The organism is Corynebacterium sp. CQ3829_602738 (assembly GCF_054478435.1).
This window is the reverse complement of sequence record NZ_CM137003.1, coordinates 1,300,871-1,415,274: the sequence shown is the minus strand read 5'-3', so window position 1 is coordinate 1,415,274 and position 114,404 is coordinate 1,300,871. Positions and strand designations below refer to the sequence as shown.

At 66.3% G+C, this 114,404-nt stretch carries 111 protein-coding genes and 1 tRNA gene (2 of these 112 running past the window's edge); 77 read left to right on the top strand and 35 right to left on the bottom strand.

Translation table 11 applies throughout. From position 1 onward, the window contains the following. On the top strand, positions 1-164 hold the end of the coding sequence (locus ACX1NL_RS06850) for a RelA/SpoT family protein (protein ID WP_269951958.1). It extends 2,113 nt beyond the left edge of the window; 164 of the gene's 2,277 nt are visible here — the last part of the coding sequence; the start codon falls outside the window, past its left edge; the stop codon is at positions 162-164. Between the two features lie 185 nt (positions 165-349). Further along, positions 350-2,674, top strand: a complete 2,325-nt coding sequence (locus ACX1NL_RS06845; RefSeq protein ID WP_458897715.1) for a bifunctional metallophosphatase/5'-nucleotidase — start codon at positions 350-352, stop codon at positions 2,672-2,674. A 225-nt stretch (positions 2,675-2,899) separates the two neighbouring features. On the opposite strand, the gene ACX1NL_RS06840 is transcribed toward ACX1NL_RS06845, so the two are convergent. Further along, a complete protein-coding gene (locus ACX1NL_RS06840; protein ID WP_070843972.1) occupies positions 2,900-3,199 on the bottom strand; it encodes a hypothetical protein in 300 nt (99 codons plus the stop codon). 142 nt (positions 3,200-3,341) lie between these two features. Beyond that, complete coding sequence (locus tag ACX1NL_RS06835) at positions 3,342-4,301, bottom strand: peptidylprolyl isomerase (protein ID WP_458897714.1); 960 nt, start codon at positions 4,299-4,301, stop codon at positions 3,342-3,344. A gap of 105 nt (positions 4,302-4,406) precedes the next feature. Here ACX1NL_RS06835 and ACX1NL_RS06830 point away from each other — a divergent pair, with 105 nt between their 5' ends. Next, entirely contained in the window at positions 4,407-5,042 is a 636-nt protein-coding gene (locus tag ACX1NL_RS06830) for an MBL fold metallo-hydrolase (protein ID WP_181888526.1), read from the top strand. Positions 5,043-5,089: 47 nt separating this feature from the next. Next, complete coding sequence (gene hisS / locus ACX1NL_RS06825; RefSeq protein ID WP_458897713.1) at positions 5,090-6,376, top strand: histidine--tRNA ligase; 1,287 nt, start codon at positions 5,090-5,092, stop codon at positions 6,374-6,376. A gap of 3 nt (positions 6,377-6,379) precedes the next feature. On the opposite strand, the gene ACX1NL_RS06820 is transcribed toward hisS, so the two are convergent. Genes ACX1NL_RS06820 through ypfJ form a run of 3 tightly spaced genes read right to left on the bottom strand, consistent with a single transcriptional unit; the run spans position 6,380 to position 9,528 of the window. Beyond that, positions 6,380-7,774 carry an L-serine ammonia-lyase gene (locus ACX1NL_RS06820; RefSeq protein ID WP_458897712.1) on the bottom strand — a complete coding sequence of 465 codons (1,395 nt, stop codon included), beginning with the start codon at positions 7,772-7,774 and terminating at the stop codon, positions 6,380-6,382. 54 nt (positions 7,775-7,828) lie between these two features. Next, positions 7,829-8,551, bottom strand: coding sequence for a CBS domain-containing protein (locus ACX1NL_RS06815; RefSeq protein WP_458897711.1), 723 nt, complete (start codon positions 8,549-8,551; stop codon positions 7,829-7,831). A gap of 53 nt (positions 8,552-8,604) precedes the next feature. Beyond that, on the bottom strand, positions 8,605-9,528 hold the full coding sequence (gene ypfJ, locus ACX1NL_RS06810; protein ID WP_458897710.1) for a KPN_02809 family neutral zinc metallopeptidase: 924 nt from the start codon (positions 9,526-9,528) through the stop codon (positions 8,605-8,607). Positions 9,529-9,685: 157 nt separating this feature from the next. Between ypfJ and aspS the strand changes: the two genes are divergently transcribed. The 16 genes from aspS to ACX1NL_RS06730 all read left to right on the top strand — a co-directional run bounded on the left by aspS (position 9,686) and on the right by ACX1NL_RS06730 (position 26,669). Further along, a complete protein-coding gene (gene aspS, locus ACX1NL_RS06805) occupies positions 9,686-11,506 on the top strand; it encodes an aspartate--tRNA ligase (protein WP_458897709.1) in 1,821 nt (606 codons plus the stop codon). A gap of 7 nt (positions 11,507-11,513) precedes the next feature. Beyond that, a complete protein-coding gene (locus tag ACX1NL_RS06800) occupies positions 11,514-12,776 on the top strand; it encodes a protein kinase family protein (RefSeq protein ID WP_458897708.1) in 1,263 nt (420 codons plus the stop codon). An 11-nt stretch (positions 12,777-12,787) separates the two neighbouring features. Further along, entirely contained in the window at positions 12,788-14,149 is a 1,362-nt protein-coding gene (locus tag ACX1NL_RS06795; RefSeq protein ID WP_458897707.1) for a replication-associated recombination protein A, read from the top strand. Positions 14,150-14,222: 73 nt separating this feature from the next. Then, positions 14,223-16,886, top strand: a complete 2,664-nt coding sequence (alaS, locus tag ACX1NL_RS06790; protein WP_239306404.1) for an alanine--tRNA ligase — start codon at positions 14,223-14,225, stop codon at positions 16,884-16,886. A 146-nt stretch (positions 16,887-17,032) separates the two neighbouring features. Beyond that, positions 17,033-17,521 carry a Holliday junction resolvase RuvX gene (gene ruvX / locus ACX1NL_RS06785; RefSeq protein WP_181888518.1) on the top strand — a complete coding sequence of 163 codons (489 nt, stop codon included), beginning with the start codon at positions 17,033-17,035 and terminating at the stop codon, positions 17,519-17,521. Between the two features lie 23 nt (positions 17,522-17,544). Next, a complete protein-coding gene (locus tag ACX1NL_RS06780) occupies positions 17,545-18,672 on the top strand; it encodes an endolytic transglycosylase MltG (RefSeq protein ID WP_239306448.1) in 1,128 nt (375 codons plus the stop codon). 3 nt (positions 18,673-18,675) lie between these two features. Next, positions 18,676-19,494 (top strand): shikimate dehydrogenase, encoded by an 819-nt coding sequence (locus tag ACX1NL_RS06775; protein WP_181888516.1) that lies wholly within the window; start codon positions 18,676-18,678, stop codon positions 19,492-19,494. 10 nt (positions 19,495-19,504) lie between these two features. Next, positions 19,505-19,930, top strand: a complete 426-nt coding sequence (locus ACX1NL_RS06770) for a prepilin peptidase (RefSeq protein ID WP_458897706.1) — start codon at positions 19,505-19,507, stop codon at positions 19,928-19,930. A gap of 37 nt (positions 19,931-19,967) precedes the next feature. Beyond that, on the top strand, positions 19,968-21,191 hold the full coding sequence (gene aroC / locus ACX1NL_RS06765; protein WP_301613159.1) for a chorismate synthase: 1,224 nt from the start codon (positions 19,968-19,970) through the stop codon (positions 21,189-21,191). Positions 21,192-21,382: 191 nt separating this feature from the next. Further along, the gene (locus tag ACX1NL_RS06760) at positions 21,383-21,862 is read left to right on the top strand and encodes a shikimate kinase (protein WP_236883491.1); all 480 of its coding nucleotides are present in this window, start codon (positions 21,383-21,385) and stop codon (positions 21,860-21,862) included. Between the two features lie 24 nt (positions 21,863-21,886). Next, positions 21,887-22,939, top strand: a complete 1,053-nt coding sequence (aroB, locus tag ACX1NL_RS06755) for a 3-dehydroquinate synthase (RefSeq protein WP_458897705.1) — start codon at positions 21,887-21,889, stop codon at positions 22,937-22,939. A gap of 2 nt (positions 22,940-22,941) precedes the next feature. Beyond that, positions 22,942-23,376: a type II 3-dehydroquinate dehydratase gene (gene aroQ, locus ACX1NL_RS06750; RefSeq protein WP_448237440.1), complete on the top strand. Its 435-nt coding sequence runs from the start codon at positions 22,942-22,944 to the stop codon at positions 23,374-23,376. Beyond that, positions 23,376-24,467 (top strand): aminopeptidase P family protein, encoded by a 1,092-nt coding sequence (locus tag ACX1NL_RS06745; RefSeq protein ID WP_458897704.1) that lies wholly within the window; start codon positions 23,376-23,378, stop codon positions 24,465-24,467. The genes aroQ and ACX1NL_RS06745 overlap by 1 nt, the downstream gene beginning before the upstream one ends. 51 nt (positions 24,468-24,518) lie before the next feature. Next, positions 24,519-25,082, top strand: coding sequence for an elongation factor P (efp, locus tag ACX1NL_RS06740; RefSeq protein WP_181888509.1), 564 nt, complete (start codon positions 24,519-24,521; stop codon positions 25,080-25,082). Then, a complete protein-coding gene (gene nusB, locus ACX1NL_RS06735; RefSeq protein WP_239306410.1) occupies positions 25,082-25,714 on the top strand; it encodes a transcription antitermination factor NusB in 633 nt (210 codons plus the stop codon). The genes efp and nusB overlap by 1 nt, the downstream gene beginning before the upstream one ends. 112 nt (positions 25,715-25,826) lie before the next feature. Further along, positions 25,827-26,669, top strand: coding sequence for a PPK2 family polyphosphate kinase (locus ACX1NL_RS06730; protein ID WP_448237446.1), 843 nt, complete (start codon positions 25,827-25,829; stop codon positions 26,667-26,669). On the opposite strand, the gene ACX1NL_RS06725 is transcribed toward ACX1NL_RS06730, so the two are convergent. From ACX1NL_RS06725 to ACX1NL_RS06715, 3 genes are read right to left on the bottom strand one after another with little or no spacing between them, the layout of a single operon-like run. Further along, complete coding sequence (locus ACX1NL_RS06725) at positions 26,666-27,148, bottom strand: YbjN domain-containing protein (RefSeq protein WP_301613169.1); 483 nt, start codon at positions 27,146-27,148, stop codon at positions 26,666-26,668. The two genes, ACX1NL_RS06730 and ACX1NL_RS06725, sit on opposite strands and share 4 nt — an antisense overlap. After that, positions 27,148-27,630, bottom strand: coding sequence for a YbjN domain-containing protein (locus ACX1NL_RS06720; protein WP_181888505.1), 483 nt, complete (start codon positions 27,628-27,630; stop codon positions 27,148-27,150). The genes ACX1NL_RS06725 and ACX1NL_RS06720 overlap by 1 nt, the downstream gene beginning before the upstream one ends. Further along, positions 27,627-28,958: a TIGR01777 family oxidoreductase gene (locus ACX1NL_RS06715; RefSeq protein ID WP_458897703.1), complete on the bottom strand. Its 1,332-nt coding sequence runs from the start codon at positions 28,956-28,958 to the stop codon at positions 27,627-27,629. Before ACX1NL_RS06715 ends, ACX1NL_RS06720 begins: the two co-directional genes overlap by 4 nt. A gap of 130 nt (positions 28,959-29,088) precedes the next feature. On the opposite strand from ACX1NL_RS06715, the gene pyrR reads away from it, so the two are divergent. The 11 genes from pyrR to metK all read left to right on the top strand — a co-directional run bounded on the left by pyrR (position 29,089) and on the right by metK (position 40,706). After that, on the top strand, positions 29,089-29,649 hold the full coding sequence (gene pyrR / locus ACX1NL_RS06710) for a bifunctional pyr operon transcriptional regulator/uracil phosphoribosyltransferase PyrR (RefSeq protein ID WP_458897702.1): 561 nt from the start codon (positions 29,089-29,091) through the stop codon (positions 29,647-29,649). Beyond that, positions 29,650-30,600 (top strand): aspartate carbamoyltransferase catalytic subunit, encoded by a 951-nt coding sequence (locus tag ACX1NL_RS06705; RefSeq protein ID WP_458897701.1) that lies wholly within the window; start codon positions 29,650-29,652, stop codon positions 30,598-30,600. After that, positions 30,597-31,880 (top strand): dihydroorotase, encoded by a 1,284-nt coding sequence (locus ACX1NL_RS06700; protein ID WP_458897700.1) that lies wholly within the window; start codon positions 30,597-30,599, stop codon positions 31,878-31,880. Before ACX1NL_RS06705 ends, ACX1NL_RS06700 begins: the two co-directional genes overlap by 4 nt. 3 nt (positions 31,881-31,883) lie before the next feature. Further along, positions 31,884-32,354, top strand: coding sequence for a carbamoyl-phosphate synthase domain-containing protein (locus ACX1NL_RS06695; protein WP_458897699.1), 471 nt, complete (start codon positions 31,884-31,886; stop codon positions 32,352-32,354). A gap of 23 nt (positions 32,355-32,377) precedes the next feature. Further along, entirely contained in the window at positions 32,378-35,734 is a 3,357-nt protein-coding gene (gene carB / locus ACX1NL_RS06690; RefSeq protein ID WP_458897698.1) for a carbamoyl-phosphate synthase large subunit, read from the top strand. Then, complete coding sequence (gene pyrF / locus ACX1NL_RS06685) at positions 35,734-36,561, top strand: orotidine-5'-phosphate decarboxylase (protein WP_269509707.1); 828 nt, start codon at positions 35,734-35,736, stop codon at positions 36,559-36,561. Before carB ends, pyrF begins: the two co-directional genes overlap by 1 nt. Positions 36,562-36,784: 223 nt before the next feature. Next, on the top strand, positions 36,785-37,108 hold the full coding sequence (gene mihF, locus ACX1NL_RS06680) for an integration host factor, actinobacterial type (protein WP_181888497.1): 324 nt from the start codon (positions 36,785-36,787) through the stop codon (positions 37,106-37,108). A 2-nt stretch (positions 37,109-37,110) separates the two neighbouring features. Continuing rightward, positions 37,111-37,698 carry a guanylate kinase gene (gene gmk, locus ACX1NL_RS06675; protein ID WP_269509711.1) on the top strand — a complete coding sequence of 196 codons (588 nt, stop codon included), beginning with the start codon at positions 37,111-37,113 and terminating at the stop codon, positions 37,696-37,698. 35 nt (positions 37,699-37,733) lie between these two features. Next, positions 37,734-38,030: a DNA-directed RNA polymerase subunit omega gene (gene rpoZ / locus ACX1NL_RS06670; protein ID WP_239306450.1), complete on the top strand. Its 297-nt coding sequence runs from the start codon at positions 37,734-37,736 to the stop codon at positions 38,028-38,030. Positions 38,031-38,130: 100 nt separating this feature from the next. Beyond that, positions 38,131-39,366, top strand: coding sequence for a bifunctional phosphopantothenoylcysteine decarboxylase/phosphopantothenate--cysteine ligase CoaBC (gene coaBC / locus ACX1NL_RS06665; RefSeq protein WP_181888494.1), 1,236 nt, complete (start codon positions 38,131-38,133; stop codon positions 39,364-39,366). Between the two features lie 122 nt (positions 39,367-39,488). Then, positions 39,489-40,706 (top strand): methionine adenosyltransferase, encoded by a 1,218-nt coding sequence (metK, locus tag ACX1NL_RS06660; protein ID WP_181888493.1) that lies wholly within the window; start codon positions 39,489-39,491, stop codon positions 40,704-40,706. Here metK and ACX1NL_RS06655 read toward each other — a convergent pair. The 3 genes from ACX1NL_RS06655 to ACX1NL_RS06645 are packed head-to-tail and all read right to left on the bottom strand — an operon-like array spanning position 40,703 to position 42,918. Then, positions 40,703-41,554: a hypothetical protein gene (locus ACX1NL_RS06655; protein ID WP_458897697.1), complete on the bottom strand. Its 852-nt coding sequence runs from the start codon at positions 41,552-41,554 to the stop codon at positions 40,703-40,705. The two genes, metK and ACX1NL_RS06655, sit on opposite strands and share 4 nt — an antisense overlap. A 3-nt stretch (positions 41,555-41,557) precedes the next feature. Continuing rightward, positions 41,558-41,917, bottom strand: coding sequence for a hypothetical protein (locus tag ACX1NL_RS06650; RefSeq protein WP_239355811.1), 360 nt, complete (start codon positions 41,915-41,917; stop codon positions 41,558-41,560). A gap of 17 nt (positions 41,918-41,934) precedes the next feature. Beyond that, the gene (locus tag ACX1NL_RS06645; protein ID WP_458897696.1) at positions 41,935-42,918 is read right to left on the bottom strand and encodes a polysaccharide deacetylase family protein; all 984 of its coding nucleotides are present in this window, start codon (positions 42,916-42,918) and stop codon (positions 41,935-41,937) included. 134 nt (positions 42,919-43,052) lie between these two features. Between ACX1NL_RS06645 and ACX1NL_RS06640 the strand changes: the two genes are divergently transcribed. The 18 genes from ACX1NL_RS06640 (at position 43,053) to secG (ending at position 61,343) form a co-directional block, all read left to right on the top strand. Then, positions 43,053-45,062: a primosomal protein N' gene (locus ACX1NL_RS06640; RefSeq protein WP_458897695.1), complete on the top strand. Its 2,010-nt coding sequence runs from the start codon at positions 43,053-43,055 to the stop codon at positions 45,060-45,062. 28 nt (positions 45,063-45,090) lie between these two features. Continuing rightward, positions 45,091-45,582 (top strand): peptide deformylase, encoded by a 492-nt coding sequence (def, locus tag ACX1NL_RS06635; protein ID WP_458897694.1) that lies wholly within the window; start codon positions 45,091-45,093, stop codon positions 45,580-45,582. 13 nt (positions 45,583-45,595) lie between these two features. Continuing rightward, complete coding sequence (gene fmt, locus ACX1NL_RS06630) at positions 45,596-46,525, top strand: methionyl-tRNA formyltransferase (RefSeq protein WP_458897693.1); 930 nt, start codon at positions 45,596-45,598, stop codon at positions 46,523-46,525. Further along, the gene (locus ACX1NL_RS06625; RefSeq protein WP_301613191.1) at positions 46,522-48,000 is read left to right on the top strand and encodes a transcription antitermination factor NusB; all 1,479 of its coding nucleotides are present in this window, start codon (positions 46,522-46,524) and stop codon (positions 47,998-48,000) included. Before fmt ends, ACX1NL_RS06625 begins: the two co-directional genes overlap by 4 nt. A gap of 5 nt (positions 48,001-48,005) precedes the next feature. After that, the gene (rpe, locus tag ACX1NL_RS06620) at positions 48,006-48,668 is read left to right on the top strand and encodes a ribulose-phosphate 3-epimerase (protein WP_181888485.1); all 663 of its coding nucleotides are present in this window, start codon (positions 48,006-48,008) and stop codon (positions 48,666-48,668) included. Continuing rightward, positions 48,665-49,663, top strand: coding sequence for a bifunctional diaminohydroxyphosphoribosylaminopyrimidine deaminase/5-amino-6-(5-phosphoribosylamino)uracil reductase RibD (ribD, locus tag ACX1NL_RS06615; RefSeq protein ID WP_269951925.1), 999 nt, complete (start codon positions 48,665-48,667; stop codon positions 49,661-49,663). The genes rpe and ribD overlap by 4 nt, the downstream gene beginning before the upstream one ends. Beyond that, positions 49,644-50,231, top strand: coding sequence for a riboflavin synthase (locus ACX1NL_RS06610; protein ID WP_239306431.1), 588 nt, complete (start codon positions 49,644-49,646; stop codon positions 50,229-50,231). Before ribD ends, ACX1NL_RS06610 begins: the two co-directional genes overlap by 20 nt. Positions 50,232-50,242: 11 nt before the next feature. Further along, on the top strand, positions 50,243-51,508 hold the full coding sequence (locus ACX1NL_RS06605; RefSeq protein ID WP_269951923.1) for a bifunctional 3,4-dihydroxy-2-butanone-4-phosphate synthase/GTP cyclohydrolase II: 1,266 nt from the start codon (positions 50,243-50,245) through the stop codon (positions 51,506-51,508). Between the two features lie 22 nt (positions 51,509-51,530). After that, on the top strand, positions 51,531-52,016 hold the full coding sequence (ribH, locus tag ACX1NL_RS06600) for a 6,7-dimethyl-8-ribityllumazine synthase (RefSeq protein WP_181888482.1): 486 nt from the start codon (positions 51,531-51,533) through the stop codon (positions 52,014-52,016). 77 nt (positions 52,017-52,093) lie between these two features. Further along, complete coding sequence (locus ACX1NL_RS06595) at positions 52,094-52,636, top strand: PH domain-containing protein (RefSeq protein WP_458897692.1); 543 nt, start codon at positions 52,094-52,096, stop codon at positions 52,634-52,636. A gap of 3 nt (positions 52,637-52,639) precedes the next feature. Further along, positions 52,640-54,700, top strand: a complete 2,061-nt coding sequence (gene uvrC / locus ACX1NL_RS06590; RefSeq protein WP_458897691.1) for an excinuclease ABC subunit UvrC — start codon at positions 52,640-52,642, stop codon at positions 54,698-54,700. A 54-nt stretch (positions 54,701-54,754) separates the two neighbouring features. Next, positions 54,755-55,666, top strand: a complete 912-nt coding sequence (gene rapZ, locus ACX1NL_RS06585; protein ID WP_458897690.1) for an RNase adapter RapZ — start codon at positions 54,755-54,757, stop codon at positions 55,664-55,666. Between the two features lie 76 nt (positions 55,667-55,742). Continuing rightward, positions 55,743-56,666: a gluconeogenesis factor YvcK family protein gene (locus ACX1NL_RS06580; RefSeq protein WP_239406319.1), complete on the top strand. Its 924-nt coding sequence runs from the start codon at positions 55,743-55,745 to the stop codon at positions 56,664-56,666. A gap of 50 nt (positions 56,667-56,716) precedes the next feature. Next, the gene (whiA, locus tag ACX1NL_RS06575; protein WP_458897689.1) at positions 56,717-57,685 is read left to right on the top strand and encodes a DNA-binding protein WhiA; all 969 of its coding nucleotides are present in this window, start codon (positions 56,717-56,719) and stop codon (positions 57,683-57,685) included. Between the two features lie 238 nt (positions 57,686-57,923). Then, on the top strand, positions 57,924-58,934 hold the full coding sequence (gap, locus tag ACX1NL_RS06570; RefSeq protein ID WP_458897688.1) for a type I glyceraldehyde-3-phosphate dehydrogenase: 1,011 nt from the start codon (positions 57,924-57,926) through the stop codon (positions 58,932-58,934). A gap of 91 nt (positions 58,935-59,025) precedes the next feature. Then, positions 59,026-60,237 carry a phosphoglycerate kinase gene (locus ACX1NL_RS06565; protein WP_458897687.1) on the top strand — a complete coding sequence of 404 codons (1,212 nt, stop codon included), beginning with the start codon at positions 59,026-59,028 and terminating at the stop codon, positions 60,235-60,237. Positions 60,238-60,251: 14 nt separating this feature from the next. Beyond that, the gene (gene tpiA / locus ACX1NL_RS06560; protein ID WP_458897686.1) at positions 60,252-61,025 is read left to right on the top strand and encodes a triose-phosphate isomerase; all 774 of its coding nucleotides are present in this window, start codon (positions 60,252-60,254) and stop codon (positions 61,023-61,025) included. A gap of 81 nt (positions 61,026-61,106) precedes the next feature. Then, on the top strand, positions 61,107-61,343 hold the full coding sequence (secG, locus tag ACX1NL_RS06555) for a preprotein translocase subunit SecG (RefSeq protein ID WP_458897685.1): 237 nt from the start codon (positions 61,107-61,109) through the stop codon (positions 61,341-61,343). Between the two features lie 12 nt (positions 61,344-61,355). On the opposite strand, the gene pgl is transcribed toward secG, so the two are convergent. The 5 genes from pgl to tkt are packed head-to-tail and all read right to left on the bottom strand — an operon-like array spanning position 61,356 to position 67,788. Next, complete coding sequence (gene pgl, locus ACX1NL_RS06550) at positions 61,356-61,979, bottom strand: 6-phosphogluconolactonase (protein ID WP_239355859.1); 624 nt, start codon at positions 61,977-61,979, stop codon at positions 61,356-61,358. Between the two features lie 49 nt (positions 61,980-62,028). Next, positions 62,029-62,958, bottom strand: a complete 930-nt coding sequence (locus ACX1NL_RS06545; RefSeq protein ID WP_458897684.1) for a glucose-6-phosphate dehydrogenase assembly protein OpcA — start codon at positions 62,956-62,958, stop codon at positions 62,029-62,031. A gap of 17 nt (positions 62,959-62,975) precedes the next feature. Then, on the bottom strand, positions 62,976-64,514 hold the full coding sequence (gene zwf, locus ACX1NL_RS06540) for a glucose-6-phosphate dehydrogenase (RefSeq protein ID WP_458897683.1): 1,539 nt from the start codon (positions 64,512-64,514) through the stop codon (positions 62,976-62,978). Between the two features lies 1 nt (position 64,515). Further along, on the bottom strand, positions 64,516-65,607 hold the full coding sequence (tal, locus tag ACX1NL_RS06535; RefSeq protein WP_458897682.1) for a transaldolase: 1,092 nt from the start codon (positions 65,605-65,607) through the stop codon (positions 64,516-64,518). A gap of 9 nt (positions 65,608-65,616) precedes the next feature. Further along, positions 65,617-67,788, bottom strand: coding sequence for a transketolase (gene tkt / locus ACX1NL_RS06530; protein ID WP_458897681.1), 2,172 nt, complete (start codon positions 67,786-67,788; stop codon positions 65,617-65,619). Positions 67,789-67,947: 159 nt separating this feature from the next. Here tkt and ACX1NL_RS06525 point away from each other — a divergent pair, with 159 nt between their 5' ends. After that, entirely contained in the window at positions 67,948-68,862 is a 915-nt protein-coding gene (locus ACX1NL_RS06525) for a heme o synthase (protein ID WP_458897680.1), read from the top strand. Here the strand turns inward: ACX1NL_RS06525 and ACX1NL_RS06520 are convergent. From ACX1NL_RS06520 to mptB, 5 genes are all read right to left on the bottom strand, one after another. Further along, on the bottom strand, positions 68,859-69,818 hold the full coding sequence (locus ACX1NL_RS06520; RefSeq protein WP_458897679.1) for a quinone oxidoreductase family protein: 960 nt from the start codon (positions 69,816-69,818) through the stop codon (positions 68,859-68,861). The genes ACX1NL_RS06525 and ACX1NL_RS06520 overlap by 4 nt on opposite strands. A 1-nt stretch (position 69,819) precedes the next feature. After that, positions 69,820-70,683 (bottom strand): COX15/CtaA family protein, encoded by an 864-nt coding sequence (locus ACX1NL_RS06515; protein WP_458898916.1) that lies wholly within the window; start codon positions 70,681-70,683, stop codon positions 69,820-69,822. Positions 70,684-70,818: 135 nt separating this feature from the next. Next, positions 70,819-71,583 (bottom strand): ABC transporter permease, encoded by a 765-nt coding sequence (locus ACX1NL_RS06510; RefSeq protein WP_458897678.1) that lies wholly within the window; start codon positions 71,581-71,583, stop codon positions 70,819-70,821. After that, positions 71,583-72,509, bottom strand: coding sequence for an ABC transporter ATP-binding protein (locus ACX1NL_RS06505; RefSeq protein WP_458897677.1), 927 nt, complete (start codon positions 72,507-72,509; stop codon positions 71,583-71,585). Before ACX1NL_RS06505 ends, ACX1NL_RS06510 begins: the two co-directional genes overlap by 1 nt. Continuing rightward, complete coding sequence (gene mptB, locus ACX1NL_RS06500) at positions 72,502-74,214, bottom strand: polyprenol phosphomannose-dependent alpha 1,6 mannosyltransferase MptB (RefSeq protein ID WP_458897676.1); 1,713 nt, start codon at positions 74,212-74,214, stop codon at positions 72,502-72,504. The genes ACX1NL_RS06505 and mptB overlap by 8 nt, the downstream gene beginning before the upstream one ends. Before the next feature lie 215 nt (positions 74,215-74,429). On the opposite strand from mptB, the gene ACX1NL_RS06495 reads away from it, so the two are divergent. From ACX1NL_RS06495 to ACX1NL_RS06460, 8 genes are all read left to right on the top strand, one after another. Beyond that, positions 74,430-75,086 carry a helix-turn-helix transcriptional regulator gene (locus ACX1NL_RS06495; protein ID WP_458898915.1) on the top strand — a complete coding sequence of 219 codons (657 nt, stop codon included), beginning with the start codon at positions 74,430-74,432 and terminating at the stop codon, positions 75,084-75,086. Next, positions 75,079-76,524 (top strand): Fe-S cluster assembly protein SufB, encoded by a 1,446-nt coding sequence (sufB, locus tag ACX1NL_RS06490; RefSeq protein ID WP_269951916.1) that lies wholly within the window; start codon positions 75,079-75,081, stop codon positions 76,522-76,524. The genes ACX1NL_RS06495 and sufB overlap by 8 nt, the downstream gene beginning before the upstream one ends. Beyond that, on the top strand, positions 76,525-77,688 hold the full coding sequence (gene sufD / locus ACX1NL_RS06485; RefSeq protein ID WP_239355792.1) for a Fe-S cluster assembly protein SufD: 1,164 nt from the start codon (positions 76,525-76,527) through the stop codon (positions 77,686-77,688). Positions 77,689-77,700: 12 nt separating this feature from the next. Continuing rightward, on the top strand, positions 77,701-78,456 hold the full coding sequence (gene sufC, locus ACX1NL_RS06480) for a Fe-S cluster assembly ATPase SufC (protein WP_458897675.1): 756 nt from the start codon (positions 77,701-77,703) through the stop codon (positions 78,454-78,456). Continuing rightward, positions 78,456-79,688, top strand: a complete 1,233-nt coding sequence (locus tag ACX1NL_RS06475; RefSeq protein ID WP_239355790.1) for a cysteine desulfurase — start codon at positions 78,456-78,458, stop codon at positions 79,686-79,688. Before sufC ends, ACX1NL_RS06475 begins: the two co-directional genes overlap by 1 nt. Next, positions 79,685-80,152, top strand: coding sequence for a Fe-S cluster assembly sulfur transfer protein SufU (sufU, locus tag ACX1NL_RS06470; protein ID WP_269509814.1), 468 nt, complete (start codon positions 79,685-79,687; stop codon positions 80,150-80,152). The genes ACX1NL_RS06475 and sufU overlap by 4 nt, the downstream gene beginning before the upstream one ends. Before the next feature lie 2 nt (positions 80,153-80,154). Beyond that, a complete protein-coding gene (locus ACX1NL_RS06465) occupies positions 80,155-80,529 on the top strand; it encodes a metal-sulfur cluster assembly factor (protein ID WP_239355788.1) in 375 nt (124 codons plus the stop codon). 225 nt (positions 80,530-80,754) lie between these two features. Next, positions 80,755-82,383, top strand: coding sequence for an ABC-F family ATP-binding cassette domain-containing protein (locus tag ACX1NL_RS06460; protein ID WP_458897674.1), 1,629 nt, complete (start codon positions 80,755-80,757; stop codon positions 82,381-82,383). 25 nt (positions 82,384-82,408) lie between these two features. Here the strand turns inward: ACX1NL_RS06460 and ACX1NL_RS06455 are convergent, their stop codons facing one another. Next, positions 82,409-84,010, bottom strand: coding sequence for an HNH endonuclease signature motif containing protein (locus ACX1NL_RS06455; protein WP_458897673.1), 1,602 nt, complete (start codon positions 84,008-84,010; stop codon positions 82,409-82,411). Between the two features lie 128 nt (positions 84,011-84,138). Beyond that, positions 84,139-84,831, bottom strand: coding sequence for a hypothetical protein (locus ACX1NL_RS06450; protein WP_458897672.1), 693 nt, complete (start codon positions 84,829-84,831; stop codon positions 84,139-84,141). A gap of 228 nt (positions 84,832-85,059) precedes the next feature. On the opposite strand from ACX1NL_RS06450, the gene ACX1NL_RS06445 reads away from it, so the two are divergent. The 3 genes from ACX1NL_RS06445 (at position 85,060) to ACX1NL_RS06435 (ending at position 86,345) form a co-directional block, all read left to right on the top strand. Beyond that, the gene (locus tag ACX1NL_RS06445; protein WP_311389463.1) at positions 85,060-85,473 is read left to right on the top strand and encodes a hypothetical protein; all 414 of its coding nucleotides are present in this window, start codon (positions 85,060-85,062) and stop codon (positions 85,471-85,473) included. Between the two features lie 73 nt (positions 85,474-85,546). After that, on the top strand, positions 85,547-85,843 hold the full coding sequence (locus ACX1NL_RS06440) for a hypothetical protein (protein ID WP_148363845.1): 297 nt from the start codon (positions 85,547-85,549) through the stop codon (positions 85,841-85,843). A 256-nt stretch (positions 85,844-86,099) separates the two neighbouring features. Beyond that, positions 86,100-86,345, top strand: coding sequence for a PLDc N-terminal domain-containing protein (locus tag ACX1NL_RS06435; protein ID WP_070845331.1), 246 nt, complete (start codon positions 86,100-86,102; stop codon positions 86,343-86,345). Here the strand turns inward: ACX1NL_RS06435 and ACX1NL_RS06430 are convergent. After that, a complete protein-coding gene (locus ACX1NL_RS06430; protein WP_458898914.1) occupies positions 86,342-87,661 on the bottom strand; it encodes a DUF711 family protein in 1,320 nt (439 codons plus the stop codon). The two genes, ACX1NL_RS06435 and ACX1NL_RS06430, sit on opposite strands and share 4 nt — an antisense overlap. 54 nt (positions 87,662-87,715) lie before the next feature. Continuing rightward, complete coding sequence (locus ACX1NL_RS06425) at positions 87,716-87,985, bottom strand: ACT domain-containing protein (RefSeq protein ID WP_070473941.1); 270 nt, start codon at positions 87,983-87,985, stop codon at positions 87,716-87,718. A gap of 41 nt (positions 87,986-88,026) precedes the next feature. Here ACX1NL_RS06425 and ACX1NL_RS06420 point away from each other — a divergent pair, with 41 nt between their 5' ends. Then, positions 88,027-88,695, top strand: a complete 669-nt coding sequence (locus ACX1NL_RS06420) for an NAD(P)H-binding protein (RefSeq protein WP_458897671.1) — start codon at positions 88,027-88,029, stop codon at positions 88,693-88,695. Here the strand turns inward: ACX1NL_RS06420 and ACX1NL_RS06415 are convergent. The 3 genes from ACX1NL_RS06415 to acnA form a co-directional block, all read right to left on the bottom strand. Beyond that, the gene (locus ACX1NL_RS06415; protein WP_458897670.1) at positions 88,692-89,414 is read right to left on the bottom strand and encodes a glutamine amidotransferase-related protein; all 723 of its coding nucleotides are present in this window, start codon (positions 89,412-89,414) and stop codon (positions 88,692-88,694) included. The two genes, ACX1NL_RS06420 and ACX1NL_RS06415, sit on opposite strands and share 4 nt — an antisense overlap. A 37-nt stretch (positions 89,415-89,451) precedes the next feature. Further along, the gene (locus ACX1NL_RS06410; protein ID WP_070845324.1) at positions 89,452-90,003 is read right to left on the bottom strand and encodes a TetR/AcrR family transcriptional regulator; all 552 of its coding nucleotides are present in this window, start codon (positions 90,001-90,003) and stop codon (positions 89,452-89,454) included. A gap of 93 nt (positions 90,004-90,096) precedes the next feature. Then, positions 90,097-92,874 carry an aconitate hydratase AcnA gene (gene acnA, locus ACX1NL_RS06405; protein WP_458897669.1) on the bottom strand — a complete coding sequence of 926 codons (2,778 nt, stop codon included), beginning with the start codon at positions 92,872-92,874 and terminating at the stop codon, positions 90,097-90,099. Between the two features lie 209 nt (positions 92,875-93,083). Between acnA and ACX1NL_RS06400 the strand changes: the two genes are divergently transcribed. The 3 genes from ACX1NL_RS06400 to ACX1NL_RS06390 all read left to right on the top strand — a co-directional run bounded on the left by ACX1NL_RS06400 (position 93,084) and on the right by ACX1NL_RS06390 (position 96,853). Further along, complete coding sequence (locus ACX1NL_RS06400; RefSeq protein ID WP_458897668.1) at positions 93,084-93,548, top strand: Rv1476 family membrane protein; 465 nt, start codon at positions 93,084-93,086, stop codon at positions 93,546-93,548. A gap of 548 nt (positions 93,549-94,096) precedes the next feature. Further along, positions 94,097-95,797 (top strand): DIP1281 family NlpC/P60 protein, encoded by a 1,701-nt coding sequence (locus ACX1NL_RS06395; RefSeq protein ID WP_458897667.1) that lies wholly within the window; start codon positions 94,097-94,099, stop codon positions 95,795-95,797. Positions 95,798-95,815: 18 nt separating this feature from the next. After that, positions 95,816-96,853 (top strand): ferrochelatase, encoded by a 1,038-nt coding sequence (locus tag ACX1NL_RS06390; RefSeq protein WP_458897666.1) that lies wholly within the window; start codon positions 95,816-95,818, stop codon positions 96,851-96,853. Here ACX1NL_RS06390 and ACX1NL_RS06385 read toward each other — a convergent pair. Continuing rightward, entirely contained in the window at positions 96,850-97,602 is a 753-nt protein-coding gene (locus ACX1NL_RS06385; protein ID WP_458897665.1) for a hypothetical protein, read from the bottom strand. The two genes, ACX1NL_RS06390 and ACX1NL_RS06385, sit on opposite strands and share 4 nt — an antisense overlap. Positions 97,603-97,642: 40 nt before the next feature. On the opposite strand from ACX1NL_RS06385, the gene ACX1NL_RS06380 reads away from it, so the two are divergent. Genes ACX1NL_RS06380 through ACX1NL_RS06370 form a run of 3 tightly spaced genes read left to right on the top strand, consistent with a single transcriptional unit; the run spans position 97,643 to position 100,224 of the window. Beyond that, a complete protein-coding gene (locus ACX1NL_RS06380) occupies positions 97,643-98,485 on the top strand; it encodes a DUF3097 domain-containing protein (protein ID WP_448230248.1) in 843 nt (280 codons plus the stop codon). Positions 98,486-98,505: 20 nt separating this feature from the next. Beyond that, complete coding sequence (locus ACX1NL_RS06375; RefSeq protein ID WP_239355778.1) at positions 98,506-98,934, top strand: NfeD family protein; 429 nt, start codon at positions 98,506-98,508, stop codon at positions 98,932-98,934. Further along, entirely contained in the window at positions 98,935-100,224 is a 1,290-nt protein-coding gene (locus ACX1NL_RS06370) for an SPFH domain-containing protein (protein WP_458897664.1), read from the top strand. On the opposite strand, the gene ACX1NL_RS06365 is transcribed toward ACX1NL_RS06370, so the two are convergent. Further along, positions 100,196-100,765: a MarR family transcriptional regulator gene (locus ACX1NL_RS06365; RefSeq protein WP_181888440.1), complete on the bottom strand. Its 570-nt coding sequence runs from the start codon at positions 100,763-100,765 to the stop codon at positions 100,196-100,198. The genes ACX1NL_RS06370 and ACX1NL_RS06365 overlap by 29 nt on opposite strands. A 20-nt stretch (positions 100,766-100,785) precedes the next feature. Beyond that, positions 100,786-101,478: a TVP38/TMEM64 family protein gene (locus ACX1NL_RS06360; protein WP_370642057.1), complete on the bottom strand. Its 693-nt coding sequence runs from the start codon at positions 101,476-101,478 to the stop codon at positions 100,786-100,788. 38 nt (positions 101,479-101,516) lie between these two features. Between ACX1NL_RS06360 and ACX1NL_RS06355 the strand changes: the two genes are divergently transcribed. Next, positions 101,517-102,062 (top strand): hypothetical protein, encoded by a 546-nt coding sequence (locus ACX1NL_RS06355; RefSeq protein ID WP_458897663.1) that lies wholly within the window; start codon positions 101,517-101,519, stop codon positions 102,060-102,062. 159 nt (positions 102,063-102,221) lie between these two features. On the opposite strand, the gene ACX1NL_RS06350 is transcribed toward ACX1NL_RS06355, so the two are convergent. Both ACX1NL_RS06350 and ACX1NL_RS06345 read right to left on the bottom strand, forming a co-directional pair. Further along, a tRNA-Leu gene (locus ACX1NL_RS06350) sits at positions 102,222-102,310 on the bottom strand. A 139-nt stretch (positions 102,311-102,449) separates the two neighbouring features. Continuing rightward, a complete protein-coding gene (locus tag ACX1NL_RS06345; protein WP_286362881.1) occupies positions 102,450-103,628 on the bottom strand; it encodes an IS1249 family transposase in 1,179 nt (392 codons plus the stop codon). A gap of 274 nt (positions 103,629-103,902) precedes the next feature. Between ACX1NL_RS06345 and istA the strand changes: the two genes are divergently transcribed. The 6 genes from istA to ACX1NL_RS06315 all read left to right on the top strand — a co-directional run bounded on the left by istA (position 103,903) and on the right by ACX1NL_RS06315 (position 110,753). Continuing rightward, on the top strand, positions 103,903-105,510 hold the full coding sequence (istA, locus tag ACX1NL_RS06340) for an IS21 family transposase (protein ID WP_458897662.1): 1,608 nt from the start codon (positions 103,903-103,905) through the stop codon (positions 105,508-105,510). Positions 105,511-105,524: 14 nt separating this feature from the next. Next, positions 105,525-106,283, top strand: coding sequence for an ATP-binding protein (locus ACX1NL_RS06335; RefSeq protein WP_092100363.1), 759 nt, complete (start codon positions 105,525-105,527; stop codon positions 106,281-106,283). Between the two features lie 179 nt (positions 106,284-106,462). Further along, positions 106,463-108,025, top strand: coding sequence for a tetracycline efflux ABC transporter TetAB subunit A (tetA, locus tag ACX1NL_RS06330; RefSeq protein ID WP_347876200.1), 1,563 nt, complete (start codon positions 106,463-106,465; stop codon positions 108,023-108,025). After that, on the top strand, positions 108,026-109,831 hold the full coding sequence (locus ACX1NL_RS06325) for an ABC transporter ATP-binding protein (protein WP_458897661.1): 1,806 nt from the start codon (positions 108,026-108,028) through the stop codon (positions 109,829-109,831). It begins immediately after the preceding gene. Positions 109,832-109,852: 21 nt separating this feature from the next. Continuing rightward, complete coding sequence (locus tag ACX1NL_RS06320; RefSeq protein ID WP_070432493.1) at positions 109,853-110,386, top strand: YbhB/YbcL family Raf kinase inhibitor-like protein; 534 nt, start codon at positions 109,853-109,855, stop codon at positions 110,384-110,386. 10 nt (positions 110,387-110,396) lie between these two features. Beyond that, positions 110,397-110,753 carry a hypothetical protein gene (locus ACX1NL_RS06315; RefSeq protein WP_005390939.1) on the top strand — a complete coding sequence of 119 codons (357 nt, stop codon included), beginning with the start codon at positions 110,397-110,399 and terminating at the stop codon, positions 110,751-110,753. Here the strand turns inward: ACX1NL_RS06315 and ACX1NL_RS06310 are convergent. Continuing rightward, the gene (locus ACX1NL_RS06310) at positions 110,750-111,799 is read right to left on the bottom strand and encodes a quinone-dependent dihydroorotate dehydrogenase (protein ID WP_458898912.1); all 1,050 of its coding nucleotides are present in this window, start codon (positions 111,797-111,799) and stop codon (positions 110,750-110,752) included. The genes ACX1NL_RS06315 and ACX1NL_RS06310 overlap by 4 nt on opposite strands. A gap of 41 nt (positions 111,800-111,840) precedes the next feature. Then, positions 111,841-112,893: a YncE family protein gene (locus tag ACX1NL_RS06305; RefSeq protein WP_448230253.1), complete on the bottom strand. Its 1,053-nt coding sequence runs from the start codon at positions 112,891-112,893 to the stop codon at positions 111,841-111,843. Positions 112,894-112,963: 70 nt separating this feature from the next. Here ACX1NL_RS06305 and ACX1NL_RS06300 point away from each other — a divergent pair, with 70 nt between their 5' ends. After that, positions 112,964-113,809, top strand: coding sequence for an undecaprenyl-diphosphate phosphatase (locus tag ACX1NL_RS06300; RefSeq protein WP_131771940.1), 846 nt, complete (start codon positions 112,964-112,966; stop codon positions 113,807-113,809). Positions 113,810-113,825: 16 nt separating this feature from the next. Further along, on the top strand, positions 113,826-114,404 hold the 5' portion of the coding sequence (gene mshC / locus ACX1NL_RS06295; RefSeq protein WP_131771927.1) for a cysteine--1-D-myo-inosityl 2-amino-2-deoxy-alpha-D-glucopyranoside ligase. 636 nt of this gene lie beyond the right edge of the window; only the first 579 of its 1,215 coding nucleotides appear in the window; the start codon lies at positions 113,826-113,828; its stop codon lies beyond the right edge, outside the window.

Here is a 114,404-nt window from a genome sequence, read left to right as displayed (position 1 = left end):
AGGCGAAACTGCCAATTTTGGCAATGTCGTCCCAGGCGGGCGACGACCGCATCGCCACGATCCGTTTGACCATCGAGGTCTCCGACATCAAGCAGCTCGGTTCCATCATGAACCAGATCCGCAACATCGAGGGAGTCTTTGACGTCTATCGCGTCACTGCTTAACGACGACCAAAGGTCCCCCTCACCCTCCCCCAAGCCGACGTTAAGGTGTCCAACAGATGAAATGTTGGTGCACGCGGGGTTATCTTCCCAGCGCAGACAGTCGTGTGGCGGGAAGTTGCGCTGCGGAGTGGAGGAGTAAGGGATACAAGGGAGGGACACCATCCCCCGACACCGAGGAGTCTCCCGTGTTTGATTTCCGTCGCGCTGGCGCCCTGATCGCCGCAACCACCACGACCGCAGTTGTGCTCACCGCAGCACCGTTCGCTGCAGCAGCTGAGGCTGACCAGGTCACCATCAACGTTGCCAACATCACCGACTTCCACGGTCGCCTGAAGTACAACCCGTCCACGACCACGGTGAAGGACGCCGCAGGCAACCCGGTCCTCGACGAGAATGGCAAGGAAGTCAAGGAAATCACCCCGAAGGCCGGCGACGAGATGGGTGCCGCCAATGTCGCGGGCATCATGAACTACCTGCGTGAGCAGAACCCGAACACCATCGTCACCACCTCCGGTGACAACCAGGGTGGCTCGGCGTTCGTTTCCTTCATCTCCGACGACAAGTACACGATGGACTTCATCAAAGCCATCGGCACCGACGGCTCCGCTGTGGGCAACCACGAGTTCGATAAGGGCTACCAGGACCTGATCGACCGCATCGTTCCGGGCACCAATGACAAGCAGCTCGGCGCGAACATCTTCGTTGATGGCGAGCAACCGGTGAAGCCGTACACCATCGTGGAGAAGGAGGGCGTGAAGGTTGCCCTGGTGGGCACGACCTCCAACCTCACCCCGGAAAAGTCCAGCCCGGCCAACGTTGCGGGTGTGAAGTTCACGGATTCCGCCGAGCAGGTCAACGTCGAGGCCAAGAAGCTCAAGGAGTCCGGCAAGGCTGACCTCGTCATCGCTCTGATTCACGATCCGGCCCACACCAGCGCACCGAAGCTCGACGCGAAGTACGTCGATTTCGTATTCGGTGGCGATGACCACATCAAGCGCCTGGAGCTCGACCGCGACGGCAAGGTTCCGTACGCGCAGTCCCACGAGTACGGCAAGGTCGTCACCGATATTGCTTTCACCTACGATAAGGCCGAGAAGAAGCTCGTCGAGGTCGACGGTCGCCAGATCGAGGCGTCGCAGCTCGAGGAGCTCGGCATCACCCCTGATGCCGAGGTTGAGAAGATCGTTGCAGAGGCAGACAAGATTGCCAGCGAGCTCGGCCAGAAGGTCGTCGCCAACATCGCCGCCGACTTCAAGCGTGGCTCCAATCCGGAGGATAAGCCAGGCTCCAACCGCGGCACCGAGTCCACCGCGAACAACATGCTGGCGCAGTCCGCCGTCGCTGCGCTTTCCGCATTCCTCGACACCGAGATCGACTTCGGTGTGATGAACGCCGGCGGTGTTCGTGCGGACCTGACCAAGGGCGATGTGACCTACGAACAGGCCGCCACCGTCCAGCCGTTCGGCAACAACATCGCTGTTGCCAAGCTGTCCGGCGCCGCCATCAAGGAAGCGTTGGAGAATCAGTGGCAGACCCCGGAGGTTGCAGCAAAGTCGGGTCGCCCGCGTTTGGACATGGGCCTGTCCGACAACGTGTCCTACACGTACAACCCGAACGCTGAGCGTGGCAACCGCATCCTGGACATCCAGATCAACGGCGAGTCCGTGGATCCGGAGAAGGACTACACCGTTGCAGCGTCGACCTTCCTGCTCGACGGTGGCGACGCCCTGATCAACGCTGACGAAGTCCGCGACCGCAACGATGTGGGCTACAACGATCTGCAGGCATTTGTGGACTACCTGCAGACCGGCGACGCCCAGGTCCGTGAGGGCCAAAAGGACGTCGGCGTGGTGCTCCCGGAGGGCGGTCTGAAGGCTGGCCAGAAGAACACCATCGAGCTGACCTCCCTGAGCTACTCCTCCGAGGGCGAGGCGCAGGCTGAGACCGTCACCGCGAAGGTGGGCGAGGCAACGGCTACCGCCGACGTCGACAACGCGGTCACCGACGCCGACAAGGGCTTAGGCGAGCAGGGCCGCGCAAAGATTGAGCTGGAGATCCCGGCGGGCGTGTCCGGCGAGCAGACCCTGGAGATCACCACCGACAAAGGCACCAAGGTGTCCTTGCCGGTAACTGTTGCCGAGGCTGAAAAGCCGGCTCCGGAAGAGAAGCCGACCGAGGAGCAGAAGCCGGCTCCGGAAGAGAAGCCGACCGAGGAGCAGAAGCCGGCTCCGGAAGAGAAGCCGACCGAGGAGCAGAAGCCGGCTCCGGAAGAGAAGCCGACCGAGGAGCAGAAGCCGACCGAGGAGCAGAAGCCGGCTCCGGAAGAGAAGCCGACCGAGGAGCAGAAGCCGACCGAGGAGCAAAGCTCCGCTTCTTCCTCCTCCGACGCTCCGATTGGCGTCATTCTCGGCATCATCGCCGCTGTCCTGGCTCTCGTGCTGCCGCTGGCGCTGGCGTTCCCGATTGACTCCGTGCTTGGCCCGATCGCGCTGCTGAACAACAACAAGTAGGACGAGCACGATCCTGACCTGATAGAGGCTGCACGCGACAACGCCGCCGTTTCCCGCGAGGGGGAGCGGCGGCGTCGCCGTTGGCGCGGTCGTGGGGCTGGAACGAAAAGAACCGGCTACCTAGAGCCGGTTACCAACGGAAATTTTCGCTGGTAGCCGGTAGTAGGTAGCCGGTTGTGTTTTGCGCAGCGGCGCGAGTGTGCCCCGTGCGAGAACGCGGTGGCTCTAACGCGCGAACTTAGACGCGATGGACAGCACCTGGGTGAGCATGCCGATGATCGCGGTGACCACGGCGATCCAGCTCTTCAGCTCCTCCGGGCTCATGTCCTCGATAGAGGAGCCCTCTTCACTCGAGGAGGACAGGCTGTCCTTGATGGTCCTCTTGTCGGAGTCCTTGCCGCCGGAGTCCTTGGACTTGCTCTCTGCGGTGTCGTTGACCGTCGGAGCTGCGTCGGCGACTGCGGCGCCAGAAACCATGACCGCGGTGGCGGTTGCTGCCGCTGCAAGGCTGGTGCGAAGCTTCATCGAATTTTCCTCACTCGTAAAAATGTGTGTGCTTCTCGGAATGCTATCGGGTGCGCTGGTAGAGCGCTACCTAGGACAGTAAGCTCTGAGGCGATTCCCAGAGCTACGTCGCTTCAACGGGCTGAAGCGTTACTGCCCGCTGCTACTTCACGGTCGCCTTCTTGATACGGACCTCGTCTGCCGGGGCGCCGTCCTGTTCGCCGCCCTCGACGCCGGCCTCGGCAATCTTGTCCAAGGTGGAAAGGCCTTCGTCGTCGATGTGGCCGAAGTAGGTGTACAGCGGCGGCAGCACGGAGTCGCCGTAGTTGAGGAAGAACTGGGAGCCGTTGGTGTCCACGCCGGCGTTCGCCATAGCGATGGTGCCGCGGTCGTAACGCTGCGGCTGGCTGTTCTGCTGCAGCATCATCGTCTTGGCCTGCATCATCTCTTCCTCGGACGCGCCTTCTGGGATGCCCGCCTCAGACAGGTCGATGCCCTCGAGCGCCTGGTCGGTGGGCAGCTCGTTTGCGAACTGGAAGCCCGGGCCGCCGGCGCCGGTGCCGGCGCGGTCGCCGCACTGCAGCACCTTCAGGCCGTCACCGGTGGTCAAGCGGTGGCAGACAGTGTCGTTGTAGAAGCCTTCCTCGGCGAGGTACTCGACGGCGTTGACGGTGCACGGGGAGGCCGCACGGTCCAGCTCCATGCCGATGGGGCCCTGGTTGGTGTCCAGCTCGACGGTGACGGTGCCCTCGGTGGACACACCCTCGGTCTTCGGGGTGCCGACACCGTCGCCGCCTTGCTCCTGGGCCTCGTTGTAGTTGCAGTTCACCGTCGCCGGCAGCGCCTGCTCGCGCTTGGTGGCGATCGGCTCGAACTTCGACGAGTCGAACGGCTCCTGCTCCTCGGTGGTGGCCTCGGACGCGGCGGTGGATTCGGAGGCGGCGAGGTCCTCGCCGCTGTCGTTGTTGGCCGCGAAGTAGATGCCGCCGCCGATCAGCGCGATGACGGCCGCGGAGATCGCCGCCACCGACCACGGGCGGGACTTCTCCTTGCGGTCGCGCGAATCCAGCTCGCTCTTCAGGTGGGACAGGGCTTCCTTGCCGCGCTTTTCGTTCGATGCCACTGGGGTTTACACCTCGCCAATTTGTCGGGATGGGCGGAGTAGACGTCGATAAGCATCCGCCCTTGAACGGCTAGAAAGCCTATCAGCACCGTTATAGTGGCCAGCATGAGAATCGCCGGTTTCGCAGCAGGACCTTTTCAAACCAACTGCTATGTCGTTGCCAACGGGGATCGCGCGTTTGTGATCGATCCGGGGCTGGGCGCGCATGAAGCGGTGAGCCAGATGGCGCAGGAGCAGGGGCTGAACGTGGAGGCGGTGGTGCTCACGCACGGCCACATCGACCACATCCGCGACGCCGCCGCGTTCGGGGTGGAGACGTTTGTCCACCCAGCGGACGCGTTCATGCTGCTGCGCGGCGAGGGGGTGAGCGAGCAGGCGCGCCAGCTTTACGACGCCTCCGCCATGCCCCCAATCGACAATCCGACGCCACTTGAGGACGGGCAGACGCTGACCGTGGCAGGAGTGGACCTGCGGATCGTGCACGCACCGGGGCACTCGCCGGGCTGCGTGATGCTGGTTGCGGACGAGGTGGTTTTTTCCGGCGACGTGCTGTTCCGCGGATCGATTGGCCGCACGGACCTGCCGGACTCGGACCCGGCGCAGATGCAGGAGAGCCTCCGCGGGCCGGTGTGGGACTTGGACGACGAGCTGCAGGTGCTGCCCGGCCACGGTCCCGCCACGACCGTTGCACAGGAGCGCGCAACCAACCCGTACCTGCGCCAGGCCAACGCCGACCGCTAATCGGGCACTCGTCCCGGGCGAGGTTGCCTGCACTAGACTTGCGCGGTGTGAGCGAGAACAAGAACGACCAGTTTCAGAAGCTTTCCGCCCCGAAAGGCGTGCCGGACTACGTGCCGCCGCAATCGGCGGCGTTTATCCATGTGCGCGACGAGTTCGCCCGCCAGGCGCGCATCGCCGGCTACCAGCACATTGAGTTGCCGGTGTTCGAGGACACGACGCTGTTTGCCCGCGGTGTGGGCGAGTCCACGGACGTGGTGAGCAAGGAGATGTACACCTTCGAGGACCGCGGCGGCCGTTCCGTCACGCTGCGTCCGGAGGGCACCGCAGGCGTGATGCGCTCCTTCATCGAGCACAACATGGACCGTGGCTACCTGCCGGTGAAGCTGAACTACTACGGCCCGTTCTTCCGTTACGAGCGCCCCCAGGCCGGCCGGTACCGCCAGCTGCAGCAGGTGGGCGTTGAGGCCATCGGCATGGACGATCCGTTGCTGGACGCTGAGGTCATCGCGCTGGCGGACCGCAGCTACCGCGCCATCGGCTTAAGCGGGTTCCGTCTGGAGCTGACCAGCCTCGGCGACAGGAACTGCCGCCCGGAGTACCGGGAGAAGCTGCAGGAGTTCCTCTTCGACCTGCCGTTGGATGAGGAGACCCGCAAACGCGCAGAGCTCAACCCGCTGCGCGTGCTGGACGATAAGCGCGAAGAGGTCCGGGAGATGACCGCGGATGCGCCGCTGATGCTGGACCACCTCTGCGACGAGTGCCGTGCCCACTTCGAGGCCGTCACCGCTGCGTTGGACAGCTTCGGCGTGCCGTACGTGATCAACCCCCGCATGGTGCGCGGCCTGGACTACTACACCAAGACCACCTTCGAGTTCGTCCACGACGGCCTGGGCGCGCAGTCCGGCATCGGCGGCGGCGGCCGCTACGACGGCCTGATGGCCCAGATCGGCGGCCCGGACCTGTCGGGCATCGGCTACGGCCTCGGCGTGGACCGCGCCGTGCTCGCGCTTGAGGCAGAAGGCGTGGAGTTGGACGAGGCGGCACACCGCGTGGACGTCTTCGGCATCGCCATCGGCGACGAGGCTCGCGTGAAGATGAGCAAACTTATCGACGAGCTCCGCGCCGCCGGCGTGTCCGCCGACATGTCCTACGGGCAGCGCGGACTCAAGGGCTCGATGAAGGGCGCCGACCGCGCCGGCGCGAGGTACGCGCTCGTGCTCGGCGAGCGTGAGCTGGAAGCCGGCGAGGTGGCGGTGAAGAACCTCGCGGAACACTCGCAGGAGTCCGTGGAGCTTTCTGTCCAGGCGGTGACTCAGGCGGTCACGGGAGCCTAGCTTCTAGCACTCGGTGATGTTCACCGGCAGGCCCAACTGCACCGCCAGGCCGCCCATGGACGTCTCCTTGTACTGCGTCATCATGTCGCGGCCGGTGGCGGCCATGGTCTCCACCACGTCATCGAGGGTGACGATGTTGGTGCCGTCGCCCAGCTTGGCCAGGCGCGCCGCGTTGATGGCCTTCACGCCGCCGATGGCGTTGCGCTCGATGCAGGGCACCTGCACGAGGCCGCCGACGGGGTCGCAGGTCAGGCCCAGGTTGTGCTCGAGGGCAATCTCGGCGGCGTTTTCCACCTGGGCAGGCGTGCCTCCGAGGGCGGCGCACATGCCTGCGGCAGCCATGGAAGACGCGGAGCCGACCTCGCCCTGGCAACCGACCTCAGCGCCGGAGATCGACGCGTTGGTCTTGATGATCGAGCCGACCGCGCCGGCAGTGAGCAAAAATTCGCGGGCGCGCTCGCCGGTGAAATCGTCGGTGAAGTCGCGGCAGTAGTGCATCACCGCGGGGATGATGCCGGCCGCGCCGTTCGTTGGCGCGGTGACAACCTGGCCGTGCGCGGCGTTTTCCTCGTTGACAGCCAACGCGTAGAGGTTGACCCACTCCATTGCGTCCAGCCCGCGCGCAGTGGAAGCTTCGTATTCGGCGGTGAGCAGGCGGTGGAGGCGGTTCGCGCGCCGCTTGACGTTCAACCCGCCGGGCAGCGTGCCATCCGTCTTCAAGCCATGTGCGACGCATTCCTGCATCACGTTCCACACCGCGTCCAGGTGAGCGTCGAGCTTCTCGCTGCCGTGGATGGACTCCTCGTTGGCGCGCATGATCTCTGCGATGGTCAGGCCGGTCTCGTCGCAACGCTGCATGAGTTCGGCCGCGGTGTCGAAGGGGTAAGGCACAGACGGGATGTCGCGCGCCGCCGCGACGCCGGATTCGTCGCGGTGCGCCTCCATCTCCCAGCGGTCCTGAATAAACCCGCCGCCGACGGAGTAGTAGTCCTCGCGCTCTGCGAGCACGTTGCCGTCTGCATCCCACGCGTCGAAAATGAGGCAGTTCGGATGTGCGGCGACAGGAGCAGGGTCGAACCTGAGCTCGTATTCAACGGTGCCGATGGGCCCGGAAACGGTGCCGGTGGAGGGAATCGGCTCACCCGGCTTCGGCGCAATATCGGCAGACGTGGTGGTGGGGGTGTAGCCGACCAGGCCCAAGAGGGCAGCGCGGTCGGTGCCGTGGCCGACGCCGGTGGCTGCCAGGGAGCCGCGCAATTCAACAAGCACCTTGGCTGGGTAGGTGTCGAGTTTGTCAATGAATGCTTGGGCCGCGCGCATCGGGCCCACAGTGTGGGACGACGAGGGGCCGATACCAATACTGAACAGGTCGACAACGCTCACAAAGTTTGCAGACATGCCGGGGATACTACAGCACGAAAAGGTGCGCGGCGCCACAGGAAAAGCGGTGCTTTACGCTTCCTGGGCGAGGGCCGGAATGTCGGTCGCACCCAGCACCGACAGCGGCTTCTGAGTGGGCTTTCCGTGCTCTGTGATGATGGCGAGGCGGGGGACCGCGCCGGAGGCAAGCGGTGTGCTCAGCGCCTCGACCGCGGCTGCGGCGGTGACGGTGCGCGGCAGAAAAATCGGCTGGTCCAATTTGCCGCTGTGGTCGAGCACCTCGGCCACGGTGCCTGCCGCAATCGTGTCGTCGTCACGCAGCTCCGCCGCCAGCCACCGCGCAATCGCGTTGGTGGTGAGCAAACCGACGCACTCGCCACCGTCGTAGACCGGGAACTGGGCGAGCCCTTGCGAGGCGATGGTGTCCAACGGCTCGTGGATGTCGGTGTCGGGGGAGAAGGTGACCACCTGCTGGTGCTCAATGACGTCTAAGGCCAGCGTCGGGGCGAGCAGGGAATCCCGGATCCGCTCGATCTCGGCGACGGTTTCCGGCAGTGGCTCGGCGATCGGGCGCAGGTTGTCGTACTCGCCGTGGCTGATCGCGTTGCGCAGATCCGCGAACTCCTGCAGCGTCTCAGACTGCTCGAGCGTGATGACTCCCTTCTTCGCCGCCAGCCTGGTCATCCAGGAAAACGAATCGGACCGTTTGGCATCGAGTTCACTGCGCAAGAACTTCTCAATGGAGTTGAACGCAGCAAGAAACGGCACGGCGCGGTTGGGCTCAGCATTGCTCATGCCGGCCACTGTAGCGCCGTGCCGTTTCGAAAGCGGTGCGGAACAGAGGCGGTTTAGCTCTTGTACACGCCGCGGTTGAGCGTGTCGCAGGACGACATCTGGCCGGATTCGTAGCCGGACTTGAACGCCTGCATGCGCTGCTCCGACGAGCCATGCGTCCACGCGTCCGGATCGACTTCGCCGCCGGAGCGCTTCTGAATGTTGTCGTCGCCGATGGACTGCGCGGATTGCAGAGCCTGCTGCAGCTGCTCGTCGGTGATCGGCTCCAGAGCGGCGTTGTCACCCTTGGAGGCGTGGTGCGCCCACAGGCCCGCGTAGCAGTCGGCCTGCAGCTCGATTGCCACCGCGGCGGAATCCTGGCCCGGATTCTTGTAGTCGCTTAGGCCCAGGGTGCCCTCAAGGTTCTGGATGTGGTGGCCGTACTCGTGCGCGGTGGCGTACTCCTGCGCCAGCGGCCCGTTAGAGCCGCCGAGCTGCGACAGCTGGTCGAAGAAGCTCACGTCCAGATAGGCGGTTTTGTCTTGCGGGCAGTAGAACGGGCCGGTGTCCGAACTGGCGTAACCGCAACCAGAGTTCACGCTGCCCTTGAAGATGGTCATTTCCGGTTTGGTGAACTGGGTGTCGGACTGCGCCGGCAAAATATCTGCCCAGATGGCGTTTAGCGATCCCATAGTCGCAGCTGCCCGGCAGTCGTCGTACTCGTTGGAGGAACCTGCTTCCTGGCAGTGCTCCAGGGAGTATTCGCCCTGGGACTGCGACTGGGAGTCGCCCCCTCCGCCGAGAATGCCGTCAAACGCGCCGCTGAAGTACAGCAGCGCCAGCAGGACCAAAATGATGGTTCCGCCGCCGCCTCCGCGCAGCAGGAGCGGCAGCAACATCATCGCGCCGTTGCCTAAGCCGCCGCCTCCGCGGCCGCCGCCGGAGCTGGTATTGACGTTGCCGCCTTGGCCCTGTGCGTAATCGCCTCTGAAAGTCATGGCCAGAATTGTGCCAAATAACTAGGGCACGTGTGGGATCTGGGTCGGTTGGCGCCTGTGTCGCCCCATCAGCGAGAGGGGCCGGGCGCACTGCGACGAGACGGCGGGTAAACTTTTACAGGTTAGATTTGCCATCACGTGGAAGGACGTGGATACCTTGCTGCGCACTCACCTTGCGGGGAACCTGAATAAAGAACTGGACGGCCAAACTGTCACGCTCACCGGCTGGGTGGCCCGTCGTCGCGACCATGGCGGCGTGATCTTTATCGACCTGCGCGATCGCTCTGGCTTGGCCCAGGTGGTCTTCCGCGAGTCCGAGGTGGCCGAGGCTGCGCACGACCTGCGCAGCGAGTACGTCATCCAGGTCACCGGCACCGTCGAGCCGCGCCCGGAGGGGTCCGCCAACCCGAATTTGGCCTCCGGCGAGATTGAGGTCAACGTCACCGACTTGAAGGTGCTCAACAAGGCCGCGGCCCTGCCGTTCCAGATCGAGGACGCTTCCTCCAGCGAGGTCGGCGAGGAAGCCCGCCTGCGCTACCGCTACCTGGACTTGCGCCGCGAGCGCCAGGCGAGGGCGATTCGTCTTCGCGCGAAGGCGAACCAGGCTGCCCGCCGCGTGCTGGACAGCCACGACTTCACTGAGATTGAAACGCCGACGCTGACCCGTTCCACCCCGGAGGGCGCACGCGACTTCCTGGTGCCGGCTCGTTTGAAGCCGGGCTCCTGGTACGCCCTACCGCAGTCGCCGCAGCTGTTCAAGCAGCTGCTCATGGTGGCTGGCATGGAGCGCTACTACCAGCTGGCGCGCTGCTACCGCGACGAGGATTTCCGCGCGGACCGCCAGCCGGAGTTCACCCAGCTGGACGTTGAGGCCAGCTTCGTGGACCAGGACGACATCATCAAGCTCGCCGAGGAGATCTTGGTCGAGCTGTGGAAGCTGATCGGCTACGACATCCAGACGCCCATCCCGCGCATGACCTACAAGGAAGCGATGGAGAAGTACGGCTCCGACAAGCCGGACCTGCGCTTCGACATCCCGCTGGTGGAGTGCACCGAGTTCTTCAAGGACACCACCTTCCGCGTGTTCAAGGCCGAGTACGTCGGCGCTGTGGTCATGGACGGTGGCGCTTCCCAGCCGCGTCGCCAGCTCGACGCGTGGCAGGAGTGGGCGAAGCAGCGCGGCGCGAAGGGCCTGGCGTACATCCTCGTGCAGGAGGACGGCGAGCTGACCGGTCCGGTGGCCAAGAACATTACCGAAGAGGAGAAGGCCGACATTGCCGCGCACGTGGGCGCAAAGCCGGGCGACTGCATCTTCTTCGCGGCAGGTGAGACGAAGGCGTCCCGCGCGCTGCTGGGCGCAGCCCGCGGCGAGATCGCCCGGAAGCTGGACCTGATCAAGGACGGCGACTGGGCGTTCACCTGGGTCGTCGACGCGCCGCTGTTCGAGCCGGCCGCGGATGCGACGGCCTCCGGCGATGTCGCTCTCGGCCACTCCAAGTGGACCGCCGTCCACCACGCTTTCACCTCCCCGAAGCCGGAGTACCTGGACAACTTCGAGGAGAACCCGGGCGAGGCGCTCGCGTACGCCTACGACATTGTCTGTAACGGCAACGAGATCGGCGGCGGCTCGATCCGTATCCACGAGCACGACGTGCAGAAGCGCGTGTTCGAGGTCATGGGCATCACCGACGAGGAAGCAGACGAGAAGTTCGGCTTCCTGCTGGACGCCTTCCAGTACGGTGCCCCGCCGCACGGCGGCATCGCCTTCGGCTGGGACCGCATCGTGTCCCTGCTCGGCGGCTTTGAATCCATCCGCGACGTCATCGCCTTCCCGAAGTCGGGCGGCGGCGTGGATCCGCTGACGGATGCCCCGGCGCCGATCCCGGCGGAGCAGCGCAAGGAGACCGGCGTGGACTTCAAGCCGAAGAAGGACGCCGAAGCACAGGGCGGCGAGGCCGGAGCCGGCGACGAAAAGTAGGCCAGCGATGGGCGATACGCAGGAGATCATCCGCGCAGCCGCCGACATTCTGACCAAGCGTTACGGCGGCGAGCAGCAGCTTGTCGACGTCGAGCGGCTCAACGGGTCCGGCCTGGCGGACGTGTTCCGGGCGAGGGTGGTGAACAACCCGTTTTTCCAGCACCGTTCGGTGGTGGTGAAGCACTCGCCGGCTACTGGCGACGAGCTGGCGGATGCGGCGTTTCTGCGCGAGACTGTGGCCTACCAGTTCGCCACCTCTCTGAGTGAAGATGCGCGCCCGGGCCCGGTGTTGCTGGGCTACGACACTGCGCAGCGCATCCTGATCATCTCGGATTTGGGCGACGGTCGAACGCTCGCGGACCTGTTGCAGGACGTCGACGCGGACACGCACGTTGATCTTCTCCGCCGGCTCGGCCGGGCGCTGGGCAAGATGCACGCGGGCACCGCGGACGACGAAGACGCGTTCAATGTGCTGTTTCAGCGCATGACGCGTTCGCGGAAGAACTCGGCGAACCTGCAGCTTTTGCGTGACCGCCTGCTGTCGCACCGCATCCGTATCGGCGTGGAGTTCCTGGAGCGGGCTGGAATCGACATTCCTGGCGAGGTCCGCTTCGCCGCCACGAACGTGCTTACCCGGCTACTGCGCGGCGGGATGCGTGCGTTCACCCCGTTCGACTTGACGCCGGACAACATCATCCAAACCGGCAACTCGTTCCATTTCCTGGACTACGAGTGGGCGGGTTACAGGGACGTCACGTTCGATGTGGCGTTTGTGGTTGCCCGCTTCCCGGTGTTTCTCGCGGCGCAGCCGTTCAACGCCGCCGCCACCGAGGCGTTCATCGACGCGTGGGTGAGCGAGGTGCGCGGCATCTGGCCGAGCGTGGAGCACCCGGATACGTTGCAGGCGCGGATTACTGCGGGGCTCATCGGCTGGGCGATGAGTAGCGTGGCCATGCTGGATCCGGTGAGCCCAGCCGAGTTGGTGGAACACGACGCCAAGCTCAAGGAGGACTTCGAGGCCGCTGGCCTTGACGTGTCCGACCTGGGTCCGTTGGAAGCGAGCGCCGAAACCGAAGAACACTCTGCGGACTACGCCGGAGATGTGCTGCGGCCGCACTCGCAGGGGCCGTTTACCGCCGATGAGGCGCTGGTGCGCCGGGACTTGCGCGAGACGTTCGAGTCCCTCGCCGCGTTCGCGGGCACCGGCAAGGACCCCGCGTACCGCACGATAAGCGAGTTCGCGCAAACGCTGGCTGAGCGCTTGCGCTAAGAGAGGTGCGCGTGGAACAAGAGGGACTATTCGCTGCCGCAGGCGGCAACAACAGCCGCGGCGATTCCGGCAACCGCGGCACCGCCTTTTTTGAGGCTGGGGCGTCCGCGCCGTTGGCCGCGCGCATGCGGCCGCGGACCCTCGACGAGATCGCGGGCCAGCGGCACCTGCTCAGCGAGGGCAAGCCACTTCGCAGACTTATCGACGGCTCCGGCGCCGCCTCGGTTATCCTCTACGGCCCGCCGGGGACCGGCAAAACCACCATCGCATCGCTGATCGCGTCTGCGATGGGGCAGAGTTTTGTCGCGCTTTCGGCGCTGTCCTCCGGGGTAAAGGAAGTCCGTGCCGTCATCGACGAAGCACGGCGAGACCTGATCCGCGGGGAGAAGACGGTGCTGTTCATCGACGAGGTGCACCGTTTTTCCAAGACGCAGCAGGATGCGCTGCTCGCCGCCGTGGAAAACCGCACCGTGCTGCTTGTCGCGGCGACCACGGAAAACCCGAGCTTCAGCGTGGTTGCGCCGCTTTTGTCGCGCTCGCTGCTGCTGAAGCTGGAGTCCCTCGATGCGGAGGACTTGGGCAGGGTGCTCGACCGGGCGATGGCGGACGAGCGCGGATTCAACGGCGCATTCAAGCTTGACGACGCCGCACGGGACCAACTTGTCCTCCTCGCCGGCGGCGATGCACGCCGCGCGCTGACCTACTTGGAGGCCGCGGCCGAAGCGGTGCAGCCGGGGGAGACAATCACCGTCGACACTGTCAAGGAAAACGTCAACCGTGCGGTAGTGCGCTACGACCGCGACGGCGACCAGCACTACGACATCGTCAGCGCGTTCATCAAATCCATCCGCGGCTCCGACGTGGATGCCGCACTGCACTATCTCGCGCGGATGATCGAGGCGGGGGAGGACCCACGGTTTATCGCCCGGCGCCTTGTCATCCACGCATCCGAAGATATCGGCATGGCGGACCCGACCGCGCTGCAGACCGCCAACGCGGCGGCGAACGCAGTGCAGTTCATCGGCATGCCGGAAGGCAGGCTGGCGCTCGCGCAGGCGACGATTCATTTGGCCACGGCACCGAAGTCGCCCTCGGTGATCCAGTCGATCGACCGGGCCTTGGCGGACGTGCGCGCGGGACACGCCCCGCCGGTGCCGGCGCACCTGCGTGACGGGCACTACGAAGGGGCGAAGGCCATGGGCAATGCGGTGGGCTATGTCTATCCGCATGATGATCCTTTGGGCGTCGTGAAGCAGCAGTACATGCCCGACGGCCTCGAAGATGCTGTGTATTACGAACCCACCGACCACGGGGCGGAGCGGCGCATCAAGGACTACATCGGGCGGCTGAGGAACCTCGTCCGCGGGCGGTGACACCGGGCGGCGTCGAGGCGCGGGGTAGAGTAAGCGCGGATAAAAACCGGCGCTGCTGAAAGGACAATCACGCGTGCAGACCCATGAGATCCGAGAGCGGTTCACCAACCACTTCGTCGAGGCGGGACACACCCCGGTGCCCAGCGCTCCGCTGATTCTGGACGATCCGACGCTGCTGTTCGTCAACGCCGGCATGGTGCCGTTCAAGCCGTACTTTTTGGGCGACCAGACTCCGGATTTCGCAAACGGCACCGCCACATCCATCCAGAAGTGCGTGCGCACCCTGGACATCGAGGAAGTGGGCATCACCACCCGCCACAACACGTTTTTCCAGATGGCCGGCAACTTCTCCTTCGGCCAGTACTTCAAGGAAGGCGCGATCACGCACGCCTGGACCCTGCTCACCGGCGCTGTCGAGGACGGCGGGCTGGGCCTGGACCCGGAGCGCCTGTGGGTGACCGTCTACTTGGAAGACGACGAGGCCGCCTCGATCTGGCGCGACAAGATCGGCATTCCGGAAGAGCGGATCCAGCGCATGGGCATGGAAGACAACTTCTGGTCCATGGGTATCCCCGGCCCCTGCGGCCCGTGCTCGGAGATCTACTACGACCGCGGCCCGGAATACGGCGTCGAGGGCGGCCCGGTCGCCGACGACAACCGCTACATGGAGATCTGGAACCTCGTGTTCATGGAGTCCATCCGCGGCGAGGGCGACAAGAAGGGCAACTTCGATATCGTCGGTGAGCTGCCGCAGAAGAACATCGATACCGGCATGGGCATCGAGCGCGTCGCTTGCATCCTGCAGGGCGTGGACAACGTCTACGAGACCGACCTTTTGCGCCCCGTCATCGATGCTGCTGTGGAGCTGACCGGCGCGAAGTACGACGCCGGAAACAAGGACGACGACGTGCGCTTCCGCGTCGTCGCCGACCACGCACGTACCGGCATGATGATCATCCTCGACGGCGTGACCCCGTCCAACGAGGGCCGCGGCTACATCCTGCGCCGTCTGCTGCGCCGCATCATCCGCTCCGCGCGCCTGCTGGGCGCGACCGGCCCGGTCATGGAGACGCTGATGAACACCATCATGGACACGATGACCCCGTCGTTCCCGGAGATCGCCGACAACCGCGAGCGCATCCTGCGCGTGGCGGTAGCCGAGGAGAAGGCGTTCTCCAAGACACTTGAGGCGGGCACCTCGCGTTTCGACGAAGCCGCCTCCGCCGTCTCCGCATCCGGCGCCAAGGTCCTGCCGGGCGCGCAAGCCTTCGAGCTGCACGACACCTACGGTTTCCCGATCGACCTGACCGTGGAGATGGCCCGCGAGGCTGGCCTGGACGTGGACATGGACGCCTTCAACGCCGCTATGCAGGAGCAGCGCGAGCGCGCCAAGGCCGACAACAAGGCGAAGAAGCACCGCAACGTGGACGAGTCGCTCTACCGCGAGTGGGTGGACGCGAACCCGACCGAGTTCGTGGGCTACGACCAGCTCACCCACGACGCGAAGGTGATCGGCCTGGTGCGCGGCGGCGAGAAGGTCGGCGAGGTCGCCCAAGGCGACGAGGTCGAGGTCATCCTGGATGTGACCCCGATGTACGCGGAGTCCGGCGGCCAGATGGCCGACCGCGGCCGCCTGCTCATGGGCGACACCATCCTCAACGTCAACGACGTGCAGCGAGTGGGCAAGAAGCTGTGGCTGCACAAGGCCACGGTGCAAAACGGCGGGCTCGATCTGGGCTCCACCGTCACCGCCGAGGTGGACGAGGCGTGGCGCCACGGCGCGCGCCAGGCGCACTCCGCGACCCACCTGATCCACGCCGCGATCCGCCAGGTGCTCGGCCCCACCGCAGTCCAGGCTGGTTCCTTGAACAAGCCGGGTTACCTGCGCTTCGACTTCAACTACACCGACCAGCTCACGGACGGGCAGCTCGAGGAAATCGCCACCATCACCAACCAGGCGGTGGACGCGGACTTCGCGGTCAACACCATTGAGACCTCTCTGGACCATGCGAAGGAGATGGGCGCGATGGCGCTGTTCGGCGAGAGCTACGGCGACACCGTGCGCGTGGTGGAGATCGGCGGGCCGTTCTCCATCGAGCTGTGCGGCGGCACTCACGTCGAGCATGCCTCGCAGATCGGCCCGGTGGCCGTCCTCGGCGAATCCTCCGTCGGCTCCGGCGCCCGCCGCATCGAGGCGTACTCCGGCATGGACTCCTTCAAGTTCCTGTCCAAGGAGGCCGCGCTCGCGTCCGGCCTGGCTGCGGAGCTGAAGGCACCGACCGAGGAGCTGCCGGACCGGATCGCCCAGTTGACCGAGCGCCTGCGCGCGGCCGAGAAGGAGATTGAGAACCTGCACCGTCAGCAGCTTCTGGCCTCGACTGCCAACCTGGCGGATGAGGCGCAGACGCTCGGCGTGCACCGAGTCGTCGCAAAGCAGCTGCCCGAAGGTATCACCACCGGCGACCTGCGCACGATTGCCAACGACCTGCGGGGCAAGCTGCAGGCAGAAGACGCAGTGATCGTGCTGCTGTCCCAGGTGGACGGCAAGGTGTCGCTGGCCGCAGCCGCGACGCCGCAGGCCGTTCAGTCCGGCGTGAAGGCCGGCGACCTGGTCAAGCTGATCGGCCAGTACGTCGACGGCAAGGGCGGCGGAAAGCCGGACCTGGCGCAGGGCACCGGCGCGAACCCGGCCGGAATCGAGGACGCGCTGCGCGCAGTGCGTGAGTCGCTCGCCTGAAAACCAGCGCTGTAATGCGTGACACGCCGAAGAAGCGCCCCGCCGGTTCCACAGGAAACGGTTAGGTTTAACTAAGGCCAGTTAACCGCCCCGCCGGTAACCGGTCTGTTGTTTACGTAGCCGTCGAAGGTGGAAAGGACACACGGATGAAGGTGCAGCCAGACACCCCGGGGGTTGACGACCCGGGGCAGGGCCGCCGCATCGGCATCGATGTGGGCACCGTCCGCATCGGCGTGGCCTCCTCCGACAAGGACGCGACGCTGGCCACCCCGGTGGAAACGGTCCGCCGGGTCACCGGGTTCAAGGACCGCGACGGCGAAGACATCGAGCGTTTGCTTGAGCTTATCGACGAGCTCGACGCCGTGGAGGTCGTTGTCGGACTGCCGTCGAACCTCAACGGCGACGGCTCCAAGAGCGTCAAGCACGCGAAAGAAATCGCGTTCCGCATCAAGCGGCGCAGCGACGTGCCGGTGAAAATGGCGGACGAGCGACTGACCACGGTCGCCGCCACGCACGCGCTGCGAGCTTCAGGCGTGCGCGAAAAGGACGCGCGCGCCGTGATCGACCAGGCGGCGGCGGTGGAGATTCTGCAATCATGGCTGGACGGCCGCAAGAACTACCTCAAGGAGATTTAACCGTGACCCCACGACAGGCCGCCATGCGGCGCACACGCAGCACCGCAGTGCTGGTTGCTTCGCTCCTGCTGATCATCGGCTTGATCGCCTGGATCGCCATCGCCCGCGGCAACAACGTGTCGGATTACGAGGGCACGGGCAACGGCGAGGAGCAGGTAGTGCAGATCAAGGAGGGCGCAAGCCTGTCCGCGCTCGGCCCGGAGCTGGAAGAGCGCGGCATCGTCGCCTCCGACAACGCATTCCAGACTGCTGCGGCGAACAACCAAAACGCCGACAACATCCAGCCCGGTTTCTACCGCCTGCAGGGGGAGATGAGCGCCGAGTCCGCCGTGGAGGCGCTGCTCGACCCGAAGCAACGCGTCACGCCGCTGCAGGTTTACGGCGGCGCGACCTTGATGGACATCAACATCCTCGGCGGGCAGAAGCGCCTGGGCATCCTCACCATGATTCAGCAGTCCGCGTGCGGCGAGAAGCCAGCATCTGATTGCGTGAATCTGGAGGATCTGAACAAGGTTGCGGCGGATGCAGATCCGGAAGCCCTCGGTGTGCCCGAGTGGGCGCGAGAAACGGTGGCCGGACGCGCAGGCGACGCGAAGCGTCTTGAGGGCCTGATCGCTCCGGGCGAGTACGTCATTGATCCGCACGCGAGCGCGGAGGAGATCCTGACTGACCTGATCACCCGGTCCGCCAAGCAGTACGAATCCACCGACATTGTCGGCCGCGCAAAGGCTGTCGGTCTGACCCCGTACGAATTGCTCACGGCGGCGTCGCTGGTTGAGCGCGAGGCTCCGGCCGGCGAGTTCGACAAGGTCGCGCGAGTGATCCTCAACCGTCTGGATGAGCCGATGCGCCTGGAGTTCGACTCCACGGTCAACTACGGCCTGCCGTCCGTCGAGGTCGCCACGACCGACGAGGACCGTGGTCGGGTGACCCCGTGGAACACCTACGCCATGGACGGTCTGCCGCAGACCCCGATCGCCTCTCCGTCGATCGAGGCCATCGAGGCGATGGAGCACCCGGCCGAGGGCAACTGGCTGTTCTTCGTCACCGTGGACAAAGACGGCACGACCATCTTCAACGACACCTTCGAGCAGCACCTCAACGACACCCAGCGTGCGGTGGACTCCGGCGTGCTGGACTCGCAGCGCTAGCTCATGGAGATCACCCACCGCGCAGCGGTCCTCGGCTCGCCCATCGCGCACTCGCTGTCTCCGGTGCTGCATGGCGCCGGGTACGAGGCGGCGGGCCTTGAGGGCTGGGAATATACCAGGATTCTCTGCCAGGCAGAGGAGCTTTCCCGGGTCGTGCGGGAATCCGGCGAGACCTACCGCGGCTTCTCGGTGACCATGCCGTGCAAGTTTGCGGCGCTGGATTTTGCGGACGAGGTGACTGAGCGCGCGCAACAGATCGGTTCCGCGAACACACTCACGCGTGTCGACGGCCACTGGCGCGCCGACAACACCGATTGCGAGGGCGCCCTAGTGGCGTTGAGGGAGCTGTTGGGGCACACCCTTCCGAAGCGCGCCGTGCTTGTCGGCGCCGGCGGCACCGCACGGGCGGTGATGTGGGCGCTGCGCGAGCTCGGCTGCGAACAGGTCACGGTGGTCAACCGTTCGGACCGTGCTGCTGAGTATGTGGAGCTGGCGCAGGGGATAGATGTGTCCTTCTGCACCTACGACGCTGACTTGGAGAGCGTGGCGCTGCAGGCCGATGTCGTCGCGTCCACTGTGCCCGCGGATGTGCTGGAGCAGCACGCTGAACAGCTCGGGCACGCTCCGGTGTTCGACGTGATCTACAACCCGTGGCCGACCCCGCTAGCGATTCGTGCCGCTTCGAACGGCTACCCGGTGGTGGGCGGGTTGTCCATGCTGGCGGGGCAGTCCTACGCCCAGTTCGAGCAGTTCACCGGCGTTGACGCTCCGCGCGAGGCGATGCGTGAGGCGCTGTTGCGCCATTGGGAGCAGTCCCACTAGTCTCGCCTGCATGGGGATCGGGGGATTCGCCGCCTATGCGGCAGGGGGAGTTTTTCTTGCGTGGTCGGCGCTGTTGGGGGCTTACGACATCCGCGAGCGCAGGTTGCCGGACCCGTTGACTGTCCCGCCTGCGGTGGCGGCTGCCATCGCGTGCGTGTGGCACCCGCCGTTGGCGTGGGGGCTGGTGTGGCCGGCGCTGTACCTTCTCGTGGGCCGCGGAATTGGCGGAGGAGACGTCAAGCTCGCGGTACCGCTCGGGGTGGCTTGCGCGGCCGTGGGAGGGCCCCTCGGCGTCGTCGCGGCGATTGGGCTATCGGGCCTGCTCAGTGTTGCTGTCGCTGTCGTTACGGGGATGCGCGCGGTGCCGCACGGGCCGTCGATGCTTGGAGCCGGATGGGTGCTGTTTCCTTTTTTGTGTATGTATTCGGGGGTTTGAGGGCCGAATTTGGCGAGGCTTGTGCAAGAATGTCGCCATGCTTCGTTGGACAACGGCCGGGGAGTCGCACGGCCAAGCCCTCATTGCGTTAGTGGAAAACGCGCCGGCTGGATTGCCGGTGCGCAAGGAAGACATCGCCCACCAGCTGGCGCGCCGCCGGCTCGGATACGGGCGTGGAGCACGCATGAAGTTCGAGGCCGATGAGCTTACGCTTCTCACCGGCGTGGTCCACGGGACCTCCATCGGCAGCCCCATCACCATTCAGATCGGCAACACCGAGTGGCCGAAGTGGACCACGATCATGTCCGCGGAACCAGTGGACATGGAGGACCCGGAGGTGGCGAAGGCCATGTCGTCCGGGCGCGGAGCGTCGCTGACCCGCCCGCGCCCGGGCCACGCAGACTTCGCGGGCATGATCAAGTACGGCTTCGACTCCGCCCGTCCGGTGCTCGAGCGCTCGTCCGCGCGCGAGACCGCGGCGCGCGTGGCGGCTGCGACTGTGGCCCGTAGCTTCCTGCGCGAAACCCTCGGTGTGGAGGTGTTCTCGCACGTGATCTCCATCGGCGAGTCCGCCCCGTACGCAGGGCCGCACCCGAGCTTCGAGGACATTGAGGCTATCGACGCCTCCCCGGTCCGCGCCTACGACAAAGAAGCGGAGGCGGACATGGTCGCCCGCATCGAGGCTGCGAAGAAGGACGGGGACACCCTCGGCGGCGTTGTCGAGGTCATCGTGGACGGTTTGCCGGTCGGCCTGGGCTCGCACGTCTCCGGCGAACGCCGCCTTGACGCGCGCCTGGCTGGCGCGCTGATGGGCATCCAGTCTGTGAAGGGTGTCGAGGTCGGCGACGGTTTCGAGGAGGCCCGCCGCCGGGGTTCGCAGGCGCACGACGAGATGGTGCGCGGGCAGGGCGGCGTGACACGTTCCACGAACCGTGCCGGCGGCCTCGAGGGCGGCATGACCAACGGCGAGCAGTTGCGTGTGCGTGCGGCCATGAAGCCGATTTCGACTGTCCCGCGCGCGCTGAAGACCGTGGACATGTCCACCGGGGAAGCCGCCACCGGCATTCACCAGCGTTCGGACGTGTGCGCGGTGCCCGCTGGTGGTGTCGTCGCTGAGGCGATGGTGGCGCTGGTGCTCGCGCAAGCAGTGTCGGAGAAGTTCGGCGGCGATACTGTGGATGAGGTTCGACGCAACGTGGAGGCGTACCGCGCGTACGCGGCGGACCGGCTCGCGTTCGCCCGAGAGGAGGATTTGGCATGACCACTCCGGCCGGGGCATCCCCGGCAGATATTGTCAACGATTTGGTGCACGGTCTCGCTCCGGAAGCCGCGCGCGCTGATGGCGCGGACAGCGCAACACCGTTCGACGAGAACGATGCGCCGAGTGCGACCGAACTCGTCACTGCGGCGCCTGCATTGGTGCACTCCGCGCCGCGTGTTGTGCTGGTGGGCATGCCGGGAGCGGGCAAGTCGACGATCGGCCGGCGGATCGCCAGCGCACTGAACCTGCCCATCGTGGACTCCGATCTCCTCATGGAGCAGGGCGAGGGCAAGGCCTGCGGCGAGTTGTACTCGGAGCTCGGCGAAGACGCCTTCCGCGAGCTCGAGGTGGGCTACGTGGCCCGCGCGCTCGCCACCGGCGGGGTGGTCAGCCTCGGCGGCGGCGCGATTGTCACCGAAGAGGTGCGCACGCTCCTGCAGCGCCACACCGTGGTGTGGATCGACGTCACCGCCGAGGAAGGAATTCGCCGCACGGCGGAGGATGCGTCGCGTCCGGTGCTCGACGGCGAGGACCGCGAACAGCGCTACCGGGACCTTTTGGAGCAGCGAGAGTCCTTCTACCGGGAGGTCTCCAGCTTCCGCGTGCGCACGGACGAGCGCCCACCGCAGCGTGTGGTGGCGGAAGTCCTCGGGTTCATTGACGTGGATTAGCCCTGCGGGAGAAAGGCGAGGCGCATGGCTGTAGTTGAGGTGACGGGGCAAAGCCCGTACGCGGTCAATATCGGGCGCGGCAACCTGGGCCAGGCGGCTCAGCGCGTCGCACAGGTCGGCGCGCGCCGCGCACTCGTCGTGCACCAGGTGCCGCTGGCTGATGCCGCAAGCGAGTTTGCGCAGCAGCTTGAGTCCGCCGGTGTGGAGCCGGTGGCGGTGTGCGTGCCGGATGCGGAAGCAGGCAAGGACCTGGCTGTGCTTTCCAGTCTGTGGGACACCCTCGGCGCGCACAGCTTTTCCCGCCAGGACGTCGTTGTCGGCCTCGGCGGCGGCGCAGTGACGGATCTCGCTGGCTTCGCCGCGGCGACGTGGATGCGCGGCATCAAGGTCGTGCAGGTGCCTACCACGCTTCTGGCCATGGTGGATGCGGCCGTCGGCGGCAAGACCGGCATCAACACGGCGGCGGGCAAGAATCTCGTCGGGGCGTTCCACGAGCCGGACAGCGTGTTTATCGACCTCGCCCGCATCGACACCCTTCCTGAGGCGGAAGTGGTCTCAGGCTCCGCCGAGCTGATCAAAACCGGCTTTATTGCGGACCCGCGCATTTTGGAGCTCTACCAGGACGGCGCCGAGCACCACTGGCCGGAGCTGGTGCGCCGTTCCGTGGCGGTGAAGGCGAATGTTGTCGGGCAGGACCTCAAGGAGTCCGGCCTGCGCGAGATTCTCAACTACGGCCACACCCTCGGCCACGCCATTGAACGCCGCGAGAACTACACCTGGCGCCACGGCAACGCGGTCGCGGTGGGCATGATGTTCGTCGCCCACCTGGCATTGGGCAGGAAGCTTATCGACGCATCCTTGGTCGCCCTCCACGAAGAAATCCTGACAAAGGCGGGCCTTCCCACCCGTTACGAGGCGGGCGCGTTCGACGAGCTGCACGACGCAATGCTGCTGGACAAGAAGAACCGCGACGGGCGTATCCGCTTCGTCGTCCTCGACGGGTTGGGCTCGGCCACCAGGCTGGAGGACGCGACGGTGGAGGAGATGCGCGCGACGTACGAGGCGATTTCGGAGTAGCGATGAAGATTCTGGTGCTCAACGGGCCAAACTTGAACAGGCTGGGCAAGCGGCAGCCGGAGATCTACGGGTCGGTGACGCTGGCGGACGTCGAGAAGCAATTGTGTGAGCGCGGCGGCGAGCTCGGCGTGGAGGTGGAGTGCCGCCAGTCCAACCACGAGGGCGAGCTGATCGACTGGGTGCACGAGGCGGCGGACAACGGGTGGGCCGTGGTGATTAATCCCGGCGGATTTACCCATACCTCAGTCGCGCTGCGCGACGCGCTGGTAGAACTGAAAGATCACCACGGCTTTATCGAGGTGCACATTTCCAACGTGCACGCGCGCGAGCCGTTTCGGGCGCACTCCTACCTTTCGCCGATCGCCGAAGGCGTCATTGCGGGGTTGGGGGTGGACGGCTACCGGCTCGCGCTCGACTACTACGCAAGGAGGCTCTGATGGCACTGGCAGACACCCGATTTGAGGACCGCCGCCGCAAACTGTCCACGAAGCTGGCGGAGCGCCGCATCGACGACATGCTGGTCACGCACCTGACGCACGTGCGCTACCTGTCCGGCTTTTCCGGGTCGAACGGCGCGATGCTTGTGTCGAAGGACCGCACCGCCGCCATCGCCACCGACGGGCGCTACACCACCCAGATCGGCGAGGAAGTGCCGGACATTGCGGCCACCATCGAGCGCAACGTCGGCGTGGCCATGCTGTCCAAGGCCGCCGAGGGGCACCGCGTGGGCTTTGAAGCCGACTACGTTTCGGTTGCCCAGCTGGAGAAGCTGCGCGAGGCGTGCCCCGAGGGGGTCACGCTCGTGCCGGTGAGCGGGGTGATCGAGGAGATCCGTCTGATCAAGGACAACCTGGAACTCACGCGCTTGACGGAGGCTGCGGAGCTGACGGTGCAGGCGATCGACGCAGTGTTGGACGCCGGCGAGCTGCGCGCCGGCCGCACCGAGCGGGAAGTCGCGGCGGACCTGGAATACCGCATGCGCGTGCTCGGCGCGGAGCGCGTCAGCTTCGACACCATCGTTGCTTCCGGGCCGAACTCGGCGAAGCCGCACCATAGCGCCGGCGACCGTGTGATCGCGGAGGGCGATCTGGTCACCATCGACTTCGGCATGCACCGCCTCGGCTTCAACTCGGACATGACCCGCACGTTCGCGATCGGGGAGATCGGCTCCCTCGAGCGAGAGATCTACGAGGTCACCCTCGCCTCCCAGCTCGCGGGAGTGAAAGCGGCGGTGCCGGGGACGAAGCTTGTGGACGTGGACAAGGCCTGCCGCGACGTGATCGAGGAGGCCGGATACGGCGAGTACTTCGTGCACTCCACGGGCCACGGCGTGGGGCTGGACGTGCACGAGGCTCCCAGCGCGGCAAAGACCGGTACCGGCGTGCTCGAGGAGGGCATGACCTTGACCATCGAGCCCGGCATCTACATCCCGGGCAAGGCCGGCGTGCGTATTGAGGACACGCTCATCATCACCTCGGCGGCGCCGAAGGTGATCACGGAGTACACCAAGGAACTGACAGTGCTGTAACATTGCTGTGTTTGCACACGCCCCGATACTCCCAGGAGGAAGGTACTTACCATGGCAACTACCGCCGATTTCAAGAACGGCCTGGTGCTGAAGAACGAAGGCAAGCTGCAGCAGATCATCGAGTTCCAGCACGTCAAGCCCGGCAAGGGCCCGGCGTTCGTGCGCACCAAGCTCAAGGACGTTGTCACCGGCAAGACCGTGGACAAGACCTGGAACGCTGGTGTGAAGGTGGAGACCGCAACCGTTGACCGCCGCGACATGACCTACCTGTACAACGACGGCACCAACTACGTTGTCATGGACGACAAGACGTTCGAGCAGTACGAGCTGCCGGCAGACAAGTTCGGCGATGCCGCTCGCTTCCTGCTGGAGAACATGCGCGTGCAGGTTTCCTTCCACGAGGGCGAGGCGCTGTTCGCCGAGCTGCCGATCTCTGTGGATCTGAAGATCGAGCAGACCGAGCCGGGCCTGCAGGGCGACCGCTCCACCGGCGGCACCAAGCCGGCAACCCTGGAGACCGGCGCTGAGATCCAGGTGCCGTTGTTCCTGGAGACCGGCAACGTGGTCAAGGTGGACACCCGCACCGGCGAGTACCTGTCTCGCGTGAACAACTAATGCCCGATTACAAACGACACGGCGCGCGTTACCGTGCGCGCCGCCGGGCAGTAGACATCCTTTTCGAGGCGGAGACCCGCGACATCGATCCTGTGGCGATCGTGGAGGATCGCGCGCAGCTGTCCCAGGACCCGCTCAACGCAGTCGCGCCGGTGGCGGACTACACCCGCACCATCGTCGCGGGCGCGGCGGAGAAGCTGGACGACCTCGACGACGCTATTGAGCGCCACCTCTCCGAGGACTGGGAGCTGTTCCGCCTGCCCGCCGTAGACCGTCAGATCCTGCGCGTTGCGGCGTGGGAGATTCTGTTCAACGACGAGGTGGACGCGCCGATCTCCATCGCCGAGGGGGTGGAGATGGCCGCGGAGTACTCCGGGGCCCAGGCAGCGCCGTACATTAACGTCGTGCTCGACGGCATCGCCCAGCGCGCAGCGTCCAACTCGCCGTTTGCCGGCGAGGGCGCGGAAGACGCCTACCCGGTAGAGGACGAGAGTGCCCCCACCGATGAGCACTCAGAGGACTCCGGGCTGGAGCAGGCGGAGGACACCGACGCAGCCACGGCGCACGAGATCGCCGAGTCCACCGAAGACTTGGAGGCCGGGGAACCGGCGACGGACGGGACCCGCGGCTAGTACCGGGCCCGGCAGAAAGTCGAGTAGAGGAGGTCGAGTACACGCCCATTGAGCGGCGTACTCGACCTCCTTTACTCGACTTCCAGACCGCACACCACCGAAAGGAAGCGACATGTCGAAGCTCACCGTTGAAGAAGCCAAGCAGTTTTTCGTGGGCCCCGATTTCCAGCTCGTGGACGTGGACCCAGCTGCGACACCGGGCGTCTCGGACGTGGACGACGCGTTCAACGACTACGACGACGACCTTGACGAGCTGCAGGAGATGCTCTTCGCCAACGGACGCGCCGGCAACGAGGACGCCGGTTCGATCCTGCTGGTGCTGCAGGGCATGGACACCTCCGGCAAGGGCGGCATCGTCCGCAACGTCATCGGGGCGACCATGGACCTGCAGGGCGTGCGCGTCCAGGGATTCGGGCGCCCGACGGAGGAGGAAGCCGCCCACGATTTCTTGTGGCGCTTCACCCCGCACCTGCCCAAGCCGGGGCAGATCGCGGTGTTCGACCGCTCGCACTACGAGGACGTGCTGGTGCAGCGCGTGAAGCAGATGGCGCCGCCGGAGGAGATCGAGCGCCGCTACGGCGCGATCGTGGAGTTCGAAAACGAGCTCGCGGCGCGTGGCACGAAGATCATCAAGGTGATGCCGCACATCTCGCGCGAGTTCCAGGCGGAAAACCTGAAAAAGCGCATCGAGCGCGCGGATAAGCACTGGAAGTACAACCCTTCCGACATCGACGACCGCAAGCTGTGGAGCCAGTTCATGGCCGCCTACCAGATCGCCATGACGCGCACGTCCACCGAGGTCGCGCCGTGGTACTGCATCCCGTCCGACAACAAGAAGTACTGCCGCACGGTGGTCAAGGCGTTGCTTTTCGACGCGCTGAAGTCGCTCAACCTCGAATGGCCTGCCGCCGATTTCGATCCCGAGGTCGAGCTCGAGCGTTTGGCGAACTCCTAGTCGGCGGAGTTCGCGCTGTCGTCGCCACCGGTCGGGGCGGCGCCGGCGGCCTCGGCCTGCTTTTGAATCTCGCTGACCAGAGCGCGCATCGCGTCCTGGGTGGCCAGCACGCCGTCGACGGCGGCCTTCAGCGAGTTGGAGAGCTGGTCGTCCGCGAGCCCCGCACCAACCTGGATCTCGGCCTCGGTGCGAACGACGATGTTCTCGGTGCGGTTGACCACGAGGGCGCGCGCGTCCAGGTAGGAGCTGTTGACCTGGTTCGCCGCCAGGTACAACGTGGCGTCAGGCGTGTCGGCTGGGGTGTCGGTGACGGAGTCCGCGCGGACGATGAGCACGGAATCCAGCAGCACGAACAGCAGATTGTAGCCGTTGACGTTGGCGTGGCCCGCGCGGCCCGAGGGGTCGTCGGAGACCTCCACGTCGTGGCCGGCCATGGCCTTGATCACGCGGTCGATGGTCACGAGCGTTGCGTTGCTCATTACTGCGGCTCCTCCCAGGTGACAACGGTGGGGAAAGTGTTCTTCAAAAAGTCGAAGGCCTGCAACGTGGTGTCGATGGAGCTGGCGATGAACGCGCCGAGCTGGTTGAACGACGCACCCTCGGCGATGCGCATCGCGCGGATGGCGCTGATGGCCAGCTGGTCCTCGCCGCGTTCGAAGAAACGCAGGGTGGGCGCGAAGTGCGTCTGGTTGTGCTCGTTGCACGCGTAGAGCACCTTCGGCGCCATCTCGCGGGGGAACTCGCCGCGCCACAGCGCCTCGAACACGAGGTGATCGCCATCGATGACGACCGCAATGGCGGCGTTAATGAAGCCGGAACGCACCAGCTGGTCTTCGATGCGGTACTCGAGGTTTTCTTCCTCGAAGATCGCGGCGACGGCCTCGGGCGTGACCTGCTCGGTCACGTTGCGTTCGGGGTGCTCGCTCGGCTGGACGGGCTCTTCGGTTTGATCTGTAGTCACGCCTGCGAGACTAGCAGCTGCTCGCGGCCCAACTCGTGGCGCAGGGCTGCGTCGAGGGTGGGGTAGCGCAGCCGCCAGCCGTGTTCGGCGGCCACGGTGGGCAGGACGCGTTGGTCCGCCAGCGCGAGCTCGTGCGCGCCCTCTTCGCCCAGCAGCAGTTTCGGGCCGAACGTCGGGATGGAAAATACGTCCGGCCGGTGCAGCAGGCGAGCGAGGGTGGAAGACATTTCGGCGTTGGTCACCGGCTCTGGCGCAGTGGCGTTGACGGGCCCGGAGACCGTCTCGTCCAGCAGGGCGCGCACGTAGAAATCGGTCAGATCGTCCAGCGCCACCCAGCTCATCCAGAAATCGCCGCGGCCGAACTGCGCGGTGAGCCCCGCGTTGACGCTGGCCTTGAGCACCGGCAACAGCCCGCCAGCGCTGGACAGCGCCAGCCCGGTGCGGATGTGCACGCTGCGCATCCCGTCGACATTGGCGGCGTGCTCCCAGGCGTCGCAGACCTCGGCCAAGAACCCCTCGCCGGGCCCGTCAGCCTCGGCGCGTGGAACGCTGCCAGCATCTGTCCCGTAGTACCCCACCGCCGAGGCGCCGACGAAGACCTCCACTCCCGAGTCCGCGGCGAGGCGGGCGAGTCTGCGGGTGGGCTCCACGCGCGAGTCGCGGATGCTGCGCTTCTTTTCTTCGGTGAACCGGCCCATGATGGTCTCGCCTGCGAGGTGGATCACCCCGTCCACGCCGGCTAGCAGGTCAGCTGCCGGGTTGTCCATGTCCCAGTGCCGCTCGCCGGGGCCCGCTGTGCCTCGCACCAGCGGGATCACGGTGTGCCCGGCGGTGGTTAGCTGCGCGCGCAGGTGGGTGCCGACGAGGCCGCTGGAGCCGGTCATGGCCACCGTCTTCGGGGCGGCGTGAGGCAGGGAAGCGATGAACCGCAGGTCCTGAACCAGCTGGCGTTGGCGATAAGCCCAGGCGGGGCGGAGCGCGGCTTCTGGGATGCGGGCACTGACGTCGTCGATAAGCAATGTGCCCTCGCCCGCGTCCTCGAAGCGGTGCACGTGGCGCCAACCAGTAGTCGCGCGCACCGGCTGGTTCGCGGCGATGTCGGTGAACTGGCGGCCCGCGACGTAACCGTCGGCGAGGTGGCGCGCGACCCACTTCTGGCCCGCGGGAAGGCGGAACACGGTGGTGCCGCTGCGTATCGACGCGGCTTCGCTTGCCACCCGCATCGGCAGGAAACCGGGGGTAAGGCGGGTGACCGCGCCTGGGCGGGTGTGCCAGCGCCAGACGGTGTCGCGGTCGAAGGGGAGGGTGTACTCAGCGTGGATGCCCATGGAATCCTTCCCGGTTTATACATGCAGGTGCTAAGGTGAAACGCGGTCCCAAGACTACACACGGCCCCGACAGGCGGGGCCGGTTCGAAATCCTTTAAATTCCGCACTGTGAGGCGGGGAAGGAGGTTCGATGAGTGAGAACGAACGGTCGACCGTTGAGTTGCTGAACGCTCAAGACGTCGGCCGCACTGTTGCACGCATCGCGCACCAGATCATCGAGAAAACGGCGTTGGACGATGAGACCAGCCCGCAGGTTGTGCTGCTGGGAGTTCCGTCCGGGGGAGTGCCGCTGGCGCAGCGCATCGCTGAGGCCGTTGAAGAATTTTCCGGGGTGGCGATCCCCGTGGGCAGCTTGGACGTGACGCTGTACCGCGACGACTTGCGCAACCGCCCCCACCGCGCCCTGCGGCCCACCAACATCCCGGTGGACGTCGACGGGGCAGTGGTCATCCTTGTCGACGACGTGCTGTACTCCGGCCGCACGATCCGCGCGGCGCTGGATTCCTTGCGCGACATCGGCCGCCCCGCAGCCATCCAGCTGGCGGTGCTGGTGGACCGCGGCCACAGAGAACTGCCCATCCGCGCGGACTACGTGGGCAAAAACATCCCCACCTCGAAGGACGAGGACGTCACCGTGTCGCTGACGCCGCTCGATGCCGAGGACCGGGTCACGCTGGCTAGGGAGGCGTAAATGAAGCACCTGATCGACATCGCGGACCTTTCCCGCGAGGAAATTGTCGGCCTGATGGACGAGGCGGACCGCTTCCGCGAAGCCCTGGACGGCCGTGAGATAAAGAAGCTGCCCACCCTGCGCGGCCGTACAGTGATGACGCTGTTTTACGAAAACTCCACCCGCACCCGGTCCTCGTTTGAGACGGCGGGCAAGTGGATGAGCGCGGACGTGATCAACCTGTCTGCGTCCTCGTCCTCGGTGAAGAAGGGCGAGTCGCTCAAAGACACCGCGGCCACCCTCGAGGCTATCGGCGCGGACGCGATCATCATGCGCCACCCGGCCTCGGGCGCGTCGCAGCTTCTGCGCAAGTGGCTGCCGGAAACCAGCATCATCAACGCCGGCGACGGCCAACACCAGCACCCCACCCAGGCGCTTTTGGACGCGGTGACTATGCGCCAGCACATCGGCGACGTGGCCGGCAAGACCGTGCTCATCGTCGGCGACATCTTGCACTCGCGCGTGGCGCGGTCCAACGTGGATCTGCTGCACACGCTCGGTGCCCAGGTCGTGCTGGTGGCCCCGCCGACGCTTTTGCCCACCGGCGTGCAGTACTGGCCGGCGCGCGTGTCGCACGACTTCGACGCGGAGGTCGAGCAGGCGGACGTGGTGATGATGCTGCGCGTGCAGGCTGAGCGCATGCACGGCGGCTTCTTCCCGTCGCACCGCGAGTACGCCACCCTCTACGGGCTGAGCAAGGACCGCGCGAACCGCATGAAGGACTCGGCGCTGATCATGCACCCGGGTCCAATGCTGCGCGGCATGGAAATCAACTTCGACGTCGCGGACCGCGACAACGCCGTGGTGCTGGGCCAGGTCTCCAACGGTGTCTACACCCGCATGGCCGTGCTGTTTACGCTGCTCGCCAGCTCAGGAGAGCAGGGCGGCAATGAGGAAGGAGCCAGCAAGTGACCACGCTCGCTTTGAACAACGTCCGCCCGTACGGCGAGGACGTGACCAACATTCTCATCGACGTCGCTGACGGCGTGATCGACGCGGTCGGGGAGAACCCCTTCGACGACGCGGACGAGGTCGTGAACTGCGGGGGCAACGTGCTGCTGCCGGGCCTGGTGGACATGCACGTGCACCTGCGCGAGCCGGGCCGCGAGGACACTGAGACCATCGCCACCGGCTCCGACGCCGCGGCCAAGGGCGGGTTCACCGCCGTGTTCACCATGGCGAACACCTCTCCGGTGATTGACCAGCCGTTTCTCGCCGAGGCGGTGTGGACGAAGGGCCAGGAGTACGGCAAATGCGACGTCTACCCGGTCGGCTCCATCTCCCAGGGCTTGAAGGGTGAGCAGCTCACCGAGATCGGTTTGATGGCGCGCAGCGGCGTGCGCATGTTCTCTGACGACGGCAAGTGCGTCAACGACCCGCAGCTGATGCGCCGCGCCATCGAGTACGCCAAGGCGCACGATGTGGTGCTCGCGCAGCACGCCGAGGACCACCGCATGACCGAAGGTTCCGTCGCCCACGAGGGCGAGCAGGCCGCGCGCCTGGGCCTGCGCGGCTGGCCGCGCGTGGCGGAGGAGTCCATTGTGGCGCGCGACGCGATCATGACCCGCGACTACGGCGGCCGCTACCACCTGTGCCACGCCTCCACCGAGGGCACCGTGGAGCTTTTGCGCTTTGCCAAGAACCAGGGCATCGACGTCACCGCCGAGGTCACCCCGCACCACCTCATGCTCACCGACGAGAAGCTCGCCACCTACGACGGCCTGTTCCGTGTGAACCCGCCGCTGCGCGAGGCCCGCGACGCCGAAGCGCTCAAGCAGGCGCTTCTCGACGGCACCGTCGACGTGGTCGCCACCGACCACGCCCCGCACGGCTCTGAAGACAAGTGCGTGGAGTTCGAGCACGCCAAGCCCGGCATGCTCGGCCTGGAGACCTCTTTGGCCGTGGTCCACCGCATCTTCGTGGAGCCGGGCGACGCTGATTGGCGCTTCGTGGCCAAGGTCATGAGCGAGCGCCCGGCAGAGATCCTGCGCCTGAAAGACCAGGGCCGCCCGATCGCTGTTGGCGAGCCGGCCAACCTGGTGCTGGTGGACCCGGAATCGCCGTGGACCGCCTACGGCGATCAGATGGCGTCCAAGGCCTCGAACACCCCGTACGAAGGCATCGAATTTTCCGCCCGCGTGGTTGGCACCTGGCTGCGCGGCACCCAAACCTACGACGCGAAGAAGGCGTAAACCATGTCTGAAAACACCACCACACAACCCCAGCGCACGCGCGCAACGCTCGTGCTTGACGACGGCTCCGCCTTCCCCGGCTTCATCTTCGGCGCGACGCCTGCAGAGAACGAAGTCGCCGGCGAGGTCGCTTTCACCACCGACATGTTCGGCTACGAGCGCGAGCTGTGCGAAGCCGAGCGCGCCGGCCAGATCCTCGTCTTCGCCACCCCGCAGGTGGGCAACGTCGGCTGGACCGGCGAGGGCGCATCCGGCAGCACCGACATCACCGCCGCAGCAGTCATCGTGCGCGACCTCGCGCGCATCGCCTCCAACCACAACGCCCAGCGCACCCTCGCCGAAGAGCTCAAGGCGCAGGGGATTACCGGCCTGTGGGGCGTGGACACCCGCAAGCTCGTCCGCCATCTGGCCGCTGCTGCCCGCGAGGGGAAGTCGGTGCGGGGGCAGGTCACCGTCGAAAAGCACACAGCCTAAGAGAAAGACCAGGAGATACAGACATGAAGCGTAACGATTTGAACCACGTCCTGGTCATCGGCTCCGGCCCGATCGTGATCGGCCAAGCCTGCGAGTTCGACTATTCCGGCACCCAGGCGTGCCGCGTGCTCAAGGACGAAGGCCTGCGGGTGACGCTGGTCAACTCGAACCCGGCGACGATCATGACCGACCCCGAGTTTGCCGACCACACCTACGTGGAACCGATTGAGCCCGGCTACATCGACCGCATCCTCGCCCGCGAAGCCGAGCAGGGCCACCCGGTCGACGCTATTTTGCCCACCCTCGGCGGCCAGACTGCGCTGAACACGGCGATCAAGCTGGACCGCCTCGGCATTCTGGAAAAGCACGGCGTGGAGCTCATCGGCGCGGACATCGACGCCATCGAGCGCGGCGAGGACCGCCAGAAATTCAAGGACATCGTGGACAAGATTGGCGGCGAATCCGCCCGCTCCCGCGTCTGCTTCACCATGGAAGAGGTGGAGGAGACCGTCGCGGAGCTGGGGTTCCCGTGTGTGGTGCGCCCCTCGTTCACCATGGGCGGGCTCGGCTCCGGCCTGGCGTACGACATGGATGATTTGCACCGCATCGCCGGCGACGGCCTGGTGGCTTCGCCGGAGGCGAACGTGCTGATCGAGGAATCCATCCTGGGCTGGAAGGAAATCGAGCTGGAGCTCATCCGCGACTCCGCGGATAACTGCATCGCCATCGCCACCATTGAAAACGTGGATGCGATGGGTGTGCACACCGGCGACTCGGTCACCGTGGCGCCGGTGCTGACGATGACCGAGCCCGAGGTCACCGCCATGATCGAGCAGGGCAAGGCCATCATCCGCGAGGTCGGCGTGAAAACGGGCGGCTGCAACATCCAGTTCGCCATCAACCCCAAAGACGGCCGCATGATCACCATCGAGATGAACCCGCGCGTGTCGCGGTCCTCGGCGCTGGCGTCCAAGGCCACCGGCTACCCGATTGCCAAGGTGGCCACCCTGCTGGCCATCGGCTACACGCTCGACGAAATCCCGAACGACATGACCGGCGGCGAAACCACCGCGCTTGCGGAGCCGACGCTCGACTACGTCATCGTGAAGATGCCGCGTTTCGCCTTTGAGAAGTTCCCTGGCTCCGACGAGACCCTGGGCACGTCCATGAAGGCTGTGGGCGAGGCGATGGGCATCGGCCGCAACTACATCCAGGGCCTGAACAAGGTTATGCGTTCGATGGAGGACAAGCCGAACGGCTTCTGGACCAAGCCGGACGAGTACTTCGCCGACGAGCGCGCAACCGACGCCGCCGCGGTGCTCGAGGACCTGAAGGTGCCCACCGACAAGCGTCTCTACGACGTAGAGCTTGCGCTGCGCCTGGGCGCCAGCGTCGAGGAGGTCTACGAGGCCTCCGGCATCGACCCGTGGTTCCTGGAGGAGCTCGTCGCGCTCATTGCGTTCAGGCAGCAGCTTGTCGACGCCCCGGTGCTCGACGCCGAGCTTTTGCGCGAGGCGAAGGCGTTCGGCCTGTCCGACGCCCAGATCGCCGCGCTTCGCCCGGAGCTGGCGGGGGAGTCCGGGGTGCGCCAGCTGCGCTGGTCGCTGGGGATTACCCCGACCTTTAAGACCGTGGATACCTGCGCGGGCCAATTCGACGCCAAGGTGCCGTACCTGTACTCCGCCTACGAGCTCGACCCGGACGCGGAAAATGAGGTTGTTTCTTCCTCGAGCGACAGCGGGAAGGAGAAGGTGATCATCCTCGGCTCCGGCCCGAACCGCATCGGCCAGGGCATCGAGTTCGACTACTCCTGCGTGCACGCGGCACTTGAGCTGTCGCGTGTGGGATACGAGACGGTGATGGTCAACTGCAACCCGGAGACTGTCTCCACCGACTACGACACGGCGGACCGCCTCTACTTCGAGCCGCTGACGTTCGAGGACGTCATGGAGATCTACCGCGCCGAGGCCGCCACCGGCACCGTCGCTGGCGTGATCGTCCAGCTGGGCGGCCAGACTCCGCTGGGGCTGGCGCAGCAGCTCGAGGACGCCGGCGTGCCCGTGGTTGGCACCTCCCCCAAGGCCATCGACATGGCGGAGGACCGCGGCGAGTTCGGCAAGGTGCTCGACGCCGCGAACCTGCCGGCCCCGGCTTACGGCACCGCGACCACCTTCGAGGGTGCGCGCGAGGTGGCGGACCGCATTGGCTACCCGGTGCTGGTGCGCCCCTCCTACGTGCTGGGCGGGCGCGGCATGGAGATCGTCTACGACGAGGACAACCTCCGCGATTACATCGAGCGCGCCACCGAACTGTCCCCGGACCACCCGGTGCTGGTGGACCGCTTCCTGGACAACGCCATCGAGATCGACGTCGACGTGCTCTGCGACGGCACGGACGTCTACCTCGGCGGCGTGATGGAGCACATCGAGGAAGCTGGCATCCACTCCGGCGACTCCGCGTGTGCGCTGCCGCCGATGACGCTGGGCCCGGATGACATCGCCAACGTCCGCCGTTCCGCGGCGGCGCTCGCGCACGGTATCGGCGTGAAGGGCCTGATGAACGTGCAGTTCGCGCTCAAGGACGACATCCTCTACGTCATCGAGGCCAACCCGCGCGCATCGCGCACCGTGCCGTTTGTGTCCAAGGCCACCGGCGTGCACCTGGCCAAGGCGGCCGCGCGCGTCATGATGGGCACTACGATTGCCCAGCTGCGTTCGGAGGGGTTGATCCCGTCCGACTACGACGGCGGCTCGCTGCCGATGGAGCACCCGATCGCGGTGAAGGAAGCCGTGCTGCCGTTTACCCGCTTCCGCCGCCCGGACGGCGCGCTGCTGGACACCATCCTCGGCCCGGAGATGAAGTCCACCGGCGAGGTCATGGGCCTGGCGCCGTCGTTTGGCGTGGCGTACGCGAAGGCGGAGGCCGCCGCGTTCGGCGAGCTGCCCACCGAAGGCACCGTGTTTGTCTCGCTGGCCAACCGCGACAAGCGCACCCTCATCTTCCCGATCCAGCGGCTGTCCACCATGGGCTTTAAGGTGCTGGCCACGGAGGGTACCGCCCAGATGCTGCGCCGCAACGGCATCGAGTGCGAGGTTGTGCTCAAGGGGTCCCAGGTCCGTGAGGGTGCCGAGGGCAAATCCATCGTGGACCGCATCCTCGACGGCGAGATCGACCTGGTGCTCAACACCCCGGCAGGTTCCGCTGGCGCGCGCCACGACGGCTACGACATCCGCGCGGCTGCCGTCGTCGCCGACGTGGCCATCATGACCACCGTGCAGGGCGTCACCGCGGCGGTGCAGGGCATCGAGGCTATCCGCGCCAACGAAATCTCGGTGACTAGCCTGCAGGAGCTCGAGCACGGCAAGGCAGAGGCGAAGTAGTGGCTGCGCAGACCTTCAGCCAGCGCCTTGTGGCGGCCGGGCAGGAGCACGGCCGTCTATGCGTGGGCATTGACCCGCACGCCGCGCTGCTCGAGCAGTGGGGGCTGGACAACACTGTCGAGGGGCTGCGCGCGTTCTCGGAGACGTGCGTGGAGGCCTTCGCGGGCCACGCCGCGGTAGTCAAGCCGCAGGTGGCGTTTTTCGAGCGCTTCGGCGCAGCCGGATTCGCGGTGCTCGAGAACACGCTCGCCCGGCTGCGCGAGAGTGGCACCTTGGTGATCGCCGACGCGAAGCGCGGCGATATCGGCTCCACGATGGCGGGATACGCGTCAGCCTGGCTTGCGCCCGGTGCTCCGCTGGAGGCGGACGCGCTGACTGTGACCCCGTACCTCGGCGTCGGATCGCTCGACCCGGCAATCGAATTGGCTGCGCAGCACGGCAAGGGCGTGTTTGTCATGGCCGCCAACTCCAACCCGGAGGCGGTGGCGCTGCAAACCGGCACGATCGACGGCAAGATGCTCTCGCAGCGGATGGTCGACGAGTGCGCGCAGTACAACCGTGCCGACGATCCTGAATACATCGGGCACGTCGGCGTGGTCGTCGGCGCGACCGTGCAAACCCCGCCGGTGCTCGACGGCCTGAACGCCCCGGTGCTGATGCCCGGAGTGGGCGCGCAGGGAGCGACGATGGCCGATGCGGAAGCCATCGCGGGTGAAATTGGACACCTGGTTTTCCCGAGTGTTTCGCGTTCGGTGCTCACTGCTGGTCCGGATGTGGCTGAGCTGCGCAAACGCGTATCTGACCTGGGGAAACAGGCGAAAGGCTAGGGTCTATTAACTGCCCAGCAAAATCCCTGGTAGTTTAGTCCCGTCGCACGGTGACGTGGAGAAATGCGGTGTACAACGCGCTCCGCGGAACCGTTGCAGAATAAAGCAGTGTTAGACTGTGCCGAACGTGGCGAATTGCACCGATGACATTCGGAGGAGTGCGCCCCGGATCCGGCACATGTCGGACTGGACAATTGTTCGTAACTATTACATGGAGGAACCCGTGGCACTTCCACAGTTGACCGATGAGCAGCGCAAGGCAGCACTTGAGAAGGCAGCAGAGGCCCGTAAGGCGCGTGCTGAGCTGAAGGCATCCCTCAAGCGCGGCGAGACCACGCTCAAGGACGTCCTGAACAAAGCTGACACCGACGAAATCATCGGCAAGACCAAGGTCTCCGCACTCCTCGAGGCAATGCCGAAGGTGGGCAAGGTCAAGGCCCGCGAGATCATGGAGGAGCTGGAGATCGCTCAGACCCGTCGTCTGCGCGGCCTCGGTGACCGTCAGCGTCGCGCGCTGCTCGAGCGCTTCGGCTACGAAGAGAACTAGTCGTGTCTGAGGTGGCTCCCCGCGGACAGCTGGTCGTCTTGGCCGGCCCGTCCGCGGTGGGTAAGTCGACGGTGGTGAGCGGCCTTCGCAGTGCCGTACCGGATTTGTACTTCTCGGTGTCCATGACCACCCGGGCTCCGCGCCCGGGTGAGGTGGACGGGAAAGACTACTTCTTTGTCACCCCAGAGCACTTCCAGGGCCGCATCGACCGCGGAGAGATGCTGGAGTGGGCCGACATCCACGGAGGGCTGCAGCGCTCCGGCACACCCGCCGGGCCGGTGCAGGAAGCCATGGATGCGGGCCGTCCCGTCCTCGTCGAAGTTGACCTCGCAGGTGCACGGAACATCAAGCGCCTGCTGCCAGAAGCGCAGACCGTGTTTTTGGCGCCGCCGTCGTGGGACATCCTTGTCCAGCGGCTCACCGGGCGCGGCACCGAGACCCCGGAGGTGATCGAGCGCAGGCTCACCACCGCCCGCGAGGAGCTCGACGCCCAGGGCGAGTTCGATGTCGTGGTGGTCAACGACAACGTGGACACGGCAGTGGCCACCATCGCCGGCATTCTTCAAGGCACATCTTCCAACAACAGTTAGCGAGTGGGTTACACGTGAGCAACACAACCAAGGATTTGTCCGAGACGTCCGCTGCTGAGGAAACCACCCAGCAGGAGAACGTTTACGACACTCCGGAGGGCATTACGGCGCCCCCGATCGACGAGCTTTTGACCAAGGTGTCGTCGAAGTACGCGCTCGTCATCTTCGCAGCGAAGCGTGCCCGCCAGATCAACAGCTTCTACCAGAACTCCGAGGACGGCGTCTTCGAGTTCGTGGGCCCGCTGGTCTCTCCTGAGCCGGGCGAGAAGCCGTTGTCGATCGCGCTGCGCGAGATCGAGGCAGGACTGCTCGAGCACGAGGAAGGCCAGTAAGCCTCACCCCATTGCCAGAGCGCTGCGCTAGCGCTCTGCAGGTGTCCGCCGCCGCCCAGCAATCATGCTGGGCGGCGGCGGTTTTGTATGCTTGGGGCTCATGAGCGAAGCCCCACACTCGTCCCATCCACTGCGTGTTGTCGTAGGAGTCTCCGGCGGTATCGCCGCGTACAAGGCCTGCCATCTTGTCCGAAACTTCAAAGAGGCGGGTGATGAGGTCCGGGTGATTCCCACGCAGAACGCGCTCAATTTCGTGGGTGCGGCGACGTTCGAGGCGTTGAGCGGCAACCCGGTGGACACCGGAGTGTTCACCCGCGTCGACGAGGTGCAGCACGTGCGGGTGGGGCAGGAGGCCGACCTGATCGTTGTGGCGCCAGCGACCGCGGACTTCATGGCTCGGGCCGCCGCGGGGCGTGCGGACGACCTGCTCACCTCGACCATCCTCGTCGCCACGTGCCCGGTGGTGCTTGCCCCCGCGATGCACACCGAGATGTGGCTCAACCCGGCCACGCAGGCGAACGTCGCCACGCTGCGCGAGCGGGGTATCACGGTGCTTGAACCCGCGCACGGGCGTCTCACTGGCAAAGACACCGGGCCCGGGCGTTTGCTGGAACCGGACGTGATCGCCGAACTCGCTCGCACGGTGCTGCGCACTAGCACATTCGCCCCGACCCTTGCGGGCAAGCGCGTGCTGATCAGCGCGGGCGGCACCCAGGAGAACATTGACCCGGTGCGCTACATCGGCAACCGGTCCTCCGGCAAGCAGGGCTACGCGCTCGGCGACGTCGCCGCGCAACGAGGCGCGAAGGTGACCATCGTGGCGGGGGCGACCGATGCGCTGGATCCGCCGTCGGGCGCGGAGGTGATCAAGGTCGGCTCCACCCGCGAAATGCAACAGGCGATGGCGGAACGAGCGCCGGAGGCCGACGTGGTGATTATGGCTGCTGCCGTGGCGGATTTCCGTCCAGAAGCAGAAGCGAGCACGAAGCTGAAGAAGGGCAAAGCCGATGACGCGCTGTCCACGATCCGCCTCACCGAAAACCCGGACATCCTCAAGGGCTTGGTCCAGATGCGGGAGGCAGGGGAGACCGCCGCGACCATCATCGGCTTCGCCGCGGAGACGGACAACGAGTTCGAAAATGGCCGCGCAAAGCTCAAGCGCAAGGGCGCGGACATGCTCATGCTCAACTCCGTGGCCGGCGGCGGCGTGTTCGGCCAGGCCCGCAACCGGGGCTGGCTGCTTAGCGCAGACGGCCGCGAAGAGGAGATTCCCGACGGCACCAAGCACGAGGTCGCGGCCCGGATCTGGGACGCCGTCGAGCGCCTTTCGCAGTGACATTGCACATTTAGACAGCTTGGTCTATCGTGGGCATCACTTCACGACGTGCCGTTCCCGTTTCAGCCGTTGGACGCCGCCGGAACGCTACCCGTTCGCATAGACGCTAAGGAAAGACTGCTTTGTCCACTGATACGTACTTCCGCTTGTTCACAAGCGAATCGGTCACCGAGGGCCACCCCGACAAGATCTGCGACGCGATCTCGGACTCGATCCTGGACGACATGCTCGCTCAGGACCCGGACGCGAAGGTGGCCGTGGAGACCCTCGCCACGACCGGCCAGGTGCATGTGGCGGGGGAGGTGCGCACTTCCGCCTACTCCAACATCGCGCGGATCGTGCGCGAGAAGCTGGTGGAGATCGGGTTCGACTCTTCTGAGGTCGGCTTCGACGGCCGCAGCTGCGGCGTGAACATCGCCATCGGCGACCAGTCTTCGGAGATCCACGATTCCGTGGTGACGTCCCAGGAGGTCCGCGAGAACACTTCCACCGGCGAGGACGACCAGACCGGCGCGGGCGACCAGGGCCTGATGTTCGGCTACGCCACCAACGAGACGCCCGAGTACATGCCGCTGCCGATCTCCACGGCGCACCGCCTGGCCCGCCGCCTGTCCCAGGTGCGCCACGAGGGCATCGTCGAGGGGCTGCGCCCGGACGGCAAGACCCAGGTGACCTTCGCCTACGACGGCCAGACCCCGGCGTTCATCGACACGATCGTCATCTCCACCCAGCACGACCCGGACTTCACCGGCGAGGCGCTGGAGGCGGCGCTTCGCGAGCACGTGATCAACTGGGTGCTCAAGGACGCAAACCTGGAGCAGTACTACCGCGAGGACACCAAGGTTCTGGTCAACCCGTCCGGCTCCTTCATCCAGGGTGGCCCCATGAGCGACGCCGGTCTGACCGGCCGCAAGATCATCGTGGACACCTACGGCGGCATGGCCCGCCACGGCGGCGGCGCGTTTTCCGGCAAGGACCCCTCAAAGGTGGACCGTTCCGGCGCGTACGCGATGCGCTGGGTGGCCAAGAATATTGTCGCCGCGGGCCTGGCGGAGCGCGTCGAGGTGCAGGTGGCATACGCCATCGGCCGCGCGAACCCGGTGGGGCTGTACGTGGAGACGTTCGGTACCGCCGCGGAGGGCCAGACGGACGAGAGCATCCAGCAGGCGGTGGAGAAGGTCTTCGACCTGCGCCCCGAGGCGATCATCCGCGAGCTGGACCTCAAGCGCCCGATCTACGCGCAAACCGCCGCGTACGGCCACTTCGGCCGCACGGACATCGACGTGCCGTGGGAGCGCACCGACAAGGTCGACGACTTGAAGGGCGCCGCCGGCGTCTAGTCCGTCTCCGGCGTCTTGCCCGCCTGGTGTTGCTGCCAGGCGGCTTTTTCTTGCTCAGAACGCCGGTGGTTGCGCAGCGCGACCACGCCGACGACGATGCCGATGACCACCGGCACCCAGATCTTCGAGTACTCGAGCAGCCACAGCGCCCACTCGGGAACCTCGGGGAACTCCGGCAGGTCGATGTCTGGCATCGGCAGGTTGAATTCTGGCAGCGACGGCACCGGCAGGTCCATGTGCGGCAGCTGCCAATCGGGCAGGTCCCAGTCGGGCAAAAACCCAACTAGCCAGCCGATGAACCTCGAGATGATCGGGCCGAGCACGAGCACCGCGAGCGCCCAGCCGCCCTTGCCCAACCCTTCCGCCATGGGGATAAGGGTGCGCTTGAGCTCGCTGGACTGCATGGTTTCGCGCCTGTGCGCGCCGCGGGAGCCGGTGGGCGGGTCGAACTCCACCACCGTGTCGCCTTCGCGAAACTCCACGCTGAGCAGCTCGTCGAAACTACTGACCCGAAGCTTCAGGTGCGGTTTTGTGCGGTCGGTGCTGAGCCCCGCCGGCGTTTCCAGCTCGCCTTTCGGGCCGTCGCCGAACAGCGGCAGCCGGGCGCTTGCGACGTCGTTGTAGCGGTGCTGCACCTCGCCGTTGACGCGCACCTCCATGCGCTCGGTGGGGTTTTTCGTCCACAGCTTGATCCGCTCTTTGAGGGGGCTCTCCGCCGTCGCCAGGGCGCCGGGTTTGTCCGCCTCGTCGCCGGGCCAGCTGGGGTCCTCGGCGGCGAAGTCGCGGTCGAAACCGACGCGGACCTCGATCAGGCCGTATTCGGGGTGGTTGAGGCTCCAGGTTTCCATCGGCTACGCCTCCGCCTTGCTTCTCGACGAGCTGCCGCCCACCAACGACCCCACCCACATCGCCGCCGCGCAGACGAGCGTCACCGCGATGGAGTAGATGAACGTGCCGTCGTTGAAGTACAGGGCCTTGGAGATCCAGAAGCCCACCCCGGTCAAAAGGGGCAGGGACAAAGTGGGGCGGAAGGCGATGCCGTCGATAAGCCCGGCGATGATCGCCACTGCGAAGATGAACCCGACCATCACCCACGGGTTACCCACCAACGGGATGAGCAGCAGGGGCCCGAGCGCGTAGGCGGCGAGCATGGCGTAGGGGATGGCTTTGACCCATCCGTGGCGGCCGCCGTTGTCCTGCTGTTCAGTCACGGGCAAGAGTATAGGAACTAATCCGCGCGCGTGTAGACGTGGCCCGCCTCGGGTCGTTTGATCATCTCGTCTAGGCCAACGGGATTGAGCCCCTTGGCGCGCAGGCCGTCGATGACGCACTCCGCCGCGTCGACGGTTGGCTGGTGGATGTCGTGCATGAGGATGATGGAGCCCTCGCGTGCGCCGTCCACCGCCCGCTTGCAGGTGGTGGCGGGGTTGCGGTGCTGCCAGTCGGCGGTGTCCACGTCCCACACGGCCAGCGCCATGCCGCGGGCACCCGCGGCGGACGCCACGCGCGGGTCGTGGGAGCCGTAGGGCGGGCGCAACCAGTGCGGGTCGAGCCCGGCCTGCTTCTGCAGTGCGGCGTCCGTGTCGTCCATCTGCGCGGCGATGGCGCCGTCGGACTGCCTGGCCAGGTCCGGGTGGGAAAAGGAGTGGTTGCCGATGGTGTGGCCCTCGTCGCGGATCCGCCGCAGGATCTGCGGGTTCGCGTTGGCGTTTCGGCCCACCACGAAGAAGGTCGCGTGCACGCCCTTGCGCTTGAGGATGTCCAGCAGGCGCTCGGTGCTGCCGGGGACCGGGCCGTCGTCGTAGGTGATGGCGACGCAGTTGTAGCACTTGGGCGGCACCGGCGACGGCGCGGGCTCCTGCGCGGGCGCGACGGTGACATCGGCCGGTTTCGCTGGCTCGGGCGGGCGCAGGTGCGGCGGCACGGCCTGCTTCACCTGCCCGGGAAGACCGTTGTAGGCGCGGCGCCAGCCGTCCTCGACGGCGATGCGGGCGCGGTCGGAGGAGCCGGCGATGAAGGCGGAGCTGCCGTCGATAGGCAACCCAGCTCCCTGCACGAGGATGGGGCCGAAGCTGTCGCCGGAGATGATCTTTGCGTCCTGCGGCAGGGCGAGCTGCGTGACCTTGGACACATCCGCGGAGGCGGGGGACGGGGCCAGTGTTGCAGCGGCGAGGAGTGTGGCAGAGGTGACTGCTGTGAGCATGCGTTTCATGGGGTGGCGGGGTCTTTCAAACGCGCGTAAGGGGAAAACTTTCAGTCTTATTAGTACTCCATAAAAGACCGGGCTGGGGGATTGGAACGCTCGCGGGCAAGGCGGTGTCGGACGGTGGTTTAGAATCCGGGGTCATGTCTGACACGCCCGCCGCCGAAGCCCCAATCGCGCGCGTGTTGCCCATGCTCGGGCTGGCGCACCTGGACAGGCCGTTCGACTACCTTGTGCCCTCGCAGGACGCGGACGCGGTGCAGCCCGGGGTGCGGGTGCGGGTGCGGTTTGCGGGCCGGCTCGTGGACGCCGTGGTGCTCGAGCGTGCCTCGACATCGCGGCACGAGGGGTCGCTGCGCTTCATCGAGCGCGTCATCTCGCCGGAGGTTGTGGCCCCGGCGAGGACGCGGGAGCTTATCGACGTGCTGGCGGACCGTTACGCAGGCGTGCGGTCCGACATCTACCGTTCTGCTATCCCGGCGCGCCACGCGAAGGCGGAGGAGACGGACACTTCCACGCCCTGGGAGGAGCTGGGGGAGGCCGGGGAGCCGGACTTGTCGGCGTGGACCGCCTACACCTTTGGCGAGTCGTTCGTGGACGCGGTGGTCGCTGGCAAGATCGCGCGGGCGGCCTGGCAGGTCGCACCGGGGGACAGCTGGGCCGCGGCACTTGCGTCGTTGGCGGCGAAGGTGGCCCTGGACGGTGCGGGTGCGCTGATCGTGGTGCCGGACCAGAAGGACGTGGACGCGTGCGAGGCGGCGCTGAAGGAGATCGTGGGGGCGCGCCAGGTGACCACGCTGACGGCCTCGCAGGGCCCGCAGGCGCGGTACTCGCGCTACCTATCGGTGCTGCACGGGCAGGGCCGGATCGTGGTGGGCACGCGCTCGGCGGCGTTCGCCCCGGTGAAAAACCTGCGCTTTGCGGCGCTGATGTTCGACGGCGACGACAACCTGGTGGATCCGCGCGCGCCGTACGTGCACGCCCGCGAGGTGCTGACTACCCGCGCGGCGAAGGAGGGGTGCTCGCTGGTCATCGGCGGGCACGCGCGCACCGCGGAGGCGCAGCTGCTGGTGGAATCCGGGTGGATGCACGAGCTGGTCGCCCCGCGACAGAGCCTGCGCACCCGCTCGCCGTACATCCACGCGGCGGGGGATTCGGACTTTGCAATGGAGCGCGACCCGCGCGCGAAGCAGGCGCGCCTGCCGTCTTCGGCGTTCCAGGCGGCGGCGCAGGCGCTCGAGCGCGGCACCCCCGTGCTGTTCCAGGTGCCGCGCACCGGCTACATCCAGTCGCTGGCGTGCGGGCAGTGCCGCACACCGGCGCGGTGCAGGTGGTGCAACGGGCCGCTCGGGCTGCCCCCGGGCGGCGAGGCCGTGGCGCCGACCTGCCGGTGGTGCGGCCGGATGGACCCGGCGCACGTGTGCCCGACGTGCGGCTCGCGCAGGCTGCGCGCGGTGGTGCTGGGCACGGAGCGCACGGCCGAGGAGCTCGGCCGCGCCTTTGCCAAGTACAAGGTGATCACCTCGGGCGGCGACAACGTGCGCGCGCAGGTGCCGGCGGGCCCGGCGCTGGTGGTGGCCACGCCGGGTGCGGAGCCGCACGTTGACGGCGGCTACGGCGCGGCGGTGCTTCTGGACGCCTGGGCGCTGATGCAGCGGCCCGACCTGCGCGCGGTGGAAGACACCTTTGCCAAGTGGATGGGGGCGGCCACGCTGGTGCAGCCGCACAGCGCAGGCGGGGAAGTCGTCGTGGTGGCCGAGCCCTCCCTGCCCGTGGTGCAGCACCTGATCCGGTGGGACGCGCCCGGGTTTGCAGCTTTGGAGCTTTCCTTGCGGCGCGAGGCCCGCTTCCCGCCGGCGGTGCACGTGGCGGTTGTGGACGCCCCACGCGACGGGTTGGAGGAATTCTTCGCCCGCACCGAGCTGCCCGAGCACGCCGAGCTGCTCGGCCCGGTGGACCTGCCGCCCGGGGTGCGGCTGCCGGGCGAGTGGAACCGGGAGGCGCTCGGGCCCGCGCAGCGGATATTGGTGCGCACCCCGCTTGCCGGCCGCACCGCGCTGGGCAAGGCCCTGCGTGCCGGCGCGGTGGCGTGGACGACGGCGAAGCAGGACCTGCCGCTGCGCATCCAGGTCAACCCGGTGGACATCGGCTAGCGGGGTCGCGCTACTACACTTTGGCCCCATGGCTATCCGCGACATCCGCCTGTTCGGCGACCCAGTGCTCAACACCGCTGCGGCAGAGGTCACTGTTTTCGACGCCGCCTTGGAGCGGCTGGTCGCCGACATGCTGGAGACCATGGACCACGCTGGCGGAGTCGGCCTGGCCGCGAACCAGATTGGGCTTACGCGCCGGATTTTCGTCTTCGACTGCCAGGGCATGCGCGGGCACATCGTCAACCCCGTGTGGGAACCCTTGGGAGAGGAGATGCAGACCGGCGTCGAGGGCTGCCTCTCGGTGCCGGACGTGCGAGGCGAGGTCACCCGCCACAAGACGGTCATCGCCCGCGGCCAGGACTGCTTTGGCCGCCCGCTCACGCTGCGCGGCACGGGGCTTTTGGCGCGCTGCTTTCAGCACGAGGCGGACCACTTGGACGGCGTGATGTTCATGCGCAGGATGTCACCGGAGCAGCGCAAGGAAGCGATGGCGGCGATCCGGGCCGCCGACTGGAGCTAAGGAGAACGTTTGTATGCGACTCGTATTCGCCGGCACACCCGAACCCGCCGCCGCGGCACTCGAGCGGCTCATCGCGTCTGACCACGAGGTCGTCGCGGTGCTCACCCGCCCGGACGCGCGCCGCGGTCGCGGGCGCACGCTGCACCCGTCGCCAGTCAAGGCGCTCGCTCTCGAGCACGGCATCGAGGTGCTCACCCCGGAGAGCCTCACGCGCGACGACGCCATCCGGGAGCAACTCACGGCGCTGGCCCCCGACGCGATTCCGGTGGTGGCCTACGGCAACCTCATCCCGGCGGACATGCTGGATATCCCCGCACACGGCTGGGTGAACCTGCACTTCTCGCTGCTGCCTAAGTGGCGCGGGGCGGCGCCGGTACAGGCGGCGATCGCGGCCGGTGACGAGGTCACCGGCGCCACCACCTTCCGCATCGACGAGGGCCTGGACACCGGCGACATCCTGGACACGCTGGAAACCGTCATCGGCGAGGCAGAAACCAGCGGCGAGCTGCTGGAGCGCCTCGCCTACGTGGGTGCAGACCTGCTGGTTGAGACCATGGATGCGTTCGAGGCCGGCACCGCGGACCCGACGCCGCAGCCGGAAGAGGGCACCTACGCCCACAAGATCAACCCGGCGGACGCCCGGGTGGACTGGAACCAGCCGGCCGCCGTGATCGACCGCGGCATCCGCGCCCACACCCCGGCGCCGGGCGCGTGGACGATGCGCGGGGAGGACCGCTTCAAGCTCGGCCCGGTCACCCCGATGGGTTCGGGCGCGCTCGCCCCGGGTGAGGCGGCGTTTAGCAAGAACGAGGTGCTCGTGGGCACCGCCGACGGGGACGTGCGCCTGGGCACGATCCAGCCGCCGGGCAAGAAGATGATGAACGCGGCGGACTGGGCCCGCGGACTCAACCCTGAGGCGAAAGAAGGAGTGGTGTTCGAGTGAGCGGCGGATTCAGGTCGCGCTCCGCGGGGCGCCGAGAGGACACACCCGCACGCAACCGGCAGCAAGGCGGCAATGCAAAACAACAGCCCCGCAAGCAGGGCGGCGGGCGCCAGCGCTACACGGTGAAGGGTCGCCCGGCCAGCATCGGTGACCCGGCGCGCGAGGCGGCCTTTGAGGTGGTGCTGCGCGTCGCCCGCGACGGCGCGTTTGCCAACCTCACCCTGCCCGGCATCCTGCGCGAGCGGAAGATCACCGGCCGCGACGCCGCGTTTGCCACCGAGCTGGCCTACGGCACGCTGCGCAGCCTCGGGGTGCTCGACGCGGTGATCGCGAAGAATTCCTCGCGCGAGCTCGAGCGCATCGCGCCCGAGGTGCTCGCCGCGCTGCGCCTGGGCGCCTACCAGCTGCTCTACACCCGGGTGGGCGACCACGCCGCGGTGGACACCTCGGTGCGGCTCGTCGAGGCTGCGGGCCATGAGAAGGCGAAAGGTTTCGCGAACGGCGTGCTGCGCTCCATCGGCCGCACGCCCGCCGACGAGTGGCTGCGCACCCTCGCCCCGGACAACGAGCTGGGCGCGCTGGCCTTCACCCACGCCCACCCGGAGTGGATCGCGCGCTCCTTCGCGGAGGCGCTCGGTGACAAGCGCGACGAGCTGGAAGCCGCGCTCGAGGCGGACTCGGCCCGCCCGGTCGTGCACCTGGTGGCGCGCCCCGGCGAGATCTCCGCGGAAGAACTTGCACTGTCCACGGGCGGCGAGCAGGGCAAGTACTCGCCGTACGCGGTGTACCTGCCGGAGGGGGATCCGGGCCAGCTCGAGCCGGTGCGCGAGGGGCTTGCCGCGGTGCAGGACGAGGGCTCGCAGATCATCGCGCGTGCCGTCACCGAGGTCCCCGTCGAGCAGGATCAAGGCCGTTGGCTTGACCTTTGCGCGGGTCCCGGCGGCAAGGCCGCGCTCATCGGGGCCATCGCGGCTATCGACGCCGCCACGGTCGACGCCGTCGAAGTCAGCCCCCACCGCGCGGAGCTCATCTCGAAGACGGTGCGCGGCCTGCCGGTGACGGTCCACACCGCGGACGGGCGCGACTCCAAACTCGAACCCGGCTACGACCGCATCCTTGTCGACGCGCCCTGCTCTGGCCTCGGCGCGCTGCGGCGGCGCCCGGAGGCGCGCTGGACGAAGTCCGAAGGCGACATCGCGGAGCTGAACCAGCTGCAGGAAGAGCTGCTCCAATCCGCCGTGAACCTGGCCAAGCCGGGCGGGGTGGTGGTCTACTCCACGTGCTCGCCGGATGTGCGGGAGACCCGGAGGATCGTCGAGAAGCAATTGGCGAAAGGCGATGTGGATGAGCTCGACGCCCGCGAGTGGGCCGCCGGCATGGAGGACGTGGGCGAGGGGCCGAGCGTGCAGATGTGGCCGCACCGCCACGGCACCGACGCAATGTTCTTCGCGGTGCTGCGCAAAAAGCTAGGGTAGGACCCATGATTCAGATCGCCCCATCAATTCTGGCCGCGAACTACGCCGCCCTCGGCGAGGACGTGCGCAAGGTTCCCAACGCGGACCTGATTCACGTGGACATCATGGACGGCCACTTCGTGCCCAACCTCTCCTTCGGGCCGGACGTGACAAAGGCGGTAAACGGGGTGACCGACCAGTTCCTGGACATGCACCTGATGATCGAGGAGCCGGAGCGCTGGTTCGAAACCTACGTCCAAGCTGGCGGCGACCGGCTGGTGTTCCACGTTGAGGCCACCGTCGACCACGTCGCGGCCGCGAGGCAGTGCCGCGAGCTGGGCGTGCAGTCCGGTTTTGCCATCAAGCCCGGCACCGCGATTGAGCCGTACCTGGACGATCTGGAGCACTTCGACCAGGTCATGGTCATGAGCGTGGAGCCCGGCTTCGGCGGGCAGAAGTTCATGCCGGAGGTCTTAAGCAAGGTCATGGTGCTGCGCGACCGCATCGCGGAGGCCAGCCTGGACACCATCATCGGCATCGACGGCGGCATCGCAAACGCCACCATCGCGCAGGCTGCGGAGGCCGGCGTGGACGCGTTCGTGGCCGGCTCCGCGGTCTTCGGCGCCGACAACCCGGGTGAGGCGGTGGAGCGCCTGCGCGAGCTCGCCCGCGAGGCCGCGCGAGGGTGACGGCGGAGCTCGGCGCCATCGCCGCCGCCATCGAGGCGGGCGAATCCGTCCGCGGCACCACCTCGCCGAACCCGCCGGTGGGCTGCGCGCTTATCGACGCCTCCGGTGAACTCATCGCCACCGGCGCAACCTCGCCCGCAGGCGGACCGCACGCGGAAATCAACGCCCTGCGAGACGCGGGCGAGCGCGCCCGGGGCGCGACCGCCGTGGTGACCCTGGAGCCGTGCAACCACACCGGCCGCACCGGCCCCTGCTCGCAGGCATTGGTGGAGGCGGGGATCGCACGCGTGGTGTACTTCACCGCCGACCCGAACGACGCGGCCGCCGGCGGGGCCGAGTACCTGCGCTCCCACGGCGTCGAGGTGGACTTCCAGCCGGTGCGGATCGCGGCGTTGCAGCCGTGGCTGCGCTCGGTGCGCCACAACCGTCCGAGCGTGACGCTGAAGTTCGCCTCCACGCTCGACGGCTTCACCGCCGCGACGGACGGCACGAGCAAGTGGATCACCGGCGATGAAGCCCGCGAGCTGGCGCACGAGGACCGCGCGAAGCTCGACGCCATCATCGTCGGCACCGGCACCGCGATCGCGGACGACCCGTCGCTGACCGCGCGCTTCCCGGACGGCACGCTGCGCGGGCACCAGCCGCGCCGCGTGGTCGTCGGCACGCGCGAGGTGCCCGAGGGCAACCTCACCCGCTTGGGCTTCGAGCAGTACGCCACACCCGAGGAGGCATTAGAAGCGCTGTGGGCAACCGGTGCGCGCGACGTGCTGGTCGAAGGCGGCGCGACGCTCGCCGCGAGCTTTCTCGAGCTGGATCTGGTGGACGCGGTGCAGGCCTACATCGCGCCCGCGCTTCTCGGCGCCGGCCGCGGGGTGCTGGACCGCGCGATTGCCGGCACCATCGCCGACGCCCGCCGCTTCCGCACCACCCTCGTGCGGCCGGTGGGAGGCGATGTGTTCATAGAAATGGAGAGAGATGTTTACGGGACTCGTTGAGGAAATCGGTGTGGTGGAGGAGCTGAAGCTGCTTGACGACGCCGTCCGGATCGCCGTGCGCGCCCCCAAGGTCACCGAGGACGCCGCCCCCGGCGACTCGATTGCCGTGGACGGGGTGTGCCTGACGGTGGTGGACAACGCGAACGGCACCTTCACCGCGGACGTGATGCGCGAGACCATGGACCGTTCCCGGCTCAGCACCTACGAGGCCGGCTCCGAGGTGAACCTGGAACGGGCGCTTGCCGCGGGCCAGCGGATGGGCGGCCACATCGTCCAGGGCCACGTCGACGGTGTGGCCGAGGTGGTCTCGCGCACCCCGTCGGAGCACTGGGAGGTGGTGCGCTTCACGCTGCCAAAGCAGCTTGAGCGCTACGTGGTGGAGAAGGGCTCCATCGCGGTCAACGGCACCTCGCTGACCGTCTCAGCGGTCGGCAAGGGCTACTTCGAGGTCTCGCTGATCCCTACCACGCTGCGCGAGACCACTGCCGGCGCGCTCGCCCCCGGCGACCCGGTGAACCTCGAGGTGGACATCGTGGCCAAATACGTTGAGAAGATGGTGCGGGGATAGGCTTGGACGGTATGACTTCCCCTAACTCCTTGAATACGGTCGAGGAGGCTATCGCCGCCATTCGCGCTGGCAAGGCCGTTGTTGTGGTGGACAGTGAGGACCGCGAGAACGAGGGCGACCTCATCTTCGCCGCCGAGGACGCCACCCCGGAGCTCGTCGCGTTCATGGTGTGCCACACCTCCGGCTACATCTGTGTTTCGATGCCGGATGAGCGCGCCACCGCACTCGAGCTGCCGCCGATGGTGGCCAACAACCAGGACCTGCACGGCACCGCCTACGCCGTCACCGTGGACGCGGCCACCGGTACCACCGGCATCTCCGCGCGCTCGCGCGCGACGACGATCGCCTTGCTTGCAGACGGCTCCGCCAACGCCTCGTCGTTTACCCGCCCCGGCCACGTGGTGCCCCTGCGCGCCAAGGCCGGCGGCGTGCTGGAACGCCCCGGCCACACGGAGGCGGCCGTGGACCTGGCGCGGCTGGCGGGCAAGACCCCGGTGGGCGCGCTGTGCGAGATCGTCTCCGAGGACGACCCCACCGACATGGCGCGTTTCGACGAGCTGCGCCGCTTCGCCAACACGCACGGGCTGCCCATGATCTCCATCGAGCAGCTGGCCGAATACCGCCGCCATCACGAACGCACCGTCGAGCGCGTCACCGCGGCGAAACTTCCCACCGAGTACGGCGAGTTCACCGCCGTGGGCTACCGCGACACTGTTTCCGGGGTGGAGCATGTGGCGTTGGTTGCCGGAGGCGTCGAGAAGCTGCGGGAAGCAACAGATGTGCTGGTGCGGGTGCACTCCGAATGCCTCACCGGCGACGTGTTCGGCTCCACGCGCTGCGATTGCGGCCCTCAGCTGCGCGAGTCCATGCGGCGCATCCAAGCTGCCGGGCGCGGCGTGGTGGTGTACCTGCGCGGGCATGAGGGCCGCGGCATTGGACTCATGGCGAAACTGCAGGCCTACCGGCTGCAGGACGCGGGCCTGGACACCGTGGACGCGAACCTGGAGCAGGGCCTGCCGGCGGACGCGCGGGAGTACTCCGCGGCCGGGCAGATCCTGGCGGATCTGGGGGTGGGCACCTTCGAGCTGCTCACCAACAACCCGGACAAGTCCGACGCGCTGGCGGGTTACGGCCCTGCGGTGGCGCGCCGCAGTAGGATCGAGATCGTTCCCACACACGACAACATCAAGTACCTGCGCACCAAGCGCGACCGGATGGGCCACGACCTACCTGGTGTGGCCGAATGGCTCCACGCCCATCCGGGGTACGCAACCTAAACGGACCCAAAAGGAGCTGCAAGTGGCATCGAGTGGAGCACCCGAGGACTATTCCATACAGGCGGAGGGCATGACCATCGCCGTGGTTTACACCCGGTGGAACGACAAGATCGTCGACCTGCTGCGCGCCGGCGCGCGGGATGAGGCCCGGGAGCTCGGCGTGAAGGTGGAGGAGTACGCCGTCGCCGGCGCCCTCGAGCTGCCGGTGGTGGTCCAGGCGTGCGCTAAGCGTTACGACGCCGTGGTGGCCCTCGGCTGCGTCATCCGCGGCGAAACCGCCCACTTCCAGTACGTGTGCGACTCCGTGACCGCAGGGCTGACCCGCGTGGCGTTGGATGAGCAGACTCCGGTGGGCAACGGCGTGCTCACCGTCGACGACGAGGACCAGGCCTACGAGCGCGCCGGTGGCGAGGACGCCAAGGAAGACAAGGGTGCCGAGGCCATGCGCGCCGCCGCCGGTACAGCCGCGGAGCTGCGCAAAGTTCGCGCTCTGCCGTTGAAGGGCTAAGGTAGCCCGGAGGGCGTGGGGCGGCCTTTGGGACGCTGCCACGCAACATGCTCGAGCGCTTGTAAGGAGTAACGGCAGTGGCTGATCAGGCTGAACAGCACAACCCCACGGGACTTTCGGGCCGGGACGAGATTGCCTACCTCAACGCGCTCGACCCGCACGCCACCACCACCACGAAACCGTGGGAGCTGGAGCTGTCCTCGAAGTTTCTGCGCAAGGTCGCCGTCGGCTGGATCGTTGTGGTCATGGCGGTGCACGTGTTCATGTCCTGGGCCGTGGACGCCGAATTCACCGGCGTGTCCATCACCGACCTGGACAAGTTCGCCTTCATCGGCGTCGGCCTGATCATCTCCGTGCTGTCCTGGATCGCGCTGACCCGACCGCGGGTGCGCGCGAACGAGGACGGCGTGCAGGTGCGCAACATCATCGGCACCCGCTATTACCCGTGGGCCGTGATCTACGGTCTGAGCTTCCCCAAAGGCTCGCGCATGGCGCGCCTTGAGTTGCCGGAATTCGAGTACGTGCCCCTGTGGGCTATTCAGTCCGGCGACAACGAGCACGCACTGAAGGCCGTGGATGACTTCCGCGCGCTCGAAGCCAAGTACATGCCGCAGGACTAAGCGTTGGCGGACCCGCAAAGCTACCGCCCAGCGCCGGGCACCATCCCGACCGACCCCGGGGTGTACAAGTTCCGCGACCGCGACGGCCGCGTCATTTACGTGGGCAAGGCGAAAAGCCTGCGCGCGCGCCTGAACAACTACTTCCAGCCGCCGCACACGCTGCACCCGCGCACCCGCCAGATGGTCTACACCGGCGCGTCCGTGGAATGGACTGTGGTGGCCTCCGAGGTGGAGGCGCTGCAGCTGGAGTACACGTGGATCAAGCGCTTCGACCCGTGGTTCAACGTCATGTACCGCGACGACAAGACCTACCCCATGCTCGCGGTGAGCGTGAAGGAGCGCTATCCGCGCGCGTTCTTCTACCGCGGCCCGAAGCGCAAGGGGGTGCGCTACTTCGGGCCGTACTCCCATGCGTGGGCGGTGCGCGAAACACTGGACCTGCTCACGCGCGTGTTTCCGATCCGGACCTGCTCGAACGGTGTGTTCAACCGTCACGAGTCGCTGGGGCGGCCGTGCCTGCTCGGTTACATCGACAAGTGCGCCGCCCCGTGCGTGGGGCGCGTGGACGAGGCCGAGTACGACGAGATCGTGCAGGGCTTCTTGGGCTTCATGTCGGGGCGCACCGACCAGCTCGTGCGCGGCATCACCGCGCAGATGCAGGAAGCCTCCGAGAATCTGGAGTTTGAGAAGGCCGCCAGGCTTCGCGACGACCTCGGCGCCGTGAACAAGGTCATGGAACGCCAGACGGTCGTCTTGGGGCAAGACACCGACGCCGACGTCATCGCTTTCGACACCGACGAGCTCGAAGCGGCGGTGCAGATCTTCAACGTGCGCGACGGGCGCATCCGGGCCCAGCGCGGCTGGGTGGTGGAAAAGACCGGCGATGAGCCCGGCGCCGCCGAGCGGCTGGAAGAGGGGCAGAAGGACCCGACCCTGCCGACGCTGATGCAGAACTTCCTTGTGCAGTACTACTCCGACGCGGTGGAGCGGGTCCGCCAGGAGCAGGAGGAAGACCGCACGATCGAGGCGCAGAAGGTGCGCCGCCGCGGCGTGGACCAGGAATCCCGCGCCAAGGCGGAGGCGCCGATGCCGGTGCCGCGCGAAATCCTCGTGGAGACGCTGCCGACGGAACTGCCGGAGGTCACCGAGCTGCTCGCGGAGCTGCGCGGCGGCCCGGTAGAGATCCGCGTGCCGCAGCGCGGCGACAAGCGCGCGCTGATGGAAACGGTGCACAAGAACGCCTCGGAGGCGCTGCACCAGCACAAGCTCAAGCGCGTCGGCGACCTGACCGCCCGCTCCCAGGCGCTGCAGGACATCCAGGACGCCCTCGGGATGGACGAGGCGCCGCTGCGCATCGAGTGCACCGATATTTCCCACATCCAGGGCACCGACGTGGTGGCGTCGCTGGTGGTGTTCGAGGACGGTTTGCCCAAGAAGAACGACTACCGCCGCTACCGCATCAAGGAGGCCGCCGGCGACGGCCGCTCCGACGACGTCGGCTCCATCGCCGAAGTGACCCAGCGCCGCTTCAAGCGCTACAACGAGGACAAGCTGGCCAACCCCGACGAGGTCGCGGAGGAGCAGACCTTCGCGGACGAGGCGGACGAATCCACCGGCGCGAAGCGGTTCGCCTACCCGCCGCAGCTGTTCATCGTCGACGGCGGCAAGCCCCAGGTCAACGCCGCGCAGGCGGTGTTCGACGAGTTGGGCATCGTGGATGTGCAGCTCATCGGCCTGGCCAAGCGCCTCGAGGAGGTGTGGGTGCCGGACGACGATGAGCCGATCATCCTGCCCCGCAACTCCGAGGGCATGTACCTGCTGCAGCAGATCCGCGACGAGGCGCACCGCTTCGCGATCACCTACCACCGCCAGCAGCGCTCCAAGCGGATGCGCGCCTCGGCGCTGGACGCGGTGCCGGGGCTGGGGCCGGCCCGGCGCACGGACCTGGTTAAGCACTTCGGCTCCGTGAAGAAGATCAAGGAAGCGACGGTGGAGGAGATCCAGCAGGTCAAGGGTGTGGGCCCGAAGCTCGCGGAGACCATCTACCAGCATCTGCACCAGTAGAAGCGGGTTGCTAATCGACGGCACGTCGCCCCCTCCTTGTCTAGGATGTTCCTTATGTCCACGACATCCTCCGCACACGCATTGCCCCAGGAAGATTCCGCGACCCCGATGCGCCCTGTGATCATCACGGGCCTGTCGGGCGGCGGCCTGTCCACGGCAGCGAAGGTCTTTGAGGACAAGGGCTTTTTCGTCTCCCAGAACCTGCCGCCGCAGCTGATTCTGGAGCTGGTGGACCTGGCCGCCGCGGACGATTCCCCGGTGGAGCGCCTCGCGGTGGTCAGCGATATCCGCGCGGCGAAATTCAACGGGTCCCTCATGGAGACCATCGCGGCGATCCGGGACCGCGACCACCAGCCGTTCGTCCTGTTCCTGGAGGCGCGCGACGACGTGCTGATCCGCCGCTTCGACTCGGTGCGCCGCACCCACCCGCTGCAGGGCGACGGGACGCTGCAGTCCGGCATCGAGCGCGAGCGCGAAGAGATGGAGGAGCTGCGCGCGTCCGCGGACGTCATCATCGACACCTCGAACCTGTCGGTGCACGACCTGCGCCGCGCGGTGGAGGCTTCCGTCGGCGAGCTGCCGGTGGGCCGGCAACACGTCACCATCGAATCCTTCGGGTTCAAGCACGGCTCGCCGCGCGACGCTGATATTGTGCTGGACGTTCGTTTCCTGCCAAACCCGTACTGGGTGGAGGGGCTCCGGGAGTTCCGCGGCGTGGACAAGGCGGTTTCTGACTACGTGTTGAGCCAGGACGGCGCCCGCGAGTACGTGGACAACTTCGTCGACCTGCTCTCTAGCACCCTGGGCGGCTACCGCCACGAGGGCAAGGACTTCATCACCGTCGGCATCGGCTGCACGGGCGGGCACCACCGCTCAGTGGCGGTGGCGGAGGCCGTCGGAAAGCGTCTGCGCCAGCAGGGGCAGGTGGATGTCAATGTGATCCACCGCGATCTTGAGCGCCACTAAGCGAGCCGGTTAGGCCATCAGAAAGAAGGGTCAATTGAGCCATACGTCGTTCACGTGCCTCGGGGGAGGGCACGGCTTGTACCAGACGCTTACCGCCGCGCGCGAAGCCGGCGCGTCCACGATCAACGCGGTGGTCACCGTGGCGGACGACGGTGGATCGTCCGGGCGCTTGCGCCGCGAGATGGAGATCGTCCCGCCCGGGGATCTGCGCATGGCGCTGGCGGCCCTGACAGCCGAAGGCGAGGACGGCGCGCAGTGGCGCGAGACCCTGCAGCACCGCTTCGGCGGGCACGGCGCCATGGCCGGCCACGCGCTGGGCAACCTGTTGATCACCGGGCTGGCCGAGCGCCTCGGCGACACCCAGGCCGCCCTGGATCAGGTGGCCGCCTGGACCGGATCCGCCGGCCGCGTCATCCCGGTGTGCCCGCAGCCGCTGGACATCGAGGCGGACGTGGCGGGCCTGGACGACGACCCGCGCGTGCTGCGCTCCGTGCGCGGCCAGGTGGCGGTGGCCACCACCCCCGGGGCGGTGCGGCGTGTGCGCCTGACCCCGGCGCAGCCAGCCGCGAGTGAGGCGGCGGTGCAGGCGATCATGGACGCGGACATGGTGACCATCGGGCCCGGCTCCTGGTTCTCCTCGGTGATCCCGCACATCCTCGTGCCCGACATCGCCCAGGCGCTCAACGAGACGTCGGCGACCGTCGCGGTGATCCTGAACCTCTCGCCGGAGGCGGGGGAGACCCACGGGTTCACCACAGAACGTCACATCCACGTGTTCTCCCAGCACGCCCCGCAGCTGCACGTGGACTACTTCCTCGCCGATGAGCGCACCGCCACCTCCGACGGCGAGCGCGACAACATCGCCCGCGCTGCCGCTCGTTTGGACGCAGAGGTCGCCTTCGCCCCGCTGCGCGAGGTGGACGCCGTGGGCGCACCGCTGAACCGCCACGACCCGAAGCAATTGGCATCTGCCCTCAAGGCGCTGCGCCCGGCACGATAGAATGCTGGGCGGTTCCAAGCTGCAACACACGTAAACGAGGGGAGGCGCCGGTGGCGCTCACGGCCAAGGTCAAGGACGAACTCCTGCGCGCCACCGGCGGCGGGCTGGAGGCGCGCGCCGCGGAAGCGGCCGCGCTGATCCGGTTCGGCGGGGAGATCCAGCCGGCGGAGGGCGGGGTGGCCATCGTCGCGGATTTTGAAGAAGAAGCGGTCGCGCGGCGCCTGGCCAGCACGGTGGCCGATTTGTGCGCGGTGGAGGCGAGCGTGGAGCTGATCCCGGCGTCTTCAGGCAACCGCGAATCGCGGTACGAGGTGCGCGTCGATGACGGCGCGGCGGACGTCATCCGCCGCTTGAAGCTCGTCACCGCGTCCGGCCACCCGGTCGTGGGGATGCCGCGGCAGGTCATTTCCGGCGACATGGCCGGAGTCGAGGCCGCGTGGCGCGGGGCCTTCCTCGCACGCGGGCGCTTGGCTGAACCGGGCCGGACCGCCACCCTCGAGGTCGCCTGCCCGGGCCAGGAAGCCGCGCTGGCGCTGGTCGGGCTCGCCCGGCGCCTGGGGCTGACCGCCAAGACACGCGAGACCCGCGGCGTCGAGCGAGTGACGCTGCGCGACGGGGAGGCCATCGGCATCCTGCTCAGCCGCATGGGCGCGCCGGCAACCCGCATCGAATGGGACACGAAGCGCGAATCCCGCGCAGTCAAGGCGAAAGCCAACAGCAGGCTCGCCACCTTCGACGACGCGAACACCCGCCGCTCGGCGCAGGCGGCAGCCGCGGCGGCGGCCCGCGTGGAGCGCGCCATGGAGATCCTCGGCGACGACGTCCCGGAGCACCTGGCCGAAGCGGGCCTGCTGCGCGTTGAACACCGCCACGCGTCCTTGGAGGAGCTGGGCCGTTTAGCGGATCCGCAGATGACCAAGGACGCGGTGGCTGGACGCATCCGGCGCCTGCTCTCACTCGCAGACAAACGCGCCGCCGAACTGGGCGTGGAGGACACGCACGGGAGCCCGACCACCTAAAACCCGCGCAGGTGATGCACTTCACAATGGGCCTTTACGGTCTGCGTCGGGGGTAGAAGCGACGGAAAAGGCTCCCCCTGACGACCGGAACCGGGCATAAACCAACATCCAGGGTGGGTGCTGCTTGCGGTTAGCACCCCTGGTTTCGTCGATAGGCAGAAAGCTCTCTGCAGGTGAGAGCCCTGGTCATTACACTCGGGGGTGGACCGACAGACCACGAGCACGAGGAGTGTTGACTGTGACTACCCGCATTGGCATCAACGGTTTTGGCCGTATCGGCCGCGCAGCACTGCGCATCATCGAGGACGAGTACAAGGGCGAGCTCGAGGTTGTGAAGATCAACGACCTCACCGACAACGAGACCCTGGCGCACCTGATGAAGTACGACACCGCGTACGGCCAGTTCAACCACGAGATCGAGCACGACGACGACTCCATCACCATCGACGGCCGCCGCATCGAGGTCTCCGCGGAGAAGGACCCGGCCAACCTCGCATGGGGCGACGTCGACGTGGACATCGTGCTCGAGTGCACCGGCGTGTTCCGCAAGGGCCCGCAGGCCAAGGCGCACATCGACGCCGGCGCGAAGAAGGTCATCATTTCCGCACCGGGCAAGGAAGTCGACGGCACCTACGTCTGGGGTGTCAACCACACCGACTACACCGGCTCCGAGGAAGTCATCTCCGCTGCGTCCTGCACCACCAACTCCCTGGCACCGGTGGCCAAGGTGCTTGACGAGGCCTTCGGCATCGAGCGCGGTCTGATGACCACCATCCACGCATACACCGGCGACCAGCGCCTGCAGGACGCGCCCCACAAGGACCTGCGCCGCGCCCGCGCCGCCGCCCAGAACATCGTGCCCACCACCACCGGCGCGGCCAAGGCCGTCGGCCTGGTGCTGCCGAACCTGGACGGCAAACTCGACGGCTTCGCCATGCGCGTGCCCACCATCACCGGCTCCGCCACAGACCTCACCGTCACCCTGAACAAGGAGACCACCGTTGAGGAGCTCAACGCTGCGGTGAAGAAGGCGGCCGAGGACGCCGAGTTCGGCCAGGCGCTGAAGTACACCGAGGACCCGATCGTCTCCTCCGACATCATCGGCAACCCGCACGGCGCCATCTTCGACGCGGGCATGACCCGTGTGAAGGACGGCAACCTGGCAAAGATCATCTCCTGGTACGACAACGAGTGGTCCTACACCGCCCAGTACATCCGCCTGACCAAGTTCGTGGCGGACAAGCTCTAAAGGCTTCGGCCTTTGGGCCCGTGGTGTCTTCCGGCACGGCGGGCCCGTTTTTCATACGATGGTGAGTGTCTACAGAGCAAAGGAGATACCCATGACCAAGAACTTGCAGCAGCTTCTCGACGAAGGCGTGGACGGCCGCCACGTCCTGGTGCGGTCCGACTTCAACGTCCCCCTGGACGACGACGGCAACATCACCGACGCCGGCCGCATCGACGCCTCCCTGCCCACCCTGAAGGCGCTGCTGGACGGCGGCGCCAAGGTGATCGTCATGGCGCACCTGGGCCGCCCGAAGGGCGAGGTCAACCCGAAGTTCTCCCTCGCCCCGGTGGCGGAAGCGCTGTCCGAGCGCCTGGGCCAGTTCGTCCCGCTGGCGGGCGACGTCTCCGGCGAGGACGCCCACGAGCGTGCCAACGGCCTGACCGAGGGCGAAATCCTCCTGCTCGAAAACGTCCGCTTCGACGCGCGCGAGACCTCCAAGGATGAGGCGGAGCGCACCGCGTTCGCCGAGGAACTCGCCGCACTCGCCGCCGACAACGGCGCGTTCGTCTCCGACGGCTTCGGTGTCGTGCACCGCGCGCAGGCCTCCGTCTTCGACGTGGCAAAGAAGCTCCCGGCCTACGCCGGCTACCTCGTGGACAAGGAGGTGGCGACGCTGTCTTCCGTGAAGGACGACCCGCAGCACCCGTACGTGGTGGTGCTGGGCGGCTCCAAGGTTTCCGACAAGCTCGGCGTGATCGAAGCGCTGGCGGAGAAAGCCGACAAGATCATCATCGGCGGCGGCATGTGCTACACCTTCCTCGCCGCCCAGGGCCACAACGTGCAGAAGTCGCTGCTGCAAGACGACATGGTGGACACCTGCAACGAGCTCATCGAGCGCTTCGGCGACAAGCTGCTGCTGCCGGTGGACGTCGCCGCCGGCGCGGAGTTTGACAAGGACACCGAGAAGAAGATCGTCGGCCTGGACGAGATCCCGGAGGGCTGGATGGGCCTGGACATCGGCCCGGAGACCGCCAAGAACTACGCCGAGGCCATCAAGGACTCCAAGACGGTGTTCTGGAACGGCCCGATGGGCGTGTTCGAGTTCCCGAACTTCGCAGACGGCACCAAGGCTGTGGCCGAGGCCATGATCGCGGCGACGAAGGACAACGATTCCTTCACCGTGGTCGGCGGCGGCGATTCCGCGGCGTCGGTGCGCACCCTCGGCCTGGACGAGGACGGCTTCAGCCACATCTCCACCGGCGGCGGCGCCTCCCTCGAGCTGATCGAGGGCAAGGAACTGCCGGGCGTTTCCGTACTGAACTAGGAGGTTTGCTACCTATGGCACGCACGCCACTTATCGCGGGCAACTGGAAGATGAACCACGACCACCTCGAGGCCATCCAGAGCGCCCAGAAGCTCGCCTTCGCGTTTCCGAAGGACGGCTACGAGTACGTCGACATCGCGCTGACGGTCCCGTTCACGGACCTGCGTTCCATCCAGACCCTGGTGGAGGGCGACAAGCTCAAGATCACCTACGGCGCCCAGGACGTCTCCGAGCACGACAACGGCGCCTACACCGGCGACATCTCCGCGGCGATGCTGGAGAAGCTGGGGTGCTCCTGGGTGGTCGTCGGCCACTCGGAGCGCCGCGAGTACCACGGCGAGACCAACGAGCAGGTCGCGGCGAAGGCCGCCAAGGCCATCGAGCACGGCATCGCCCCGATCGTCTGCGTGGGCGAGCCGCTCGAGGTGCGTGAGGCGGGGGAGCACGTCGACTTCGTGGTGGAGCAGGCGCGCGAGTCGCTCGCGGGCGTGGACCTGTCCAAGGCGGTCATCGCCTACGAGCCGGTCTGGGCGATCGGCACCGGCAAGGTCGCCTCCGCCGAGGATGCCCAGGAGGTCTGCCACGGCATCCGCGAGCTCGTGCGCGAGCTTAGCGACGACTCCGTCGCCGACGCGATCCGCATCCTCTACGGCGGCTCCGTCAAGGCCGACACGGTGGCCGAGATCATCTCGCAGCCGGACGTGGACGGCGGCCTGGTCGGCGGCGCCTCCCTGGACGGGCAGGACTTTGCCAAGCTCGCCGCGGCGGCCGCAAACTCGGTGATGTAAGTCGCTGCCGGGATCTTCTTTGCGGTGGTGTAAGCTCATCGGGAGTTTGCACCATCGCCCATTTTGAAAGGTGTCGCACACATGGCTTTAGCCCTTGAGATTGTGCTGGTGATCGCTGCGATCATCATGACCGTCTTCGTCCTGCTCCACAAGGGTAAGGGCGGCGGCCTGTCCAGCCTGTTCGGCGGCGGCGTCCAGGCAAACCTGTCCGGTTCGACCACGGTGGAGAAGAACCTCGACCGCGTCACCGTGCTGCTGGCCCTGATCTGGATCCTCTGCATCATCGGCCTGAATCTGATTCAGACCTACGCGGTCTAAGCACGCGCGAAGCTAGAACGGTCCTGTTGCGTCCTTCGTGGCGAACAGGACCGTTTCTTTGCGCCCGATAGCGCCGGCGACCGGCCAGTCGTCGGCGGCCTCGGCCCCGTCCGAGGCGTGGCTGGTCGCCTCTGCCTTCTCCGCGCCGGAGACCAACAGCCACACCCGGTCGGCGGACTGCACCGCCGGCAGGGTCAGGGTGGCGCGCTCGGCCGGCGGCTTCGGCGAGTCAGTCACCGCCACCACCATCGCGTCGCGCTCGCGCACCGCGTCGGTGTGGGGGAACAGGGAGTTGATGTGGCCCTCGCCTCCCATGCCCAACAGGTGCAGGTCGAACCCGCCGTCGCCGACGAGTTTGCGGTAGCGTTCCACCGCAGCGTCCATCGGGCCGCCGTCGAGGCCGTAGCCGTGGATGTTCTCCTCCGGGATGTCCACCTTGGACAGCAGCGCCGCGCGGGCCTGCCCCTCGTTGGAGTCGGGGTGGTCCGCGGGCACGTTGCGTTCGTCGCCGAAGAAGACCTCCACGCGCGACCAGTCGATGTCCTCGCCGGCGAGGCGCTCAAGCAGGGCGATGCCGGCGGTGCCGCCGGTGAACACCACGCGTGCGGTGCGGCCCTCGGCGTGGATGTCGGACATGAGAGTGGTGAACCGAGACGTTGCGGCGTCGAGAAGCGATGCCAGATCGTTAAAGCTCAATGTGTACTCCTTGGAGTCCGCGAAGCGCGCGCTCGTAGGTGGTGTCGGGGCCGAGGTGGCGCAGGTCCTCGGCGAGGCTTTCGGCCTCGCTGCGTTCGCCCATGGCCACGAACGAATCGGCGTGGCCGGGCGCGCAGATGCGCACGGTGTGGCTGTCCTGGACCGCGACCTCCACGTCGCCGCCTTCGCAGTGCAGCACCAAGCGGGCGATGGGGAAGTCGCCGGCCGCCTCGCCGGCGCAGCGTGTCACGTCCACGCCCAGGCTGGAGGCGAGCCAGCCGGCGGCGAGGTCCACGCTCGGGTCCCCGGCGGCGCCCGCGATCTCAGCGGAATGAACGTGCTTGCCGGGGTGGCGGTCCAGGGCGGAGGCGACGATGCCGCGCCACGGCGTGATGCGCGACCACATCATGTCCGAATCGCCGTGCTCGTAGCCGTCCGTGAGCTGCTTCAGCGTCACGCCGTTCGTGCCGCGGCGCAGGTTCGTGATGCGTCGCTGGGCGATGCGGCCCAGCTGCGTGCCGGACGGGTGCTTCGGCGCCTTCTGCGGCCAGCACGCCACCACCGGGGTGTCCGGCAGCAGCAGCGGCGTGACCACCGCGCCCATGTGGCCAGTCAGCTCGCCGTACAGGCGCATGACCACCACCTCGGAGGCGCCGGCGTCGGTGGCCACTAGCACCTGCGCGTCGAGGCGGGTTTCGGCGTCCGGGTCGCCGGAGATGAGCACCAGCACCCGGGCGGGGTGCTCGAAGGAGGCGTCGCGCAGGGTGGCGAGTGTCTCGTCGATGCTGTCGTCGCGCGCGTCGTCGATGGCCACCAGCAGGGTGAGCACGCGCCCGGTGGCCAGTGAGTGGCGCTCCCGTGCGTGGGAGAGCTCGGCGGCGATGGCTTTGGTGGTGGTGTCCGGCAGTTCGGTGATCATGCTCGAGCCTTTCTTGCTTATGGACGCCGCCAGGCGCGCCCGTCCTTCGACAGCATGCGCTCGGCAGAGGCCGGCCCCCAGGTGCCGGCGGCGTAATCGTCGGGGCTGCCTTGCTCGGCCCAGTAATCCAGTACCGGATCCAGGATCTCCCAGCTGCGCTCCACCTCGGAGTTGGTGGGAAACAGGCTGGACTCGTCGAGCAGCGCGTCCAGGATGAGGCGCTCGTAGGCCTCGGGGGACTGCTCGGTGAATGCCTCGGAGTAGGCGAAGTCCATGTTCACGTCGCGCAGCTCCATGCCGGGGCCGGGGACCTTGGAGCCGAAGCGCATGAGCACGCCCTCGTCCGGCTGGACGCGGATGACCACGGCGTTGTTTGTGAGCAGGTCCGTCTGCCCCTGGGAGAACGGTTGGTAGGGAGGGTGCTTGAACACCAGCGCGATTTCGGTGACGCGGCGGCCCAGCCGCTTGCCGGTGCGCAGGTAGAACGGCACGCCGGCCCAGCGGCGCGAATCGATCTGCAGGGTGCAGGCGGCAAACGTCTCGGTGGTGGAGTTCGGGTCGAACCCCTCCTCCTCGCGCAGTCCAACCACCTTTTTGGAGCCCTGCCACCCGGCGGTGTACTGGCCGCGGGCGGTGGTTTTGCCGAACGGGCCCACCGCCGAGGTGGCGCGCAGCACCTTGAGTTTCTCGGCGCGCAGCTGGCCGGGGGAGAACGAGGTCGGCTCCTCCATGGCCACAAGGGCGAGCAGCTGGATCAGGTGGTTCTGGATCACGTCGCGGGCGGCGCCGATGCCGTCGTAGTAGCTGGCGCGCCCGCCCAAGCCGATGTCCTCGGCCATGGTGATCTGCACGTGGTCGATGTAGTGGGAGTTCCACACCGGCTCAAACATCTGGTTGGAAAAGCGCAGCGCCAGGATGTTCTGCACCGTCTCCTTGCCCAGGTAGTGGTCGATGCGGAAGACGGACCGCTCGTCGAACACGGCGCCGACGACTTCGTTGAGCTCCTTCGCGGATTCGAGGTCGTGGCCGAACGGCTTTTCAATGATCACGCGGCGCCACTGGTTCTCGCCCTCGTGCGCCATGCCGGAGCGGTCCAGCTGGTGGACTACCTCGGCGAAAAACTCCGGCGGCACGGACAGGTAGTAGGCCCAGTTGCCGGCGGTGCCGCGCTGCTCGTCGCTGCGTTTGCAGGTGGCGGCGAGCCGGTCGAAGGCGGCGTCGTCGTCGAAGTTGCCCTGGACGAACTCGAGGCCTTCGGCGAGGCGCCGCCAGACGTTCTCGTGGAATTCGGTGCGCGCGCCGTCGTCGACAGCCTTGCGCACGTACGCCTCGAAGTCAGCCTTGGACCAGTCGCGCCGCCCGTACCCGACCAGCGTGAACCCGCCGGGCAGAAGACCTCTGTTAGCCAGGTCGTAGACGGCCGGCAGCAGCTTCTTGCGGGCGAGGTCGCCGGTGACCCCGAAGATCACCATGCCGGAGGGCCCGGCGATCTGGGGGAGACGTTTGTCGGCGGGGGAGCGCAGCGGGTTGGTCCACTGCTGGTGCGGAGAAGTCACGTTAGGCGAGCCTAGCAGTCATGGAATCGAGCAGCTCCTGCCACGCGTCCACGAACTTTTCCACGCCTTCGCGCTCCAGCACGGCGACCACGTCGTCGAGGTCGATGCCCACGCTCCGCAGCGCCGCGAAGGTCTCGCGGGAGACGGCTTCGGTGCCGGTGAGGGTGTCGCCGTGCACGCCGCCGTCGCGAAGCACAGCGTCGAGCGTCTTCTCCGGCATCGTGTTCACGGTCTGCGGGCCGGCGAGCTCGGTGACGTACATCGTCGCCGGGTAGGCCGGGTTCTTCACACCGGTCGACGCCCACAGGGGGCGCTGGGCGTTCGCGTTCGCAGGAAGCGTATCGACGACAGCTTCGCCGAACTCACGCTCAAACAGCGCATACGCCAGCCGCGCGTTGGCGATGCCCGCCTTGCCGCGCAGCGCCAGTGCCTCGTCAGTGCCGATGGCTTCGAGGCGCTTGTCCACCTCGGTGTCCATGCGGGAGACGAAGAAGGACGCCACCGAGTGGATGCGGCTGACATCGTGGCCTGCGGCGGCGGCCTTGCGGATGCCGTCCTTGTAGGCGTCGATGACCTGCTTGTAGCGCTCCACCGAGAAGATCAGGGTGACGTTGACGGAGATGCCCTCGGCCAGCGCCGCGGTGACGGCGGGCAGCGACTCGTCGGTCGCCGGGATCTTGATCATGAGGTTGTCGCGGTCCACCAGCTGCCACAGCTCGCGGGCCTGGGCGATGGTCTTCGCCTCGTCGGCGGCGAAGCGCGGGTCCACCTCGATGGAGACGCGGCCGTCCTTGCCGCCGGTGGCCTCGTAGGTGTCGCGGAAGAGGTCGCAGGCGTCCTGCACATCCTTGACGCTCATGGCGTAGACAGCGGCGTCGGCGGTGGTGCCAGCCTGCTTCAGCTCGGCGAGCTGCTCGTCGTAGTGGTTGCCGGAACCCATGGCAGCGGCGAAGATCGCCGGGTTCGTGGTCACACCCACGATGGACTTCGCGTCCTTCACCTCGGCGAGGTTGCCGGTGGCGATGCGCTCGCGGGAGAGGTCGTCGAGCCAGGTGGAGGTGCCGGCCTGGTACAGATCGTCGATAGCAGTCATGCCGCAACCCTACTTTCCGTCGCCGCGGGTCGGCTCAGCCTCGGTGTCGCCGACGCGCACGCTCGTCGCCACGCTGCGCTCCTCGCGCACGCACTCGAGGGTCTCGCGGCCGGTGCGAACGACGTTGTCGGTGGTGAAGCCGAAGCGCTCGAACAGCTCCGCACCCGGCGCGGAGGCGCCGAAGTGCTCCAGGGACACCGCGCGGCCGTATTCGCCGAGGAAGCGGAACCACGGCATGGAGGTCGCGGCCTCGACGGACACGCGGGCCTTGACATCGCGCGGCAGCACGGAGTCGATGTAGGCATCGTCCTGCTCCATGAACCAGTCCATGGACGGCACGGACACCACGCGGGTGGCGGTGCCCTCGGACTCGAGGACCTTGGCGGCCTCGACGGCGTACTGCACCTCGGAGCCGGAGGCCATGAGGATCACGTCCGGGGTGTCGGCGGATTCTTCGACCAGCACGTAGGCGCCGCGGGCCACGCCGTCGAAGGCCTTCTCCTTGGTGCCCTCGAGCACGGGCAGGTTCTGGCGGGACAGCGCCAGCGCCTTCGGCTGCTCCTTCGCCTCGAGCGCGGCGATCCAGGCGGCCGAGGTCTCGTTCGCGTCCGCCGGCCGGATCACGGCGACATCCGGGATGGCGCGCAGGGCGGCGAGGGTCTCCACCGGCTGGTGGGTCGGGCCGTCTTCGCCGAGACCGATGGAGTCGTGGGTGAACACGTAGTAGCCGTCGATGCCGGACAGGGCGGCCACGCGGATGGCGGGGTAGAGGTACTCGGAGAAGATGAGGAAGGTGCCGCCGTAGACGCGGGTGCCGCCGTGCAGGGCGATGCCGTTCATCACCGCGCCCATGGCGTGCTCGCGGATGCCGAAGTGCAGGTTGCGGCCGTAGGGGTCGGCGGAGAACATCTCGGTGGAAATGGAGCGCGGGCCGAAGGACCTCTCGCCCTCGATCAGGGTGTTGTTGGACCCTGCCAGGTCGGCGGAGCCGCCCCACAGCTCAGGCAGCGCGGCCGCGGCGGCCTGGATCGCGGCCGCGGACGCCTTGCGGGTGGCCACACCCTTCGCGTCCGGCTCCCAGGTGGGGAAGTCCTTCTTCCAATCCGTCGGCAGCTCGCGGGCTGTGAGGCGGTCCAGCAGCGCCTTGCGCTCAGGGTTCGCCTCGGCCCAGGCGTTGAACTTCTCGTCCCAGACGGCCCGCTTCTCTGCGGCGCGCTCGCGCAGCTTGCGGGTGTGAGCGATCACCTCATCCTCTTCCGGGAAGTTCACCGCCGGGTCGAAGCCGAGCGCCTCCTTGACCGCGGCGACCTCGTCGGCGCCGAGTGCCGCGCCGTGGATGGCGCCGGTGTTCATCAGGTTCGGGGCCGGGTAGCCGATCACGGTTTTCACGCGGATGATCGTCGGCTTGGTCGGCTCCGCCTTCGCCTCGGCCACGGCGGCCTCGATGGCGGCGACGTCCTCGCCGGATTCGACGGTAAGCGTCTGCCAGCCGTAGGCGTCGTAACGCTTGAGCACGTCCTCAGTGAACGCGATTTGGGTGTCGTCCTCGATGGAGATGCGGTTGTCGTCCCAGAACAGGATGAGGTTGCCCAGCTGCTGGGTGCCGGCGAGCGAGGACGCCTCGGCGGTCACACCCTCCTGCAGGCAGCCGTCGCCGGCGACGACGTAGATGTAGTGGTCGAAGGGCGACTCGCCGGCGGGGGCGTCGGGGTCGAACAGGCCACGCTCACGTCGAGAAGCCATCGCCATGCCCACGGCAGAAGCGAGGCCCTGGCCGAGCGGGCCGGTGGTGATCTCGATGTGGTCGGTGTGGTTGTACTCCGGGTGGCCCGGGGTCTTCGAGCCCCAGGTGCGCAAGTCCTTAAGGTCCTCCAGCTCCAGCCCGAAGCCGCCCAGGTAAAGCTGCACGTACTGCGTGAGCGAGGAGTGGCCGTTGGACAGCACGAAGCGGTCGCGGCCCACCCAATCCTTGTCGGCTGGGTCCACGTCCATCACGCGCTGGAACAAGGTGTAGGCCAGCGGCGCAAGGCTCATGGCGGTGCCGGGGTGGCCGGAGCCGCAGTTTTCCACCGCGTCCGCCGCGAGCACCCTGGCCGTGTCAACGGCGCGGGTGTCGGTCTCGATCCAGTCCTGCGGGTAGTTACGCTCGGTCATTGCCTGCAGTTTCGGGGGCAGCGTCATGGGTTCCTCGCTTTCTTTAAGGTCGCACAAAAGCATATCGCTTATCGACGCCACCGGTCCTACCCGTCGCTCGATTCGTTAACTCACGCTGGTTGGGGCTACCATCATCCGAAGGTATGATTGCCCGCGCCCGACGGCGGTACAAAAAGGAGAGAGTTGTTGGAGACCATCAAGGCATATTTCGCGTTGACGAAGCCGAGGGTCATTGAACTTCTCTTGGTCGCCGCGATTCCCGCGATGCTGCAGGCGCACCGCGGCGAGGTGCACCTCTGGCTAGTGCTGGGCACGCTGCTTGGCGGCTGGATGGGTGCCGCGGCCGCGAACACCTTCAACATGGTCGCGGATTACGACATCGACCAGAAGATGGGCCGCACCCGCGCCCGTCCGCTGGTGCGGCACTCGGTGACCAAACAGAAGGCGGCCGTGTTCGCCTGGGTGATGCTCGTGCTGTCCGTGCTCTGGCTCGGGGTGCTGTGCAACTCCTGGCTGGCGGCGTTTTTCATCCTCCTGACCAACTTCTTCTACATCTTCATCTACACGAAGTGGCTGAAGCGCCGCACCTGGCAAAACGTGATCTGGGGCGGTGCGGCCGGCTGCATGCCCGTGATGGTGGGCTGGGCCGTGATCCGCGACAACGTCCACGACGGTTCCGCCGACAACTGGTGGCAGGCCATCGTGCTGTTTTCGATCATCTTCTTCTGGACCCCGCCGCACACCTGGGCGCTGGCCATGAAGTACAAGGACGACTACGCCCGCGCCAACGTGCCCATGCTGCCGGTGGTGGCGACTGCGGAAGAAACCTCCCGCCAGATCGTGATCTACTCCTGGCTCACCGTGGCCGTCTCGCTGCTGCTGGTGCCGGCCGCGTCCTGGATCTACCTGGTAATCGCGATCGCCTCGGGTGCGGCGTTCTTGGTCATGGCGACCAAGCTGCACCAGGGCATCGTGCGCGACGAGAACGTCAAGCCGCTGAAGCTGTTCATCCTCTCCAACAACTACCTCGCCGCGCTGTTTCTGGGCCTGTCCTTCGACGCAGTGCTCGGCTGGGAGACCGTCGGCCAGCTGCTGTTCTAAACCTTCAGCACAACCGAGCCGGTGGTCTTTCGCGCCTGCAGGTCCTCGTGGGCCTGGCGGGCGTTTTTCAGCTCGTAGGGCGGGTGGATGCGGATTTTCACCGTGCCCTCTTCTACCGCCCGGGCCACGGCCTGGGCGCGCATGAGGAACTCGTCGTCCGTGGCCACGTAGTGCTTCAGCGACGGGCGGGTGAGAAACAGCGCGCCGTGGGCGTTGAGCTCCTGGATCTTGAACGGCTCGACGTCGCCGGAGGCGGAGCCGAACGAGCAGACCAGCCCGCGCGGGCGGGTGACGTTGAGGCACATCTCGAAGGTGTCTTGGCCGACGCCGTCGTAGACCACGTCCACGCCGCCGCCGCCGTTCTCGGCCTTGATCTGCTCGGCTAGGTCCTCGCCGTAGCGGAACACCTTGGTCGCGCCCGCCTCGTAGGCGAGCTTTTCTTTCTCGTCGCTGGAGACCACCGAGTACACGGTCGCCTCCTCGGCGGCCGCCATCTGGGTCAGGATCAGCCCCACGCCGCCGGCGCCGGCGGTGACCACCATGGTGTCGCCCGGCTTCGTCTCGCGCACGCCGTGGAGGAGGTAGTGCGAGGTCATGCCCTGCAGCAGCATCGAGGCCGCCACCGCAGGATCGACGCCCTCCGGCACGGCGACCAGCCGGTTGCGGTCCACCGCCACCTGCTCGGCGTAGGAGCCGGGGGCGGCGTGCCAGGCCACGAGGGTGCCGGGCGCGATCTTGCCCAGGGGATCTTCCACCACGCGGCCGCAGCCCTCGGTGCCGGGAATGTACGGCGGGTTCGAGGGGTAGGTTCCGGAGCGGAAGTAGGTGTCGATGTAGTTGATGCCGGCGTACGTGACGTCGACAAGCAACTGCCCCTCAGACGGCTGTGGCGGCTCGACGTCCTTGTACTCGAGGACTTCCGGGCCGCCATGGGATGTGACAACGATTGCTTTCATGTCACACGAGCGTAGGCAACCTGCGCTTCCCATGTGCAAAAAGGAAGCCGCTAAACGCAACCACGACCGACGACATGGCGATATGTGCAGGGATTGTCCAGCGCGGAACACCGAGGCGGAACTGGATCACACCGATGGCCCACTGCACCAGGATCATCGCGATGAGCACGTAAGCGGTGCGCTTGACGTCGTCTGGGGCGCCGGAGTTGCGCAGCAGCACCGTGGTGATGATGGTGGCGATGAGGTAGAGGTACATGCACACGGCGTGCACGTAGGCGAGCACGCGCGTGTCCATCTCGAGGCGGCCCTCCATGCCCGCGGTGGCGTCGCCGGCGTGCGGGCCGGAGCCGGTGACCATGGTGCCGGTGACAAGCACGAGGCACAGCGCGGCGGCGGCGATGAGCGTCCACGTCTGCGCGGAGCCGGGGTAGCGGCGGGTGGGCGCGGCGTTGTCGGGCTCGGCGATGCGCATGTACAGCATCGCGGCGACGAACACGAGCACCATCGACGGCAAAAAGTGCACCGCCACGGACCACCAGCGCAGGTCCAGTCGCACGGAGATGCCGCCGATGACGGCCTGCACGACCACGCCGAGCAGGGAGATCCAGGCCAGCGTCTTGATGTCCTTGCGGCGCCCGGCGCGGATCACGGCAAAGAGCACGAGGCCGGCGGCCGCGGCGACCACGAAGGCGAGGAGGCGGTTGCCGAACTCGATCGCCTGGTGGATCCAGGGGGCCGCGCCGGCGACCGGCACGAGCGAGCCCTCGTGGCACAGCGGCCACGTGTCGCAGCCGAGGCCCGAACCGGTCACGCGCACGAGCGAGCCGGTGACGGTGATGCCGCCCTGGCACAGCAGCAGCACCATCGCGAGGGTGCGCTGCAGCTTCAGCGACGGGTCGCGCCAGGCCTCCCTCCAGGAGCTCGGGCGGGTCTCGGCTGTGGTTGCGGTCACTGTTTCTCCAACTTTCGGACGATGTTGATCGTGGTGAGTGTATCGCGCCTACCCGTCAAAGCGGAACAGGCGCACGGCCGCGGTCACCGCGGCTACCCCCCAGGCGGCGAGCGAGGCCCACGCCGCCCAGTTGACCTGCAGTTGCAGGGCTTGCACCAGCGCGCCCGCCAGCGCCACGGTGGGCACCGCGTTCCACCACCCGGCGTGCGCGATGTCGCCGGAGTAGCCCACCCAGCCGAGGATGCCCATGAGCACCAGCCAGATCAGGTTCGCCAGCGCCAGCACCAGCTCGGCGCGCAGCGTGCCGCCCATCAGCAGCCCCAGCGCGGTGAACGCGGCCACACCGCACAGGAGGGTGGCCAACCCGAACGCGGCGCCGGCGGGGGTCACGCGCCACCCCAACGCCAGGGCGATTGCGCCGAGCACCACCAGCTGCACCACCACCGTAGCCAGCACGCCGAGGATCTTGCCCACGATGATGGTCCAGGGCGGCACCCCGGACGCGCCGGTGCGCTTCAAGGCCCCGTAGCGGCGGTCGAAGGCGACGGCGATGGCCTGGCCAGTAAAGCCCGCGCCGGTGGCGGCCACGGCGAAAACCATGGGCACGAGCACGTCGGACTCAGTGTTCTCGCCGAGGATCGGGGCGAAGTGGGCCGCCAGCAGGATCGCCGCCGGGATCAGCACGTTGACCAGGAGCTGCTCGCCGTGGCGCAGCATCAGCTTCGCCTCGATGCGCCCCTGGGCCGCGGCCATCCGGCCGAAGGACGCCCGCTGCGGCGCCGGGGCGAAAATGCCGGGGGTGAGCTTTTTCATTAGCTCCTCAGCTCCCTTCCTGTGATGTCCAAAAACACGTCCTCCAAGTTGCGGTGGGACACGCTCAGCTCGCGGATCAGCACACCTTGGCGTGCGGCCTCGCGCGCCAGCTTCTCGACGACCTCCGGCGAGCCCGTGCCCTTGATCCGGTAACTGCGGGGCCGGATCTCCTCGACGGTGAGGCCGGCGGGCGTGAGCTCGTCGTTAAGCTTGTGCACCTCGAAGGCCTCTGCAGTGTCGAAAGAAAGCACCGGAAACTCCTCGTGGCTGGTGAGCTCCTCCGGGGAGCCCTGGGCGACGACGGTGCCGTGGTCGATGATGACCACGTCGTCCGCGAGGCTTTCGGCCTCGTCCATGAGGTGGGTGGTGAGCAGGACGCTCACCCCGTCGCGCTTCAGCGCCGAGATGATGTCCCACACCGCCATGCGTGACTGGGCGTCCAGGCCCGCGGTGGGCTCGTCCAAGAAGATCAGCTCGGGGCGGCCGATCAGGGCCAGCGCCAGCGACAGGCGCTGCTGCTGGCCGCCCGAGAGGCGCCGGTAGGTAGTCTTCGCCGCCCCCTGGAGGCCGACTAGCTCCATGAGCCAGCGCGGGTCGTGGGGGTGCTTGTTGTAGCTGGCGGCGAGGTTGAGCATCTCCTCGACGGAGACGCCGGCGTAGGAGCCGCCGCCCTGGAGCATGATGCCGATGCGGTCGCGCACCTTCTGCGGCTGCGCGACCGGGTCGATGCCGAGCACCCGGATCGACCCGGAGGTGGGTTTGGTGAAGCCCTCGCACATCTCGATGGTGGTGGTTTTGCCGGCACCGTTGGGGCCCAGAAGCGCCAGCAGCTCGCCGCGCCGCGCTGTGAAAGAGAGCCCGTCAACCGCCGTTTTCTCGCCGAATCGCTTGATAACGCTTTCGACGACCAGCGCGTGATCACTCATGGGTGATGAGTGTAGACCTCCTGCGCCGCCACACCCGAAGCGCGAGCGCTACGCACGCCGCCAGGAGGATGAAGCCGACGACGGCGGAGCCGTAAATCGTGGCGACGGCGCCCGCCTGGAGACGGAGCCCGCGAGGGAGGACTAGGAAGCTCACCAGCGCCGAGTACCCGGCCACAGAGGCGCGGAAGGTAAAGCGGTTCGCCCACGCCGCGAGCGGAAGCACGGCCCACAGCGGGTACCAGGGGTGCACGACGGGAAACAGCACCACCAGCACGAAGGTGGACACGCCGAGCCCGCCTACCGGGTGGATGGTGCCGCGGTAGGTGGCCCACAGCATGCGCAGCGCAAACGCCGCCGCGACCGTTAGCCCCGCCCAGCGGGTCACGCTGAGCATCGCGTCCGTGTGGTCGCCGAGCCCCAGGTTCATGCCGAGGAAGCCTCCGGCGACGCCGATGTCGGTGGTCAGAGACAGCCAGCTGCGGATCTGGGCGGCGCCGCCTTGGCCGGTGACCCAGCCCAGGCCGATGCCGGAGGCCAGCGAGACCGCGATGGCGGTGGCCGCCAGCATGGTCGCGTGCAGGGCGGCGGAGGTCGCGATGGCGCGGGGGCCGCTGCGCTGGCGCTGCGGGCGGGTGCGCAGGTGGCGGGCCAGCGCCATGCCGGTGAACCCGAGGGCCAAAAAGCCGATCACCTTCACCATGCCGGCGCAGCTGATCAGGGCGGCAGAGGCAGCGAGCAGCGCCCAGCCGGAGCGGCGGTTGCTCTCGAGCCGGTCGATGCCGCGCAGCCCCACCTCCAGGCCGACGAGCAGCAGGCCCATCATGATGGCCTCGTTGTGGATGCCGCCGACCATGTGCAGCACCGTCAACGGGTTGAGGATGCCCAGCCACAAAGCGGCCGGGCCGGTCACGCCGCAGCGCTTCGCCAGCGCGAGCACGGCCCAGGCGGCGGCGAGGATGCCAGCGACAGACACGGCGCGGTGGGCGAGCACGCCCCAGAAGATTGAATCGCCGGTGATGTGCGAGATCACCGCCGCGGTCCCCAGCGCCACCGGTCCGTACGGACTAGGCGAGTGCGCCCAAATGAACGGCACGGAGCGGGCGAGGTGGTGCTCCACCCCCAGCAGCTCGACGGGGCCGGAGGAGTACGGGTCGAGCCCCTGGCGCACGATGCTGCCGTTGGCCAGGTAGGAGTAGATGTCCTGGGTGAACAGCGGCGCGGTGGCGATAAGCGGGAGCACCCAGGCGATGAAAGTGCACAGCATCTCCGGGTTGCTCACCCGCGCCCCGCGCGCCGCGCCTGGCGACGCCCCGACGAACGGGGCCATGGCCAGCCACGCCGCCACCAGCACGCCGACGCCGATGAGCACAAGCGCGTTGGAGGCGAGCATCATGCGCCCCATCTCCGCGCCGAAGGGGAAATTCTGCCACGGGTTTTCCACCACCGGCAGGGCGCCGCCGCCGATACCCGCGAAACCGATCAGGAACGCGCCGGCGGCCCCCGCCCAGCGCAGCGCGGCGAAACGGCCGCGCTCGCGGGCCCGCACAGCCGCGCTTGTGGGTGCGCTGTGCGCAGGCGAGGCCGGGTCGTGCAGCAGCGTCGAGCGGGACCCGGGTCGCCCGAAGCGCGGCAGCTCGCTGGCCACGTTCACGCGCGGGGCGCGGCGGGCGCGTCGGGAGCCGTGCGGGCGGTCGGGTGCAGTCACGGTTGAACAGTCTAAGGCGCGCCCCGACACGGGCCCACCCGGTGCGGCAGGAATATTTACAACACACTAGTGTTGTGAAAAGGCAGCGACCCAGACCACATCGAGCGAAAGGTGGTGCCATCGTGGAAACAGCGGATACAGCGAATTCAGCAGTAAGCCGCAACCCCGCTCCTGCGGACGCGTCCCGCGCTGGCGGCGACACGCGCTCGCAGGTGATGTCGGTCCTGCTCAAGCGGGGGCCGGTAGCGGCCAGCGACATCGCGGAAGAGCTCGACCTCTCGGCGGCCGGCGTGCGCAGGCACGTGGACAAGCTCGTCGAGGAGCAGCTGGCCGAGCCTTGCGCACCGCGCGCCGTCGCGGGCGAGGAGCAGGGGCGCGGCCGTCCGGCCAAGCACTTCCAGCTCACCGCCGCGGGCCGGGAGCGCTTCGGTTCGCATTACGACGGTCTCGCGCTCGACGCCGTGGAACTGATCCAGCAGATCGGGGGCGAAGACGCGGTGCGCGACTTCGCCCGCGCTCGCGTGGAGAAGATCCTCGGCGACGTGGAACCGGCGGAAGATGCCGAGGAGACGGCGCGCCGCGTCGCCGCCGCGCTGGAAAGGCACGGCTACGCCCCGAGCGTCCACCGCACCGATGCCGGCATCCAAATTTGCCAGCACCACTGCCCGGTGTCCGCGGTCGCCGCGGCGCACCCGGAATTCTGCGAGGCGGAAAGGGAGGCGGTGGCGCGGATCGTCGATACGCATGTGCAGCCGCTCGCCCTCATCTCCGACGGCGACGGAATCTGCACAACTAACATCCCCCTTGCTGCGGCGCGCACCCGGACGCGCCCGGCGGGAACAGCAACGAAAGGAGCGGCTGACAATGACTGAAGTGAAGCCCACACCAGGCCTTGAGAAGCCGATGAACGACGACGAGATCATCGAGTCGATCGGCGCCTACAACTACGGCTGGCACGACTCTGACGTCGCCGGCGCCTCCGCGCGCCGCGGCCTGAACGAAGAGGTCGTGCGCGACATCTCCGGCATCAAAAACGAGCCGGAATGGATGCTCAACCAGCGCGTGAAGGCGTTGGAGATCTTCGACAAAAAGCCGATGCCCACCTGGGGCGCGGACTTGTCCGACATCGACTTCGACAACATCAAGTATTACGTCCGCTCCACCGAGGAGCAGGCCGCCAGCTGGGACGACCTGCCGGAGGACATCAAGAACACCTACGACAAGCTGGGCATCCCGGAGGCGGAGAAGCAGCGCCTCGTCGCAGGTGTGGCCGCGCAGTACGAGTCCGAGGTGGTCTACCACCAGATCCGCGAGGACCTGGAGGAAAAGGGCGTCATCTTCGTCGACACCGACACGGCCCTGCGCGAGCACGAGGACCTGTTCAAGGAGTACTTCGGCTCCGTCATCCCGGCCGGCGACAACAAGTTCTCGGCGCTGAACACCGCCGTGTGGTCCGGCGGCTCCTTCATCTACGTCCCGCCGGGGGTCCACGTGGACATCCCGCTGCAGGCCTACTTCCGCATCAACACGGAAAACATGGGCCAGTTCGAGCGCACCCTCATCATCGTCGACGAGGACGCCTACGTGCACTACGTCGAGGGCTGCACCGCCCCGATCTACAAGTCGGACTCGCTGCACTCCGCGGTGGTGGAGATCATCGTGAAGAAGGGCGGCCGCTGCCGCTACACCACCATCCAGAACTGGTCGAGCAACGTCTACAACCTGGTCACCAAGCGTGCGAAGGCTGAAGAGGGCGCGACCATGGAGTGGGTCGACGGCAACATCGGCTCCAAGGTGACCATGAAGTACCCGGCCGTGTGGATGACCGGCGAGCACGCCCGCGGCGAGGTGCTCTCCGTCGCGTTCGCTGGCGAGGGCCAGTTCCAGGACACCGGCGCGAAGATGACGCACATGGCACCGCACACCTCCTCGTCCATCGTGTCCAAGTCCGTCGCCCGCGGCGGCGGCCGCGCGGCCTACCGCGGCTTGGTGCAGATCAACGCCAACGCGCACGACTCCGCGTCCAACGTGGAGTGCGACGCGCTGCTGGTGGACGACATTTCGCGCTCGGACACCTACCCGTACAACGACATCCGCAACGACCGCGTGACCCTGGGCCACGAGGCGAAGGTGTCCAAGGTTTCCGAGGACCAGCTGTTCTACCTCATGTCGCGCGGCATCGCCGAGGAAGAGGCCATGGCCATGATCGTGCGCGGCTTCGTCGAGCCGATCGCCAAGGAGCTGCCCATGGAGTACGCCCTCGAGCTGAACCGCCTCATCGAGCTGCAAATGGAAGGATCGGTGGGCTAAATGGCCGAAACCGTCAAAAACGCCACCACGCACAACAACAAGGGCGACCTGTTTTCCTCCTTCAACGTGGAGGACTTCGAGGTCCCGGGCGGCCGCGACGAGGTCTGGCGCTTCATCTCCCTGCGCCGCCTGCGCGGCCTGCACAACGGCCAGTTCGCCCCGCAGACCGAGGCGCAGATTGCGGTGGATGCCCCCAGCGAGGTCGCAGTCGAGCAAGTTTCGCTTGACGACGAGCGCGTGACCGCCGCCGGCGCCCCCGTCGACCGTGTCGCCGCCCAGGCGTGGAGCTCCTCCGAGAACGCCACCCTGATTACGGTGCCGGCGAACGCAGAGCTGGCCGAGCCGGTCACCGTCACGGTCACCGGCGCGGGCGCCGACAAGACCACCTTCGGCACGATTGTGGTCGAGACCGGCGCGAACTCTTCCGCCACCGTTGTGGTGCGCTACGCCGGCTCCGGCACCCACGCCGACAACGTCAACTGGGTCATCGGCGAGGGCTCCCGCGTCAACGCCGTGGTGGACGCCGACTGGGAACTGGATGCGGTGCATGTGGGCCAGCAGTCGATCGTCGTGAAGCGCGATGCAACCTTGCGCCACCACGTGGCCACCTTCGGCGGCGAGGTCGTCCGCATCACCCCGCGCCTTGCCTTTGAGGCGCCGGGCGGCGACGCCGAGCTGACCGGCGTGTACTTCGCCGACGCGGGCCAGTACATCGAGAACCGCCTGCTGGTGGACCACGCGGTGCCGAACTGCCGCTCCAACGTGCTGTACAAGGGTGCGCTGCAGGGCGACAAGGCCTCCAAGCTGCCCGAGGCCCGCACCTGCTGGGTGGGCGACGTGCTCATCCGCGCCGAGGCGAAGGGCACCGACACCTACGAGACCAACCGCAACCTGGTGCTCACCGACGGCGCACGCGCCGACGCCATCCCGAACCTGGAGATCGAAACCGGCGAGATCGCCGGCGCGGGCCACGCCGCAACCGTCGGCCGCTTCGACGACGACCAGCTGTTCTACCTGCGCTCCCGCGGCATCCGCGAGGAAGACGCCACCCGCCTGATCATCCGCGGCTTCTTCAACGAGGTTCTCAACCAGATCCCCGTCGAGTCCATCCGCGAAGAACTCATCGCCCGCGTCGCCGGCGAGCTCGAGCGCAACGAAAACTAAAAGGAGCAATACATGTCCACCCTGGAAATCAAGAACCTGCACGCCAACGTCCTGCCCACCGAGGAAGGCCAAGAGCCGAAGCCGATCCTCAAGGGCGTCAACCTGACCATCAAGGGCGGCGAGACCCACGCGATCATGGGCCCGAACGGCTCCGGCAAGTCCACCCTGGCCTACACGCTGGCGGGCCACCCGAAGTACGAGGTCACCGAGGGCGAGGTGCTTCTCGACGGCGAGAACGTCCTCGACATGGAAATCGACGAGCGCGCCCGCGCCGGCCTCTTCCTGGCCATGCAGTACCCGGTTGAGGTGCCGGGCGTGTCCTCCTCGAACTTCATGCGTTCCGCAGTCACCGCGGTGCGCGGCGAGGCCCCGAAGCTGCGCGAGTGGGTCGGCGAGCTCAATGCCGCCCGCGAGGCGCTGCAGATGGACGCCTCCTTCTCCGAGCGCTCCGTCAACGAGGGCTTCTCCGGCGGCGAGAAGAAGCGCCACGAGGTCATGCAGCTTGCCCTGATGAAGCCGAAATTCGCGGTCATGGACGAGACGGACTCCGGCCTGGACGTCGACGCGCTGCGCATCGTTTCCGAGGGCATCAACCGCTACCAGGAGGAGACCGGCGGCGGCGTGCTCATGATCACGCACTACAAGCGCATCTTGAACTACGTCAAGCCCGACTTCATCCACGTCTTCGCCGACGGCAAGATCGTGCAGACCGGCGACTCCTCGCTCGCCGACCAGCTCGAGGCCGAGGGCTACGAGAAGTTCATCTAATGGCGCTCGACGTAACAGCCATCCGCAAGGAGTTCCCGATCCTGTCTCGCACCGTGCGCGGCGGCAAGCCGCTGGTGTACCTGGATTCGGGGGCGACGTCGCAGCGCCCGCAGCGGGTCTGGGACGCTGAGCGCGACTTCGTGCTCGGCTGCAATGCGCCCGTGCACCGCGGCTCCTACGAGCTGGCGGAGGAGGCCACCGACGCGTACGAGTCCGCCCGCGAGGCCATCGCGGCCTTCGTCGGCGCCGACAACGACGAGATCGCGTTCACCAAAAACGCCACTGAGGCGCTGAACCTGGTCGCGTACGTGCTGGGTGATTCCCGCGCCGGCTCGTTCGCCGTGGGCGAGGGCGACACCATCGTGATCACGGAGCTGGAGCACCACGCCAACCTCGTGCCGTGGCAGGAGCTGGCGCGCCGCACCGGTGCTGAGCTGAAATGGTATGCGATGACCGAGGACGGCCGCATCGACCTCGACTCGCTCGAGCTCGACGACACGGTCAAGGTTGTTGCCTTTACCCACCAGTCCAACGTCACCGGCGCGCACGCCGACGTCGCCGAGATGGTGCGCCGCGCAAAGGCCGTCGGCGCGCTCACCGTGCTCGACGCCTGCCAGTCGGTGCCGCACATGCCGGTGGACTTCCACGCACTCGACGTCGACTTCGCGGCGTTCTCCGGGCACAAGATGTGCGGCCCAAACGGCGTGGGCGCGCTGTACTCGAAGCACCTTAACGAGCTGCCGCCGTTCCTCACGGGCGGCTCGATGATCGAGGTCGTGCGCATGGAGGGCTCCACCTACGCGCCGGCGCCGCAGCGCTTCGAGGCGGGCACCCAGATGACCTCCCAGGTCGTGGGGCTCGGCGAGGCGGTGCGCTTCCTCACCGAGATCGGCATGGAGGACATCGCCGCCCACGAGCGCGAGCTCACCGCCTACGCCCTGGAGCAGATGCAGCGTATCGACGGCCTCCGGATCGCCGGACCGCTCACCGCCGACAACCGCGGCGGCGCGATCGCCTTTACGGTCGAGGGCGTGCACCCGCACGACCTGGGCCAGGTGCTCGATTCCGAGGGTGTTGCCATCCGCACGGGCCACCACTGCGCGTGGCCGCTGCACCGGGGGCTGGACATGCAGTCCACGTCCCGGGCGAGCTTCTACCTGTACAACACGCTGGACGAGGTTGATACCTTGGTGTCGTCGATTAGCAAAGCGAAGGAGTTTTTCGCGCGATGAACCTCGAATCCATGTACCAGGAAGTCATCCTGGACCACTACAAGAACCCGCAGCATGCGGGGCTGCGCGAGCCGTACGAGGCGGAGGTGCACCACGTCAACCCGTCGTGCGGCGACGAGCTGACGCTGCGCGTGCACCTGTCCGAGGACGGCGCCACGGTCGAGGACGTTTCCTACGACGCTGAGGGCTGCTCGATCTCGCAGGCCTCCACCTCGGTGATGGCCGAGGAGGTCATTGGGCTGCCTGTCGACGAGGCGATGTCGAAGCTCGCCGCGTTCGACGAGATGATCACCTCGCGGGGCACCGTCGAGGGGGATGCAGAGAAGATCGGCGACGGCGTGGCCTTCGCCGGCGTGGCCAAGTTCCCGGCGCGCGTGAAGTGCGCGCTGCTGGGGTGGAAGGCGTTCCAGGCGGCGACGTCGGACGCACTGGGAGAATCGGACGCCCCGGAAGATAAGGAGTAGCCATGACTGAACCGGATAAGCAGGCGGAGCGCCCGCAGCAGACCGAGGAGCAGCTCAAGCTCATCGGCGAGGTGGAGGAGTACCTCCACGACGTGATCGATCCGGAGCTGGGCATCAACGTCGTTGACCTCGGCTTGGTCTACGACCTGTGGATTGAGGAGCGCGAGGGCAAGACCGTTGCGGTGGTCAACATGACGCTTACGTCGCCGGCGTGCCCGCTCACCGACGTGATCGAGGACCAGGCCACCCTGTCGGTCGTGAACAACACGGCGGTCGACGAGCTGGACCTGAACTGGGTCTGGATGCCGCCGTGGGGCCCGCAGTTCATCACCGAGGAGGGCCGCGAGCAGCTCCGCGCCCTCGGTTTCGCGGTGTAAAAGCGCCCCTTGAAGTCCCCCCAGGTTGTTAACCTGTGGGGGACTTGCGCGTTGTGAAGGAGGATTGTTGTGAACGTTGGGTTTGCTGAAATTCTGGCCATGCTCGGTACCGTCGGCCTGGTTGCGCTGAAGGTCGCGCTGATCATCGCGCTAATCGTTTGGATCGTGCGCGCGGTGTCGAAGAAGTAGCTGGCGATTTGGGGGTGGTTGATACAGTGAACCCCCGTGATTGTCACCAATGATCTCGAGGTCCGGGTCGGCGCGCGCACGCTTCTCGACGCCCCCGGCCAGCACCTCCGCGTCCAACCCGGCGACCGCATCGGCTTGGTCGGCCGCAACGGCGCCGGCAAGACCACCACGATGCGCATCCTGGCGGGGGAGACCGAACCCTACGGCGGTTCGGTGACCCGCTCGGGCGAGATCGGCTACCTCCCGCAGGACTCCAAGGAGGGCGACATTGAGCAGACCGCCCGCGACCGCGTCCTGTCGGCCCGCGGCCTGGACCAGATCCAGCGTTCGATGGCCAAGCAGCAGAAGCTGATGGAGGAGACGGACGGGGAGGAGCGCGACAAGGCGATCGCGAAGTTTTCCCGCTTGGAGGAGCGCTACCAGGCGCTCGGCGGTTACGAGGCCAACGCGGAGGCGGCGCAGATCTGCGACAACCTGGGGCTGCCGGAGCGCATCCTGGACCAGCAGCTGAAGACCCTGTCGGGCGGCCAGCGGCGCCGCGTGGAGCTCGCCCAGATCCTGTTCGCCTCGCGCCAAGGCTCGGGCAAGTCCCAGACCACCCTGCTTCTCGACGAGCCGACCAACCACCTCGACGCCGACTCCATCTCTTGGCTGCGCAACTTCCTGTCCAAGCACGAGGGCGGGCTGATCATGATCTCCCACGATGTTGAGCTGCTCGACGCGGTGTGCAACAAGGTCTGGTTCCTGGACGCGGTGCGCGCCGAGGCCGACGTGTACAACATGGGCTTTTCCAAGTACAAGGATGCCCGCGCCCTCGACGAGGCCCGGCGCCGCCGCGAGCGCGCCAACGCCGAGAAGAAGGCCTCAGCCCTGCAGAAGCAGGCCGCGAAGTTGGGCGCGAAGGCCACGAAGGCCTCGGCCGCGAAGCAGATGATGGCGCGCGCCGAGCGAATGATGGGGGAGCTCGACGAGGTCCGGGTGGCCGACAAGGTCGCCTCCATCTCCTTCCCGGAGCCGGCGCCGTGCGGCAAAACCCCGCTGTTTGGCAAGGGCTTGACCAAGATGTACGGCTCCCTCGAGGTCTTCGCGGGGGTGGACTTGGCGGTGGACAAGGGCTCGCGCGTGGTCGTGCTGGGCACCAACGGCGCCGGCAAGACCACCTTGCTCAAGCTGCTCGCTGGGGTGGAGCGCACCGACGGCGAGGGCGGCGTGGTCTCGGGCCACGGGCTGAAGATCGGCTACTTCGCCCAGGAGCACGACACCATCGACGGCGACAAGAGCGTCTGGGAGAACACCATCGCGGCCTGCCCCGACGCCGGCCAGCAGGACCTGCGAGGCCTGCTTGGCGCCTTCATGTTCTCGGGCGACAAGCTGGAGCAGCCCGCGGGCACGCTCTCGGGCGGCGAGAAGACCCGCCTCGCGCTGGCGACCCTCGTCTCCTCGCGCGCGAACGTGCTGCTGCTCGACGAGCCCACCAACAACCTCGACCCCCAATCCCGCGAGCAGGTCCTCGACGCGCTCAAGACCTACACGGGTGCCGTCGTCCTGGTCACCCACGACCCGGGCGCGGTGCGCGCGCTTGAGCCGGAGCGGGTCATCATCATGCCCGAGGGCGACGAGGACATGTGGAGCGACGAGTACATGGAGATCGTCGAGCTCGCCTAAACTTCCCGAGGTGCTCGGGGCAAATCTAGAACGGCGGGTACGGGTCTTGCCCCTTCGCCCATGGCGGGGGCTCCACCGGCTCCCGTGGGGGAGGTGGATCCGGCGGTTCTGGTGGTACGCGAGTATCCGGTGGGGCCGTAGCGCCACCCGGATCGGGCACGGTTGCCCGATCGCGCTGCCGGTGTCTCTTCCGTAACCTGTTCACCGCTGAATGCTCGGCCGAGTCCGCGTGGTTGAACTGCAGCGTTGCACACTCGGGTTCCTTCACCCCGGCCCGACCCGTCGCTGGGTCCACATCCATGTGACTGGTGTTGTTTCTGTGGTCTTTGAAGTCGTTGTTGCAGCGGTGGTGGGTCCGACACAGCGCTGTGAGGTTGTCGATGTTGGTGTCACCGCCTTGCAGCCACGATGTGATGTGGTGGATCTCCGTCTCCGTGAGCGGGGCAGTGCAGCCGGTCCAGGCGCACACGCCCTGCACCGCCAGCAAGGTGATCCGCTGCGCCAGTGACGCCAGTCGACGCGTCCGATAGAGGTTCAACGGCAACGACGTTGCGTCGTCGACAGTCAGCACGAAGTCGGAAGTACCATCCATGCCCAAACGCACGAGGTCGAAGGCGTCGAGCTCGATTCCGGTGTTGGTGGCGAACTTCGTGGTCGGCTCGGCCTCCGCCAGCTCGTCCAGCGTCACCGACACAACCACGGACGCGCACCCGCCGCCGGTTGGCTTCTCACAGGCGTCGTAATGCTTGAGGATCTCAGAGAACTGGTCGTACCTGCGTTGCGACGGCGTGCGGTAATCCTCCACACCCTCGGGGAGGTTCGAGTTGGGCACCAACCCCTTATCGCTCAGTGCTTTGAACAGCGCTGAATCAGAGGCCACGGCATCGATAGTGATCCGGCATGTCCCGTCTGCGCGCTGAGCGCCGATGTACAGCCCGCGGTTTTCCATGCCTGCATTCGGGTTCGTGGGCTCGACGTGCTTGCGGTTCTCGCGCTCGACCCAGCGGCGCACGGTGGCGCGCAAATCTTTCACGGAACGTCGAGGAGCCTCCGCGAGCGCGTCCACCTGGAGACGGGCACGCGCTCCCTTCGCATCCCCGACAAGCTTGTCTAGCTCTTGGCGGATCACGCGCTGTTTCTCGGCGTTCACGCGCTCGGCGGCACGGCGGGCTTCTTCTTGCTTGCGCCGCGCCTCTTCGCGGGCAGCTGCTCGAGCAGCCTCGCGGGCCGCTTCCTCCCGCTCAGCCTCCGCCGCCGGATCCGCGGGCGTCTCCTCACACTCGGTGTCGAACAGGTCGGTGACCTGCTCCTCTTCAACCTCGGGCTCACCGTAGTAGTCCCGGCCTCGGGCGAGACGGTCGTAGGCGTCCTTGGGCTCCAACCCAAGCTTCTTTTGAAGGTACTGATTGGCGTGCTTTGAGCCGACGACGCGCCCGGCGTCGTCACGCTCGCACACGTACGCGAAAAGCGCGTCGAGCGTAGCCTTCACGTTGAATATTGCTTCGAGGCGCTCGAAATCCTCCCGAACCTCCTCGAACTCGACCGCATCGGGGTCTGCACACAGGTCCTTCATGGCCAGGAGGGCATGAATGATTGTGTCGACGTGCTTTCGCAGTTCAACGGTCATTTCGCCCTCCTTTCAAGTTGCCTAATCGAATGGGTTTACGATTAACCTACAAGCCGCCCCGACATAAACAGGATCTATGTCCACCATCGAACACATAAGGAGAAAAACTGTTACGAGGATCACATTTTTCAGAATGGCACAGCGCCAGCCCAGGGCTCATAGTCGGGATGTGAACCGACGGGCATCCGAGGCTGCGCCCAGGGGTCCACTAGCCGCCTAAATTCGGCCAACATCCGCTCAACGGCCTCATCGGTGAGGTCCACAATCATCAGCAACTCGCCGTCGGCCTTACTTAGCCGGAGCGACTCGTTGGGGACATCAACGGTGACCATCGGGCAGTCAACCTCGCGCGGTGGCGGTGTCGTAGTCGCGTACTCGTTTCCGATTTTCAGGCATTGAAACGGTTTCACCAAGTCGTTCAGCTCTCCGAAGTGCCAGAGGTCGGAGAAGAGTGAATCGACTGTCTGGCCCCAACGAACTCGGGGTAGGAACTTCTCTATGGCATCTTCACCGCCCACTGGGTAGAAGACGTCAATGCCGGAGGCGAGCTCTCCACTGCGTTCGCAAATGAGCCGCACCGCCGAGAGCTTCGGAAACTTCGGCGTCTCTCCGTATGGGTCTGGCTCATTTTTGGCCCAGACCAGCTCGAATAAGGGATACACGTCGTCTGGGGTTAGCGCGCTGCGCATCTTCGGCATCCCACTGACCTGCGGGGTCACCTCACCTCGAGCGTAATCCAACGTCAAATATTCTTCGCTGTGGACATCAAGAAGCTTGCCAGTGACGTTCGCGCCGAATGGCGTTGAGTTCCAGTGGAACACCCAAGTAAGTGCCTGCTCCAGCCCCCGAAAAGGATCTGAGGTGTCGATTCTGAATAAATTAATTTATATATTCACAAAAGGTCTTGCGGGAAACGGAGAGCTAAACCATCATAATTAATGAGACAGGGTTTCCTTTTTGATTCATGTCTCACTTGACCCCAACATCAGCGCCAAAGGTTTATTCTCTCCCGTCGCATATCTTCCAGATATTTTTGAAGGGTGTTGCCCGTGAAAGTAAAGAAATTTTTATCCGCCACTTTGGTGGCATTTATCGGGTTACTTGTTTCCCCCACTGCAGTGGCCGCTCAGCCAATTGACTGGACTATTAGCCAAACAATCATTGGCCCGAAAGGCGAGGATCTTCCACTCCGCGTAGGGCAGGGAGATGAGCCCGGCAGTGTTGGTTTTGGGCTTTCTCACATCAAGGACAGTCACGGCGGTTTCGTTCCAGCCACTACAGAGATTGACACAGTTTTACATAACGCCCCCGACTGCAAAGGCGGCTTAAATGCAGGAAATGGCAAGAAAGAATGCTCTTACCCAATCAATGGAAGAGTTATGACGGTTGTTGCCACAGAGCGAGTAGATCCCGTGAGCGGAGACGGCCGACCTGTCGGAATAATCACTGCTTTCTACCGCTAGGAGAATAGTCATCAATCAATTTATTTCTATCACGACTGATGAAATCAAGTTTTTGAAAAATATATCCACCCAAATGTTTCAAGACACCATACTTCCAGAGGAAACAATTTTAGCAGGAGTCGGCATCCAAGCGGGAAGAAACAGCGGCTCCCCCGAAAATCAGCTCTGGTACCACTTCGATCTCTTTAACCCTGGACTTCACGAAGGAAAAGTTGTTCGTCTTTGGGGAAGATTCCCTGATTTAAGTAAAAATGAAGAATCTATCGAGTGGGACGAAATGCTCCAGGGCTCTGGTTTTGTAGAGATGTTCCTTACCTCAACCCCTGAAAAAAATAGATTCAATTCTATGGAATATATCCAGAAAGGATGATGTCACCGAGAATCCACTCGAACTGCATAGTGTTTGAATCGACTGTGATCCCGCGGGGTTCGCAGTTAACGCGTTCGGTAATGATGTGCAGAATTTTACGACGTTGCATTTGCGGCCTCCTTCGGTTCGGAAGTTTCGTTTCCGCGAACGTATAAACCGAAACATAAACCGCACAAGAGTTTGTCCACTATAGTGAGCATCTTGCTTATCGACGGACGAAGCGTGGACCCCGAAAGCAGCCCGCTACACTCGCAATATGGCAAGAAACAACGACATCATCGACACCATCAAGGACGCCTGGAACGGCCTTTCTTCCGACCAGAAGACCATTGCCGGCGTGCTCGCCACCATCGACACCGCTGGTAAGGCTTTCGCGCTGCGCGACCTGGCGCGCACCAACTCAAAGCGAGTGCGCGGCCCGAAGTGGCTGTGGACCCCGGTGATTGGCGCTGTCAATACCCTGGGCTGGGTCGCCTGGTTCGCGGTAGGGAAGAAGCGCTAGTTCCTGAACCCGTGCACCGGCGCGGGGATGAATCCGCCGCGGTGGATGAACTCGTCGTTACCCACCGTGTTCACCGGAATGACCGGCGCGTAGCCGAGCAGGCCGCCGAAGTTCACCTCGTCGCCGGGCTTGGTCCCGGGCACCGGGATCAGGCGCGAAGCGGTGGTCTTGTGGTTCATCACGCCGATCGCGGCTTCGTCGGCGATCATGCCCGCGATGAGCTCGGCTGAAGTGTCGCCGGGGATGGCGATCATGTCGAAGCCGACGGAACAGATCGAAGTCATCGCCTCGAGTTTGTCCATGGAGATGGCACCGCTGTGAACCGCCTCGATCATGCCCTTGTCCTCGGAGACCGGGATGAACGAGCCGGACAGGCCGCCAACGCGGGAGCAAGCCATCATGCCGCCCTTCTTCACGGCGTCGTTGAGCAGCGCCAACGCGGCGGTCGTGCCGTGCGTGCCCACCTGGTCTAGGCCCATGCGCTCGAGCACGTGCGCCACCGAGTCGCCCATCTCCGCAGTCGGCGCGAGGGAGAGGTCGACGATACCGAACGGCACGCCGAGACGTTCCGCCGCCAGCGTGCCCACGAGCTGGCCCGCGCGGGTGATCTTAAACGCAGCCTTCTTAATCTCCTCGGCGACCTCGTTCAACGACGCCCCCTTGAGCGGAGCAATCGCATTGTCGACGACGCCGGGGCCCGACACACCCACCGAAATCACCGTGTCCGGCTCCTCGATGCCGTGGAACGCGCCGGCCATGAACGGGTTGTCGCCCACGGCGTTGGCGAAGACGACCAGCTTTGCGCAGGCGATGGAGGAGCGGTCCGCGGTCGCCTCCGCGGCCTCCTTCACAATCTCGCCCATCTTGGCCACGGCGTTCATGTTGATGCCGGCGCGTGACGACGCCACGTTGACCGACCCGCACACGTTATCGGTGACGCTCAGCGCCTCCGGGATGGAGCAGATCAGTTTCTTGTCCGCGGTCGTGCCGCCTTTTTCCACCAGCGCGGAGTAGCCACCGACGAAGTTGACGCCGAGCTCGCCGGCCGCGCGGTCCAGCGCGCGGGCAATCTCCACCGGGTTGCCGTCCGCGCCGGCCGCCACCAGCGCGACGGGGGTGACGGAGATGCGCTTGTTCACGATCGGGATGCCCAGCTCGCGCTCGATGCCTTCGCACACCGGCACCAGGTTGCGGGCGCGCTCGACCACGCGGTCGTACACCGCCTGCGCGGTGGCCTCCATCGTGGGCCGGGTGCAGCCGATGAGCGAGATGCCCATGGTCACGGTGCGGATGTCTAGGCGGTAGTCCTCGATCATGCGGATGACATCGAGGAACCGCGCGTCTGAAAACTCGAAATTCACAGCCGCCCCTTAGATGTCGTTGATGGCGCTGAACAGGGCCTCGGACTGGATGCGCACGACCATGCCGAGCGGCTTGCCGGCGGCGTCGAACGCCTCCTGCAGCGCACCCATGTCCACCTCGCCCTCGGGCAGTGCGACGCGCATGATCATGGTGAAGAAGTCGTCCATGATGGTCTGGGAGACGTCGAGGATGTTCAGTCCCTCGTCAGCGGCGGTTTTGGCAACTGCGGCGATGACGCCGGGGCGGTCCTTACCAGTGGTCGTAATAATTGCGTGCATGCGCAAAGTATAGGCGCAGAAATAGCGTTACGGTGGGCGTTATGGAAACACCTAAGCAATCCCAACACGTTCTCGTTCTCGGCGCGGGCGGCAACGTCTCGCGCCACTCCGTCCCCAAGCTCGTCGCAGCTGGCCACAGCGTCAGCGCGCTCGTGCGCAACCCCGATCATGTGCAACAGCTTGTCGACGACGGCGCGACCGCCATCGTCCGCGACCTGACCACCCTCGACGAGGAGGACTGGGCCCGCCTGCTCACCCCGTTCGACGTGGTCGTGTGGTCCGCGGGTGCCGGCGGCGGTTCCGCCGAGCGCACCTTTGCCGTGGACCGCGACGCGGCGATGGCCATGATCGACGCACTCGAGGAGCTCGGCGAGTTCGCCCCGTTTACCGTCATGGTCTCTTACGCCGGCGCCGCCGAGGCCACCACGGAGGACGACGGCGGTTCGTGGTACGCCTACGTCGAGGCCAAGAAGGCCGTCGATAAGCGGCTGCTCGCCTCCGACCTGCCGTACCAGATCCTCGGGCCCACCCGCCTCACCGATGATCCGGCTAAGGGCATCGCGCTTCTCGACGACCAAAGGGACCCCTCGTCAGAAACCCCACGCGAGCTTGTGGCAGATGTGATCGTCGAGTCGGTCGGCCGCGGCAAGCAGTTCGACCGCAACCCGCTCGACTTTGAGGGCGGCGAGGCGAAGGTCGCCGAGATTTAGTCGAACCGGCCCTCGGTGCAGAGCCGGGCGAAGGTGCGCAGCAGCCCGTTCGCCCGGCTTACGTCGTGGTTGGGCAGGTCGGCGACGATGCGGGCGTACTCCTCGGCGGGGAAGTAGCCGTAGTCGTGGAAGAAGTCCATGCGGGTGCGCATGGCGTCGGCGTCCATCTCGGCGTGGAACTGGGTGGCCCACACCCGGTCGGTGTAGCGGACCATCTGCACCATCCCGTCGGGCGCGGTGGCCACCACGGTGACAGAACCTGGCACGCGCACCGGGTTCTCGGTGTGCCCCGTCAGCGCGGTGAACGTGCCGCTGGGGCCGGCCAAAACATCATCGGCCACCACGTCCACGGTGGTCGGGCCGGACGGCTCGGGGTGGGTGCGTCCGATCTCGCCGCCGAGGTGGTCCACCAGCCAAGAGATGCCGAAGCAGACGAAGAAGACGGGCTTGCCCGATTCGACGGTGGCGGACAGGATGTCGTCGATACGCTTGTGCCACGCGTCGCGCTCGGGGTTGGTCACATTGAGCGAGCAGCCGCCGACGATGATGCCGCTGACGGGGTCGAGGGGGCCGAGCTCGGAGTCGGGGGAGTCGATGACGCGCAGTTCCATCTCCACTTCGCTCAAGCCCGTGGCGCGCAGAGCGTCGTGGTACTCGGCGTGGGCGACGTCCGGCCCGATCTCGCCGTTGCGAAGGGAGAGGAAAAGCAGCTTTGACATAGCGGCAATTCTATACCGCTTAGTCTATTTTTCGGAATTACCCGCGGACTGACTGCTCTACCACGTCGAGCATTTCCTCGAGCCGCTCCACGGGCTCGCCGGAGGCGAGTTTGGTGATGAAGCCCTCGAGCACTGTCTCCAGGTAGGTCTGCACGACGGCCACGGGGACGTCGTCACGCATTTGCTTGTTGGACTCCAAGCGCTCGCGGACCGCGTGGTCCAGCACCTCCTGGTGCTCGCGCCAGCGCGCCTCGAACTCGGGGTCGGTGCGCAGCTTGCGCAGGATCTCGGCGCGGGTGGTGAACCAGTCGTTGGAGCTGCGGTCCACGAGCATGCCGCGCATGACCTCCACCAAACCGCGCTCGCTGACCACCTGGGCCTGCCTTTCTGCGTCCGCCTCGGCGATGGCGAGAAACAGTGTTTCCTTGTCGCCGAAGTGGTGGAAGATCGCGCCCCGGGTCTTGCCGGTGGCCTCTTCCAGGCGGGCCACGGTGGCCCCCTCGTAGCCGTAGTGTGCGAAGCAGACGCGGGCGGCGTCGATGATCTCGCCGCGGCGGCGCTGCAGCTCTTTGTCGCTGACAATCGGCATGAGGGGGCTCCTTCGGGCTCCAGGTAGGGGTCAGAAAAATGGGGAAGGGGCCCCGCGGCGTGCGGGGCCCCTGAAACGACGGCCGAAAGCCTGTTAGCTCTTGACCATCTGACGCAGCACGTACTGCAGGATGCCGCCGTGGCGGAAGTACTCCGCCTCACCCGGCGTATCCACGCGGACCACTGCGTCGAACTCGACGGCGTCGGCGCCGTCCTTCTCAGCCTTGACGTGGACCGTCGCCGGGATCTCACCGTTGTTGAACTCGGTGATGCCGGTCAGGGTGAAGGTCTCGGTGCCGTCCAGGCCGAGGGACTCGTGGGACTGGCCCTCCGGGAACTGCAGCGGCAGCACGCCCATGCCGATGAGGTTCGAGCGGTGGATGCGCTCGAAGGACTCGGCGATGACGGCCTTCACGCCCAGCAGGTTGGTGCCCTTCGCAGCCCAGTCGCGGGAGGAACCGGTGCCGTACTCCTTGCCGGCGATGACCACCAGCGGGATGTTCTTCTCGGCGTAGTTCATCGCGGCGTCGTAGATGTAGGCCTGCGGTGCACCCTCCTGGGTGAAGTCGCGGGTGTAGCCGCCCTGCTCGTCCACCAGCTGGTTGCGCAGGCGGATGTTGGCGAAGGTGCCGCGGACCATGACCTCGTGGTTGCCGCGGCGGGAGCCGAAGGAGTTGTAGTCCTTGCGCTCGACACCGTTGGCGTCCAGGTAGTTCGCGGCCGGGGTGCCCGGCTTGATGGAGGAAGCCGGCGAGATGTGGTCGGTGGTCACCGAGTCGCCCAGCTTTGCCAGCACGCGTGCGCCCTCGATGTCCTGGACTGCCTCCGGCTCCTCCGGCATGCCGTCGAAGTACGGCGCCTTGCGGATGTAGGTGGAGTCCTCGTTCCAGTCGAAGGTCTTGCCGGTCGGGATGTCCAGACCCTGCCACTGCTCGTCGCCCTTGAACACGTCGGCGTAGTCGGCCTCGTACATCTCGCGGGAGATGGTGCCTGCGATGGTCTCTTCGATCTCCTCGGTGGACGGCCAGACGTCCTTGAGGAAGACGTCGTTGCCGTCGGCGTCCTGGCCCAGCGGCTGGGTCTCGAAGTCGAAGTCCATGGTGCCGGCGATGGCGTATGCGATGACCAGCAGCGGGGACGCGAGGTAGTTCATCTTCACGTCCGGGGAGATGCGGCCCTCGAAGTTGCGGTTGCCGGACAGCACGGCGGTTGCGGTGAGGTCGAACTCGTTGACGGCGTCGGAAACCTCGGCCGGCAGCGGGCCGGAGTTGCCGATGCAGGATGCGCAGCCGAAGCCGGAGAGGTAGAAGCCGACGGCCTCCAGGTCCTTCCACAGGTCAGCGCGCTCGTAGTAGCCGTCCACGACCTGGGAGCCCGGAGCCATGATGGTCTTGACCCACGGCTTGGCCTTCAGGCCCTTCTCGGCGGCCTTGCGTGCCAGCAGGGCGGCGCCGACCATGACGGACGGGTTGGAGGTGTTGGTGCAGGAGGTCACGGCAGCGATGGCCACGAAGCCGTGGTCCAGGGTGTACTCGCCGCCCTTCGGGGACTCGACGATGACCGGCTTGGAAGCGCGGCCCTCTGCGCCCTCAGCGGCGGACTCGCCGTTGGCGGCCCAGGACTCGTTGTAGGAGACGGCGTCGACCTTCTCGGCGCGAACCGGCTCTTCAGTGCCCTCGCCCGCGGTGTTGTAGTCCGGCAGCTGCTTGCGGAAGGTGTCCTTGGACTCGGACAGCAGGATGCGGTCCTGCGGGCGCTTCGGGCCGGCGATGGACGGGACGACGGTGGACAGGTCCAGCTCGAGGTACTCGGAGTACTCGGCCTCCTCTGCGTCCTGCTCCAGCCACATGCCCTGTGCCTTGGCGTATGCCTCGACGCGGTCGATGTCCTCCTGGGAGCGGCCGGTCAGGTGCAGGTAGTTGATGGTCTCCTCGTCGATCGGGAAGATCGCGCAGGTGGAGCCGAACTCCGGGGACATGTTGCCGATGGTGGCGCGGTTTGCCAGCGGGATTTCCTTGACGCCGTTGCCGTAGAACTCGACGAACTTCTGCACCACGCCGTGCTCGCGCAGCATCTCGGTGATGGTGAGCACGACGTCGGTTGCGGTCACGCCGGTCGGGATCTCGCCGGTGAGCTTGAAGCCCACAACGCGCGGGATGAGCATGGAGACCGGCTGGCCGAGCATTGCGGCCTCAGCCTCGATGCCGCCGACGCCCCAGCCCAGGATGCCCAGGCCGTTTTCCATGGTGGTGTGGGAGTCGGTGCCGATGCAGGTGTCCGGGTACGCCAGGCCCTCGTTGTCGAAGACGACGCGGGAGAGGTACTCGATGTTGACCTGGTGGACAATGCCGGTTCCCGGCGGGACGACGCGGAAGTTGGAGAAGTTCTCTGCGCCCCAGCGCAGGAACTGGTAGCGCTCCTCGTTGCGCTGGTACTCGATCTCGACGTTCTTGTCGATGGCGTTCTCGGAGCCGAATGCTTCGATGATCACGGAGTGGTCGATGACCATCTCGGCCGGGTTCAGCGGGTTGACCTGGTCCGGGTTGCCGCCGAGGGTGCTCACGGCCTCACGCATGGTTGCAAGGTCGACCACGCACGGCACGCCGGTGAAGTCCTGCATGAGGACGCGGGCCGGGGTGAACTGGATTTCCACGCTCGGCTCCGCCGAGGGGTCCCAGTTCGCGATTGCCTTGATGTGGTCCTCGGTGACGTTCTTGCCGTCCTCGGTGCGCAGGAGGTTCTCGCCCAGCACCTTGAGGGAGTAGGGGAGTTTCTCCATGCCTTCGACAGCGTCGAGCGCGAAGTAGTCGTAGGACTTTCCGCCGACCTCGAGCGTCTTCTTGGCACCGAACGAGTTCTTGCTTTCTGCCACGGTGAGCTCCAATTCTCGTCGTATCTAATCAGGGGTTAGCGACCCTATGGTCAAGCCACCAGTTTATGCGACCTTCCATAGTTCCGCGCCCATATTAACAGTACGCCCGTTATGTTTTCGCATTGCGCTTATCGACGCACCTCCGGCCACCACCGTTACACTGCAAAACCGACCGTATAGATCGCCCGGAAACCCGAGGAGCAAGGCCCATGCAGACTAAAGCAGCGCTGGAAGATCTCGTCTCCCAGCTCGCCTCGTCCCCGGTGGCCTTCGGCACCGACAATCCGGTCAACGCGGAACTGGGTCCGGCACTGCAAGCCGCTCTCGCCGACGCCAGTCTCGACACCGCGGGCATGATCGTGCTCGAGCAGACCCCGCCGGTGATCGCGGACCTTCGCGACTTGGCGCAGGACGCCGCCGCCGAAACCGGTCTCGACACAGTGCTGGTGCGCACCCCGCAGGTCGCTGTCGGGGTGAGCGACTCCTTGAACCGCGCTCAGGTGGAGCGCGGTGAGCGGGCGATGGTCGCCGAACCGGATTACGTCGCCGGCGTCCACGCCTTCGCCGACGCTGCCAACGGGTTCTCGTTGAACTGGCCGCTGGTGGTCGCGGCCGTGCTCGTCGTCCTTGCCGCGGTAGCTGCGGCGGCTGCGTTCTCCGCCCGCCGCGGGTAGTCGTCGACAAGCTTGCTGCCTTGACGCGCTCGCTCGCAAAAGTTGACGCGCACCCCGGAAACCCGCAGGTCAGATTCCACGTTTTCATCAGTTTGGTCAACTTTTACGAGCGTGATCCAGGCAGTGTGACAAACGTCACGTAACGCTCTCGCGCCCAGGTTTGTGCTGGTGAGGCGGGTGTGAATCATGTGAATAGCCTTGACTCGCGAGATTGTTTGTAACAAAAGGGATACAAGTTTGTTGCCTTGACGTATGGTTCCCGTATCGGCTCGCGGGTCGATGGCTGTCACACGCAACGCAATGGCACCGTTAGGGCGCTCTAGTCAAGCGCCCGCGAAGGTTCGGGCATGTGGGGAAGCACGCCGAGTACCAGGTTCCAGGTCAGAGCTGTGCCAGCTGCGATTCGCGCTGCCGCGTCAGTAGTCAACATCTAGACCGCTCGTGGGACCGCTAGTCACGGTTTTCGCCTGCGCTTTGAAGCCTCGGGTTTTCTTGATCGCCCGAGTGCCGCTGAAGTGTGCGCGACGGGCGGTGTGAGGAGCACCTTCGTGGCTAATCCACAAAGGGGCACCCGGTTTGGTCGTGCGCGAAATGTGCTCGGTGCCGCCGCGTGTGCCGCAACTGTTTCTTTGGCGGCGGGCCTAGTCAGCCCGGCCGCCACCGGTCAGAGTTCCACCTCTGCAATGGGCGAACTCGTGACCGCTGTGTCCCGTGCGCAAGCTAACGTGGACTCGCTCAACCTCGACCTCGGCGGCCTGCAGGAGTCCGTCAACCAGTCCCTGGTGGACCTGCACGATGCGCAGGTCAAGGCCGAGCAGGCCCGCCGCGGCAAGGACGAGGCGAAGCGACGTCTCGACGAAGCCCAGGAGCGTGTCGACGTCCTACGCGCCGAGCTCGACGAGCTGAGCCGTTCGCAGTACCGCGGCGCGAGCCCGGGTGACGCGCTCGTCGCCGTCAGCGGCAAGGACACGCAGCGCGACGTGCTCGACCGCTCGTTCTTCCTGCGCCAGCGCTCGGAGGAGAAGCGCGCCAAGCTCGCCGAGGCGGAGCAGGCGCGTGCCGAGGCGGCGAATGAGGAGGCCACGCTGCGCGAGGCGAGCGAGCTCGCCGACGCTTCCGAGGCCGAGGCGAAGCAGGCCGAGGCAAACGCGCGCGAGCTTCTCGACGCAAACCGCGCCGCGCTCGAAGCCTCCGTCGCTGAGCGCGACGCCGCCCAGTCCCAGCTCGATAGCGCGCAGAAGGACCTGGAGCAGCAGCGCCCGGCGCAGGCTGAAGCCGCAGAAACCCCGTCTGCAGATAATGCTGCGTCGGCCGAGGCTGCTGAAGCTGCCCCCGACAACGCCATCGCTGCCGACCCGTACGCGGCCACCTTGACCGTGTCCAAGGGCGACACCACCTACGAGGTGCCCGAAGAGGTCGTGGACCTGGTGCGCAAGCGCGTGTCCAACGACGCCCCGGAGGCCCCGGAGCCCAGCCGCGAGGTCGTGGTGGACGCGGTGCGCACTGTTGCGCAGACCTCCTCTGCAAGCGACATCGCCGCGCTGTCTTCCCAGGCCGGCCTGCCGGCGCTGGACAGCGACACGATCGCCAAGGTCGGCGCCGTCGCGGCCGGCATCGCGATGGTCGGCGGCGTGGCGGCCAACCACGGCTCCTTCGACAGCTCCAACACGGATGCCGTCGAGCTGGTCACCGCCTTCGCGGATGGGCTGAACGGTGCGCTGGGCACGGTCGAGCAGACTTCCGACACCACGGAAACTGCGGACTCTGCGGATTCCCTGTCCACTGTGCTGCCCGAGGTGGAGACCGCTGCTGACGTTTCCACCAAGGCACAGAAGTCTGTCGCCGCGGTGTCGAACTCTTCCCAGGTGGAGGCTGTGATCGCGCGTGCGCAGTCCCAGATTGGCACCCCGTACGTGTGGGGCGGCGGCGACGCCAACGGCCCGACCACGGGAGTAAACGGCGGTTCCGTCTCCGGCTTCGACTGCTCGGGGCTGGTGCTGTACGCCTTCGCGGCCGCTGGCGTGGCGCTGCCGCACTACACCGGGTATCAGTACCAGCGCGGCACCCAGATCCCGGCCAGCGAGGCCCAGCGCGGCGACCTGCTGTTCTGGGGCCCGGGCGGCAACCAGCACGTGGCCATCTACCTCGGCGACGGCACCATGATCGAGGCTCCACAGTCCGGCCAGAACGTCACCATTGCTCCGGTGCGTTGGTCCGGCATGGCTCCGAACGCGGTGCGCCTGCTCTAGGGGGATAAGCTCGAGGGCATGGCTCTCAACGACTACGACGCACTCCTCGTCCTTTCCTTCGGCGGCCCCGAAGGGGAGGGCGAGGTTATTCCTTTTCTCGAGAACGTCACGCGCGGCCGCGGCATCCCCCGCGAGCGCCTTGCGGCGGTCGGTGAGCACTACTTCCACTTCGGCGGTGTGAGCCCCATCAACGGACAAAACCGCGAGCTCATCGCCAACATCGAGGCGGAACTGACGCGCCGCGGCATCGAACTCCCCGTCTACTTTGGCAACCGTAACTGGCACCCGTTCGCCGAGGACACTGCGAAGCAGTTGCTTGATGACGGCCACAGGAACGTCCTCGTCTTCGCCACCAGTGCCTGGGGCGGGTACTCCGCCTGCCGCCAGTACGACGAGGACATCCAGCGCATCCGCGAGGTCACCCCGGAGATCACCTACACCAAGCTGTGGCAGTTCTATGGGCACCCGACGTTCGTCGAGCTTGTCGCCGCCGGACTACGCGCGGCTGTGGAGAGGGCGACCGGCGACACCCGCGTGCTCTTCACCGCGCACAGCGTGCCCACCGCAGCGGACGAGAACTCCGGCGGCCCGGCAGACCAGAACCTGTACTCTAGGCAGGTCGCGGAGGCGGCGGAGCTCGTCGCAAAGCACGCAGGCGTAGACAGCTTTGAAGTGGTGTGGCAGTCGCGCTCCGGAAACCCAGCGACGCCGTGGCTGGAGCCGGACGTGGTGGACCGCGCTCAGGAGCTCAAGGCCGACGGCATGGAGCACCTCATCTGCGTGCCCATCGGATTTATCACCGACCACATGGAGGTGGTCTGGGACCTCGACACCGAGCTCAAGCAGGCGTGCGACGAGATGGGCGTGACGCTCGAGCGCACCCCGACGGTCGGCTTAGAACCCGCGTTCGCCGGTATGATCGTCGACGTCGCCGAGGCCGTCGGTGCGCAAGTCAAGCCTAAAACCTTGTCTTCGGTCTCGGTGCAGGGCTGCACCGTCAACGGCGCGCCGTGCAAAGAAGGCTGCTGCGCCCCGGTGAAACGACCGGGCCGCTAGCGCGCCCACTCGCGCTGGTAGTCCACCGCCGCATCGGCCACACCAGCCATGCGGGCGGAACGCACGTGGCGCCAGAGCGCGAACAGCTGGGGGTCGAATGAGTGGTCGTCCAAGCGGTCGGTCACCGTTTCGATAGTGGCGGCCACCCGGTCCGCGCGGGCAAAGAGTTTCGCCGCGCGCGGGGTGACACCGGCGGGTAGCCCCGGGGTGTCGTAGAAGTCGGCGAGCGTGCCCACCGCCAGCCGCGGGTTGGGCAGCTCCTTGCGGGTGCCGCCTGCGGCCTCGATGAGCACTGCGGCTTGGTCGGTCGCGCGCGACAGCAGCTGGTCCGCCTCGCCGGGTGAGAGCCACTCCGGCTCCGGGAGGGGCTCCGGGTCTTCGAACCAGCGCCAGTTCACCCCGCTACCCGAGTACTCCGGCACCAGGATGTGGTGCATGTCGGCCCCACGAACGACCAGCGCGCCGGCCTGCGTCAGCGCTTCCATCGCCGGGGAGCCCGCCCGCAGGCGTGGCGCTTGGCCCGGGCCCCAGAGGACCAACCGTACGGCGGGGCCGGGCGAATTGAGGTCGGTGGCGGAGCGGACGTCGTGAAGCAGCTGCGTGAGAGCCTGGCTTCCGTACGAATGCTGCCCGCCGAGATCCGTGAGCGCGTCGACGGTGTCGTCGGCGGACTCGACGTTGTAGAGCCAGGCCGCCAGCCAGACGGCGGTGTTTTGCAGGGGTGAATAGACTTCGGCGCGCGTGTGCATCCGGGCCAGTGTAACGGGGCCGATACAATGCGGACGCATTATGCGAGATAGCCGGTACAGCGGAGACATTTTCAGCGGACACGTGCGTAGTAAGCGCCCGAGCTACCCGGAGATGCCGGCGGAACCCGGCATTATCGTGGAGATCGTGGGCAACGATTTTGTCGGCGCCGTCGTCGGGTTCGAGCGCACCTACGACGGCGACTTCGTGCGCCTGGAGGACCGCTACGGCACGCAGCGCCTGTTCAAGATGCTCCCCGGCGCGTTCATGGTGGAAGGCCAGCGCGTGACGCTGACCCGCTACGTCGCACCGCGCAACGAGGGGCCGAAGCACTCTAACTCGGGCTCGCGCAAGGTAGAAAACGTCAAAGCCAAGGTGGCCATGCCGTCGCGGATTTGGGTGGAAGGCATCCACGACGCCGCGATTGTGGAGCAGGTGTGGGGCCACGACCTGCGCGTCGAAGGCGTAGTGGTGGAGTACCTCGAGGGCCTGGACAATTTGCAGGAGCGACTCGACGAGTTCCAGCCCGGTCCCGGCCGTCGCATCGGCGTGCTGGCGGACCACCTGATTGAAGGCACGAAGGAATCCCGGCTGGTGGAACACGTCGGACCGCACGTGCTGGTCACCGGCCACCCCTACATCGACATCTGGGCGGCAGTGAAGCCAGCGAGCGTGGGCATCCCCGCGTGGCCGGAGGTGCCCTACGGCGAGGACTGGAAGACGGGCGTATGCCGCCGTCTCGGATGGTCGGACCCCAAGGAGGGGTGGCGCCGCGTGTCCTCCTCGGTGAGCACCTTCCGCGACCTCGATTCCACGCTCATCGGCGCGGTTGAGCGGCTGGTGGACTTCGTCACCAACCCCGAATTGTCGAAACACGACCTCTAGACAGATGTAAGGTAAAACACGTGGGACCTTTGCTTTGGTTTTTGGCCGCGGCGCTGTTGGCGCTGCTGGAACTGACCGTGGGCGAGCTGACGCTGCTCATGCTCGGCGCGGGCGCCCTGACCACCGCGCTCGTGGCGCTCGGCGGCGTGCCTGCGTGGGCGGAAGTCGCCGTGTTCGCTGCCTCGTCCGCACTGTTCTGGTTCTTCCTGCGCCCGCCGCTGCGCCGCCGGATGGAGAAGCCGCTGGTGTTGGACGACTCGCCGCGGGCGCTCGTGGGCAGCACGGCCGAGGTCGTCGAGGACATCGTGGGCGGTAACGGCCAGGTGCGTCTCGACGGCTCCCTGTGGTCCGCCCGCGGCCTCGACCCGGCGGAGACCATCCCGGCGGGATCCCGCGTGACCGTTTACGATATTGACGGCCCCGTCGCTGTCGTGTGGAAGGAGCCCTAAATGGGAGGGTTTATCACATTCTTCGTCATCATCGCGCTGGTGGTGGCAATTCTCACCGCGTCAATCAAGCTGATCCCGCAAGGCGAAGCGGCGGTTATTGAGCGACTCGGCCGCTACACCCGCACCGCATCCGGCGGGCTGACGTTCCTCGTGCCCTATATCGACCGCGTGCGTCAGCGCGTGGACACCCGTGAGCGCGTGGTGTCCTTCCCGCCGCAGGCCGTGATCACCCAGGACAACCTGACCGTGGCGATCGACACGGTGGTCACCTTCCAGATCAACGACCCGGCAAAGGCGATCTACGGCGTCGACAACTACCTCGTGGGCGTGGAGCAGATTTCTGTGGCCACGCTCCGCGACGTCGTCGGCGGCATGACGCTCGAGGAGACGCTGACCTCGCGCGAGACCATCAACCGTCGCCTGCGCGGCGAGCTGGACGCGGCCACCGCCAAGTGGGGCCTGCGCATCAGCCGAGTGGAGCTGAAGGCGATTGATCCGCCGCCGTCCATCCAGCAGTCCATGGAGATGCAGATGAAGGCGGACCGCGAAAAGCGCGCCATGATTCTCACCGCTGAAGGTAAGCGCGAGTCCGACATCAAGACCGCAGAGGGCGAGAAGCAGGCGCGCATCCTCTCCGCGGAGGGCGAGAAGCACGCGGCCATCCTCGCGGCTGAGGCGGAGCGTCAGGCGATGATGCTGCGCGCCGAGGGTGAGCGCGCCGCCAAGTACCTGGCCGCGCAGGGTGAGGCCCGCGCGATCCAGAAGGTCAACGCCGCCATCAAGTCTTCCGGCGTGACCCCGGAGTTGCTGGCGTACCAGTACCTGGAGCAGCTGCCGAAGATCGCGAACAACGACGCGGCGACGATGTGGATGATCCCGTCCCAGTTCGGCGACTCCCTGCAGCAGTTCGCCCGCGCCTTCGCCAACAAGGACGACGACGGCGTGTTCCGCTACGAGTCCGAGTCCCCGAACGACCGCGACCGGGAGATGGCCCAGGCGGACAACACCGACCGCTGGTTCGACACTTCCACCGACCCGGAGCTGGCAAAGGCTCTCGCCGAGGCGCGTGCGGTGGCCAACAAGCACGTCGACGACCCGGATCCGACCCAGGATGCGGCACAGGGGTCAGCGCAGGATTCGATCAAGCCGGAACCCAGCGGCGCCACCCGCCGCGAGATCACCGCGGGCGAGCCGGAGCGCACCGGCTTCGAGCAGGATTTCGGCCGCGACACTGACGTGTCCGAGCCGGTCTCGCGCCCCGTTACTCGCCCTGACCAGCAGCCCGAGTAATCAAATTCAGCGCTAGCTGCCACCCGGCCTGCTCCGCGGGCCACCCGGCCGCCTGCAACCGCTGGCTCATCGCCTGTTTGGAGATGCCCAGGGTTGCGGCGGCCTCATTTTGGTTCATGCCGCGCCGCACCAGCGATGTCGCCTCGCGCCCCTCGTAGGTGCGCTTGTGCAGCACGTGCGCCATCAGCGCGAAGGTCGCCGCGATGTCCGCGGCCTCAGTCGTCGCTTGTTGCCTATCGACGATCACCCGCACCTGGCCCGCCCTCGTTCCGACAGCTTTCGTCGCGGTGGCAGAAGCGTCGCGCGTGGAGCCCTCGCCGTCGCTGATGCCGAGCCCGATGGCCCAGTTGCCGTCCGAAAGCAGCGCCATGATCAGGTTCAGCGCAGCTTCGGCGTCCTCGACCTTCGAGCGGATGTCTTCCACCCCGAGCACCTCGAAGCCTGCAACACCGGGCAGGCCACTGAGCGCCTCAGCGGAGCGCTCCACCACGGCGGCGCGGGCCTTCTCGCGGCCCCGGTACCTCGCATGCACGGCAATCATAGGCCGTAGCGTACTCCGGTCTACCCTTGGGGCTTGACTCCGACACGTCCCGAGCGGGTCGGCATGCGAGCGTCCAGCACCAGCCCCGCCACGCCGACGACGGCGAGCACCGCCATGATGGCCACGAACACCGGGTCTGCCTCGCCGGTGAGCGTGTCGCCGAACAGCGTGACCAGGATCGTGCCCGGGGCGGAACCCACCAACGTGGCGAGCGCGAACGGGGCCACGGGCACACGGGTTAGTGCCGCAGCGTAGTTCATGATGGAAAACGGCACCGCCGCGATCATGCGCAAGCTCAAAATGGCCAACCACCCACGTTCTTCAAGCCGCCGATTGATGCTCTCCACGGCCGGGTGCGTCAGGCGCGGCTCCACCCATTCCCGCAGCAGTGTGCGCACGATGAGCAGCGAGATGACTGCGCTGACCGTCGTCGCCGTCAGCGCGATGAGGATCCCGCGGGCAGTGCCGAACAGGATGCCGGCAGAGACCGTCATCAGGGTCCGGGGGATGGGGAACTGGGTGATCAGCACGTACAGCAGCCAGAACAGGACGGGGAACCAGGCACCGGTCTGCTCGGACCAGGTGCGCAGGGTCGAAAGCGGGGGGACGTCGAGAAGCATCCATGCTGCGATGAACAACGCGCCGGCCGCAACGATGAGTGCGATCTGGTTCCGGGGTGCCTTCCGCAAACGATTCACCCCGCTATCTTCCATCGGGCGGTAGTCTGGAACCAACTTGAGGAGGGGGGCTCATGAGAGTCGGACTGTTTCTACTTTCCCTGGCATTGACACTCCTAGGAATCGGGGTGACCTACGGGCCGATGGTCCTGTCACTGGTGTTCTATGGCGGCGCGCTCGCCATTGGGTGCATAGCGGCTGCGCGGGCATCAACTGGCGGTGATGCACGAACAGCGGCGTCTTGTGTGCTCGTCGTTGTGGCGGTCGTGACACCGTGGATCGCCCCAATTCTGAAAGGGGATCCCGCCGGTTACGCCATCGTCGTCGGAATCTACGAACCCGCCGTCTCCTTCTTGGCCATGTCCTGGGCGTATCTCACCGCGCGTTCCAGCAAGCTGTGGCCGTACATTGCAGCGGTGGTGCTCGCCGTCGTGTTGGTCGCTGCGCCCCATAGACTCATGGTTCATTTGGCCCACCTGCTTTGGGAAACCCCGCTGTTCGGGTACCTCTGGGTCGCAGTGGTGATCGCCTTCGCCGCTGCGTTTTTCCTGCTCGTCGTGTTGCTCAACCGCGGAAACGAGAAGCGTCGCGGCGCAGAGACGACTCGAGTGTCACGATGAGTGGGCCCGGTTGGAGGAACCAGACCTCAGCGTGAAACCAGACCTCAAGCGCGAGCGCGACGTGGGGTTTTGCAGGTGTGCTTGGCTTGAGGTCTGGTTGAAACTATGAGAAACAAAAAATCTCGAGACACCGTAGGAACGATGTCTCGAGACAACACATGGTGCCCGGAGGGGGACTTGAACCCCCACGTCCGTTAATAGGACACTAGCACCTCAAGCTAGCGCGTCTGCCATTCCGCCACCCGGGCTTAGGGTGATTTTCAGCCTCTCGGCTGGGCACTCGCATAACTATAGGGCGGGCCCATGGAACCGCCAAATCGCCAGTACAACCCTGAAAATTTGGGGTTAAACGACAAAAAGTGTGTCTGGCTCGGCGTGTCGTGGGGGTTAGATTTGGCCTTTTTGGATGCCGATTGAGTGGGTGTAGTCGGTGTCGATAGCGTTGTCGTAGAGGGCTGGTCGTCCGGTTTCGTGGTCGGCTTGGTTCTCGTTTCGGGTCAGGGTGGATACTTTGGCGAGTTGGCCCTGGCCCCAGTTGGACTGCCTGGCGATTCGTACTGGATCGTCAGGCAGTTCCGTTTTTAAGTAGAGCCACCAATCCAGCATGCGGCGTTGTCGTTCGCCTGATCTGCCGCGGTGGGTTCTGGCGAGCAGTTTGAGCTGGGCGTTGATGCCGCCTTCCAGGCTGTTGGTGGTGGATTTGATCCGCTCGGGCGCAAGGACTCCTGCTGGCGGGTTGAGGTAGACAAACAGCATCTCGGACCGCCAAAGATGGTTGAGGCTGTTGTAGGCCTTGCGCACGTTGTGGTGTGTCCACACCCGTGTCCATGCACCGGTTTTGGGGTCCTTGATCAGGGTTTTCTCGTCCATCCATGACCGGTAGATCGTGGAGAACTCGTGCAGCTGCGCACCCCATGCGGCGGCTTCATCCAGCGTGGTGATCCGGGTCAGTTTCAGCGCAAGTCGGTAGATGGTGCGCCCGGCATCCGTACGCGGGTTGCTGGTGGTGTAGCGGCGCACCACCCGTTGGGCGTGGACGAGGCAGCGTTGGATTTTCGTGGTCGGCCAGCACTTTTTGATTGCGCTGTATGCGCCTTGGCCGCCGTCGATGACGGCGATGAGTGGGGCTTCGATGCGTTCAAGCAGCAGCTGGTAGTCGCGGGTGGTTTCGTGTTTGCACCAGTGCCAGGCGATCACGTGGTCGATTGTCGCCGCGATGATCAGGCAGCCGCCGGCGGTGTAGGTGCCGTCGAGGAAGATTTGGTCGTAGACCCGCTTGTCGTGGCCGGCGGTGGGGTCAGGCACATCAACGAACCAGAACGGTTCGAATCGACGTTGCATCGTGCGCGGTGAGCACCCCACACGGCGGGCAACAGTATCGAGGCTGGCACCGGTGGTGAGGTGGTCGATGAAGACGGTGAACGCCGCCGCGTTGGTGATGTCGCTTCGGCGTTTCACGCTGGAGGCGCCGCATTGTTTGCAGCGCCATCTGGTGGTGCCTTTGCTAGTGGTGCCGTTGCGTTTCATTTCACCGCCGCAGTAGCAGCGAGGTTGGTTCTTTGACATTGCGACACCACACCACGCCGCGCATAGCACACCAACGCTGCCACACCGAGGATTGAACGCTCGAGACCCAGATATATGCCCCGGAAGCATATACTTTCCTGAAACCTACAGGTCAATCCTGTCGATTCGGGGTAGTTGGTACCGCGAGTCCGCGTAGTTGGTACCGGTGTTCCACGTACCCGGTACTGCAAGGGGTTTTCTTTCATAGTTGATGTTGGCGACACCACAATCCGGTGGTGTCGCGTCAACATCTACTTGGAAGGAGCCGGTCCTTGTGGCTAACTTCAAACAGATCATCGCGATGTGCCTTGACGGTGCAAGCTACGCGCAGATCACACACGCATTGGGATGTTCACGACGAGAAGTATCCCGCGCAAAGAAAGTCATCGCTGATGAGGCACTAACGCCAGAGCGTTTCCGCCAACTCCCACCGGGATGGTTCGATGATCGATTCAGCGACGGCCGGAGTAAGCGGACGATGTCCTACGACCAGCCTGATTTTCAAGCCCTTGCACGCAAGCTCCAAAGCAAAAAGCACGTGACCAGGCACAAGCTGTGGATGGACTACTTGTCGCAGCCGTGTCCGACGGACAAGACAAAGTACCAGTACTCCCAGTTTTGCAGTGGGCTCAATGAATTTCTCCGTGCTCATGATCTTGTCGAAGTCGTCACCCATGAGCCGGGGCAAGAGCTTTACGTCGACTGGGCTGGCGACAAAGTGCCGGTGGTGGATCAGGCCAGTGGTGATACCGCATTCAAGGCGTCGCTGTTTGTCGCGGTATGCCCGTACTCAGGGCTGATGTACGTCACTGCTGCTGCGAATGAGAAGATGCCGGCTTGGATTGCATGCCACGTCAAAGCGTTGAACTATCTTGGCAAATTACCGGCGGTCATCGTGCCGGATAATGCCTCTACGGCGACCTACCGGCCGAGGAAGCATTCAGGCTACCGGATGGTCACTGACCGCTACGCAGCGTTTGCCGACTACTACGGGGTCACGATTGTGCCGACAAGACCTGGCAGGCCACGCGACAAAGCGGCAGTAGAACGTGCTGTGAAAATCGCCTACACCAAAATACTCGGGTATTTCAGCGACGAGGTCTTCTACAATCTCGATGAACTCAATGAGGCAATCGCTGACCGGCTTGCCGATATCAACAGCGCAATGACACGGGCTGATGGCACAACACGGCGCATGCGCTTTGAGCAAGAAGAAGCACCAGTGATGCGCGATCTGCCGCCGACACCGTTTACGGAAGTGTCATACAAGCGGCTCAAAGTCGACCGTAATTGGCACATCACCTGTGACTACCAGTACTATTCTGTGCCATTTCAGCTGGTAGGAGAGGCAGTGACGGTCAGGCTCACCCCGCAACTGGTGAGCATCTTCAACGGTGATCAACTAGTTGCTGAACACACACGCCTTCACGGATTCAAATACCGGTACTCCACTGATCCCAACCATGGGCCAAGCAGCGATGACGAAGGCCACAAGGCGCTCACCCGCGACGAACTCTTGGCTTGGGCCTCGTCGTTCGGTTCTGCAACGCACACAGTCATAGCGATGATCCTCGATCGTAATAGTGCCGCCGTCCCCCGCGGACTTCTTCAAGCTCGCAACGTGCTGGCCAACCTGGGCAAAAAGCACAGCAAAGCCACCCTCGAGCCGGCGTGCCAGCAGGTCTTAGAAAAGAAGCTGGCTCCAACTATGGCTGTGATCAAGCGCATCCAGACTGACATTGCGCACGCTCAGCAGCCCCCTGCTGCACCAGGGCGAAAGACACAGCCCGCGACGAAGAACCAACAACGCCCAAGCGCCCCGCTTACCAGCGACGCAGCTGACGCCGTCTTCATCCGTCCTGCTGACCACTACGAAAACTAGAAGGAGCGTGAACCATGAGCAACATCAATGACGAAACAGTACGGGCAAAAATGCGAAAGCTTCGCGTATCGACCTTCGCTGATGTCTTCTACGAGATTGTCAACGACGAGGCCTACGCGGATGCGCTACCAGAGGACATCTTCCTCGCAGCAGTCGAAGAGGCCTACACACAGCGGCAACAACGCAACATCGCCAAAGCCATCACCCAGGCACAATTCCGATACCCGGACGCGAGCCTTGCTGAAGTCACCCGAGCAGAACAACGCGGCATCAACATGCGCCAACTGAAACGAATCGCGGCGACCAACTGGCGGGAAAACCCGACCAACATTCACATCCTCGCACCGACCGGAACAGGGAAAACATACATAGTCTGCGCCATCGGCGTCGCCGCATGCCAAGCCGGATACTCCGTGGCCTACTACCGGCTAGACCAACTCGTAGACATGTTGGCGGTCTTCTCACCGACTGACCAAAACTACCTCGATAAGATGCGGAAACTGATCAATGTCGATGTCCTTATCATCGACGATTTTATGACCATGAGCATCAACCAGCGCGGGCAAGAAGACCTGAGCAAGATCATATTCGACCGCGACGGTCGGCTCCCAACACTGATCTCCTCCCAATCGGCCGCCGCCTATTGGGTCGAAGCCCTCCCCGACAGAGTCGGAGCCGATTCACTCGTTAGCCGCCTCAACAACGGCCACCGAATCCGCATCGGAGACTTCGACATGCGCAAGGCCACCGCCCCAATAGAACCGGACGAATAAGACAAACAGCCGGGCCAACTCCGTCGGCCCGGCCCCGGTACCAACTACCCGGAACACAGCAGTACCGGGTCTCCGGAACACCGGTACCAAAAACCCGCATCTGACAGTCAATCCCTAAAAATCCGCGATTCCGGACACACTTTTTGACCCTTAACCCAATATTTGCTAGATTTTCCAGAATGATGCCACCGCCGCGCAGAATGAAGACGTACAGCTGGTTCGTCCCGCCCGCGCCGCCAGCGGACGATCCGGCGCGGCTCCACCCAGCACGCTGGAGCAGCGGGAACCGTGTGGTCAGGGACATGGTAGGCGCATACCCGGGCGTGCTAGTGCTGCACATTCTGAGCTACCTCATCGGCACCGGCATCTCCGCGTTTGTGCCGGTGGTGGTGGGCATGATCGTGGACGGCCTGGTGGGGGAAGAAAAGTTCAACGCATGGTGGCTCTTCGCAGTATTGGTCGGCATCTTCATCATCCAGTTCATCGGCGAGGCCACCGGCGACGGCCTGGCCACAGCCTCGGTGCGCCGCGTGACCCACAACGCGCAGCAGCACCTGTCCTCGGGCGTGCTGCGCCGCGGGGCGGGAGCGATGAGCCCCGGCACGGTGCTCAACACCATCGACGCGGACGCGAACACCGTCGGTCGATACCGCGAGCTGCTGTCGTTTCCGCTGATGGCCATCGGCTACGCGGCCGGCGCGATGGTGGCGATGTGGTCGGTCTCCCCGTGGATCTCGCTGGCCATCCCAGCCAGCGCGCTGATTATCGCCCTGTTCGCCGCGTGGACCGCGGGGCCGGTGACGCGGGTGTCGCTGAAGCGCCGCGCTGCGGAGGCGGATGTTGCTGGCTTGGCCACGGATGCGTCGCAAGGCATCCGCACCGTCAAAGGCCTCGGCGCGGGCGCAACCGTGGCCGAGCGTTTTCACTCGGAAACGGCGAAGGCGAAGCGGTTGATGCTCACGCACCTGCGTGTGGAGGTCTGGCTGGGTTTTGCCAGGTTCTGCGTGGCGTGGCTGTGCAACCTTGCCATCGTGGGCTTGAGCGCGTGGATGACGCTGCGCGGGGAGATCACCCCGGGGCAGCTGACATCTGTGGCACTGTTGGTGCCGCCTGCGTTGGACATGGCGGGCTTCGCGTTCGGCGACCTGGCAAGTGGGTGGGGCAGGGCCGTGGCGAGCGGTCAACGCATCGAGCAGCTGCACCACGCGGGCGATGACGCGGCGGGGCCTGAGCCGACAGACACCCCGGTCCCAGGCGCGGGTCTGTGGATTCTCGAGCCGGCGGAGCGTTCCTACGCCACCGCCGCCGCGTGGGCGCAGCGCGCAGACGTGCTGTTCCCGCCGCACACCGTCAACGTGTTTGAGGGCACCATCGCAGACAACGTGAACCCGCGCGGGGATGTGCCGGAGGACGTCGTCAAGCAGGCGCTCGCCGCCGCCCACTGCCAAGACATCCTCCGCAGGCTCGGCGGCATAGACGCAGGCGGCGAGTTGCCGGACGCACCGCTGGGCGAGGCCGGCCTGAATCTCTCCGGCGGGCAGCGGCAGCGCGTCGCGCTTGCTAGGGCGCTCGCCGCCGACTCGGACGTGCTCATCCTGGACGACCCGACCACTGGCCTCGATTCCGTGACACAGGCGGACGTCGTGGCAGCCGTCGCCGCGCTCAGAGCAGACAAAACCACCGTGGTCATCACCGGAAACGCCGCGTGGCAGCACGCTGGAACCGAATTGGAGGTGGCGTAAATGGCGCGCGAATACGAACGCACTGACGCGGTCGCCCCCGCGAGCGTGAAGGAGACCTTCGCGTACCTGTCTGCGCTACCCAACGCTCTGGACAAGCGCTGGTGGGCGGGTTTGCTGATCATCCAGGCGCTGATTGTCGCTGTCTACACCACGCAGTCGAACCTGTTCGGCCGTAGCGTCGACCCGCTCACCGGAGGCGAGGTGCCGCTACTGGGCACCGGCACCCGCGCCTTTGTGTGGACTGTTGGCCTGGCGTTGGCCTGCATGCTCGTCGAGATGTTCTTGCGGGCGCTGGGCAATTATGTGGTGGGCCAGAAAGTCGCCCGCGCGTCCATCGACCTGCGCCGCCGCTGCCTCGACGCGATCCTGCGCGCACCAGTGCCGCGGGTGATGGAGCTCGGCACCGGCAACGTCATCACACGCATGACCAAGGACATCGACGACGTCGTCCAAACCATCACCGACATCGGCTCGCGCGTGCTCACCACCGTGTTCGTCTTCCCGATCACGTTCATCGGGCTTTTGCTTATCGACGTCCGCTTCGCCCTGATCCTGCTTCTGATCTGCATATGCACCTACCCGTTTGCCCGCGCGGTGGTGCGCGCCATCCCGGATGCCTCCAACGCGGTGAGCGTGGCGGAGGCGCGTCGCAACGCGGTGCTGCTGGATACCGTCCGGGGCCTGCCCACGCTGCGCGCCTTCGACTTGGAGCGCTGGGCGTTGGCACGGATGCGGCGGACCTCGTGGGGCGCGGTGGAGGCGGAGATGGACCGTGTGCCCTGGGACATCCGGCTCACAGGCATCGGCCAGGTCGCTTTCGCCGCGTGGGTGCTGCTCACGCTTGGCGTCGGCGCGTGGCTCGCGACGGCCGGTGCCGTCAGCCCGGGCCAGGCGAGTGCCGCCGTGTTCATGGTCATCCGCGCCGAGGTCACGGTGTTCAACGCCCTGTTCTTCGTCGGCGAGCTGCAGAGCGCGGCCACCGCAGTGGGCCGCGCGGTGAGCCTGGCCAAGCTCGCGGACGGGCGTGAAGCTACGGCCGTTCCGGAGGATCTGGCGGAGCCGGTGGACGTGGAAGTCGACCACGTCTCGTTTGCCTACCCGGGCGGCGCCAACGTGCTGGAGGACCTCTCTGTCACGCTCGAGGCGGGAACAACTACCGCACTGGTGGGGACTTCGGGCGCCGGCAAGTCCACGCTCGCCGCGCTCATTGCGGGGCTGGTGGAGCCCACGTCTGGGTGCATCCGGGTAGGCGCAGTAGATACCTCGCAGGTCAGCGACACGTGGACCGCCAAGAACGTCACCCTGCTCACCCAGGACGTCCACCTGTTCGCCGGCACCCTGCGCGAGGACCTCTCGATGGCCGCACAGGATGCGACCGACGCGGACCTGCTGCGGGCGCTGGCAAGTGTCGGGCTCGACCCTGAAGGCACCCAGTTCGCGCGCCTGTTCCCGAAGGGGCTGGACACCGCCGTCGGCGCAGGCGCGGAGGAGCTGCCCCCGGAGGTGGAGCAGCAGCTCGCGCTCGCACGCGTGGCGCTCTCAGGCCCGAAGGTGCTCATCCTGGACGAGGCGACGGCAGAAGCTGGCAGCGACGCCACCAACGCGCTGGAGGACGCCGCCGCGCGGATCACCGCAGACACCACGGCACTGGTGGTGGCGCACCGCCTAGACCAGGCGGCGGCCGCGGACCGGATCCTGGTCATGGACGCCGGGCGCATCATCGAGGACGGCACCCACACCGAACTCGTCGCCGCCGACGGGAGATACGCGCAACTGTTCGCTGCGTGGAGTGGCGGCGGTCACTAACTCTCCGGTAGGAATGGGGACATGACTGCAAATTATGTTTCCGACCGTTTCCCCGGCCCCGACCCGTACGCCCCGCTGGCGGACGTGCCGTCCTTCGACATCACGTCCGAGGACATCGTCGACGGCGAGCGCCTCGCCGACACGCTTGCCGGCGACAACGCCACCAGCCCGCAGCTTTCCTGGTCCGGCGCCCCGGAGGGCACCAAGACCTTTGCGGTGACCTGCTTCGACCCGGACGCGCCGACCGCCTCTGGTTTCTGGCACTGGTCCGCGTTCAACATCCCCGCGGACGTTACCGAGCTGCCAGCCGGAGCAGGCGCGAAGGACGACCTCGGTGTCGGCGCGGTGGTGCTCACCGGCGACAGCGGGGTTAAGGGCTACTACGGTGCGAACCCGCCGGCCGGCCACGGCCCGCACCGCTACCTGTTCGCCGTCCACGCGGTGGACACGGAGCTGCCCGCAGACGAGATTGCCAACCCCACCCAGCTCGGCTTCAACCTGAACTTCCACTCGCTCGGCCGAGCAATCATCTGGGGCTGGTACGAAAACCAGTAAGATTCGCCGAATGGTTCCAGTGCAACTCCGCGTCGGCGGCGCGTTCATGGGCATCGCACTCGTGCTCGTGCTCTACGCCGTGCTGGCGCTGCTTCGAGGCGACGCCGCGTTCCCCGTCACCCCGCAGGTGCTCTCCATCATCGTGGCGGTCGCCATCGTCGGCGCCTTCGCCACCTACAACACCAAGCAGGAAGGCTCACGCACCCAGGTCGGCGCGCTAATCGTGGCCGTGGTGCTCATCGGGCTCGGCTTCATCGCGCCCGACACCGAACTCATGGCCACCACGCCGTTCTGGCTGATCGGCTGGGCGCTCGCCGCCGGCCTCTGCGCGGTGGTGCTGCGCCGCAGCGCAGCCGGACACGCTTAGAGCGCCTTCCACTCCAGCCCGCTGCCCACGGCCTGCTCGATCGAGTCCAGGCCGTGGGCTTTGATCTGCGCGGCGATCCCGCGGTGGATGCCGCGGATCCAGCCCAACCCGCCGTAGATGAACGGGGTGTAGCCCTGCAGCAGGCTCGCGCCCGCGGTGATGCGCTCCCACGCCTGCTCGGGCGTGGAGATGCCGCCGACGCTGACGAGCACCAGCTTGTCGCCGACTCGCTCGTGGAGGCGCTTGAGCACCTCAAGCGAGCGGTTCTCCAACGGGGCTCCGCTGATGCCGCCCGCGCCCATCTTCTCCACCCTGGAGGCGGGCGTTTTCAGCCCGGAGCGGGAAATGGTCGTGTTGGTGGCCACAATGCCGGCCAATTCCAGCTCGACGGCGAGGTCAGCCACGGCGTCGATGTCGTCGTCGGAAAGATCCGGCGCGATCTTCACCAGCACCGGGGTGGTGGTGGATTTCTTCACCACTTCCAGGATCGGGCGGAGTTCCTCCACCGCCTGCAGGTCGCGCAGACCCGGCGTGTTGGGGGAAGAGACGTTGACCACCAGGTAGTCCGCAAGCTGGCCCAGAAGCGTCGCGGTGGCGCGGTAGTCCGCCACGGCATCCTCGGAGGTCTTGTTCTTGCCGATGTTGATGCCCACCACGTCGCGGGAGCGCCGCGCGCGGAGGTTGTCGGCGACCACGAGCGCGCCCTTGTTGTTGAAACCCATCCGGTTCAAAATCGCCTTGTCCTCCGGCAGGCGGAACAGGCGGGGAGTGGGGTTGCCCGGCTGGGACTTCGGGGTCACGGTGCCCATCTCGGCGTAACCGAAACCGATCGCGCCCCACGCGTCGATCGCCTCGGCGTTCTTGTCAAAGCCGGCCGCCAACCCCAGCGGGGCGGGAAAATCCACGCCGAAAACGGTCTGGCGCAGCACCGGGTCGTGCACGCGCACGGCCTTTTCCATAACACGGTTGACAGGGGTGGCCAGGTGCAGCGTCTGCAGGGCGCCGCTGATGATGCCGTGGATGCGCTCCGGCGGCAGCAGGAACATGAGCTTGAGTGCGCGGTCGTAGAGCGTCACGGGTGAATCTCCTAGTTGCTCTCGGTCTGGTCGGCGGGGGAGACGATCTGGATGCCGTCGCCGGATGCGGAGGCGGCGACCACGGTGCCGTCGTCAAGCGTAATGATGCTCTGGGCATCTGCGACGGTGGCGAAGTGCTTGCGCTTCACCGGAATGCCCTGGGAGATGTCGTAGCCGGTGGCGGTGTTGCTGGCCAGCGAGCTGACCCATGCGAGGCGCTGCGCGGGGTCCCACGCGGCATCCCAGGGTCCTTCCGGCACCGGCGCGGACTGCTGGAGGCGGATGATGTCGTCGGTGGTGTAGACGTGGAGCTGGTTGCCGGTGGAATCCGCAGCCAGCACCAGGCCGTGCTCGCCGCCGCGCACCTTGCCCACTCCCAGGCCGACGCGCAGGGTGCCGCCTTGGCGCGAGCCGTTCCAGTCGATGTCCTGGATGGTGGTGTCGAAGCGGTTGGTTCGCACCACGGAGTCGCGCTGGCCGTCCACCTGCACCGCTTGGAGCTGATCGGTCTCGCGTGCGACGTCGATGGTGTCTTTCAGCTCTCCGCCGTCGAAGACCCACACCTTGCGCTCAGTGTCGCTGCCTGCGAGCACCTCGCCTGTCGACGCCACCGTGGCCACCGTGACCGGCTTATCCGTGGCGATAGTCTCCTCCCGGTCGCCGAAGAGCTTGATCTCGCCCGCGCAGGCAAGCGCGAAGGTGCCGGCGTTGGCGGATGCCTCGCCGCAGGATTGGTCCAGCTCGTGGCGGGCGGCCTTGCCTTGCTGGATCTCCTCGAGCGTGCCGATCGTCAGCGCGTTTTCCGTGCGGACGCCGATGCGGCCGTTCGTGACGTCCACATCGCTCACTGGCTCGAAGCCCACCACCGCGCCCGCCGGGTCCGACGACTGCGGGGACTGCACAGGCTCTGCGCTGCCCATGTTCGCAGCCGCCTCACCGCCGGCTTCCTCGATCTTGGCGGAAGGAGACGCGCCGCAGGCGCTCAGCGCCAGGGCAGCCGAGACGGCACCGGAAACTGCGGCAAAGCGGAGGCGGGAACTGGGGGCAAACAAACGAGCATTCACAAGGTCAAAGCCTAGCAACGCGCCCGTCGCGCACCGCGATGGCTAAGTAGGCGTGGTAGTGTCTTTCGCCATGACTGATCCCGCCACCACAATGTCCTGGGTTCAGGTGATCGTCCTGTCCATTGTCCAGGGCCTCACCGAGTTTCTGCCCGTGTCTTCCTCGGGCCACCTGCGCATCGTCTCCCAACTGTTTTGGGGCGAAGACGCCGGCGCCAGCTTCACCGCTGTGATCCAGCTGGGCACGGAGCTGGCCGTGCTGGTGTACTTCGCCAAAGACATCTGGCGCATCCTCACCGCCTGGTTCGCCGGCCTCGCGGACAAGTCCAAGCGCGGTTTCGACTACCGCATGGGCTGGATGGTCATCGCCGGCACCATCCCGGTCGGTCTTGCGGGCGTGCTGCTCAAGGACTTAATCCGCGAGAACTTCCGCAACCTCTGGATCACCGCCACAGTGCTGATCCTGTTCTCACTGGTGTTCATCCTGGCCGAGCGCCGCGGCAAAAAGACCCGCGGCTTCGAAGAACTGACCATGAAAGACGCGGTTCTGATGGGCCTGTGGCAGTGCCTGGCGCTCATCCCGGGTGTGTCGCGCTCCGGCGGCACCATCTCCGGCGGTTTGTTCCTCAACCTCGACCGCGAGGTTGCCACCCGTTTTTCCTTCCTGCTGGCCATCCCGGCAGTACTTGCCTCCGGGCTGTTCTCGCTGCCGGACGCCTTCGACCCCCAGGCGGGCCAGGCGGCAAGCGGGCTGCAGCTGCTCGTCGGCTCCGGCATCGGGTTTGTGGTCGGCTACATCTCCATTGCCTGGCTGCTGAAGTTCGTGTCCAACCACTCGTTCGCGTGGTTCGCCGCCTACCGCATTCCGCTGGGCCTTCTCGTGATGGCGCTGCTCGGCACTGGCGTGATGGCCGCCTAGTTGTAGGGTTGTCCGCATGCATGCATGGCCCGACCCGTCCGTACCCGCAGTCGCTGGCACCCCGGTGCCGCTGAAGCTCTTCGACACCGCCGATCAGCGCGTCAAGGAAGTAGACACCACCCCGGATGCGAACGGGGAGGTGGGGATGTACGTCTGCGGCATCACCCCGTACGACTCCACCCACCTCGGCCACGCCGCGACCTACCTCACCTTCGACCTGGCGCAGCGCCAGCTGCTCGCCAACGGCCACAAGGTCCACTACGTGCAGAACATCACCGACGTGGACGACCCGCTGTTCGAGCGCGCAGAGCGCGACGGCGTGGACTGGCGCGAACTCGGCACCAGCCAGATCAACTTGTTCCGCAGCGACATGGAGATCCTGTCCGTGATCCCGCCGCGCGACTACATCGGCGCGATGGAGTCAGTCGACGAGGTGATCGCAATGGTGCAGCAGCTTCTCGACGCTGGCGCCGCCTACGAGCTCGACCAGGGCGACATCTACGCTTCCATCGACGCCACCGAGCAGTTCGGCTACGAGTCCAACCTGGACCGCGCCACCATGGAGGAGTACTTCGCAGAGCGCGGCGGCGACCCG

Coding starts and splice junctions, on each gene's coding strand:
- ACX1NL_RS06335 (WP_092100363.1), top strand. CDS start 105,525: ATGAGCAACATCAATGACGAAACAGTACGGGCAAAAATGCGAAAGCTT.
- ACX1NL_RS06610 (WP_239306431.1), top strand. CDS start 49,644: ATGTTTACGGGACTCGTTGAGGAAATCGGTGTGGTGGAGGAGCTGAAG.
- ACX1NL_RS06760 (WP_236883491.1), top strand. CDS start 21,383: ATGCCGGGAGCGGGCAAGTCGACGATCGGCCGGCGGATCGCCAGCGCA.
- ACX1NL_RS06565 (WP_458897687.1), top strand. CDS start 59,026: ATGACCAAGAACTTGCAGCAGCTTCTCGACGAAGGCGTGGACGGCCGC.
- ACX1NL_RS06780 (WP_239306448.1), top strand. CDS start 17,545: ATGCGGCGCACACGCAGCACCGCAGTGCTGGTTGCTTCGCTCCTGCTG.
- ACX1NL_RS06820 (WP_458897712.1), bottom strand. CDS start 7,774: ATGTCTGCAAACTTTGTGAGCGTTGTCGACCTGTTCAGTATTGGTATC.
- ACX1NL_RS06370 (WP_458897664.1), top strand. CDS start 98,935: ATGGGAGGGTTTATCACATTCTTCGTCATCATCGCGCTGGTGGTGGCA.
- ACX1NL_RS06385 (WP_458897665.1), bottom strand. CDS start 97,602: ATGCACACGCGCGCCGAAGTCTATTCACCCCTGCAAAACACCGCCGTC.
- rapZ (WP_458897690.1), top strand. CDS start 54,755: ATGTCCACGACATCCTCCGCACACGCATTGCCCCAGGAAGATTCCGCG.
- ACX1NL_RS06800 (WP_458897708.1), top strand. CDS start 11,514: ATGGGCGATACGCAGGAGATCATCCGCGCAGCCGCCGACATTCTGACC.
- ACX1NL_RS06515 (WP_458898916.1), bottom strand. CDS start 70,683: ATGGTGCTGCTGCTGTGCCAGGGCGGCATCACCGTCACCGGCTCGCTC.
- ACX1NL_RS06400 (WP_458897668.1), top strand. CDS start 93,084: ATGCAGACTAAAGCAGCGCTGGAAGATCTCGTCTCCCAGCTCGCCTCG.
- sufU (WP_269509814.1), top strand. CDS start 79,685: ATGAACCTCGAATCCATGTACCAGGAAGTCATCCTGGACCACTACAAG.
- ACX1NL_RS06545 (WP_458897684.1), bottom strand. CDS start 62,958: ATGATCACCGAACTGCCGGACACCACCACCAAAGCCATCGCCGCCGAG.
- pyrR (WP_458897702.1), top strand. CDS start 29,089: ATGAGTGAGAACGAACGGTCGACCGTTGAGTTGCTGAACGCTCAAGAC.
- ACX1NL_RS06360 (WP_370642057.1), bottom strand. CDS start 101,478: ATGGAAGATAGCGGGGTGAATCGTTTGCGGAAGGCACCCCGGAACCAG.
- ACX1NL_RS06655 (WP_458897697.1), bottom strand. CDS start 41,554: ATGGAAACCTGGAGCCTCAACCACCCCGAATACGGCCTGATCGAGGTC.
- ruvX (WP_181888518.1), top strand. CDS start 17,033: ATGAAGGTGCAGCCAGACACCCCGGGGGTTGACGACCCGGGGCAGGGC.
- ACX1NL_RS06320 (WP_070432493.1), top strand. CDS start 109,853: ATGACTGCAAATTATGTTTCCGACCGTTTCCCCGGCCCCGACCCGTAC.
- ACX1NL_RS06505 (WP_458897677.1), bottom strand. CDS start 72,509: ATGAGTGATCACGCGCTGGTCGTCGAAAGCGTTATCAAGCGATTCGGC.
- tetA (WP_347876200.1), top strand. CDS start 106,463: ATGATGCCACCGCCGCGCAGAATGAAGACGTACAGCTGGTTCGTCCCG.
- ACX1NL_RS06695 (WP_458897699.1), top strand. CDS start 31,884: ATGTCTGAAAACACCACCACACAACCCCAGCGCACGCGCGCAACGCTC.
- carB (WP_458897698.1), top strand. CDS start 32,378: ATGAAGCGTAACGATTTGAACCACGTCCTGGTCATCGGCTCCGGCCCG.
- ACX1NL_RS06745 (WP_458897704.1), top strand. CDS start 23,376: ATGGCACTGGCAGACACCCGATTTGAGGACCGCCGCCGCAAACTGTCC.
- ACX1NL_RS06410 (WP_070845324.1), bottom strand. CDS start 90,003: ATGCCGATTGTCAGCGACAAAGAGCTGCAGCGCCGCCGCGGCGAGATC.
- sufB (WP_269951916.1), top strand. CDS start 75,079: ATGACTGAAGTGAAGCCCACACCAGGCCTTGAGAAGCCGATGAACGAC.
- ACX1NL_RS06380 (WP_448230248.1), top strand. CDS start 97,643: ATGCGAGATAGCCGGTACAGCGGAGACATTTTCAGCGGACACGTGCGT.
- ACX1NL_RS06420 (WP_458897671.1), top strand. CDS start 88,027: ATGGAAACACCTAAGCAATCCCAACACGTTCTCGTTCTCGGCGCGGGC.
- ACX1NL_RS06510 (WP_458897678.1), bottom strand. CDS start 71,583: ATGAAAAAGCTCACCCCCGGCATTTTCGCCCCGGCGCCGCAGCGGGCG.
- ACX1NL_RS06830 (WP_181888526.1), top strand. CDS start 4,407: ATGAGAATCGCCGGTTTCGCAGCAGGACCTTTTCAAACCAACTGCTAT.
- ACX1NL_RS06430 (WP_458898914.1), bottom strand. CDS start 87,661: ATGATCGAGGACTACCGCCTAGACATCCGCACCGTGACCATGGGCATC.
- ACX1NL_RS06715 (WP_458897703.1), bottom strand. CDS start 28,958: ATGGGCATCCACGCTGAGTACACCCTCCCCTTCGACCGCGACACCGTC.
- ACX1NL_RS06390 (WP_458897666.1), top strand. CDS start 95,816: ATGGCTCTCAACGACTACGACGCACTCCTCGTCCTTTCCTTCGGCGGC.
- ACX1NL_RS06495 (WP_458898915.1), top strand. CDS start 74,430: ATGTCGGTCCTGCTCAAGCGGGGGCCGGTAGCGGCCAGCGACATCGCG.
- ACX1NL_RS06435 (WP_070845331.1), top strand. CDS start 86,100: ATGGCAAGAAACAACGACATCATCGACACCATCAAGGACGCCTGGAAC.
- ACX1NL_RS06355 (WP_458897663.1), top strand. CDS start 101,517: ATGAGAGTCGGACTGTTTCTACTTTCCCTGGCATTGACACTCCTAGGA.
- ACX1NL_RS06315 (WP_005390939.1), top strand. CDS start 110,397: ATGGTTCCAGTGCAACTCCGCGTCGGCGGCGCGTTCATGGGCATCGCA.
- ACX1NL_RS06465 (WP_239355788.1), top strand. CDS start 80,155: ATGACTGAACCGGATAAGCAGGCGGAGCGCCCGCAGCAGACCGAGGAG.
- ACX1NL_RS06730 (WP_448237446.1), top strand. CDS start 25,827: ATGTCGAAGCTCACCGTTGAAGAAGCCAAGCAGTTTTTCGTGGGCCCC.
- ACX1NL_RS06365 (WP_181888440.1), bottom strand. CDS start 100,765: ATGATTGCCGTGCATGCGAGGTACCGGGGCCGCGAGAAGGCCCGCGCC.
- fmt (WP_458897693.1), top strand. CDS start 45,596: ATGCGACTCGTATTCGCCGGCACACCCGAACCCGCCGCCGCGGCACTC.
- ACX1NL_RS06645 (WP_458897696.1), bottom strand. CDS start 42,918: ATGAAACGCATGCTCACAGCAGTCACCTCTGCCACACTCCTCGCCGCT.
- sufC (WP_458897675.1), top strand. CDS start 77,701: ATGTCCACCCTGGAAATCAAGAACCTGCACGCCAACGTCCTGCCCACC.
- ACX1NL_RS06770 (WP_458897706.1), top strand. CDS start 19,505: ATGGGGATCGGGGGATTCGCCGCCTATGCGGCAGGGGGAGTTTTTCTT.
- def (WP_458897694.1), top strand. CDS start 45,091: ATGGCTATCCGCGACATCCGCCTGTTCGGCGACCCAGTGCTCAACACC.
- aroB (WP_458897705.1), top strand. CDS start 21,887: ATGGCTGTAGTTGAGGTGACGGGGCAAAGCCCGTACGCGGTCAATATC.
- ACX1NL_RS06425 (WP_070473941.1), bottom strand. CDS start 87,985: ATGCACGCAATTATTACGACCACTGGTAAGGACCGCCCCGGCGTCATC.
- tkt (WP_458897681.1), bottom strand. CDS start 67,788: ATGACGCTGCCCCCGAAACTGCAGGCAATGACCGAGCGTAACTACCCG.
- ACX1NL_RS06640 (WP_458897695.1), top strand. CDS start 43,053: ATGTCTGACACGCCCGCCGCCGAAGCCCCAATCGCGCGCGTGTTGCCC.
- ACX1NL_RS06605 (WP_269951923.1), top strand. CDS start 50,243: ATGACTTCCCCTAACTCCTTGAATACGGTCGAGGAGGCTATCGCCGCC.
- ACX1NL_RS06475 (WP_239355790.1), top strand. CDS start 78,456: ATGGCGCTCGACGTAACAGCCATCCGCAAGGAGTTCCCGATCCTGTCT.
- rpe (WP_181888485.1), top strand. CDS start 48,006: ATGATTCAGATCGCCCCATCAATTCTGGCCGCGAACTACGCCGCCCTC.
- ACX1NL_RS06775 (WP_181888516.1), top strand. CDS start 18,676: ATGGAGATCACCCACCGCGCAGCGGTCCTCGGCTCGCCCATCGCGCAC.
- sufD (WP_239355792.1), top strand. CDS start 76,525: ATGGCCGAAACCGTCAAAAACGCCACCACGCACAACAACAAGGGCGAC.
- ACX1NL_RS06300 (WP_131771940.1), top strand. CDS start 112,964: ATGACTGATCCCGCCACCACAATGTCCTGGGTTCAGGTGATCGTCCTG.
- ACX1NL_RS06455 (WP_458897673.1), bottom strand. CDS start 84,010: ATGACCGTTGAACTGCGAAAGCACGTCGACACAATCATTCATGCCCTC.
- nusB (WP_239306410.1), top strand. CDS start 25,082: ATGCCCGATTACAAACGACACGGCGCGCGTTACCGTGCGCGCCGCCGG.
- ACX1NL_RS06520 (WP_458897679.1), bottom strand. CDS start 69,818: ATGAAAGCAATCGTTGTCACATCCCATGGCGGCCCGGAAGTCCTCGAG.
- ypfJ (WP_458897710.1), bottom strand. CDS start 9,528: ATGACTTTCAGAGGCGATTACGCACAGGGCCAAGGCGGCAACGTCAAT.
- coaBC (WP_181888494.1), top strand. CDS start 38,131: ATGAGCGAAGCCCCACACTCGTCCCATCCACTGCGTGTTGTCGTAGGA.
- ACX1NL_RS06440 (WP_148363845.1), top strand. CDS start 85,547: ATGTTTCAAGACACCATACTTCCAGAGGAAACAATTTTAGCAGGAGTC.
- ACX1NL_RS06815 (WP_458897711.1), bottom strand. CDS start 8,551: ATGAGCAATGCTGAGCCCAACCGCGCCGTGCCGTTTCTTGCTGCGTTC.
- ACX1NL_RS06415 (WP_458897670.1), bottom strand. CDS start 89,414: ATGTCAAAGCTGCTTTTCCTCTCCCTTCGCAACGGCGAGATCGGGCCG.
- ACX1NL_RS06840 (WP_070843972.1), bottom strand. CDS start 3,199: ATGAAGCTTCGCACCAGCCTTGCAGCGGCAGCAACCGCCACCGCGGTC.
- tal (WP_458897682.1), bottom strand. CDS start 65,607: ATGACTGCTATCGACGATCTGTACCAGGCCGGCACCTCCACCTGGCTC.
- secG (WP_458897685.1), top strand. CDS start 61,107: ATGGCTTTAGCCCTTGAGATTGTGCTGGTGATCGCTGCGATCATCATG.
- ACX1NL_RS06310 (WP_458898912.1), bottom strand. CDS start 111,799: ATGTTCCTGCTGCCGCCGGAGCGCATCCACGGCATCATCAGCGGCGCC.
- efp (WP_181888509.1), top strand. CDS start 24,519: ATGGCAACTACCGCCGATTTCAAGAACGGCCTGGTGCTGAAGAACGAA.
- pgl (WP_239355859.1), bottom strand. CDS start 61,979: ATGTCCGACATCCACGCCGAGGGCCGCACCGCACGCGTGGTGTTCACC.
- ACX1NL_RS06345 (WP_286362881.1), bottom strand. CDS start 103,628: ATGTCAAAGAACCAACCTCGCTGCTACTGCGGCGGTGAAATGAAACGC.
- tpiA (WP_458897686.1), top strand. CDS start 60,252: ATGGCACGCACGCCACTTATCGCGGGCAACTGGAAGATGAACCACGAC.
- ACX1NL_RS06325 (WP_458897661.1), top strand. CDS start 108,026: ATGGCGCGCGAATACGAACGCACTGACGCGGTCGCCCCCGCGAGCGTG.
- ACX1NL_RS06705 (WP_458897701.1), top strand. CDS start 29,650: ATGAAGCACCTGATCGACATCGCGGACCTTTCCCGCGAGGAAATTGTC.
- ACX1NL_RS06725 (WP_301613169.1), bottom strand. CDS start 27,148: ATGAGCAACGCAACGCTCGTGACCATCGACCGCGTGATCAAGGCCATG.
- aroQ (WP_448237440.1), top strand. CDS start 22,942: ATGAAGATTCTGGTGCTCAACGGGCCAAACTTGAACAGGCTGGGCAAG.
- aroC (WP_301613159.1), top strand. CDS start 19,968: ATGCTTCGTTGGACAACGGCCGGGGAGTCGCACGGCCAAGCCCTCATT.